We start from the raw sequence: 114,929 nt of genomic DNA on the forward strand, positions 1-114,929 counted from the left end.
TGCTCCGACGTCTTTCGGATGCGGAAGAAAACGAGCGACGTCGAATTGCGCGAGAGCTGCATGATCAGATCGGGCAAACGGTGACCGGTCTCCTCCTCGGCCTCAAGGGTCTGGAACCGTTTCTCGGCGCGAGCCAAAAACGCAAACTTGGATTGGAGAAGCTCAACTGGCTGCAAGGGCTGGCAAGAGGGATTGGACGCGACATCCATCAAGTCGCCTCAGATCTGCGGCCGACCGCTCTGGACGATCTGGGGCTTTACAAGGCGCTCGAAGCATTTTGTGCGGAGATCCAGCGCCGCTTCGGGCTGAGCGTTGATTATCAACCCTTGGGCAGAAGGGACCGTTTGGGCCAAGACGTCGAAATCGCTGTCTACCGCGCCGTCCAGGAAGCCATCAACAACGTGGTCAAACACGCACGCGCTCGAAACATCAGTGTGGTCATTGACCGGCGTACGGCGGAGCTGAGGATCGTCGTCGAAGACGACGGGAACGGCTTCGACCTTCAAGGGTTTTCGCAAGGCGACAGCCGTCACTCAAAGCTGGGCCTTTCGGTGATCGAGGAGCGCCTGACACTGTTGGGCGGATCTCTGGCGATCGAATCTGAACCCGGCCACGGCACCTCCCTTTTCATGAGAATTCCGGTGCCAACAGAGGAGATGGGCTATGTGCCCGATCCGGATCACGTTAACTGACGATCATCCGCTCGTTCTGGCCGGGATGAAAGCACTGCTTCAGGGCGTGGAGGACATCGAGATTGTCGGCGAAGCGACTGACGGACAGGCTGCACTCGACGTCATTCAACAAACCACACCTGACATCGCTATCCTGGATATCTCGCTTCCGGGAGTCAGCGGCCTGGAAGTCGCTCGTAGGTTGGCGGCTCAGCTGCCGCAGGTTCGTCTGCTGGCTTTGACCGTTCACGAGGATCACGCCTACGTCCAGCCTATGCTACAGGCGGGCGTCCGCGGATATCTGCTGAAGCGCTCCGCGGCCGACGAACTCGAGCGCGCAGTTCGCGCGATAGCGGGAGGCGGACTGTATCTGGATCCCGCAATAGCAGAGAAAGCGCTTCCATCCACGCTAGGGGCGCATGCCTCTTCGAGCACTGCAGCAACCAGCGAATTGACGCCGCGCGAGAGCGAGGTTCTCAGACTGATCGCGCAAGGCTTCAGTAACAAGGAAATCGCCAATCAGCTCAGCATCAGCATCAAGACCGTTGAAACCTACAAGGCCAGGGCCGTGGAAAAGCTCGGGCTTTACACGCGCGCAGACATCGTCCGGTACGGTGTTGCACTCGGGTGGTTGGGCCATCCCGCGAAGAGTGCCGATCAGGTTTGAACCGATCTCGGCGGAGGGGTCGGCCGAACCAAGTCAGGATTTTCCCGACAGATCGAGTTGATCCTCCCGACTTCACCATTGGGCGGTGCAGACTATCGTTCTCGGAGTGGATGGATAACAGGCCGAATCCGCGGCCGGAACATGCGTCGCTCCCCCGCGCTGCGATCCGTATTCCCGGAACGGCAAGCTCGCTTGGAGGCACAGATGAGAAATGTACTTTTCCGAGGACGCGCTGGTCGCCGGCTCTTCGCAAGCTACGAGGGGCTGCCGAAGCTCGCGGCGCGAACGACTTCGCGCTTGGATGCCCGCATGGCCAGAATCGCGGGCATCGCCCTCACATGCGTGTACCTCACGTGCCTGTTGCTCTCAGCGTATGCGATTGCTTGACCGGCTCGAGTTATGAGGACCGGACCAAGCCGGAGATCGTCTGATCATGGATGTGGCCTTGGCGCTCACCTTGCTCGGCATGTTGCTCTTCGGTGGCGCGGCGCTCGAGATCGCAGCTCGGCGCTTTTACAGGGATCTCAATCGTCAGATTCCGATGTAGGCTAAGTTTTCGATTTAGGACGCAGAGGTCAGTGCTGTAAATCTGAGAGGGCCGCCGTAGGGGGCGGCCTCTCGTCGCTGGCGGCTATCGGCAGACACGCACGTGCTTCACGATACGCCGACCGTGATAGCCGCGCTTGACTATGGTCCGCACCGTGCAAACCCTCCGATGATGATGATAGTGGTAGCCGACCCGCATCGTCTCGGATGCTGCCGCTGCGCCGACCGGAGGCGCCGTCATCGCATTTGCAGGGACCAGGAACTGAGTCCCCGCGAGCAAAGCAGCAGCGGCCAACCCATAGGCGATTTTCTTCATGATTCTTCCTTGTCGTATGCCCCGGTTCGCTTTCTAGGTCCGGCCGATGAACACGAAGTGAATGCAGAGACGGATAGCCGTCGTCGCGATCATTCGCCGCAGATGCATGAATAGAAGCTGACGCGCACAGTGTCCGCGAGCGAGATGCGTTGGCACTTTCGCCAGAACAAATGGAACTTGCCGTGCTTTCGCTAATGGATATTGCCGCCGTTCTGCTCACGCTGTCAGCCATCTTCGGCTGGCTCAACCACAAGTTCCTGCCGCTGTCTCGCAGCGTAGGACTTCTAGTGATGAGCGTCCTGACCTCGCTGCTTTTGATAACCTTGGATGCAGCGATTCCCTCAGTTCAACTGCTTGACCAGCTTGCCGATGGACTGCGACAGATCGACTTTGCCGAAGTCGTCGTGAACGGAATGCTTGCGTTTCTTCTGTTCGCCGGTGCCCTGCACGTGGATCTTGAAACGCTCAAGAGCCGCGCGGTTCCGGTCTTTCTTCTGGCGGTTTTTGGCACGTTGATCTCGACTGCTCTCGTCGGCATGATGTTCTGGCTTATCTGCGGTCTCATGAACTTACCGGTCTCGCTCGGCTGGGCGTTCGTCTTCGGCGCATTGATCAGCGCGACCGATCCGGTGGCTGTCCTCAGCACACTCCGCAACACCAACGTACCTAAAGAACTACAGATCGAGACTGAAGGCGAAGCGTTGTTCAATGACGGCGTGGGGATTGTCCTGTTCACCATCCTGCTTCGCTTCGCGAGTTCGGGCGACGGGGCGCAAGTTTCGACTGCTGACGTCGCAGGGCTGCTGATTCGCGAGGCTGGTGGCGGGATCGTACTGGGGTTGATGACCGGTTATATCGCGTATCGCGCGATGCGACTCATTGACGACTACGCTATCGAGGTTCTGATCTCGCTGGCCCTCGTGACCGGTACTTACGCTGTCGCTCTTCATTTGCACGTCAGCGGACCGCTTTCTATGGTTACGGCGGGTCTTCTTATCGGAGACCGAGGACCGCGGTATGCAATGAGTGAGCGGACTCAAGGCTATCTCTTCGCGCTTTGGACGCTCATTGACGAAATTCTCAATTCGGTTCTCTTTCCCTCATCGGGCTCGAGACACTCATCCTCCGCTTTGATCTCCGCAGCTTTGGCCTCGCGGCAGCAACTGTGCCGATCGTCCTTTTCGCCCGGTTTGCCTCAGTCGGCGTCCAACCGTTCTTGTTCGGATGGACCCGGTTGCTCTCCTTGCGAAACGCGCCTTTCCTGACCTGGGCAGGTGTGCGTGGCGGGATCTCGGTTGCCCTTGCGTTGTCGTTGCCGGATAGTCCAGCCAGGACCGCGATACTCGCCTCAACCTATGCGGTCGTTCTGTTCAGCATCATCATCCAAGGCTCGACTCTGGGCTGGGTTGCAAGACGGACTGTAGGACAACAGCTTGCCCCATCCCAAGAGGCGGGCTCCGGCCGTCAATCCTCGTAGCTATCGATGGCGGCGTCCCGCGATCACACGCTTGGTTACAACGCCGACGATGTCCTTCATGCGGGGACGCGTTCCGGTGCGGACAACGATTGCGGCTCCGGCCCGATTCGGCAATGGCGTCGTCGACAGCAGGGAGCCGAAGAAGCATATGCTGCAATGCTCCTCGTCATCGTCCAACCCGGCGGGATGAGCCTGCGATACCAGCGACGCCGGAGGCGTGTGGACGCTTCCCACTGCCGTCACACCGCTGCTACGGCATCGAAGACTAGCGTGGAAAATCATGGAAATGGCGGAGAGAATGGAGTCAAACCCACGATTCCTATCGTGGTGTTGAATCCCTTGCAGCATCATTCCTGCTCATTCGGCTGAAGTCGGCCGACACCTCACTCAGGGGGCGAACTTCTAGTCACGTGAATCTAAAGTTCGCCACATAAAGTCTGCTGGGCTTTGTGGCAGAAGCGTTTGACGGAAGCCAAAATCTGGTCTGCGGACTTGGTCCATTTGAAGGGCTTGGGATTTTTGTTGTGCAGGTCGATGAAGGTACGGATATCGGCCTCGAGCTGCCTGACGGAGGTGTGAACACCTCGCTGGATCTGCTTTCTGGTGAGCTCAGCGAACCAGCGTTCGACCTGATTGATCCATGACGCGGAAGTCGGCGTGAAGTGGACATGATAATGCGGCCGACGGGCGAGCCACGCTTTGATCCTGGGTGTCTTGTGGGTGGCGTAGTTGTCCATGACGATATGGACATCGAGGCCTTCAGGGACTTGAGCATCGATCTCTTTTAGAAACTTCAAGAACTCGACTGCCCGGTGGCGCTTGTAGCATTTGCCGATGACGAACCCCGAGGCGACATCGAGCGCGGCAAACAGCGTGGTCGTACCATGCCGCACATAGCTGTGCGTACGACGCTCCGGTATGCCGGGCATCATCGGCAAGACCGGCTGCTCGCGATCGAGTGCCTGAATCTGGCTTTTCTCATCGATGCTCAGAACAAGGGCTCGGTTCGGTGGGGACAGGTAAAGGCCGACGATGTCGCGTACCTTGTCGACGAACAGCGGATCGCTCGATAGCTTGAATGTCTGGCTACGGTGCGGCTGCAAGCCGAACGCCGCCCACATTCGGCGGATCGTGGTGTGGGAAAAGCCGGTTTCCGCAGCCATCGAGCGGATCGACCAGTGCGTCGCATCGGCTGGCGTCGTCCGCAACGTCCGCTCGATCACCGCGGCAACCTGATCATCGTTGATGGTTCGAGGGCGGCCAGGGCGTGCCTCGTCAAGCAGGCCATCACAGCGGTCCTTCAAAAATCGGCGACGCCACTTGCCAACGGTGTGTTCGTGGAGGCCGAGTTCGGCAGCCACAGACTTGCTAGGCAATCCATCCGCGCATCGCAGGATCGCGCGGCATCGCTCAGATAGCGACCGGGCAACACGATGACGACGAACTTGCCTCTCCAGGTACGTCCGCTCCTGCTGACTCAGCACCAACGGCGCAATCGGCCGGCCTCGCACACCCGCATTCGCCACGAGCACTCTCCTCTGTAGAGCTTCGAGCTATCAACTAATGTGACGAACTTGCGTTCCAGATGACTAGAGCGTGGGCGATGCTGCCGCTCGCGCTATCGAGGCAGGTTGATTATTTGACCTGAGAAGATCGTTGAGAAATCAGCTACTCAAACGGTCTTTCTCGCTAAGGCCTTGATATGGTGGGCGCACCAGGGCTCGAACCTGGGACCCGCTGATTAAGAGTTCAAAACCGGCACCTCTCTACGGTTTCTGAATCTTCGCCAGGCTTCGACAGCATCCAAGAAGGCCTTTTATTTATAGGGAGTTGTCGCATAGCTTCGCAGTCCAGCGAACCCAGACCTACAGATACCTCGGCTCGCCAAAACCGTTTGAAAACCGTTTTTGCAGTTCACGCCCGCTCCCATGACTGACATTCGCATTGCTCTCAGCGACAAGGCCATCGCTCAGCTACCGATTCCTGAAGACGGTTGGTATCTGGCTCGCGATACCGAGTTGAAAGGCTTCTTCGTCGTCGTGGGGAAGCGGAAAAGGACGTTCACCGTTCAAGGAGATCTTAGACAACGAGGAAAGCGGGCCTCGTCCATCAGAGTGTCGATTGGAGACGCCAGCGAGTTGACGACGCGAGCGGCCCGCGCGATTGCCAAGGAATATCTTGCTCAGATCAGCAAGGGACACCACCCAAGGAAGAGGCTAGATGAAAAGCCGGGGCAGGCCGGGTCCGATGGGAACAGTTCCGTAGCGGCCCCTACCCTGAAGCAGGCTTGGCAGCGCTATCTGGAAGCCCACTTGGTCCGAAAAGGCCGGAGCGACAAAACGATAAGCGGCTATCGCGATCACGTCGAGCGCCTCTTTAGTGAATGGCTCGAAATCCCTCTCCTCGATCTCGCGAACGATCCCAGTCGCGTCGCTGAAAAGCATGATCAGCTTACCAAGCAGAACGGTCCCTACATGGCGAATGGCAGCATGCGAACGCTGCGGGCCATTTACAATCATGCTCGGAAGACCAATCGATCGCTACCGCGTGACAATCCGGCGGATGCTGTCGATTGGAACCAGGAGGAGCGAAGGAATACCGGCATGGGCGTCAGCGACTTGAAAGGATGGTTCATAGAGCTGGCGAGTCTAGATAATCCAATCCGACGCGAATTCCATCTTTTCACCTTGTTGTGTGGGTCTAGGCCCACCGCCTTGCAGCAGGCTAAGCCGAAACACATCAATTTTCGACGGCGAACGCTCCACATCCCTAAGCCCAAGGGAGGCAGCAAGCGAGCGTTCGACATCCCGCTGTCACGTGAAATGATCCTGTGTCTCATTCGGGTGCTTCGTTTCGGCAGGCAAATGTATTCGTCTCAAGCACGGGAATGGCTGTTTCCAGCTGAGAGCGGCTCCGGACACCTAGCTGAAACAAAGGAGGATCGAGATATCTTGTCAAAGTGGGGCAATGACCTTCGTCAAACATTTCGGACGATTGCCACCGCTGCTGGCGTTTCGGAGTTCGATGCCAAGCTCCTCATGAACCATTCTATCCCTGGTGTGAACGCAGGTTATGTCACTCGACACAAGCTGGTTGAAGACCACCTGCGCAGCCAGCAACAAGCTATCAGTACCGTCGTGTTTTCCGCACTCGGTAAGTCGCTCACGGAACAGGAAGCCCTGATCAATTGGCTTGGCCGCGGAGTTAGTCGAAGAGCCGTACCCCAATTCCGGTTGGAACCAAACACTCTGGGCGAGCAGCAAGAAAGAATTCGGCAGGCCGCATGACGATTTGGCCGCCGAAAACTCGGGAGACTCATCTTCTAGTCATCTGGAACGCAAGTTCGTCACATTAGTTGATAGCTCGAAGCTCTACAGAGGAGAGTGCTCGTGGCGAATGCGGGTGTGCGAGGCCGGCCGATTGCGCCGTTGGTGCTGAGTCAGCAGGAGCGGACGTACCTGGAGAGGCAAGTTCGTCGTCATCGTGTTGCCCGGTCGCTATCTGAGCGATGCCGCGCGATCCTGCGATGCGCGGATGGATTGCCTAGCAAGTCTGTGGCTGCCGAACTCGGCCTCCACGAACACACCGTTGGCAAGTGGCGTCGCCGATTTTTGAAGGACCGCTGTGATGGCCTGCTTGACGAGGCACGCCCTGGCCGCCCTCGAACCATCAACGATGATCAGGTTGCCGCGGTGATCGAGCGGACGTTGCGGACGACGCCAGCCGATGCGACGCACTGGTCGATCCGCTCGATGGCTGCGGAAACCGGCTTTTCCCACACCACGATCCGCCGAATGTGGGCGGCGTTCGGCTTGCAGCCGCACCGTAGCCAGACATTCAAGCTATCGAGCGATCCGCTGTTCGTCGACAAGGTACGCGACATCGTCGGCCTTTACCTGTCCCCACCGAACCGAGCCCTTGTTCTGAGCATCGATGAGAAAAGCCAGATTCAGGCACTCGATCGCGAGCAGCCGGTCTTGCCGATGATGCCCGGCATACCGGAGCGTCGTACGCACAGCTATGTGCGGCATGGTACGACCACGCTGTTTGCCGCGCTCGATGTCGCCTCGGGGTTCGTCATCGGCAAATGCTACAAGCGCCACCGGGCAGTCGAGTTCTTGAAGTTTCTAAAAGAGATCGATGCTCAAGTCCCTGAAGGCCTCGATGTCCATATCGTCATGGACAACTACGCCACCCACAAGACACCCAGGATCAAAGCGTGGCTCGCCCGTCGGCCGCATTATCATGTCCACTTCACGCCGACTTCCGCGTCATGGATCAATCAGGTCGAACGCTGGTTCGCTGAGCTCACCAGAAAGCAGATCCAGCGAGGTGTTCACACCTCCGTCAGGCAGCTCGAGGCCGATATCCGTACCTTCATCGACCTGCACAACAAAAATCCCAAGCCCTTCAAATGGACCAAGTCCGCAGACCAGATTTTGGCTTCCGTCAAACGCTTCTGCCACAAAGCCCAGCAGACTTTATGTGGCGAACTTTAGATTCACGTGACTAGGGCGCAGATTCATTGAGGCGCAGCCAAAGCCTGATTGACGCGAATTGAACGAATGCGAGGTAGTTGGCGGCGAGCCTATCGTAGCGCGTCGCCACACGACGACAGTGTTTGATCCTGTTGAAGAACGTCTCGACGTGGTTGCGGGCACGATAGACATAGGGGCTGAAGCAGATCGGATCGCGGCGATTGCTTTTCGGCGGCATGTTCGCCCATGCGCCCTTCTTCATGGCAAGCTCCCTGATCCAGTCGGCGTCATAGGTCGGCAAGCAGCATTGACCCGGGTTTCAGAGGAAACAGCAATTTTTTTCGGCGAGTCGAACGTCATGGGCTTCACCGGGGCTCAGCGCCAGCCGTACCGGCAGACCATTGTCATCGACCACCGCATGGATTTTGCTCGTCAAGCCGCCGCGGGACCTTCCCATCGATTGACGTTGGTTCCTTGTGATGCAGGCTCCGTGCTGATGCACGCGGACAATGGCGGCATCACGCGCAGTGGAAAGCGCTTCTAGATGCGGCCCCAAACACCGGCCCCGCCGCCACTTGACGAAGCGATTGTAGCAAGTGGTGTATCGGCCAAACACCGTCGGCGGATCACGCCAGGGTGCTCCTGTTCGGAGGACCCAGAAGACGGCGTGAACTGCCCGATAACCTTTTTGCCATCCAGTTTTCGGCGTGCTTCTCTCTCGCCCAGCTACGCAGCCTGCGGCTGAGCGCCGGCTGAAACCTGCTCGCGATCGCTTCGGTGGCTGAGCAATCACAGGGTGCGTACATTATCGTACAAAGTCCTGCCCGTGCGTTCATCGATCGCGCCGCATTGCGAGTTGATCAAAATGATCCGGGACGGATGAGACTTGGAGCTCGCTCAAGTCGCCTCGAACTGGCCTGATCGAGACTGCGAGATTGTACAAGATCCAGTGGCCTCCAGCCGGAGCTGCGTCAGAACACCGCGCCTCAGCTGGCTGATCGTAATCCCTGGACCGAGCGACGGAGGACCAAATGAGATGACTCGGGACGTATTGCGACATCGCTACGCTGCTGATAGGCGCGGGACTCTTTATGTCTCCCTGGGTTCTCGGCTTTGGGGCCGTAGTGCCAAATCTGCCTACCCAGACCGCGGTTGTTTTTGGCGCGATTATTGCTGTCTCCTCGATTGCGACCCTCATCGCTTTCGAGACGTGGGAGTTGTACATCGTCGCTGTGTTCGCAGCAGGCTCAATCACATCCCCCTGGATGTTTGGCATTGCCGATCGCGTGGCAACTGCGATGCTCGTCGTTGCCGGTCTTACGGCGCTCGCAACAAGCATCACGCACACTCTTCTGCTGCGGCGGCTTGTGAGGACGACCGCAGACCGACAAGCGTCGCGGATAGTCCGAGATGACTTGCGGTCCTCGAATCCGTCTAACCAGAGCGTGCGACGCGTGCCTGGCGAGAAAGAACCTGATCGACGTTACCGAGGCGCGAGCCCCCGTACGGAACTCGGGAAAACAGTTCATTTCGTCGGTAATAGGTAAACGCGCGAGAAGAATGCCGCTTTGGGCTAGGCGAGCATCCCGAACTCCGAGACAGAACATCCGCCAGCGAGATCAACATGGTCATCCGTGAAAATGGGCGAATAATGTCGAGACGATTGTCGTCGCTTTAAGGTTTATAGAATGCGAGCAACCCGCCAAAGGCCCTGTTCCCCCCGAGCAAGATGCCCGAGCATCCCCCTCATCATAGAATTCAGGCCCGGGTCATCATTGCTCCGAGATCTATCGGCAATAGATCGCGCGGCCGGATGACCTCAACCACCGCTCGCGTTACCAATTCCAGGCTGCAGCCGCGACCATGAAGGCGCCACAGCTGACAGCTCCAGCCAGTATTACGGCAATGTTGGCTTGCCAATCAGTCGCGAGATCGGGGACGATTGGACTTCCGGCAAGTGAATGGTGGGCCGGCGCAGGACCACCTTGAGCAGGCATGTTTGCCAATGCCGTTGCATTGTCAAGATCGGGCGGCATTGGCTCGTGCAATGATCGGGCAGGTTCAAATGGAGGATCGAGCTCGACGGGTAACCCGAGCTCCTCCAGGCGCGATACGACGCTTGCCACTTGCTCCTCGGTCATCTCCCCAACAGGCAGAACCGCTTTCAGGTCCTTGTCCGTGACAAACCCTTTGCGGCGCCCCAGCGCGACGAGGCGCGGCAACCCGACGTAGCTTACCGAAGGCGCCATCAGAGACTCCGTTCATAGAGAAAATTGATTGTCGGAAACGGCCAGAATACGAGACAGGTCCTTTGAGATCTTTGAAACGTCCAAAGCCGTGTCTAGGTTCGGGAACGTTTGCCTTGCAGCACTCATCCTTTGTACGCCACCGCTCATTCTTCACTCCTTCATGCCGGATTCAACGAGTCACCCGTTACACCGGATAGCTTGTGAAGAACCTGGCAATCATCGCGATCTGCATCATGAACCAGAATTTCGGCATTGACGGTCCAAGCTTGACGCCGAAGATGGGCCGGAAAGTCGCAAACTGCGCGATCGTCGGTACATGCCGACCTGCCAAGTGTTGAGCGAGAGCGTGTCTGCCTTCACCGAAACCCGATCTCGCGCGTGCGCTTTTCCCCTTGTGCCTAGCACGGGTGCGTCGCCGCGGTGGGCAGATTGACTAGTGCCAGCGTGTGCACGACGTGCACTCTGAGGCTCTTGGCCACCGAGAGCTTGCGGAAGAAGCGTCAGCCGTGTCGCAGATCCCGAGGATACTCGACGCGTGCACCTCAAGCTGACCAGGAGAGGCGAGCAGAAGGTTGAGAACTCTCAAAGAAGAGCCTTGAGGAGCTTCGCCGCGCCGCGGGGTCCGCTGCAGCCATTTCGAGACCGGCCAGTTCCACTTCAAAAGCATGAGGTTCCGCAAGATCTCGGCTGTTCAGCCTCCGGTACTAGGCGATCGAGGAAAGCTCGTGACCGGATTCTTAAAATGAAATGCCGGCTTTCCCCTATTCCATGGCGCACCTCATCCGGAAGTCTACCGGACGCAGGCGGGGCCTAGCCGAAGCGGGGCCCCGCGCGTACTTTCCGCCTACTTCTTGTTCGAACCCGAGTCTGTCGAGCTGCTCGCCGGCGCAGTTTGGTTCGCGCTCGGCTGATTAGCTGTCGACGAGCTTCCGCTCCGCGGCCGCTGATTAGCCTGACCAGTCGTATTCGACTGACCGGGCGAGCTTTGTCCTGTCGTCAAAGACGGTTGGTTCTGCGCCTGGCCGGGATTCTGGCTCGGTGCCTGCCCGACCGCGTTCTGCTCGTTCGACGGCTGCGTCTTCTGAGCGTTGCCGGCATTTTGCTGGTTCGACGGTTGACCTGTCTGGGTCTGAGCAGTGGCGGCCTGATTGCCGGTCGGGGTCTGCGTCGCAGCCGAGCTCTGGGTACCGGCCGACGTGGATTGTGACTGGATGGTTTGGCTGGCCTGCTGGCTCAGCCGGCTGGAGACGCCAAGCGACGATACCGTACGCATATCGATGTTGCCCGTCACAGCAATTCCATGCTGTCGCTGATAGACGGTGACTGCCTCGCGCGTCTCGGGACCCCAAATGCCGTCGGCTTCGCCATGCAGAATGCCGCGGTCGATCAACACGCGCTGGATGACGCGGATGTCATCGGGCGGGAGGTCAACGGCGGTTGCGGTGCTGCTGCCGCTGCTCGCGCCTCCACCATGGCTGGCACCGCCGGCGAAGCGGGCATTAGGACCGACCGGCACCACATCGACGATACGACGATCACGGTCAACAATCACGACCTCGTCCTCCACGACGAAGAAGCTATCGTCGCGATATGCGGGGAAAACATCGATCAGCGCCGGATAGGTCGAGACCGAGGCGATCGTCACGCTGGACGGAACTGCGATGCCGGTGCGAACTTGGAAATTGATCGAGTTCGCATTGACGCGCGGAGCCTTGCTGGTCTGCAGGACCGAGTGTTGCAGCGTCGTGCGCTGCTCCGCCGTCACCTGCTTGCCACTCTGGGTCTGAGTGCTCGCGGTGGCCCGTTGGGCCTGACCCTGCGCGTCGCTGCCGCCCTGTGCCGCGTTCTGGCTGCCCGAGCTCGAATTCTGCTCCTGTGCAGTTTGGCCGGATCCGCTCTGCTGGTTGTTTGTCTTGTTATCAGCCTTAGCGTCACTCTTGCCCTTCTCCTGCGTACGGTCGTCCGCCCGCTGCTGACTGTCACGATCGGACTTGGTCTGACCGGCTGCTTGATCCTTCTCCTTTTGGCCGTGCGCCTGGGCACGGTCCTTACTCCTATCCCGCTCCTCCTTGCTGGCTTCATGCTCCTTGCTCAAGTCCCCTGAGTGGCGCGTATTGTCGCGGTCCGCCGTCTGCCCTTTGCTGCTCTCCCGCGAGCCTTCGGCGTGGCCCTGCTCATGCGAGCCGGACTGCTGGCTCAGCGCCCGACTGGCCTCGCTGCTTCCTTTGGAGGGGGCTTCGGCCCGCCCAGTCTCGCGAGATTCTGATCCTCGGCCTTGTGTCATTCCTTCATGGTGGGAAACGCCCTCCCGGCCGGAAGCGCCGCTGCCCGTCCCACCGGAATGGCCATCCGACATTCCATTTTCAACCGTTCCGCTCCCCGCCCCACCTCCGCTCACCCCCTGCGCAGAGGCAAGGCCTATGCTGGCGAGCACTATCGCTGTCGTGACCAAAAACCTGCTCTTCATACCTTTCATAGTGCAAATCCTTCTCTCGGTTGTTCGCTCGTTCCAATTGGATGAGGCGGACATATCGATGCCGCTCTGCAATGCCGATGTCCGCCGCTGAGCAACCGGCCGAGGAGGGGATCGTTCCTGGTAGTTAGGACCTTGGTTAGCTTCCCGAGAATCCGCCGAACTTGATCGTGGAGCACTTCGCTCCACACAAGAGAGCGCATACCAAACAATGGCAACACGATTGTCAGGTACGAAAACAGCAGAAGACTCCCGGCCACCGCGCGGCAAGCGATCGGCGGCCTATCCGGCGAGCAAACTCGAGATCAAAGCCGCCTCGGCCAAGACCGAGAAACTACAGGATGACCGGCGGATAAAGGACCACCGCTGCTTCGAAACTTCGGCTGTCCACCCGCGCGGTTTGCGCGTCCGATCAGGATCAAGACGGCTGCAGCTGCGATCGTGACAATTCCGATCACGACCTTCATGCTCGTCTTCCCTTCCCCGCCCCGTCGCCAAGTGCTTGCGAACCAGTAACGTGCACGCTGGCTGCTTGTCGTAAAAAGAAGATCGGTGCGCTATAGTACCGTGTTTCTTCGAAAGATTGAGTTCAGGGAATAGGTCAGATCAGTTCAGAGCCCAGTCGGGTCTTGGCAGCCAGACCAAGAACACGCTCGCGGGTTCTCGTTCCTATTGCTCACGATACAACGTCATCAACTGCTGGCTCCGAACAGCGGTTCCTCACGACCAATCGGGCTAATTCGGTCGCAGCGCGGCCGCTGTAGTTCTAAATGCTGTTAGTTGGATCTCTGTGTTGGGCGCGCATCTGGTGCTCGGGCCAGCGATAGCTGGGGAGTTCCAGCTTGTCGGCAATGTCTCTTCCGATTGCCAATCTTGCCAACCCGGGTACGGAGAAACTCCGGACCACGAGGTTGCGAAAGATCATCCCCCAGGGCGTTCGCGGCGCCAGCGCTCCGGCAAAGCGTTGGGCGCTACGCTGCTTTCGTTCGATATAGCCCCGCATCAGGGTCTCGTAATGAGCAAACGCCTCGGTATATCGGTCACGGGCGGCAGCGAGTTCGCCGGCCAACACATAGGCTGAAATCATCGCCAACGCCGACCCCTGGCCTGCCAGCAGCGATACGCAGAAGGCTGCATCACCGATGAGAGCCACCCGCCCTCGTGACCAATTCGGCATCCGTATCTGACTGACGGCGTCGAAGTAGAGCTCGCCGGCGCGCTCGAGTTCGGCAAGCATCCGATCGCACTCCCAGCCATCTTCGCCATAGATTCTTCCCAGGATCATCTTCTGCGCCTCTGGCGCTTCCGGCAACGTGGTGCGATCGGCGGCGAACACGAGGAGAAACAGGGTTCGATCGTCGCGCAGCGTAAAGCGACCGATCATCCGTCCCGGTTGGCCGTGAATCAAATAGACGTCTTCGTCGCGCGGTCGATAACCGCGAGTCTCAAAGGCCGCCACCACATAGCCCAAATAGCGCTCGAACTTCCTCTCTGGTCCAAAGACGAGCTTGCGCACTGCCGAATGCAGTCCGTCGGCGCCAATGAGAAGATCGAACCTGCGCTTGCCACCATGCTTCAGCTGGACCTCGACGCAATCGAGCTTCTCTTCAACGAGCGTGATCTCGTCTCCAAAAATGGCTTCAACGTCGCCGTCGATCCGCTCATACAGCAGATGCGAGAGGCGACTGCGCTGAAGGGTGATGTATCGTCCGCCTGTCAATTCGGCGAAGACGGCGGCACGGAAGCCCGCCAGCCGATGGCCGGCTTCATCCACGATCCTCAACTCTTGGACGTGGTAGCCGTCGCGATTGATTTCCGCAAGTAATCCCATCCGCTCGGCAATGGTGAAGCCCAGCCCCCAGAAGTCGATGACATAGCCCCCGCTGCGCAGAGCAGGTGCCCGCTCAAGGAGTGTTGGTTCAAAGCCCGCCTCCCTCAGCCAATAGGCAAGGGTCGGCCCTGCGACCCCAACGCCTGAGATTAGAACACGCCTCATGCGTTCTCCTTATGACCCAATCAGCCATTTCAACGCTCAGTTGGGCCCCCGGCCGGGCCTGGGGCTCCAAGTTTTGCGTCACGGCAAGAACAAGTGAGGGAGCCACGGAGTAGTATGATGAAGCCTAGCGACGCCCAGACCGGTAGCCAGCTCAGTCTGAGGGTGGCGCCGGCTTTCCTGGATATTTCGACTACTCGCCTGTGCACCAAGAGAGAAGTCGAGTTTGGACCGTGACCAATGCGGTGAAGGAGAGCAATGCAAGGCAAATTGACAGCTCACGTCCGACATATTGAGCGCACCCTCCGAGTAAGCGCGATCGGCCTCTTTCTCGCCGCGTCAATCTGGTTGCTCCGTGACATTCTCTTGCTCATGTTCAGCGCCGTAGTCATTGCTTGCGTTTTGCGCGGAGCAAGCAACGCGGTGCAGCGCGCATTTCGTCTGGATCATTACACTTCTCTGCTTTGCGTCATTATCATCACTTGTCTCTTTCTCAGTGCACTGCTCTGGTGGCGCGGTAGCGTTATATTCGCTCAAGCCGACGAAATCGGCCAGCAACTGAGAACCCAGTTGGAGAGAGTATGGAGGGAGCTAGAAGATAGCTCATGGGGCTCGGTCTTTGCTCAACAGCTACAAATAGCTGGAAAGTCTCTGCGAGCCGGCCTGACTGGCTACGTCCCGGGTGTCATCGGCTCGGTTCTAGGTATTGGCGGCACTCTTGTCGTTGTGGGGGCGACGGCAATATTCCTGGCTGCATCGCCGCAATTGTACCTTGAAGGCGCGTTGCGTCTGCTTCCTGTCACTTGGCGGCCTCGCGGCCGGGAAGTTGCTCGGGAGCTTGGTTCTACGCTCAGGCTTTGGTTTCTCGGGCAATTAATCGACATGGCGATCGTGGGACTTCTTCTTGGCTTGGGTCTTTTCCTTATCGGCTCGCCACTGGCGCTTTCATTGGCTCTGCTCGCTGGGTTGCTGAACTTCGTGCCTTACATCGGAGCGCTCGCTGGCGCCGTACCGGCGATCCTCGTCGCTCTGGCTCGGTCTCCTACCTTAGCGGCATGGGTCGCTCTATTGTTCTTGTCGATCCAGCTCATCGAGGGAAATGTCATCGCACCTTGGATTCAGAAGAGGACGATCTCTCTTCCGCCGGTACTCACGATACTTTCCCAGACGGTTCTGGGGACGCTTTTTGGTCTGATCGGATTGATCGTGGCCACGCCTTTGATGGCCGTTTTGCTTGTTGCCGTCCGCATGATCTATGTCGAGGCCTTCTTGGAGCGTGAGAGTAAGCAGGTCACCTGATCAAGAACACCTTCAAACCGTGCGAGCGGTATTGTAGTTGGTACGGTGTCGTACACTCCCCAATCTGCCATGGGCGATCGGCGCGACATAGTGTCCGCGGCCCTTGACTCTAGAAACCAAGATCGAAGGCTGAAGTTGAGACCGCACTCTGAAATCACAGGAGCCACAGATGCGGAGACTCACACTCGCCCTTTCTCTCACCGGTTTTGATCGCGATCTCTCCACTCTGCGGTACGCAGGCCGCACCATTGACAGCGCTCTCGGCAGCGGCACGCTCGCCGGAGCACACGTCGGCGGTGCAGGACAATGTCTCGCAGGTGCGCTGGCGTGGCGGCTGGGGGATCGGCGCGGGATTACTTGCTGGAGCGGTAATCAGCTCCGCCATTGCTGGCCCCTACTATTATGAGCCGCCGTACTACGGCTACAGGTATGCGTACCACCCATACGGATATGGCGGATACTATCCAGCATACACCTATACGCCTTACTGGGGCGGATACGGCTGGGGCCTGCGACCATACGCCTGGGGACCGCGCCCTTGGCGTTATAGCTACGGCTGGTCCGCTCCGAGGCCGTGGGGATATACGGTCCGGCGCGTACACCCATGGCGTCACAGCTACGGCTGGGCTCCAAGATTTCATCGCCATCATCATCACGGTGTAATCCGCGCGCATCATCGGTGGTAACTCGCCGATCTCGCGACAAGGTGCCCGGCGCTCAACGCCAGCGGACGTGCGTCGGGCCGGCCGCGCTTCCGTAATGTTGTCAATGCCCTCACCGACTCGCGCCAGCAGTGTTGGAGAACGCTAGGGCGGCCCCAAAAGTCGGACGACAAACTGGCACTCCCGTAACTTTTCGGATCGCCTTGGACAGATTCATGTAGCATCGTGTTGACTACCATCCCCGGCAATGCGCCCGCTCCAACGGCGTTCTTCGCTACACCGCCTGGCGATGCTCCAGCAAGAAACGCCGCTCCCCTCATCGACGCCACGCCCGAAAGCCCGCAATGGCGCTCCACAATCCGAAAATATGCGGCTGATCTTCGACCTCACGCATACCGAGCGCACTCCGCAGCCCTTCGGGAACGTTCGAAAGAAAATAGCAGCGAGCATGGCAGTGCTGAGCAGCCCAAGGCCGTGTATCCGCTGCACCTTCCATCAGCGATGAGCACCTGGCACACCCCCGCCTAAAAGGACAGTATGAAAGCTAGTGCCATCGAAAAAGGCCCTGATTTTTCGGAGCCCCAATGTAATCGCGAGAATATGCTGCGGCAGACCACAAGAAAGCGGTTGGCGAACTTTCGGCGAAGAGTTCGGTTGCGCTCCGTAACACGTGCGCGGAGTTCACCAATCCTACATTCGCTCCTTGACGCCGGCTTCTATCAGGTACCAATTCACAGGATAACTCGTGAGAAATCCCGCGATCATCGCGATCTGCATCATGAACCAGAACTCTCGCATTGACGGCTCCAGCCTTACACTGAAGACATTCCTGAAGATCATGAACTGCGCAATCGCCATGAAGCCGTACATGCCGACTTGCCAAGCGGTCAGGGACAACGTGTCTGCCTTCACTGCTTGAGCAATCCCCGCCATCGGCGACAAGTCGCGCATTGGTTTGATGGTGAAATATTGGAAGGCGACGCCTAGCAAGAAAGCGAAGAGATAGTCTACGATCCAGACCGCTAGCATTTTTTCTGAGAACAGGGTTTTCCAACCAGCCAAAATCGCGATGACTGGAAACGCGAGCGCGAGACTTTCAGCGATAATGTCGCCCAGAGCACATCCGGCTCCACAGTGCATGGCACCTTTCGCGACCATGACTGGAAACGGGGTCGCCTTTTTTCCGTTTGATGGGCTGCCCCTGGTCGCATCGCGTGCCGCGAGGCGCCCAAACCTGTAGTACAGCCACAAGGTCAGTACGGTACCGAACAGACCGTTGACCGGCCAGACAAGATTCATGATCCACATCCGCTGCGGATGGCGCATTGTGTCGATCGCGATGAAAATCGTGCATGCAAATCCGAGGACCAAACAACCGAGCGCGAGAGCGTGGAGCCAGTGCGGGACCATAACGACATCTCCCTTTGGAGAAGCAAACGACCTCCATTTCAATTCGTTCAATGCAACTGGGCGCCGCAGCAGCATCTCCGCGAACAGTAGGGGAGCATCCGCCTCGGCGGCCGCCCAGAATCAGCTGGCTTTCGCGACATGCGGGTCGGACTGCCGGGCGGCCTAGCGATCTTGCGTCATCAAAATGCAGGGGTCATCCAAAGGAGTGTAACAGATGATTACTACCGCCAAGCGCTTCAGCGCACTTGTTGCGCTCATTTCCCTCGCCGCCTCGATGGGATTCGCCGAGGCGGCTGATAAGAACTACGACACGGGCGCGACTGACGCGGAGATTAAAATAGGCAACATCATGCCCTAAAGCGGACCAGCCTCTGCCTATGGAATTATCGGGCGTGTCGAAGCTGCCTATTTCCGCAAGGTGAACGACGAGGGTGGCATCAATGGCAGAAAAATCGACTTTATCTCGTACGACGACTCCTACAGCCCACCAAAGACGGTTGAGCAGGCGCGCAAGCTGGTTGAAAGCGACGGCGTACTGCTGATCTTCAATTCACTTGGTACGCCGACGAACAGCGCAATCCAACACTACATGAACCAAAATCCGCAACTCTTCGTAGCAACGGGAGCAACAAAATGGGCAGATCCTGAGCATTTCCCTTGGACCATGGGTTGGCAGCCGAGCTATCAGACTGAGGCCCGCATCTAGGCTCGATACATCATGCAGCAAAAGCCTGGCGCGAAGATCGCCGTTCTCTATCAGAACGATGACTACGGCAAGGACTACTTGAAGGGGCTAAGCGACGGTTTGGGAAATAAGTCAGGCATGATCATTGCGAAGGACAGCTACGAGGTGTCTGAGCCGACGATTTCGTCACATATCGTCAATCTGAAAGCCAGCGGTGCAGATACGCTTTTTGTGATCGCAACACCCAAATTCGCCGCGCAGTCGATCAAAGAGGTGCGCCAGCTAAAATGGGACCCCTTATTTATTCTGAACAATGTGAGCGCCTCCGTCGGCTCTGTTCTCAAGCCAGCTGGTCTGGAGAATGCCAAGGGTCTGATTTCGGCGGCCTACATGAAAGACGAGACCGATCCGAAATGGTTGAACCAACCCGACTCGAAGGCATGGGCTGCGTTTCTCGACAAGTACATGCCAGAAGCTGACAAGACGGACGCCGGAGCGGCGGTTGGATATGCGGTGTCGCGGACGCTCGTTCACGTGCTCAAGGCGTGCGGAGACGATCTCACCCGTAAGAACGTCATGAAGCAAGCAGCAAATCTCAAGAGTTTCGATCCCGGCCTGCTTTTGCCCGGAATAACAATCAGCACCAGCGCGTCCGATTTCGCCCCCCTTCAGCAACTTCAACTCATGAAGTTCAATGGTAAGTCGTGGGAGTTGTTCGGCCCCGTTATGAATGGTAGCACGGGCTCCTAGGCTCTCTCAAAATGGGCGGCCTCCTGTTGTTCTGCAGGGGGTCGCACCGTTCTGATGAAAGGCGTCTGACAAGTTCGAGACCCGCAGACGGTACATGCAAAGCGACACTGAGGCCGGTGGTTGGTAGGAAAGCCGGCTCTTCCATTTGAGACTTCTTTTTTCTCTCTTGGAAGTCGTGGTTGCCGTCAGCTGGCAGGAATGGGCATCAAGCCAGCTCCCTTGCCGTGGCGGTTCGTCAGGCCCAACCAGCAATATGGTCTTTACTCTTTCAGGCAACGGCCGATCTGCCGATCATACTCGCGCTGTATCAATCCAGAACACGAACACGCCAGCTGCTCCAGCTGAGCCCGGTCGACCAGAGTTATGGCGGCCCGTGTGTTGCGGATGATCCCAGCCTGTTCGAATGTTTCGAGGCACTCACTGACACTGGCACGACGAATCCCGAGCAATTGAGCTAAGACGGCATGCGTGATCGGCAATTCGCTGGAGTCCATCGCGTTTGCCGCAACGAGAAGCCAGCGGGCAAGTCGCTGCTTCACCGAATGGAGCGAATTGCAGGCCCCCACTTGCGCCGTCTGAAACAAGACAAGGTTGATGTAACGAAGGATCATGCCGCGAAGAACCACAAGGTCGGTAAGGGCTGCGTGGAAAGCGGCCACGGGAATTCGCAGCGCCGTCCCGCCCACCTGAACGACGCGGCGGTGCGGCGGCGTGGGATCGCCCGGCGCCAGCACGGAAGGGGCCCCGATCATGCCCTCGGAGCCGACCAACCACGCCTCGACAAAGCGACTGGACTCGACTTTGGCGGAGACTGACACGAGCCCATTTGCGAGGAAATAGACGTGCTCCATCGGCAACCGCCAATGATGAAGGACCTGACGGGGCTTCAGCTCGATGTCTGTCCCAATCGAGCGAAGCGCAGTCAGCTCCGAGTTTGGAATGCAACGCAACAGCTTGTTCGATGCAGCCACGGTCGGCCCGAGGCCTTTAAGGGCAATCGACCGCAGAGGAAGAGGGCTCTTCGCCTGACCATCCAGCATTGGTGGTGTTTCTCGGCAATCCCGGGGACCGACTGGAACCGCTCCCGGCTCTGGGGAGACTACGCGGTCGGACCGCCGCGGTTCCTCTTTAACATGTACGACTATTTTCCATGTCCATCACCCCGGTTCGAGGCCTTGTCCTCGAATCGAAGAGCGGCGCGGACCAACGCCAGATGGCTCAATCCCTGGGGAAAATTGCCAGCAAGCCGTCGATCCCGGACGTTGAACTCCTCGGCCAAAAGTCCCAAGTCACTGCGGGCTCGCAAGAGATGCTCGAAGGTCCTTTCAGCTTCTGCGCGTCTTCCCTGCATGAGCTGGCATTCGGTAAGCCATCCGCTGCACGCAAGGAATGCACCCTGACGGATTGCGCTTGACGACCGACGATGGACGTAACCCTCGTGGACCAGTTCGCGTTCTATCGCGGCGATCGTCCTTGCGACGCGCTCGTCCGTGACAGGCAAAAATCCCACCAAAGGGAGCTTCAGCAAGCTCGGATCCAGTCCATCAGACCCGTAGTATTCCACAAACGTCCCCCGTCCGGGGGCAAATCCCTTCTCACATATTTCACCATGCATTCGGCTCCGCAGTCCGGTCATCCGCTCAAGGAACGAGCCGTCCGCCGTCTGGTGAAGATCACGGCGGCGAACGAACCGATCCACCGCGGCCCAGGCAGAGACCTTAGAATAGGTGTAGTGCTGTGGCTCCCCTCTCACTTCCCACACGCCCTGGCCCGGCTCATTCCAGACCCGCTCGACGTGAGCGATTACGGAAGCGAGCAGATCGGCTTCACGTTCGGTCGGCGCTACTCCCGCTTTCGCGGCGGCAGCCACGCAATCCAGGAGTTCGCCGTAGATGTCGACCTGTCGCTGCGCCGCGGCGGCGTTTCCAATTCGCACCGGCTTCGCGCCTCTGAACCCCGGCAGCCAGGATGCGGTCCATTCCTCCAAGCGACGCGAGCCGTCGACCCGGTACATGATCCTGATCTTGTCAGGTTCGCCACCCGCAGCGCGGAGAAGCCAATCGCGGAACGCCTTAGCTTCATCGAGATAGCCGGCGTCAAGCAGGGCCGTCGCCGAGAACGCCGCATCGCGCAGCCAGCAATAGCGGTAGTCCCAATTCAGATTCTCGGCCGGGGCCTCGGGGAGCGACGTGGTCGGAGCGGCAATCATGCCGCCTGTCGCGCGAAAGATCATCGCCTTGAGTGTCAGAAGGGAGCGCCTCACGGCCTCGGGCCACCGCGTTTGGATCGAGAACTTCGCAATCCAATTGAGCCAATATTCCTCCGTCTTGCGCAGAGCTGCCGCGGCGGCAAGCGGCGGAGGCGGCGCACCCGTTGCGCTGCCGTATCGGAGACAAAATGCGATCTCCTCCCCTTCACTCACCTCCACTTCCGATACGATGCAGGAGCCCTGCTGAGAGAGCTGTGCCGGTGCATGCAGAACGACAAGATCCGGTCCCACGAAGGCGACGGCCTGTTGTCGATCGATCTCAACTGCAGGTCTCAAGGATCCATAGTCGAATCGTAGATCCAGCTCGCTGCGCAACTTGATCTTTCCCGCAAGGCCCTGAACGATCCGCATCAAGGTGGAGGCATTGTTCTCAATCGGCATAAAATCGATCAGACGGACACGACCTGTCGACAGTTCAAACTCGGTCTCGAGGATGAGCGTATCCGTGCGATAGCGGCGACGCGGTGAAGTGCCGGCTTCAACCGGCTCGAGCTTCCAACAACCATGCGCGTCCGTGCCGAGCAAAGCCGCAAGGCAGGCGTCCGAATCGAAGCGCGGCCAACACAGCCACTCGATCGAACCGTCGCGATGGACGAGGGCAGCCGTCTGACCGTCTCCGATCAGGCCATAATCCTCGATGAACTTCGTCGGCACGAGGAAGCTCTCACCCATGTCGAGCGTTGCGTTGACGTCGACGATATCCGGTTCTCGGGCTTCGGGAGCCGCGTCCTGCCGCCACGGCCAACGCAGCTGTTCCTAACAGCGCCATGACCGGAGCAAGCCGCAGCATGCTTGCCGGTCCGGCAAAGGCGCTATCGACCGCCTCTGAAGCGAAGCTCCCCCTGGTGCGATGAAGGCCGCGTACGGGTTGCTCGAGGTTGTCCTGCCGACTTGGATCGATCGGGCGATCCGTCTGTTGGCCACTGATACAGGTTCGTGCGAGATAGCGATCCAGCAGCCCCGGCAAGATCATATTGCCAAGAATAACCTTTAGGGTGCTGAAACCGATCCAATGCTCCCTCGCCGGCCTTTGAGCTGCATCGTACACTTTATTCGCGATGACCTCGGGCTCGACCACGGGGGCCACCGGCCTCGGCGTCCGCGGCATATGCGCCCTCGCCCAATCGAATTGCGGCGTGTTGACCGCCGGCAGCTGGAGCATCATCAAATTGAGCCTGCTCTGCTCGTGCCTCAGCTCGCTTCGCAGCGAATCCGTGAAACCGCGAATGGCGTGCTTGGCCCCACAATAGGCCGACTGGAGCGGAATGCCGCGGTAGGCCAACGCCGATCCGATCTGGATGATCGTCCCCCTGTTCGCGGGCCGCATGTGGCGCAGGGCCGCCATCGTTCCGTGCACGAAGCCGAGATAGGTGACCTCGGTGACACGGCGGAATTCATCGGGCGTCATGCGCCAAACCGGAGAGAACACCGTCACCATCGCGTCGTTGATCCAGATGTCGATCGGACCCAGCGTCGATGCGATGCGGTCCGCGGCCGCAAAGACGGCGCCGGCATCCGCCACATCCAGAGGCATCACAACCGCCCGTCCTCCGACGTCCTCGATCTCGCGCCGCACATCCTCGAGGGCTTCCGCATCTCGGGCGATCAGACCGATGGAGTAACCGGCGCGGCCGAAACGATGGGCGATGGCCCGGCCAACCCCAGCGGATGCTCCTGTGACCACGACAACCGGACGGGGACGGACCGGCCCCTCATGCAAGCTCGCTTCGCCATTCATTAGGACATCTCCTCACTCCGGTACGGCGGGGTAGGCAATGGTCGACAGCAGCGCCATTGCTGGCTGGCGCGAGTCGAGCCTGGTATGCTGAACGATCACCGGCTCGCTCGCCTCGATAATTGAAGCGTAACTCGTGTCGCGCGGAACCGGAGCGGGGTCGGTCAGATCATTGAAGCGGAGATGCAGAGTGCGCTTGGCCGGCACCTTCACCCGGTAGGGGCCGACCGGAGCCCTGTTCTCGAAGAACAACGTAATCCGGACGTCTGCGTCGCGATCGCCCGTGTTCAGGAAGCACGCCGCCTCATGCGACACAAGATCGTGCGCGTCGCTGACGCTGTCGCTTGGGATATAGCCTTCCGGGATGGCCCACATTGTGCGACCGATGCTCTGCATTGTCATCGCTCCAGCTTGATCAACGCCAGCCCCGTCACGGGATCGTGCGCCTTCTGAAGATGGGCGGGATTTTCGGTTACGATCACCTCGAGAGTGGGGCGCACCCGAGCCGATCCAAGGTGGCCGGCGAGAGCGGTGCCGTCGCGCCGCCCGACAACGAGATGGACGTGCACGGAAGGTTCGCCCGACGGCGAAACCGCGATATCGCCGACGAGCGAAGCGACCTCCACCTGTTCGTCTACGCGATTCTCGAGGTATGTCTTTTTCTCCCAATCGAAGTATTTCAGCACAAGCCCGCTGAAGGCTCCGATGCCGGTGATTTGGGCTGCGGAGATCCGCTGCGCCGCTGCAAAGGACTTGAGGCTTTCCATCGCCTCGTCGCCGCTGTCGAGGATGACTGCAAAGGTTCGCTGCGCGCTGTCGTTGAGGAGCTTGTGCCTCATCGGTATCCTCCTAATTCAATCTGATCTCTCCCACTCGGGACAGAGCCCGAATTCGATCCGCCGTGCGGCAAGCAATCGCCTGAATTGTCAGGGACGGATTCGCGCCGCCCACGGTCGGAAACACGGAGCCGTCGCAAATCCAGAGATTAGGGATGTCCCAGCTGCGGCAGTCCGCATTGACGACGCTGTTGTCCGGCCGATCGCCCATCCGGGCCGTACCGTTGAGATGACAGGTGTCGTCCTCCTGCACCCATAAGTCTTTGGCGCCGATCGCGCCCAGAGCCCGGCTCATGAAGGCGACGGAGTGATCGATCAGGCGCTTGTCGTTGTCGCACCAGGAGTAGGTCACGCGCGGAATTCTCAGCCCGTATTGATCGACTTCGTCGGCCAACGTGACGCGGTTGCTTTCCTGAGGCAGCATCTCCCCAACGATCTTCAAGCCCAGGACGTGGTTATAACGCTTCATCGCCTCGACCAGTCGCGTCCCCCACAGACCATGCGCCGTCGCTTGCGTGTTGGCCCATAGCTGCGGAAGGGGGCCCTGGCTCATGTAAGCGTAGCCACCAAAGAAATCCTTGCCCTCATCCTCGTAATTCCAGTGCTCGGTGATGGCGAGGGACGGAGGTCCCTTGTACGAGCGGACCTCCTCGTCCATCTCGCCCCACACCGCCTGGTTTGCCTGTGCCATGAGATTCTTGCCGACAAGTCCGGACCTGTTTGCCAGGCCATCCGGAAACTTGTCGGTCGCCGAATTCAGCAGGAGCCTCGGTGTTTCGATCGCGTAGCCGGCCACCACCACGTTGCGTGCCTTCTGAAAGCGCCACTCGTTCTGGCGGTGATAGTGAACGCCGACGGCGAGACCATTCGCGTCGGTCTCGATCCGGCCGACCATGGCGAGATCCCGGATCTCGGCGCCGGCGGACAGAGCGCGCGGAATCCATGTCACGAGCGCGCTTTGCTTGGCATTCGTCGAGCAACCGGTCACGCAGAAGCCGCGATAGACGCAAGGATGTGCGAGGCCGCGCGGAGCAGAGAGGGTTGCCAGCGGCGTCTCGGTCCAGCCAATACCAAGGGCTTCGCAGCCGCGCGCGAGCGCGCGGGCAGCAGCATTGAGCGGATGGGCGCGATAAGGATAGCGCGGACGCGGCGGTCCCCAGGGGTAGTTGACAGGGCCGGAGATCTTGAGGGCTTGCTCGACCTCCGTGTAGTAAGCCCACATCTCGCGCCAATCGAGGGGCCAGTCCGCACCATAACCAAGCTTGGTCCTGGCTTTGAACCATTCTGGCCGGAACCGGAGCGATACCATTGCGAAATGCACCGTCGAGCCTCCGACGGCCTTGCCGCTGTTGTTGCTTCCGAGCTGCAGGGGATTGTCGCCATCGACGATACGATCGTCCGTCCAGTAAAGCTTGGTTTGCTCGGACTCGTCGGAGGCGAAATCCTCAAGCGGCCGGAAGTAAGGGCCGGCATCCAGGGCAATCACAGAGAAGCCGTATTCGGCTAGTTTGCAGGCGAGCGTCGCGCCGCCCGCCCCGGTTCCGACGATCACGAAGTCGACCATTTCGTGATCGGCGTATTGCTTCATGCTGACCCAACCGCCGGGCCGGAACACGTCCGGTGCGCGGCCCTCGCGGGCGCGGGGACTATGCCGGGGATCACCGGACATTGCGATTGATCCTTAGAGCGTTAGCCTCCCGGCCCGGCTTGGCCTCGGCCGCCTCCCAGGGATCGCGATCATTGAAATCGAGGCGCACGTAACCGCGCGGACTGGCGGGTCCGCCCCACCCCACCTCGCTCCACGCGATCGGATGGGAATAGTAGGCGAGGACGACGTCGCGCAGGAGTCGCTGCTTAAAGAACGTCTGCGGCGGCATACCGGCCCATTCCGGCGCGTTCAATTCGCCCGCCTCGCAGCGCCTTAGCAGATCGTCTTGATCTGCGTCAGCGATTGCTGCGAAGGAACGCTTGTGGAGGACCCTCGCCTCCGCATTCAGGGCTGCGAGGCCCCTTCGCCAAGCTTCGCCGTCGCCCGGCAGGCCCGCGGTACGATAGCCATCCTTGATGCCGGCTCGCAGCTTCTGATCGAGCAGGCCAGCCACAGGAACAGGCGACCTCGACGCAGGTTGCGGCACGATGCGATCGGCGATTGCGGTGAGCACTTCGAACTCAACCAGGGTCAGGAATTGCGGCTTGTCCGGCACCTGCAAGCGAGCCGCGATCACCTCCCGCGTCTTCTCATTCCAGGATGGGCTCCGCCATTTCGCAAGCACGTCATAGCCGGGGTAGGCATTGTGAAGCTCGGCCTTCCGATCAAGCATCTCGTGCCTCTCTGATCAACTCGAGCGCAGCAAGCCCCGCCATTGCGAGCCCAGCGAAGCTTGGGGGTGCCGGCAGAGGCGGTCCGTTGAGGATGTTTTGGCTCCAATTGCGCCAGCCGCCCATGTTTCGCGAGACGCCATAGGCGTGAAAGCCAACGCCGGCAAAACCCATCAACGCAAGCAGCCGCATCCACCATCGCGCAAGGCCGCGCATCCGCCTTCCACCGTTCAATACCGCGCCGGCGAGTAAGCCAGCGCCGATCGGCGGGAGGGTCACGGGAGCGGCCATGAAGGGGTTGTGAAACGCTCCGCGAAAATGGAGCAACCCCGCCTCTCCCGAGGTTCCAAGGAGGCCCAGCGCTGATACTGTCGCGACCGTCTCAGCCGCGGGAAGCTTGAAGATCCGACGAGACCGCCGGCGCCCGTTGGCGCGTACACGTTCCGAGCAAAAGCCCAACAACCCGGAGAGCAGAATAGCCATCGGCGCGCCGAGGGGAGCACCGTAGAATACGTTCTGCCAGCTCAGGCCGCCGACTTTTTTCGTCACATTGTAGATGTGAAAGCCTGTTCCAATCAGGCCGGTGACGGCCGCCGAAAGATACGACGCGTCTCGTGCTCTGTGTGCAACCGGGCGCCGGTCCGCCGTGCCGTGCAGGCTCATTGCCAAGGTCAACCCGGCAACGACCAGCGGGGTGAACATCGCCTTATTCTTGAATGACCCACGGTAGTGCTCGAGAGCGCTGTCGGCAAGGACGGACGCGGCCAACATGCCCGCGACTCGATTCAGACGCCGGGCTGCCGAAACGGTCTCGGCCTCGCGCTGCGCGGAGCGGGAGAGCGAGCGAGGTACCGACAACCGCAGCGGTCTTGCCCGCATCGCTTCGACGGCCGGAGCTTGGAAGCTCTCGCGCGCCTTCTCTTTTCTTACCTGGTTAGATCGCATAGCGCTCAGCATCCGTTTCCTTGAAGATCAAGCCGTTGCCCGCTACCGACAGGTCGGGCTGGATCGCACCATTACGTGGCTTCGGCGCGCCGTCGAAAAGCATATGTTCGATGCGAACGTGATCGTGAAACCATTCCAGATGCCGTAGGCGCGACACAGCGCAGGCGGCGTGGAGATGCAGAGCCGGCGCGCAATGGCCCGACAGATCGATATGGTGCGCCTCGCAAAGCGAGGCGATTTGCAGAAACCCGGTTACGCCGCCGCACCGGGTGATATCGGCCTGCTGAACGTCGACTGCCGACGCTTCCAGCATCGTCCGCACATAGTCTGTGGTGTAAGCGTACTCACCCGCAGCAACCTCCATGCCTGCCGGGGCACGGGCGCGAACCGCATGCAAGCCCGCGAGGTCGTCCGACGACACCGGCTCCTCAAACCATTTGACACGGTGAGGCTCGAAGAGATCCGCAAGCTCTAGCGCTTGTTTCACCGAGTAAGCACCGTTTGCATCGACGAAGAGATTGGCGCGTTCGCCTATCGCGCGGCTTGCCACTTGCACGCGATGCGGATCGAGGTCCGGCTCCGAGCCCACTTTCATCTTGACATTCGTGCACCCAGCGTCGGCAACCCACTTGCCGAGCTGTTCGGCCAATTCGGTGTCCGAGTAAGTCGTGAAACCTCCGCTTCCATAGATCGGGACATTTCTTCGGTAGCTTCCGAGCAGCTGAGCCAGGGGCACACCCCAGATCCGCGCCTTCAAGTCATAGAGAGCCGTATCGACCGCCGAGATAGCATTCGCAGCGAGGCCTTCGCGTCCCAGATTGCGAACCGCGCGCTGCATCGCCATCCAGGCGGTTTCGGGCGCGAGGGCATTCATCCCGCAGACGATCGAGGCGAGCTTGCTCATGATGAGCGCAACTATGCTGTGGTCAGAATACGTGTAACCAATCCCGGACTTGGCGCCGGCCGCGACTTCGACCAGAACCAAAGTTGTGGAATTCCAACTCATCGTCCCGTCGGCCTCCGGTCGATCGGTTGGAATCTCGAAGGCACGAGCCTTGACTGCCTCGACAGAGATCTCGACCATCATTCCTTCCCGGGCATTACGCTCGTCAACAGCACCTTGGCGCTGTTCTTCAGAACGCTGCCGAGCTCCGGCTCCGAAGGAAGCATACTGACGAAATTCTTAGCGTCCTTGAGCGTGATGTGGGGCGGCAGCGGTGGAACGTTGGGATCGGTGTACGCCTCAAGGACCACGGGACAATCCGCCGATAATGCCTCATCCCAAGCAGCGCCGACTCGGTCCGGATTGTCGACAAAGATGCCCTTGAGGCCGATCAGCTCGGCGTAGCGGTGGTAGGGAAAGTCTGGGATGCTCTGGGTAGAAAGCGTCTTTCCCGCACCGAGCTGAATCCGCTCCTCCCACGTGACTTGATTGAGATCGCGGTTGTTGAGGACGAGCACGATCAGGCGTGGATTTGACCAGGCCCGCCAATATTTCGAGATTGTGATGAGGACGTTCAGCCCGTTCATCTGCATCGCACCGTCGCCCATGCAGGCGATGACTGTCCTGTCCGGATAGGCCATCTTCCCTGCCAAGGCGTAAGGTGTTCCGGCACCCAGGGAAGCCAGACCTCCGGAGAGCGAAGCTTTCATGCCCCGGCGCATCTTCAGATCGCGCGCATACCAATTGGCCACTGAGCCTGAATCCGCGGTGATGATCGCGTTCTCAGGGAGACGGGGCGAGAGCTCCCAGAATACGCGTTGCGGATTGAGCGGCTCCGCCGAATCCATGGCGCGCTTTTCAAGCGTCTGCCACCATTCCTGCACGCCTTGCTCGATGTCACCTCGCCAAGATGACCTTTGCTTCTGCTGAAGATGCGGCAGCAGCGCCTGCAACGCCAAAGAGCTGTCCCCGACGATGTTGACTTCCATGGGGTAACGCAGGCTCAACCTGGCGCCGTCGATATCGATCTGAACGCCGCGCGCCGCGCCGGGCTTCGGCAGAAACTCGCTGTAGGGAAACGCCGAACCGACCATCAGGAAGGTATCGCAATTTTTCATGAGGTCCCAGCTCGGCTTGGTGCCGAGCAGTCCGATCGAACCGGTTACAAAGGGGAGTTCGTCCGGGACGGCCGCCTTTCCAAGGAGGGCTTTGGCCACCCCGGCCTGCAGGCGTTCGGCCATCGCAATGACTTCATCGGTCGCGTTCAAGGCGCCTGCGCCAACCAGCATCGCGACTTTCTTGCCGCTGTTCAGGACCTCGGCGGCGGCGCGCACCAGATCCTCGTCCGGTCGCCTTGCAGGCTCCGCATATCCGACACCCGTGTGGGTCGCGCCATGCGCGAGAGGCGGATCCTGGTAATCCAGTTCCTGAACGTCTTTCGGTAGGATCACGCAGGTAACGGCGCGCTTGTTGTGCGCAATGCGTACGGCCCGGTCGATTAGATGACGCACCTGCTCGGGCACGCTCGCCTGCGCGACGTACTCGGCGACGTCCTGAAACAGCACCTGCAGATCGACTTCCTGCTGATAGCTCGCCCCGATTGCGCTTCTCGCCTGCTGCCCAAAGAGCGCAACCACGGGAACGTGGTCCATCTTGGCGTCGTATAGACCGTTGAGAAGGTGAATTGCGCCGGGTCCCGAGGTCGCGTAGCAGAGGCCAACCTGCCCGGTAAACTTTGCGTGGGCCGAGGCCATGAAGGCTGCCATCTCTTCGTGCCGAACCTGCACGTAGTCGATCTTGTCTTTCGCGCCTTCAAGGGCGACGTCTAGGCCTCCTACTCCATCCCCCGGATATCCATAAACCCGGCGCAATCCCCATTCGGACAACCGGTGCCAAACGAATTCGCTGACATTCATTGGATTTTCTCGCGGTTCTTTCGCGCTCGACGTTGGAGCAACGGTCAGGCAACCAGAACGTTTCGGAGTTCGGTTGGCCATCACCTACGATGTGCGTACGCTCGCGTACGTCTCGCTTCGGCGGCACCAGACGAACATCGCAGGGCCTGCTTTTGAGAGCCGCGATGTTCGCCAAGGTGCGAGGAGCTACTTGGAGTTAGCGCTGTTGTTTGAAGAGCTTGAGCCCGTCGTCCCCTGAGAGTTAGCTGAGGAGCCGGATCCTGTCGTGGTCGCGTTCATCGCTTCGAACACCGACATGCCATGAGGACCAATCGTCATCAGCATGGGATTTCCGTCCTTGGTTTTGGCCTGCACGACGAAGGATTCAGCCACGACTTTGATGTCGGTGAAGCCTGCCTTCTTGAGATCGTCTTGAATTTTTTGTACCGCCGTGTTTTGGCCCGAGTTGGCGACTGACGGCGTGGTACTCGTGGAATTCGTGCCACCACCTTGCGCCAGTGCTGGAGTGGCGGCCATCGCGGCGAGCAGGAATCCCGCCAAAAGCGTCGTCTTCATCGCTGTCTCCTTTCGGTTTGGAAAGCCGAACATCACCACAGCGCTTGCCGGCTACAGACGTTCCGACCGAAACGGCGTGCGCGATCTGATGTCAGTACGAGACCGAACGAAGGCACGCTCCCGATTGCCCTCAAGAGCCGAAGTTCAGCGGGAAAGCATCTCGGGAGCCAGCCGCTCGACCCCAGCGGAGACCAATTCTTTCGTTTCAAAGAGCAGCCGGCTTGCATGGCTGAATATCTCGTAACCATCGTCACGTGCGACGGCGACGAGCGTAACGCCCGCCCGCTCGGCGGTCTCGATCGCCAGCGAAGTCGGCGCTGAAACGGCGACAAGAAGCGGCACGCCCATGCGTGCGGTTTTCTGCACCAATTCGACGGAGACCCGACTCGTTATGAGGACAGCGCCCCGCGACGTCTCCAGGCCGGCTCTGACTATCGCACCAGCGAGCTTGTCCAGCGCATTGTGGCGTCCGACGTCCTCCCTGACCAATCGAATGTCATCGCCGCCCCAGAACGCCGCCGCGTGCATCGCGCCCGTCGCCTGGTTATGTTGCTGGAGCGGCCGCAACGAGGCCATCGCCTTCAAAATGTCAAACGGCTGAAATCCAGCGGGGCTGACGACGCGCGCCGGGCGTGGGCAGGCCTGCTCCAAACTCTCGATTCCGCACAGGCCGCAGCCGACCGGCCCGACCATCGCCCTCCGCCTGTTGGCAAGGAGATCAGCATGCGAGCCGCCGAGCCAGATCTGCAGTTCGCACCCCAGCTCGAGCTCGACGGTGTCGATGCTGAGGATGTCATCACAGTCGTCCACAATGCCTTCGCTTAAGGTAAAGCCGATACCGAAGTCTACGAGATCGGCTGGCGAGGCCATCATTACCGCATAGGTCGATCCGTTGTAGGTGAGCGCTATCGGCCGCTCCTCTGCGACTCTGCGCGAAGACGGGATCGGATCGCGGCCTCGCCAGACCAGCTCTGGCTTGTCGAGTGTGCAGCGATCATCCATGGCCGGCTCCGAGATTGGCGTCTGGCAACCTCCTGCCAGGCGCCCCGGTTCCTCGCCCCTATCGAACGAACTCGCCCAATCAACACGAGTGCGCGATTTCCGGTACGGCAGCGAGCAAACTATCTATCGCGAATGAGACGCGCCATCCGCCGTCCGATCGAAGACCTTGGTGTCGTTGGCCTTTTTCCGCAGCTTTATCTCCGTTCTCGGAGTGGCAAGAAGGGCCGAGCCGAGGAACCGCCACCACGAACATACGTTGGCGATGCACCGGGTCTGGCGGGTTCCGGAAGAGAAGCAAGATCATGGCGCGACCGAACAAGGCTGGCGACGACACTCCCAATACAGTTGAATACGATGGTCCAGCCGGCGGATGGGGCTCTCTCGAAGGGATTGCCCGGATATTCGGCAAAGAGTGGGATTCGCCGGCGGCGCTGAATACCCTTCGCCGGCAAAACAAGCCGAAAGGCTTCATGTGCGTTTCCTGCTCGTGGGCAAAGCCGGCCGATTACCACACGTTCGAATTCTGCGAGAACGGCGCCAAAGCGACCCTTTGGGAGTTGACCTCACGCCGCTGCACGCCGGAGTTCTTCGCCGAACATACAGTGACCCATCTTCTCTCTTGGAGCGACTACGATCTCGAGCAACAGGGTCGCCTCACGCATCCGCTTCGCTACGACAGTACCACTGACAAATACGTGCCCTGCCCCTGGGACGAGGCGTTTCAAGCCATCGGCTCGCAACTAAAAGCGCTCGATCCTAAGTCGGTCGTGTTCTATTCATCGGGTCGCGCCAGCCTTGAGACCTCCTATCTCTATGCCCTGTTCGCGCGGGTTTATGGCAACAACAACCTGCCTGATAGTTCGAACATGTGCCACGAAACGACGTCGGTGGCGCTCAAAAAGCTGATTGGCGCCGGCGTTGGAACCGTGGTCTTCGACGACCTCAGCAACTGCGATGCAATGTTCTTCTTCGGGCAGAATACGGGATCGAACAGTCCCCGCTTCCTGCACCCACTCCAGGACGCGGCCAAGCGCGGTGTACAGATCATCACCTTCAATCCTGTGCGTGAAAAGGGCCTCGAAGTCTTCATCAATCCCCAGAATCCGGCGGAGATGCTGACGGGCAAGGCTACGCAGATCAGCAGCCAGTACCACCAGGTGAAAGTTGGCGGCGACATCGCCGTCATCGTCGGCATCTGCAAGCATGTCTTCGCCGCCGACGACGCGGCAAAGCAGCAAGGCAAACGTGTCATCGATGCTCCCTTCATCGAGCAGCACACGCACGGTTCCGAAGACTTCGAGGCCAAAGTCCGAGCGACTTCCTGGGAGGAAATCGAAGCCGCCTCTGGCCTGAGCCGATCCGTCATTGAGGAGGCCGCGCAGGTTTATGTCGAGGCAGACCGCGTAATCGGCATCTACGGCATGGGCCTGACCCAGCACGTGCACGGCTTTCAGAACGTGGCAATGCTCGTCAACATGCTGCTTCTGAAGGGAAACATCGGGCGAGACGGCACCGGGATTTCGCCGGTGCGTGGGCATTCTAATGTGCAAGGTCAGCGCACCGTCGGCATTTCGGAGAAACCCGAGCTGGTTCCCCTCGACAAATACGCCAAGCAGTTCGGGTTCGAGCCACCGCGCGAAAAGGGCATGAATACCGTCGAGACCTGCGAAGGCGTTCTGGCCGGCAAGGTCAAGGCCTTCGTCGGGTTAGGTGGAAACTTCGTGCGAGCCATTCCCGAGCGGTCGAAGATGGAAGAGGCCTGGCGCGGATTAGACCTCACTGTTCAGATCGCGACCAAGCTGAACCGCAGCCACTTGGTGCACGGCAAAGCTGCTTATCTATTGCCATGCCTCGGCCGGACCGAAGAAGACATTCAGGCAAGCGGTCAGCAAGCCGTGACGATGGAGGACACTTTCAGCTGCATCCAGGGCTCGATCGGGTTGCGCAAGCCGGCAAGCGAACACCTGAAATCCGAGGTGGCGATCGTCGCGGGCCTGGCAAAGGCGACCCTGCAGCCGAATCCGAAGTTGAAATGGGATGAATGGGCCGGCAACTACGACCTCATCCGGAACGAGATCGCCGAGACCTATCCGGACGAATTCCACGAGTTCAACGCGCGGATGTTCACGCCCGGCGGTTTCTATCGCGGCAATTCGGCCCGCGAACGGATCTGGAAGACTGAAAGCGGCAAGGCGGAGTTTACCGTCCCGGAGACGCTCAGTTCGACCGGCTTTTCGGATGCGCCCGGGCGCTTCCGACTGCTGACCATGCGCAGCAACGACCAGTTCAACACGACGATTTACGGCTACAGCGATCGGATGCGGGGCATCGAGGGCACCAGAGACGTGCTGTTGATGAGCCCGGACGAAATCGCGCGCGCCGGCCTCCGGGAAGGCCAAATGGTCTCGCTGGTCAGTGACGCGGAGGATGGTGTCACGCGAGAGGTCGGTCCGCTGAAGGTAACGCCGTTCAACCTGCCTGACGGCTGCGTCGGCGCCTACTATCCAGAAATGAACCCGCTGATCCCGCTGTCGCACCACGACATCCATTCGAAGACGCCGGCCGCAAAATCAGTTCCTGTTCGAATTCGCGCGTGAACGTCTTAGCGCGGCTGGGGGCGATCAATGCAGCTCTTTCGTCCAGGCGCGAACACGATTGCGACCTTGATCATGGCGGCGATTGGAGCGGCACCGGTGCTTGCAGTGGGGTTGTCCTATGAGGTGATGCGGTCCCCCAATGTCACCAACCAGAACATCACCCGGAATCAGCCGGTGCCGTTCAGCCACGAGCATCATGTTTCCGGGCTCGGACTCGATTGCCGCTATTGCCACACCTCCGTCGAGAAAGCACGCTTTGCCGGCATTCCTCCGACCGAGACTTGCATGACCTGTCATTCGCAGATCTGGACGAATGCGCAGATGCTGGCGCCGGTACGGGAGAGCCTTGCCAGAAACAAGCCGATGGCGTGGACCCGCGTCAACCGGCTTCCGGACTATGTCTATTTTGATCATTCGGTCCACTTCGCAAAAGGGGTGGGATGCACCACCTGTCATGGTGACGTCGGACAGATGCGGCTGATGCGACAAGCAGCTCCTCTTACGATGCAATGGTGCCTCGACTGCCACCGTAATCCTGAGCCTCACCTGCGTCCTCGCGAGGCGGTTTTCGATCCGAAATGGCAACCGCCTAAGAACCAGGCGGAAGCCGGGTCCAAGCTCGCCGCAACTTACCACATCAATACTGGTCATTTGACGGATTGCACCATATGCCACCGCTGAAGGAATTGCCGACGCGGCCCGACCCGGTTCGGCGCAGCAAGCTCAGCCGCCGTCAGGCACTCAGCCTGCTCGCGACCGGCATGGCAAGTGGCCTCGCGGCCTGCAGCAAGCCGGACGAGACAATCCTGCCATATGTCAAGATGCCGGAGCGGATCGTTCCTGGCGAACCGCTGAAATTCGCGACGGCGCTCGGACTTGCCGGAATAGGGCGCGGCGTCATCGTCACCGCGATCGACGGCCGGCCGATCAAGGTGGAAGGCAATCCGCGCCATCCCGGCAGTCTCGGCGCCACCGACGTGTTCGCCGAGGCCGCCGTGCTGTCGCTCTACGATCCGGACCGTTCTCGCACCATCCTTCATGATGGCGCCATTGCCTCGCGCGAAGCGCTGCAAGGTGCGCTGGCAGGCCAGATCACCGACGCCCGCAGCCGTCAGGGCGACGGCCTCCGCCTGTTGACCAGCCGCACCACATCCCCGACCGTGCTCCGCCAGATCGATGGCCTGCTCCAGGCGTTCCCCGCCGCGGCGTGGCACGCCTACGCCCCGACCGACGACGACAACGCGCGAGAGGGAAGCCAGCTCGCCCATGGCCGGCCCCTTCACGGCGTCGCCGATCTCGCCAAGGCGCGCGTTATCGTGGCGCTCGATGCCGATCCGATCGGACACGGACCCGACCAGATCCGGCACGGCCGCGGCTTCGCCGAGGGTCGAAGCGATGCCAAAAGCTTCTCGCGTCTCTATTGTCTCGAGAGCGCGTTGACGCTGACGGGAGCCAAGGCCGACGAGCGGCTGGCACTGCAACCCGAGGCCATTGAACGGTTCGCGATGAGGCTCGCGGGAGAGCTTGGTGCAGCTCAAGGAGCGACAGAGCTTCCCGAGCACGAGCGCGCGTTGCTGCGCAAGATCTCGACCGACCTCAGCGGCCACAAGGGCGCAGCGCTCGTCATGGCGGGACCGACGCTGTCGAAGGAGGTTCATGCGCTGGTTAACTGGATCAACGCGCAGATCAATGCACCGATCCGTCTCATTGAGCCGTTCGACCGCACGCCGTCGGGCAAGCGGGCCGACACGCTCGAACGGCTCGCGGGCGATCTCGCGGCGGGGAGCGTGCGCCAGCTCATCATCGTTGGCGCGAACCCGGTCTACGACGCGCCCGCCGATCTGCAGTTCGGAGCGCGGGTACAGCAGGCGCCGTTCCGGCTGCATATGGGGGAGTATGTCGACGAGACCGCGGCCCTCGCAACCTGGCACGTTCCGCACCATCATCCACTCGAAGCTTGGTCGGACCTGCGCGCGAGCGACGGCACCGCGAGCATCGCCCAGCCCCTGATCAGGCCGCTCTACGGCAGCTACGGCGTCCACGAGCTGCTGGCCTGGCTCACCGGCGAACAGGACGCGAGCGCGTATGATCTGGTGCGGCAGACCTGGCAAGGCGCGGCCTCTGGCGATTTCGAGGCGTGGTGGCAACAGGCGCTGCACGCCGGCGTCATTGCCGGCACCAGCGCCGCCACCGTTACCCCGGCTGCGCCGCAACTACCGCCGATGCCGGGCGGCGAAGCACAGGACACGCATGCCAGCGACATCACCCTCATCCTGCGCCCCGATCCCTGCCTGTGGGACGGCTCCTTTGCCAACAATGCGTGGCTGCAGGAATGCCCCAAGCCGCTGACCAAGCAGGTCTGGGGCAATGCGCTCGCGCTGCATCCCGACGACGCGACGAGGCTCGGCGTCGCCTCCGGCGATATCGTCGCGATCGGTGCCGGCGATCGAACGCTCGACGTGCCGGTTCTGACCGAGCCCGGGACCGCAGCCGGGGTCGGCACGCTCACGCTCGGCGCGGGCCGGCACAAAGCGGGCGCAATCGGTGACGGCGTCGGCGTAAATGCCTATGCACTGCGAACCGGAGAGCATCGCTGGCGCATTCCAAGCATCTCGGTCACGCGAACCGGACGCCGGGAGCCGATCCTAACCACGCAAAACGTGGTGCGGACACCGGACGATGTCCGCGAACTCTATCCGTTGTACCAGCTCGGTCAAACGCCGGCGGCGGCAGCTTCGGACGATCCGCCGAGCCTGATGCCGCGCACCGTCCAGTCGAGCGACGGCCATGCCTGGGCCATGGTGATCGACACGTCGGTTTGCATCGGCTGCAATGCCTGCGTGGTGTCGTGCCAGGCCGAAAACAACGTTCCGGTCGTGGGACCGGAGCAGATCGCGATGGGACGCGACATGCACTGGATGCGCGTCGATGTCTACGATCACGGCGCGGCCAACGGGATGCCGCTCGGCTTCCAGCCGGTCCCCTGCATGCACTGCGAGCATGCGCCGTGCGAGCCGGTCTGCCCGGTCGCGGCGTCCGTGCACGACCACGAAGGCCTGAACGGGCAAGTCTACAATCGCTGCATCGGGACCCGCTTCTGCGAGGCGAACTGCCCCTACAAAGTCCGGCGCTTCAATTTCTTCGGCTACGCCGACGGCGAGGAGTATGCAAATCTCGGCGCGGAATCCTATCGCGGGCAGAAGAATCCGGAGGTGACTGTTCGCGCGCGCGGCGTCATGGAGAAGTGCACCTATTGTGTCCAGCGGATCAGCGGCGCACGGCGCAGCGCGGAACGCGAGAATCGTCCGCTCGGTCCGGACGAGGTGCGCACCGCGTGCCAGAATGCCTGTCCGACGCGCGCCATCAGCTTTGGCGACCTCAACCAGGCTGACGCCGAGATCAACCGCGGCAAGGCCGACCCGCGCCACTATGCCCTGCTCGGGCATCTCGGCACGCGGCCGCGGACCACTTATCTGGCCGACCTGCGCAATCCCGCGGAGGAGCAGACATGAGCCGGGTCCTCGTGCCGCAACAGCCGCCCGCGCATCGCTGGATTTCGGCGGAGCGCGCCGACGACGTCGCGATCACCCAGGCCATCGCCGACCAGCTGTTCACCGGGTTCGGCAAGCGCTGGTGGCTCGCGCTGCTCGCCACCCTGCCCTTCGTGCTCTGGCTGCTGGTCGCGATCGTCTGGCTGTTCTACCGCGGCATCGGCATCTGGGGCATCAACTCCACCATCGTGTGGGGCGTTGCCATCGCCAATTACGTCTGGTGGATCGGCATCGGCAACGCCGGCACGCTGATCTCGGCGATGCTGCTGCTGACCCGGCAGCGATGGCGCGCCTCGATCAACCGCTTCGCGGAGGCCATGACGCTGTTCGCGGTCGCGATCGCCGGGCTGATGCCGATCATCCATCTCGGCCAGCCGATCTATGCCTACTGGCTCGCGCCCTATCCGAACACGATGGCGCTGTGGCCGCAATGGCGCAGCGCGCTTGTCTGGGACTTCTGGGCCATCGTCAGCTATCTGCTGTTCTCCATCCTGTTCTGGTACGTCAGTCTCATCCCCGACCTCGCCACCATGCGCGACCGCGCGCCGTGGCGAGGGGCCCAGCTTGTCTACGGCGCTTTCGCGCTGGGCTGGCGCGGCTCGGCGCGAGAATGGTCGCGCCTCCAGACGCTGCACAGCACGATGGCGGCGCTCGGCGTGCCGCTGGTCTGTTCGGTCCATTCGATCGTTGGCCTCGACTTCGCCGCCAGCCTCATGCCCGGCTGGCAGGAGAGCATCTTCCCGCCCTATTTCGTGGTCGGCGCGATGTATTCCGGCTTCGCGATGGTCGTCGTGCTCGCAGCGGGGATCCGATGGGGGCTCGGCCTCCAGGCCATCATTACGCCCCGGCATTTCGACGCGATGGCCCGCATCCTGTTGATGGCCTCCATCGTGATGTTCTATTCCTATGCGACCGAGTGGTTCATGGGCTGGTATGGCGGCGAGCATGCCGACCGCGCCTTTGTGCGATTCGAATTCGCGGGCACCTATGCGCCGCTGTACTGGGCGCTCCTGACCTGCAACTGCCTGGTGCCACAGCTCCTTTGGTGGCCGTTCGCGCGACGCTCGCTGCCGGTGCTCATTCTTGTCGCCATTGCGATCAACATCGGGATGTGGCTCGAGCGCATCCTGATCGTCTGGAACACGCTGTCTCACGGCTACATGCCCTCGCTGTGGCACAGCTTCCATTTCACATTCTGGGACTGGAGCTTCCTGATCGCGCCACTCGGCTTCTTTGCCTTCCTGTTCCTGCTCTTCATGCGGCTGATCCCGAGCGTGTCGATGTTCGACATGCGCGAACTCGCTCACGAGGAGGCCGCCGCATGACCTCGACCCTGGTGGCGCAGTTCCTCGACCCCGAAACGCTGCAAGGAGCGCTGCAGCGCGTGAAGGGCACGGGTCATGCCGCATTAGACGCCTTCACCCCCTATCCGATCGAGGGGCTGGCGGAGCAGCTCGGCGTCGCGCGCTCGCGGATCCGACCGGCGATGCTGATCGGCGGGCTCGCGACCGCCGCTTTCGCGTTCGGCCTGCAATGGTACAGCGCCGTGATCGATTATCCGATCGACAGCGGTGGGCGGCCGCTCAATTCCTGGCAGGTCTTCCTGCTCGTCCCCTTCGAGGTCGGCGTCTTTGCCGCCGCCCTCGCCGGCGTGATCGCCTTTCTCCGGTCGTGCCGCCTGCCGCGGCTACACGATGCGCTGTTCGAGATTCCAGGCTTCGAGCGCGCAACGCAGGATCGCTACGTCCTCGTCGCCGCGTCCGAAGCCGATCCCAACGACTTGCGGACGGTGCTCACCGAAGCCGGTGCCGTCGCGGTGACGGAGCTGCGCTTGCCATGACGATCCGCCGGCTGCTCTGTTTGATGATGCTCCCGGCCGCGCTCGGCGGCTGCGGCGATCATTCGATGACGCAGCAGAACCGCTACGGCACGTTCACCAAGGCAGCGCTGTTCAAGGACGGGACCGAAGCCCAGGTCCCGCCGAAGGGCGCGATCGCGCAGGGCGAACTCGATCGCGCGCGGCAGATCGCGACGCCGCCGCCCGTCGACATGGCGCTGCTGGCGCGCGGCCGCGAGCGTTTCGGCATCTACTGTTCGCCCTGCCACGGACTCTCCGGCCATGGCGACGGCATGATCGTGCAGCGCGGCTTTCCCGCCCCGCCGTCGTTTCATTCGAGCCGGCTCCGGCAGGCCGACGCCCGGCACTTCTTCGACGTGATCACAAACGGTTACGGCGCGATGTATTCCTATGCCGCGCGCGTCGAGCCGCGCGACCGCTGGGCCATCATCGCCTATATCCGCGCGCTTCAGCAGTCGCAGCGGACCGATATGGCCGAGGTCCCGCAGCTAAGGAGCAAGCTGCCATGATCGCGGCATCGCATCGGCAGACTCTGTCGGCATTCGGCAACCGGCATGCGGCGGCCGGGCTTGCGCTGCTGACGCTCACGGCCGCGCTGGTGCTCGTTCTCGGGCGCCTGGCTATTTATCCACCCCTGCTGCAGGGCTGGCTGCTGGCGTTCGCCATCTGGAGCTGCGCCCCGGTCGGCAGCTTGAATTTGCTGCTGATCCACCGCCTGACCGGCGGGGTCTGGGGCATCGCCGCTGCACCGGTCCTGCGTCCGCTCGCCGCCATGATGCCTCTCGTTGCTATTGCGTTCGTCCCGGTCCTTGCCGCATTGCCGTCGATCTATCCGTGGGCCGCGAATCCCGGCGAGATCAAGCCGGACGTCGCGATGTGGTATCTGAGCCAGACCTCATTCATCCTGCGGGCGGCGATCACCCTGGCGGGGTGGTCAATTCTTGCAGTGATCTTTGCGTCCGGTCTCGGCGCGAGGCTGCTGGCCGGGCTCGGCCTTGCTTTCTTCGGGCTCACCATCAGCATGGTCGCGGTGGACTGGTTCCTGTCGATCGAACCCCATTACGTGTCCACCGCTTTCGCGTCGATGATCGCGATCCAGCAGTTGCTGGCGGCTCTCGCTGTGCTGGGCGTTGTCGGCATCGGAAATGTTGGAGGCCGGGCAAGGAGCGACATCGGCAAGCTACTGATGGCGACGCTGCTTGGCGTCGTCTATCTCTCTTACATGACGTTCGTAGTCGCCTGGTATGGCGATCTGCCTCACAAGGCCGCATGGTTTCTCAAGCGCGGTACCGACACATGGGCTGCAATTTTGATCGCGACCTTTCTCATTGGCGCGGTTCTGCCGTTCACGATGCTTTTGCTCGCCAGCGTGCGCGCCAGCCGCGCCGGCCTACGTGCCGTTGGTGTGCTTCTGCTGCTCGGGACCGGCCTGCACTTCGCCTGGCTGATCCTGCCTGCCTTCGCCCGGCAACCCGCCGTCGCCCTCGCCGGCCTTGGTTCGCTCGTCGTCCTGACCGCGTCTTCCGTGCTATTCGGTCGAGGCCTCACATCCGCAGGCGGCCGCCATGCCGGTTGAGGAGATGGGACATCGCGCGCTGCCGCAACCGGCCGATGTCGACAACCGCGTCGTCCTGGCCGTGGTCGGCAGCTTCCTGCTGTTCGTGGCGGCGGCCATCGCAGGACTCCTGCTGTTTCTAAATGCGCAGGTGCCGGGCGCCTTCTTCCCGCGCACGGAGCGGCGGTTTCCGGCGCCGGCGTTGCAGACATCGCCGCAGGCCGACCTCGAGCGCTTCGAAGCCGAGCAGCAGGCCCGGCTCTCCGGCTATGCCTGGGTGGATCGCGACCACAATCAGGCGCGCATCCCGATCGATCAGGCGATGCAAATCGTCGTAGGCCGCGGCGCGCACGCGTATGACGCGATCGGGGATCACGACGCTCAACCGCCCCCTGCCGACGGAGGCAAACCATGAGGCGGGCGCTCCTCGTTCTTGCGCTCGTGTTGTGGCCGGCGCTCGCGCAGGCCGGATTGACCGAGCAGGAGATCGCGCGCGTCGCCTTCGACCCGCCGGCCGATGCACATGTTCCGCTCACCCTGCAATTCACCGGCCTCGACGACCGTCCCGTGTCAGTTGGCGACGCGATCGCCGGACGTCCGACACTGCTGATCCCGGCAGACTTCACCTGCCAGCAGATCTGCGGGCCGGCGCTGACGATCGCCAGCTCGGCCTTGCAGCAGGGCGGGCTCGCCGCGGGACGCGACTACAGCCTCGTTATCGTCGGGATCGATCCGCGCGATAGCCGCGAGGACGCGCGGCGCTTCACGGAGGGACAGATCGGGCGGGCCGGGGTCTCCGTCCTGACCGGATCGGACGAGGCCGTGCGCACGCTGCTCGACAGCATCGGCTACCACACCGCGTTCGACCGCAGCCGTGACGCCGTCGCGCATCCGGCGGCGTTCGTCACGCTTGCACCGGACGGCCGGGTCGTCCGAGCGCTGTCCAGCCTGGCGCTGCAGCCGGGCGATCTGCGCCTCGCGCTGCTCGAGGCCAGCAACGGCCGCATCGGCGGGCTGCCCGGCCGGATCGCGCTGCTGTGCTACGGCTTCGATCCGATACACGGCATCTATACCAGCAGGATCGCCGCGATCCTGCAGCTTCTCGGCGCCGCAACGGTCGCCGCCATGGCGGGGCTGATCGGGCTGTTGCTGTTGCGCGGCAAACGACGCGGAGCTTCGGCATGAACTCGCTGTTCAGGCTGCCGGAGGCCAGCACGCACGCCGTCACGGTCGATCACATCTTCTATCTCCTGCTGGCGCTGTCCGGCGCAACTGTCGTGCTCGTGTTCGGGCTGATCCTGCTGTTCGCCGTGCGCTACCGGCGCGGATCGAAGGCCAAGCGCGGTCTGATGCCAGAGATTCTGAGTCGCGAGTTCGAGATCGGCTGGACGCTCGCCACCCTCCTCACCTTCATATTCCTGTTCTGGTGGGCCTCCTCCGCCGACCTCAGCAGCCTCGACGCGCCGCCCCATGCGCTAGAGATCCATGTGGTCGCGAAGCAGTGGATGTGGAAGACGCAGCACACGAACGGGGCCCGCGAGATCAACGCGCTGCATGTGCCGCTGAACCGGCCGGTGCATCTGCTGATGAGTTCGCAAGACGTCATCCACTCGTTCTTCGTGCCGGCGTTCCGCGTCAAGCAGGACGTGGTGCCCGGCCGCGATACCGATATCTGGTTTCAGGCGAGCAAGAGCGGCACCTTCCCGCTTCTTTGCGCCGAATATTGCGGCACCAACCATTCGATGATGCGAGGCAAGATCGTGGTCATGCGCCAGGATGACTATGCTCGGTGGTTGACCCAGCAACCCGAAGGCGACGATCTCGCGCATGAGGGCGCCAAGCTGTTCGTCTCGCAGGGATGCGCGGGCTGTCACGCAGCCTCGTCCAACGTCCACGCACCGCGCCTGGCGGGCCTCTATGGCCGTACAGTGCAACTGGCGGATGGTCGCACCGTTTCCGCCGACGACGCCTATATCCGGGATTCGATCCTGCAGCCGAAGCGCGACGTCGTGGCCGGCTTTGAACCGATCATGCCGAGCTTCAAGGGGTTGCTCGATGACGGCGAAATCCAGAGCCTGACCGCCTATATCCGCTCGCTTCGGGAGGAGCAGCAAAATGACTGACGCCCTGCTCGCCGGAGAGCTGCCGCTACCGCAGCGCCCGGATTATCTCCGCCACGGTTCCACGATCCGGTCATGGCTTGCCACCACCGATCACAAGCGCATCGCGATCCTCTACGCCGTGACCATCACGATCTTCTTCTTCATGGGTGGCGCTGCGATCACGGCCGTGCGGCTCGAATTGTTTCAACCCAACGGATGGTTGTTGACCTCGGACACCTACAACAAGCTGTTCTCGTTCCACGGGATCATCATGGTCTGGTTCTTCCTCGTGCCATCGATCCCCAACACGTTCGGCAATTTCCTCCTGCCGCTCATGATCGGCGCCCCCGACGTCGCTTTTCCGCGCCTCAATCTTTTCAGCTGGTATTTGACCATCGCAGCCGGCGCATTCACCGTCTATGCCCTCGTTGCGGGCGGCGTCGACACCGGCTGGACGTTTTACACGCCTTACTCGTCGATGTTCTCCAACACCCACGTCTTCGCGGCGGCGGCCGGCGTGTTTGTGGTCGGGTTTGCCAGCATCGCCACGGGCGTGAACTTCATCGCGACCACCCACATGCTACGCGCTCCCGGCATGACCTGGTTCCGGCTGCCGCTGTTCGTCTGGGCCATCTACGCGACATCGCTAATCATGGTGCTCGCAACGCCGGTTCTCGCGATCTCGCTGCTGCTGGTGATCGCCGAGCGGGTGTTCGGCCTGCCAATCTTCGATCCCGCACGCGGCGGCGATCCGATCCTATTCCAGCACTTGTTCTGGTTCTACTCGCACCCGGCCGTTTACATCATGGTCTTGCCAGCCATGGGCGTCGTGTCCGAGATCATCCCCTGCTTCGCGCGGCGGCGGATCTTCGGCTACGATTTCATGGTCTATGCCATGCTCGCAATCGCCGGCATCGGCTTCTTCGTCTGGGGACACCACATGTTCGTCTCCGGTCAGTCGCCGCTGGCGAGCCTGGTGTTCTCCTTCCTCTCCTTCATCATCGCGGTGCCTTCGGCTATCAAGGTCTTCAACTGGACCGCCTCGCTCTATCGCGGCCAGATCAGCTTTGATTCCCCGATGCTCTATGCGCTCGGCTTTGTCGGGTTGTTTACGACTGGCGGGCTCTCCGGACTTTTTCTCGCCTCGATCCCCGTCGATATCCATGTGACCGATACCTATTTCGTGGTTGCTCACTTCCATTACATCATGGTCGGCGGCTCTGTTTCCGCCTTTTTTGCCGGCCTGCATTTCTGGTGGCCCAAGGTAACGGGCCGGCTCTATCCGGAGAGCTGGGCGAAGTTCGCCGCCATTCTCATGTATGCCGGCTTCAACATGACGTTCCTGCCCCAATTCTTCGCCGGTTATCTGGGCATGCCCAGGCGCTATCACACCTATCCGGCGGAGTTTCAGATCTACAACGTGATGTCGTCGGCCGGCGCGGCGGTGCTCGCGCTCGCCTACTTGCTGCCGCTCGGCTATTTGACCTGGTCGCTCTTCTACGGCGGAAAAGCCGCCAGGAATCCGTGGGGCGCCACCGGCCTCGAATGGACCACGAGTTCGCCGCCGCCGCCCAAGAACTTCGACCGGCAGCCCCGCGTCGACCGCGCGCCCTATGACTACCACGCCGAAGGCATGTCCGCCGGGACCGATCCTCCGGAAATGCAAAATGCGAGAGAAACGCGATGAGCGACGAAAGTGCACTGCTGAGAGAACCCTGGATAGATTTCGGCCGGCAGCGTGAGGCGGGCAAGTTCGGCATCTGGGTCTTCCTGGCCAGCGAGACGCTGTTCTTTGGTGCCTTGTTGTTGACCTACACTGCGTGTCGGATCGAACACCCGGACGCGTTCGCGGCCGCCGGCCGCGAAACCAACGTCTGGTACGGTACGATCAACACCGCCGTGCTGTTGACCAGCAGCCTGACGATGGCGGTCGCAGCGCAGGCGGCCGAGGAGGCTGCGCGATTGCGACGGCTTGTCCTCGCGTGTCTCATCATCACGGCGATGCTCGGTCTCGCGTTCATCGTCATCAAGGGCTTCGAATACAAGGAGGACATTGACAAGCATCTGGTACCGGGAGCCGGGTTTGCATTGCCTCAGCCCGGAGCACAACTGTTTTACGGGTTCTATTGGCTGGTCACGGGTGTGCACGCGATCCATCTCTCTATCGGCATTGGGCTGGTGAGCCGCTTGATCTGGGTGCTCTACCGGCGCGAGCTTCCCGCGAAAGACAATCCCGAGATCGAGGTCACGGCCTTGTATTGGCACTTGGTCGATATCGTATGGATTTTCCTCTACCCGCTCATCTACTTGCCGGGACGCGCGTCATGAACAGGCGAGGCGCATCAGGCGACATCCGCCACCTATGGGTGAGGAACCTGCTGATCTGGGCCGCGCTACTCGTTCTTCTGCTGCTCAGCCTAATCGCGGCTTACATCCCCATGGGCCGCATCACCACAGCGACCGGTATCGTCATCGCGGCGGCAAAGTCGACACTGGTCGTCCTGCTCTTTATGGAACTTGCTTCAGCGAAGCCGTTGATCCGCCTCGCGGCGATCGCGGGCCTTGTCTTCCTGATGGCGATGTTCGCATTGACCTTCGCCGACGTCCTCGCTCGACCCTGAGCGCTTCGGAAGCGCCAACAAGTATCCGCTTAGTACGCGGCTACTTCCGATACCGCACGTGTCCATGAAAGGCTCTGATGCAGCCACGTCCAAACGCAGTTTCGAGGGGACGGAGGGCGTTCTGCGCTTGAGGACGTGACCGCACCAGTTTGCTTGGGAGAGGCCAGGCTCCTGCTGGACGCACGGCGCCGGACATTACCCACCCAAGATTTGATCTCCTCACGAGTTTCGAAACTCCTTCAGGTCGAGTCGTAGACCGGCCTTGCTTGCCTGATCTGCCGTGACGTAAGGCAGGCCATAATAGCTGAGCTTTGGGCTCCATTGCCCGGTCTGGCCTGGGTAAGGAAAGGCGTAGGTCCCTCCGCCGGCAGACGCTTCGCGGGATATCACGACTGCCGCAAGCTTGCCGCCGCTGTCGAAAACCAGATCGGAGACATAGCCATAGCCTTGCCCAGCCTGCAGCCGCGCGTAGTCGCCGATGACTTTCGAAATCGAGAACTCGTGCGGCTCCGCTTGTGCTTGGCCGGGATCGACGAAGAGGCCGTATTCTCGCGACCTCAAATCGGCGAAGTCAGCAACGAGAGCCCCTTCGTGAAGCGGCCTCATCACTCGCTTGAAGGGAATCCGCGAGATGAACTCGGGCTCGTCCTCTGTTCTAAAGCCTTCAACCAGCAACGAAACAATCTGCCCGTCGTCCGCAAGGATCATGTTCCGGACAGCTCCCAAATACTCGCCTTTCAAGGAGAACACCGCACTGCCAAGCAAGCGAGAGGCACGGTATCCATCGTAAACCGTTCTGGAGAACTGTGGGGAATGTGCTGATTGTTCCGTCGCAACCGGCGTTGCCGGCTCGGACCACGCGGCGACCGGCAGAACGGAGCTTGAAATTGTACCTATGAGAATTGCAAGGGCGATCCTGATCTTTACCCGCATTCCATTGCTCCTGCGATGGGGATTGTTCCAGCATCTTCATCTCATAATCGCTTCCTGTGCCGAGAGTTCGCGGTCGCCCCAACGAACGGTCCGCTTCCGTGCCAAGCAAAGCGGGAAGCGCGTCATGGTTTTTCCGAGCAGCCGCGAAGACGACGACAGAATGAGCGGACCCAGTCACCTGTGTCGGCGCTTCTGCTCCAGCGTTGCGCACGCGACGCCGATGAGGTCGGAGAGGGAGGCGATCGAAGGTCGCCGTCAGGTTTCTCCTGACACATGGCACCTTTAGCCCGACTGTGATCGGAAAGCCGGGCTCCCACATGTCAACCAATGGCCCTTCACGGAGGTTGACATGTTGAGGGATGAAATCGCAAGCACCCGTTCGTTCTCTCTCCGCCCGCTTCCGCTCGACCCAGCGAAGAGGATAAGAGAAACGCCGTCCCACCTCGCCAATGATCTGATCCGGCGCCTGCCAGATCCTTCACGCTCTCTGCTCGTTGGTCGCTGCGACGATGTGAGATTGAAACCGAGGCAAATGTTGCAAGAGCGCAATCTTCCATTGCAGTACGCATATTTCCCAGAACAAGGCGCCGCCTCGCTGACGGCCAAGGCCGGGAACTGCTTGCCGGTCGAGATACAGACCGTCGGAGCAAAGGACTTTATCGGCATCCCCCTGATCCTCGGCATGCGAGTTTCCCCTCACCGCTGCATGGTTCAGGTAGCCGGCACGGCCCTGCGGATCGAAGCCGAAGCGCTGATCGAGTTGATCAAGAGCGACGTCGAAATCGAGAAACTACTCCTGCGATACGTCCAGGCTACCTTGATCCACAGTTCGCAGTTGGCCGCATGCAACTCGCGTCACAGCCTGCAACAACGACTGGCTCGGTGGCTGCTCATTGCGGAGGACAAATTGTCATCTCACGAAATCCCGCTCACGCATCGATGCATGGCACAAGCCCTGGGTGTTCGGCGCGCCGGCATCACCACGACAATGGGCGACATGGAGGCGCGAGGCATTATCAAGCAAGGTCGCGCTCAGATCGAGATTGTTGATAAGGCCCGTCTCGAGGAACTGTCATGCAACTGCCATCGCGTGATTCTAACGGCCCATGAGAATTCTCTGGATTCAACCAGTACTTGGCGGGCAATCAATGCGTGACCTCTGGCCGCAAAGTGGATGGTCGCCGCCGTATTGTTCGGATGCGTACCGACATCGTGCCGGCGCACCGAACGGGACGCATATCACCTCGTTGATCATCGCAAGCTGCATGGAGATCGACCGCGGGACCCATCAGTCGTAACCCCGTCGCCGGCGCCCGCCGAGCGAGCTTACCTGTGAATTGAACGACCGCCAGCGGCTAGGAGCCTGTCACCTGCTTGTCGACCCCCATCGCCTCCAGGAACAACAATGCGTTCGGGAAATACGGCGCCATGGCCCGACTTGCGCCCCTGGCGTTCGTGTTTTTCACACCGATCGGCGAGTATGTTTTCCATCTTTCGCCAATATGGACCTTCGGCTCCGGCGTTCTTGCTATAGCCGTGCTCGCGGAATGGATCCGCGTAGCAACAGACCAGCTTTCCTCCCACACTGGTCCTGCCCTGGGGGGCCTTCTGACGGTCAGCCTGGGAAGCCTGGCAGAACTCATTCTTGCGCTATTCGTCCTCGCCGGTGGCCAGGTGGAGGTTGTCCACGCCCAGATCACCGGATCCATTGCAGCAACCTGCTTGCTGGGGCTCGGGCTGGCCATCGTCACCGGCGGGTTCAATCGCGAGCGCCAAAGTTTCGCCGAAGCACGCGCTGGATTGCTGTCGAGCATGCTCGTCCTGTCCGTGATCGCTCTGCTCCTGCCGGCCGTATTCGACTATACCGGCCGTAGCGTTCGTCATATCAACAACGTGAGCGCCTCGGACGAACTGCTTAGCCTGGCCGTGTCCGTCGTCCTGCTGATACTTTACTCCGGAAATCTCGTCTTCACGCTAATCACTCACCGGAATGTCTTCGCGACCAAAGCGGAGCCTTCTACCACACCTGCGTGGTCCGTAACCGCCTGTTTGATTGTCTTGCTGGCATGCACCGGCGCGGCGGCCCTGCAGAGCAAATTTGTCTCGGGCGCCCTGACGGAGGCGGCCAACTCCACTGGCGTGACGCCACTTTTCCTCGGCGTCGTCGTACTTGCGCTCGTCGGCACCAGTTCCGACATATTTGCCGCTGTCTGGTTTGCTCGACGCGACCGAATGGGTCTCGTGATGACGCTCTGCATCGGTTCAGCGATCCAAATTGCGCTCGTCGTAGCTCCGCTTCTTGTTATTTTCTCCTGGTTGATCGGGAAGCCGATGACCCTGGTGTTTCAGAACCCCGTCGACCTGTTTTCGATCGCGGGCACGGCGTTCATCGTCAATTCAATCACGAGAGACGCCGAGACCACCTGGTTCGAAGGCCTGCTGCTAATCGGCGTCTATCTCGTTTTGGCGCTTGCGTACTACTTCTCTTGAATTGCAAACACGGAGACGATCTTGATGTCAGCAGCGCGCTGGTCCAGCAGCCACGAGCTGCCCGCCGCGCGCCCTCTTCCGCTCATTGACGATGAGAAGTGCTTTCGCTCGTATCACCTACAGAATGACTTCTCCTGCCAAAAAGGCCAGAAGGACGAAAACCACGAAGATCGCCACCGCCGCGAAAAACAGCCACTTGGCAATCGTGGATGCACCGGCAGCGACGCCGCTGAAGCCGAGCAATCCGACTACGATCGATATAATAAAAAAGATCAACGCCCACTTCAACATGCCAAGCTCCCGCGACTTCGTAGCAGATGAGGTATGGCAAGTCCGATTCGAAAGCCCATAGACTTAAATGCGATCTGATCTTGCCTTTTCAACAATCTGCGTGAGATTGGGCCGTTCCGCTCACGATGCAATATGCCGACAGTGGTCGGTGCGCCTTCGTACCGGCGCCCCCGACGGGCGTTACTGTGGCAGAGATCGACTAAGACGACACTAGCGCCACCGGAGTTTGCGGCGAGCCATGAGCCAGCGCATCGCGAAATAGTCGATCAAGGACATCGCGGATACGATTTGGCTTCTCAACTACGTAGCCTGCAAGCCGGCTCGGTATGACTTCACGGCTGTAACCGGTATAGATCAAAAAAGGGATGTCCCTCTTCAGAAGGAGGTCTGCCACTCCTAACGAAGCTTCTCCCTGAAGGTCGATGTCGAGCAGTGCGGCATCAATAGCTGCACTACTCGCTGCTTGGAAAGCGGCGCTTAGCTCGGCAAATGGACCAACGGTCTCATGGCCGCGACGCCGGATCTCGACTGCGAAATCATCAGCAATGAAATATTCGTCTTCCATAACGGCAATCTTCATTGGGCCTCCAATGATCCGCGGCATTGCGAGAGCGCGGCTCATCGTTTCCATGATGCCGCAATGATCAATTCAAAGCCTGATCTTAAAGCACAAATTATGTCCGTTGCCGCACGCACCCGGCATCACACCGAAGATAGCGTCAGAGCGCGGCTGCCCTAAGCTGCGAGTACCCTTCTGTACCAAGTGTCTCTGCAACGCCACCGCTGCTTGGGCATTTTCTATTGGTGTAATGCAGCAAGGGAGATAGCTGATGAAGACTAGTTTTCGCTCAAACAGATCATGCATTGCGGCCGCTGCTCTCGCTCTCGCGATGCCACTCGGAGCTTCAGCGCAGGCCGCACCGATGGTGGCCGCGAGCAGAATTTCGAAAAACGACGCGAGGCTGGTGGAGGTCCAATGGAGGCCTGGCTATCATCACGGTTGGCATCGTCATCACTGGCGGGACGGATACCGGCACCGGTACAGCCGCGGCTGGGGTCCAGCAGTAGGTGGCTTCGTGGCAGGTGCGGCGATCGGAAGCGCCGTCGCCAACAGTCGGGCGCAGGCAGCCGAGAACAACGCCTACTGTTCACAGCGATACAAGTCGTATGACCCGAGCTCGGGTACCTACATGGGTTACGATGGCGTCAGGCATCCTTGTCCCTAGGCCAGACGCCAGCCCGGCGGCGACGGCCGTTCGGGGGCGTCACAACTCCGGAAACATGAACACAGGAGATCCACAGATGAAGGCAGCGTCATTACTAACCGCCGCATTCCTTGCCGGCGCATCATCCGTTGCGCTGGCGCAAAACGCTCCGCAGGCGACCGGCCCAGCTGACCATGGTTCGGGCCAGACTCAGAACGCGGACCAACGCGGCGACAGCAGCCCCGCAAACAATGGAGCAAACAAAGCCGGCACGCCGTCTGATAGGAGCCAGGACAGCGTACGGCAGCAGATGGTCAACGACTTGCAGCAGGCAGGCTTCACGGACGTCAGGGTACGTCCGCAGTCGTTCCTGGTCGAGGCCAGAGATCGGTCGGGAAATCCGGTGACGATGTTCGTCGGTCCAAGCACCTTCGCCGAGGTGAAAACGGTCGGCGCGAACGCGCAGAAGAGTTCTTCGAACGCAAACGCATCAGGCAATAGCACCAACGCGACTGCAGCCGGCCCCGGCGGAGCCTTCACGTCGGTGCCAGCGAAGGATGGACTGAGCTCGCAATTGATGGGCCTGCAGGTGTACAACAACGCCAAACAGGACATTGGCACCATCAAGGATGTCGCGCTCAATGAAAACGGCATTGACGGCTATATCCTCTCAGTCGGAGGATTCCTGCGCATCGGCGATCACTACGTCGCGGTGCGGCCGTCGGCGATCAATTTGAAGTTTGATCGTGCAGCCAAGAAGTGGACCGCCACCATGGACACGACGGCGGACCAGCTGAAGTCGGCGCCTGAGTTCAAGTACCCCAGCAATAGCTGATTTTCTGAGGGCGGAGCGGTTTGGCGGAACCGCACCGCCCTTGCGCTGTTTCTTCCAAGCTCGCCTCCTTTATGCGGCTTAAATAATGTTGGCCCGTGCCGAGAAATTGTTGACCGATCTGGGCGAGACGTTCTGGGTGGTGCCCATGCTCGTGGTGCTTTCCAGTTTGCTCGTGGCTTTCCTTGCTGTTCATCTCGACCGTACCGAAGCCGCCGCACTCTCGACGCTGCACGATTGGCTTTACGACGGAGGCGCGACCGGCGGCCGCACCCTGCTCGGCACCGTTGCCGGCGCGACAATCGGCGTCGCTGGCACCGTATTTACGATTACCATTGCTGCCTTGTCCTTGGCCGCCGGCCAGATGGGGCCACGGCTCCTGCGCAATTTCACCCGCGACCGTGGCAATCAACTGACACTTGGGATGTTGCTTGGCACGTTCTGTTACGCTCTGGTCGTGCTGAGAAGCATTCGGACCGAGCCCGAGGGTGGCTTCGTCCCCCATCTGGCGTTGAGCGTCGGCATCGCGCTCGCGTTCGCCTGTGTCGCGATACTCGTCTATTTCGTCGGCCACGTCGCCGGTCGGATCAATGTGGAAACGGTGATCGAACTCGTCAGTGAAGACCTCCGCTCCGCGATACAACGGCTAACGACCCAGGATCCGCAACCTAAACCTCCGCCGGAGGAGTACTGGATCGGCTCGCTGCCTCTGAGAGATTCCCGGCGGGGCTATCTGCAGCATCTCGACGACGAGGGTCTGGCCACCTGGGCGGCCAAGCATCGCGCCAGCATTCGGCTGCTGGTCGGGCCCGGCGATTATGTTTTCCCTGGAGCAACTGTCGCGTTGGTCACTCCTCCCGTCGATGGTGCCGAGGTGGCGATTCAAAATGCGACAGCGCTCGGCGGCAGCAGCAGCGCTTCGACCGATTTGCGCTTCGCCGTCCGGCAGCTCGTCGAGGTCGCGGTCAGGGCACTCTCTCCCGGCATCAACGACCCGCACACCGCTCTCGCGGTTCTGGACCGACTGGGAGCGGCCCTGTGCGATCTCGTGCCTTTGCACCTCCCGACAGGCGTGGCGATCAGGGGAAGTCAGCCGGTCCTGGTCGTGCCGCGTGTGCAATATGGTCAATTGCTCGGCACCATGTTTCACATGATCCGGCAAAGCGCCGGCGCGCAACCGGCAGTATCGATCCGAATGATCGAAGTCATGACCGAGGTCGCGAGCTGCGAACGCGATCCTGCCCGGCTCCTTGCTCTCTCGCACCACGCCGACCTCGTCCTCGCGGACGCGCGTCGAACGATTGCCGCCGCCGGCGACAGGGGGGACGTCGAGCGCCGACATCACGCGTTTGCTCTCATGGTCCGTGCAGGCCCGATGGGGCAATTCACTGAACATGTCTTTCCTTTGGGGGGCGACGATGCGCCAAAGGCTGTCGCTCAGCCGACCGGCTCCCGATCTCGGAGTTGAGCTCGGCCCCCGCCAATATGGAATAGGCCGCGACCCAGAGCCACGTCATGAACACGGCAACGGCGCCGAGCGAGCCGTAGGTCTTCTGATAGGCGGCGAACGTGCTCACATACTCCGAGAAGGCGTATGAACCAGCAATCAATCCGGTCGTAGCCAGAAGCCCGCCGGCCGAAACAAGGTCCCATCTTGGTTCAGTGCGATTGGGTGCGTAACGGTAGAGCAGAGCAATGATTGCGATGATTATGCCCACGAGCAGCGGCCATCGTATCCACATTGCAGCAGCCTGCCAGCCAGTCGGTATTGGCAGGTAGCTGAGTAGGAGGGGAAGCACCGCGATCAGGATCACGGCCCCACCGGCGAGCACAATCAACGCCACGGTCAGCGACAGAGCAACGGCATTGAAGAGAACCAATCCCCTCCCCTCCGGGACCGCGTAGGTCACGTTCAAGGCAGTCATGAGCGTGCCAGTCGCGTAGCGCGCACTCCAGATCGAAATACCCACACTCACCATCAGCCCGACGCCGAAAGGGGGACGCGTGTTCTGCACGAGAGCCTTCAATCGCTCTGAAATGAGTGCCGTCGCTTCCCCCGGCAGGATCGCTTGGAGCGCGTTGAGCTGCCGCACGATGTCGTTGGTGTCGGCGACGAGCCCATAGAGTGACACAAGCGCGGCTATGGCGGGGAAGATCGAGAGAAAGGAATAGAAGGCAACGGCGGCGGACAGGACCGAAATGTTGTGATCACCTAGCCTGACCCAAAAGGCCATTGCGATGGTGATGAACCTGCGCAGAGGGCTGCGGCTACCCCCGTTCAGTGGTTTAGCATTGGTACCGCTTCTGATCACGTCCGTTGCGAACCGCCAAGCTTGAATGAATGACGGAGAACCTCCCGTCGCTGCGCAGGTTCCAAGGTACCTAGCAACGCACCAAGTGTCCTCATCATAGTTCGCAAACGTACTCACTTGTTGAGGAACCAAGGCATTGGGCTCGCCTTAGATCTTCAGCAAAAGCATGGGTACCGACATGGCTCAGACGTATCGCGCAGCAGACTGGGCAGCATTCGTTCTCGGAGGCGTCATGATCCTCATCGGCTTCGTACTCGGGGCCGGCGGCGCGTGGCTGCTGTGGTTGGGGGGGTCGTTCTATTATCTGCCCAGCGGACTCATGCTGATCGTCTCGGGTGTTCTGTTGGCCCGCCGGCGCGTCGAAGGCGCATGGCTTTACCTTCTCCTCTTCCTGCTCACCCTCGCATGGGCGTTCTGGGAAGTTGGCGCCAACGGGTGGGCGCTGGTCCCACGGACGGTCGGTCCGGGTGTGTTACTGATCTTCGTGCTGGCTCTCACCCCGAAGCTTCGCCCGATCCGCCACCAATATGAACCTGCGGTGACTATCGTGGTCGGATTGCTCTTGTTGGTGGCTACCACTTTGTTGATGACGGGGGCTTTCAGGCCGGCAAGCGCCGCACCGTCCGTGGTGCCGTCGCCGACAAACGCGATGCCCGATCCTTCGCCTCTGAAGGCGGGCGCGGATTGGCCTGCCTATGGCGGCAGCTACAGCGCACGCCGCTATTCGCCGCTCGACCAGATCAATACGACCAACGTCGCCAAGCTCACCAAGGTCTGGACCTTCCATACCGGCGACCTGCCGACAAAGACCACGAAAGGCACCTACGGCGCGGAGAACACGCCGCTCAAGGTGGGCGATACCCTCTACGTCTGCACCCCCAAGAACCTCGTTCTTGCTGTCGATGCCAAGAGCGGCAAGCAGATCTGGCGATTTGACCCGCGCGTCCCGGACGAATTCATTCCGTACACAGCGGCTTGCCGGGGTCTCGCCTATTACGCGCTTCCGAATGCCGATCAGAGCGCCGCCTGCGCTCAGCGCATCATCGAAGGCACGCTCGATGCACGCCTCATCGCGATCGATGCGAAGACCGGCAAGCGCTGCCAGACGTTCGGCTATGACGGACAGGTCGACACTGCGACGGGCGTTGGCCGACACGACCCCGGCATGTTTGCGATCACGTCGGCGCCGACCATCGTCCGCGGCATCATCGTCATCGGGCACGAAGTGCTCGACGGCCAAAAGCGGGACGCGCCGTCGGGTGTGATTCAGGGATATGATGCACAAACCGGCGCCTTGCGCTGGGCCTGGGACATGGTCAAGCCCGATGCAGACGCACCGCCGCCGGTGGGACAGACCTATACCAGGGGCACGCCCAACATGTGGACGACCGCCTCCGGCGACGAGCAGCTGGGGCTCGTCTATCTGCCGCTCGGCGTCTCGGCCGTCGACTATTGGAGCAGCAGCCGCTCGGACCGCGAAAAAGAGTTCGCCACGTCTCTGGTGGCGCTCGATGTCACCACCGGTAAGCCCGCCTGGCACTTCCAGACCGTGCACAATGACGTCTGGGACTACGACCTCGGCTCTCAAGCCACTCTGGTCGACTTCCCGACCGACAACGGCGCGCCGGTGCCCGCGCTCGTGCTGCCGAGCAAGCGCGGCGACATTTTCGTGCTCGACCGGCGCACCGGCAAGCCGCTGGTCGGCGTCGAGGAGAGGCCAGTCCCGCAAGGCGGCGTCGAGCCGGCGCAGCGTGCAAAGACCCAGCCATTCTCGTTGTACCACACGCTGCGGAAGGCCGACCTCACCGAGCAGGACATGTGGGGCATGTCGCCGATCGATCAGATGATCTGCCGCATCCAGTTTCGTCGGGCAAGCTACAAGGGCATCTTCACACCGCCCACCGCCAGCCCGCACTGGATCGAATATCCCGGCTACAATGGCGGCTCCGATTGGGGCGGCATCGCCGTCGATCCCGTTCGCCAGGTCATCGTCGCGAACTACAACGACATGCCGAACTACAATCGCCTGGTGCCGCGCGACGAGGCCAACCGTCTCGGCTGGGCGCCGCGCGACCAGGCGCGCGGCGAAATCGGCGGGCAGGAAGGCGCGGGCGATCCGCAGCTCGGCTCCCCCTATGCCATCAACGTCAATGCGGGCTGGCGACTGCCCGGCACCGGGTTGTTGTGCAAGCAGCCGCCCTATGGCGGGATTCGCGCCATCGACCTGAAGACCGGCAAGACGTTGTGGGATCGCCCTTTGGGAGAAGCGCGGACGAATGGACCCTTCGGGATCCCGTCGATGCTGCCGATCACGATTGGAACGCCTAATAATGGAGGCGCCGTCGTGACTGCCGGCGGGCTGATCTTCGTCGCAGCGACGACCGACAATCTCATCAGAGCAATCGATATCAAAACCGGAAAAACTGTCTGGAAGGACGTGCTACCTGCCGGGGGCCAGGCCACGCCGATCACCTACGAGGCCGGCGGCCGCGAATATCTCGTCATCATGGCCGGCGGTCATCATTTCATGGAGACGCCGATCGGCGATTCCTTGATCGCCTACTCGTTGCCGAGCCCCGGCCGCTGACTCCTGACGAGCAGAGGCAGCCTTGGGAAGTGTTGCTATGCAGTCACCAAGAACGGAACGGACGTCGCATGTTGTCGCAGCCGTTGCGTCGCCCTTCAAACGTCCGGTCCGAGCTGGCGGGCATGGAAGACCAACGTTACTCAGTGCACTCGCCACCGCTGCGACGAGGGTAACACAGCGTGCCGGCAACAACTCGGGCTATGAGATCGCGCCAGTTCGCCGGTTCGTCAAAGTCGGCGACTACCGCCTGCGACAAGAAATGCTTGTACGGCAACGTACTAATCCACCGAATGTCGAAAAGACCCTTGGCGCCTTAGGACTATAGTGAACCAAAAGCAAAGATCCCAGGTAGAGCTAGACTCATCCCTCTCTGGATAAGCCTTCTCCAACTGGCGACGCACATACAGGAGGAGTCCAGATGAGCACGGGCAAGTATTTGCGCGTCACACGACGCCGTTTCCTGCAACACACCGGTCTTACCCTTGCCGCCGCATCGGCGCCGTCGGTATCTGCGCCGTTCGTCTCCCGCGCGCTTGCCGACACCAAATCCCTTTCCATCGTGCAGTGGAGCCATTTCGTCCCCGAGTACGACAAATGGTTCGATGCGTTCGCAAAGGACTGGGGAGAGAAAAACCACGTCGAGGTCACCGTCGATCACATCCCGGTCGGCAACGTCGCCGCGCGCGCCGCCGCCGAGGCCTCCGCACAATCGGGCCACGATCTGTTCGGCTGGAACGGCGCGGGCGGCGCGCACCTCTACCGCAAGTTCCTCGTCGACGTGACGAGCCTCGTCGAGGCGACGGAGAAAAAGTACGGCAAGGTCAGCACGATCGGGCGACAGATCGGCTACAACCAGGACGACAAGACCTGGTCTGCGTTCCCCGATTTCTACATCAACTTCCCCATCATGTATCGTAAGAGCATGTGGGACGAGATCGGAGTGAAGCCGGACACGTGGGACAACGTGCGTACGGGCGGCGCCAAGCTGAAAGCCAAGGGTCACCCGGTGGGCATTTCGCTCGGGCACAGCAACGACCCGAATACGACCTGGCGCGGCCTGCTGTGGAGCTATGGCGGCGCGCTTCAGGACGCCGATGGCAAGAGCGTCGTGCTCAACAGCAAGGAGACGGTCGAAGCCGTCAAATATGTCTCGGCGCTATACAAGGAGGCGATGACGCCGGAAGTGCTGTCGTGGGACGACTCCAGCAACAACCGATATCTCGTGTCGGGCGTCGGCTCGCTGATCGTCAACCCGATTTCCGCCTACCGTACCTTCCAGAAGGCCAACAAGAAGGGCGCCGACGACACCTTCGTGATGGCCCCGCCGAAGGGGCCGGTACGCCAGATCATGGGCGGCGCGTCCGAGTTCTACGGCATCTGGAAGTTCGCCAAGAACAAGGAAGGCGCAATCGAGTTCCTCAAATACTACGCCGATCACTGGCCGGAAGCGTTCAAGGCGAGCGAGGGGTACAACAATCCGTGCTTCGCCAACCTCGTGCCGAAGCCGATGCCGATTCTGTCGAACGATTCAACCTCGACGCCGAATGACAAGCTTGCCGTGCTGCAGGATTCCGGACAGTGGTCGGCGTCCCCCGGATATCCCGGTCCGTCATGGCCTGCCGTCGACGAGGTCTACAACGACTTCGTCATCTGCGACATGATGTCGAAGTCCGCGACCGGTCAGATGTCGGCCGAGGACGCCGTCAAATGGGCGCACCAGCAGTCCGAGGCGATCTTCACCAAGTGGCACGGCAAAACCTGAGGCGGTGGACCGCGCTTGCGCGGCCCGGACACCGCAACGGTTGCTGCCTGTCACAAAGGACTGGCGCTCCGCCGCATGATCGACGGCGGAGCGCAGTGCATTGATCTCAGGAGGTTCGATGGCTGCGGTATTGACTAGGGATATCGTCAAGATATTCGGCGAGGTGCCCGCCGTCAACGGCATCTCGCTCACGGTGCCGGATGGCGAGTTCATGGTGCTGCTCGGCCCTTCGGGCTGCGGCAAAACGACGTTTCTGCGCATCATCTGCGGCCTGGAGCAGCAGACGAGCGGCGATCTCCTGATCGGCGGCCACGTCGTCAACGACATCCCGCCGCGCGCTCGCGGCGTTGCGATGATGTTTCAGAGCTATGGTCTCTATCCGCACTACACCGTCCGCAACAACATTGCGTTTCCGTTGCGGACGCAGCGGGTGCCCCGCGAGGAAATCCAGAAGAAGGTCGATTGGGCCTCGCGGCTGCTTGGCATCGGCCATCTTCTCGACCGGCGGCCGCGTCAGCTCTCCGGCGGCGAGCGCCAGCGCGTTGCGCTTGCGCGCGCGCTCGTTCGCGAGCCGACGGCGCTTCTGCTCGATGAGCCGCTGTCCAATCTCGATGCCAAATTGCGCACCCTGGCTCGGCAGGAAATCAAGAACTTCCAGCAGAGCGTTGGGCTTACGACCGTCTACGTGACCCACGACCAAGTCGAAGCGATGGGCATGGGCGACCGCATTGCGGTCATCGACCATGGACGTATCAGGCAGGTGGGGACGCCAACCGAAATCTACGAAGATCCAGCCGACCTTTTCGTCGCGACCTTTGTCGGCGCGCCGCCGATGAACATCGTGACGCACAACGGCGGCGGCTATTTGGGTTTCAGGCCGGAGAATTTCCTGCCCAGGAACATGATTGAAGATGGCGGCGCGACCGAATTCTCGTTTCGCGTCGACCGCTCCGAATATCTCGGGTCCGAGCGCATCGTTTACGGTGCGATCGCTGATTTCGATTCGAGCCAACCAATCACGGCGAAGTTGCCGCCAGCCCACGTCGCCGAAGCAAGCATTCATCCCGGGGAGTGGCATCCGTTCGCGGTGAAGAACAGCGCCTTGCGCCATTTCGACGCCGGCGGCAATCGCAGCACTCGCCACTGAACCGGGGACAGCTGATGGCCGTCATTGCAGAGCCCATTGCCAAGCCGGTTTCGCGCTTTCACTTCGTACTCGATCGCCGCGAAATGCTCGAAACGATTTTGGTCGCGCCGGCGATCCTGTACGTCCTGCTGCTCGTCGGTCTTCCGCTTCTGCTCGCGATCTACTACTCGCTCAGCGCCTACACGATCTATAACCCGACCTGGAAGTTCGTCGGACTGGCCAATTTCGAGCAAATTCTGCAGAATCCAACTTTCCTCGACACGTTGCGCAACACGTTCATCTTTACGTTCGGGTCGCAATTGCTCGGCCTCGTGCTCGGAAAGTTCGGCGCGTTCCTGCTATTGCGACCCTTTCGGGGCCGCAAGATCGTGCGGGCGCTGATTATCCTGCCATTTGCAGTGCCGGTCGCACTCGCCACGATCGCCTGGCAGTGGATGTTCGATTCGCTCTACAGCGTGATCAACTGGAGCCTGATCGCGGCGGGCTTTCTTACTCGCGAAGATGCGCCGAACTGGCTTGGCGATCCCTACCTTGCAATGTTGTGCATTGTCATCATCAACGCCTGGCGCTTCTTTCCCTTTGCCATCGTGATCTTCCTCGCCGGCATCACTGCCGTTCCGCAGGACGTGATCGACGCGGCCACGGTCGACGGTGCAGGTTTTTGGCGCCGCAACTACCAGATCATCCTGCCCATGATCCTGCCGATCATGGCCATCGGCCTGATCTTCGGCATCGTGTTCACGTTCACTGATCTCTCCATCGTGTTCTTGCTGACGATGGGTGGTCCTGGCGGCGCGACATCGGTGCTGGGCTTCGCTGGCTTTCAGACCGGCATCGTCTCCGGCGATGTCTCGCACGGCGCGGCCATCTCGTTGTTCATGCTGCCGGTGCTGCTGGTCGTGGTGATTTTCATGCTGCGCTTCATTCGTCGCCGGGAGATTTGAGATGTCGTCCCCCGTTGCCCGCTCGCTCCGAGAAACCGGCTTCTACTTCGGCGTCGCCTTCTTCGTCATCCTGGCCGCGTTTCCGTTCTATTGGATGGTGATCACGGCGTTCAAGCAGAACAGCGACCTCTACGACATCGCCAACACCCCGTTCTGGTTCAATGAGCCGCCGACGCTCGAGCACATCAAGTACCTGTTCGAGGAGACCCTGTTCGCGCGCTGGCTGCTGAATTCACTGGTCATCGGCCTCTGCGTCACCGCGATCACACTAGTCACCGCGGTTCCGGCCGGATACAGCCTTGCCCGCATGACCAGCAGAAAGGGCGAAGCTCTCGGCATCATGATCTTCCTAACCTACTTGGTCCCTCCAACCCTACTGTTCCTGCCGTTGTCGCGGATCATCGCCGTCCTCGGTCTCCAAAACTCGATGTGGTCGTTGGTGTTGGTCTACCCAACGTTCACGATCCCATTCTGCTCCTGGCTGTTGATGGGATTCTTCAAGGCGCTGCCGGTCGAGATCGAGGAAGCCGCAATCGTCGACGGCTGCAGCCTTTTCGGCGCCTTCATCAAGATGGCGATCCCGCTGTCGGTGCCGGCAATTTTGACCGTGGTGATCTTTACGTTCACCCTGACGCTTCAGGAGTTTGTCTACGCGCTGACCTTCGTCTCCTCATCCGACCAGAAGCCGATCACGTTGGGCGTCTCGACCGACTTGATCCGCGGAGACGTGTTCTTCTGGGGTGAGATCATGGCGGGTGCCCTGATCGCCGCGGTGCCAGTGGCTATCGCTTACAATCTCTTTCTCGATCGCTTTATCGCCGGTATCACAGGAGGAGCCGTGAAGTAAGCTGACTTCGTCAGGCAGCGCTCCCGGGTTTTTGCGGCGCAGAAGGGCTGCTCAGTCCACCAAGAGAGTTCGTCCAGCAATTTTCTTCGCTGCCTCGGAGCTTGGCTACGCGTCCTCCCGTGAGGTCTTGATTACTACCCGGCACACACTGGTACATCACATCGCCTTGCGGCGGATCATCAGCCGCATCTTCAGCAAGCGCATTTTTTGATCGCCGAGTTTCGATTTTGGAATAGGGCATTCCAATACTGCTCCGTCCTGTTCGCAACCCGGCCGCTGCCGAGTGGGAGGCAGGATTTTAGCCGTTGCGCTTAACTAGTTTACGAAATTGCCCTCTTTCGAGGAGCAATGTTCTAGCACCAGGCGCTATTATCTCGTCGGCGGACCGCGATTTTTTTGAACGGCACGCATCGAATTCCAACAAAGACCTTTGAAATTCTGCGCTATGTAGTTTTTCCATAAATCGGCAGAATATTGTCGACGCGTTTCCTCTTCAACGGCCGTTGCCGTGGGCGGTTCGGGGAATTCAAGCTTGTCGCGGTCGGAGGCCATCTTGGAGCGGAGCTGTTCTGGCTCCGACGGCGTTACTTTGGTCAGGGGTCGACGATCGGAACCGCCGCCGGCGATCGACTCTTGCGGCTGTTGCCGACCTTCTTGACGGCCATCGGCTCTTTCCCAGCTCCGCTCACACCTTCAATGGCCGCAAGAAGTATGAATGATGGACGCCCATCCGTCGAGCAACAAGCCGTCCCAGGCTATGACACCCTCATTCCACTTCGACGCGTGCTCGTGGTACATCGAAGCCCATCGAGGACTCCATTCGATGATCTGGTGATTGAGGCCGTCGTGAACGTGAAACGGCGAACGGATCAAATGTGTCCATCGAGTTCATGCCGAATGTCCGGGATCAACGTCCTTCGGCGTCTTCTTCTCCCGCTGCGGCGTCATCCGCGCTGGGCTTTCCTTTCTGGGAACGCCGCGAGGACCGAGCTCTTCGCGCTGGATGTCATCCTCGGACTGCTCGGGCTCCACGCCGTCGATCGGCTTCTCGGGCATCATTCCATCCGAGCCTTGTCTTTGAGATCGCGGACGGCGCGCTTCTGGTTGATGAGATCTTAGCCTTCTTCAGCTCAGTGCCGGCGCTCGATCTGGGGTACAATCTTCCTTCTCTGTTCACGCGCCAATCGCGCCTAAGGTTCGTAATGTGACCTGCTCTCTTCTTTAATATCGCCCATCGCCCATCCTGCCTGCCCTGCACCTGCCCTACCCCATCCCCACCCTATCCTACCCCATCCCCACCCTATCCTGCCCCACCTCCGTGGCGGCTGGCGCTGTCGTTGCCGGATACGCCGGCGAAGTCTCTCATTCTGACGGCAACTTACGCCGTCGTTCTCTTCAGCTCATCGTCCAGGGGTCCACGCTCGGACTCGTCGCCAGGCGGACCGTCCGCTCCGTATCAGAATCCAATCCTTCGGTTCAGCCGGATATGACGTCGCCGTCCGCGCCCCGTGCGCGCCAGTAGCGTTGACGGAGCCGCGGCGCGATCAGCCAGGCAATCGCCGCCGATGTCACGACGCTGATCGCTATCATCGTCGGGATCGCCTCCATCGCATCCGACTGGATCGGAGTGAGAAGGATCACGACCATTCCCGCTCCGAACAGCACTGCCTGGACCATCATGAAGACCATGGCCGCGATCTGAAGTCTTACCGACATGGAAGTTCTCCCGACATGCACATATTGGGACAACGGGCGCGGCTCCGGCGGGTTCCCACCGGCCTTGGTAGGGAACACCTGTGCCGATGGCCCTCTGTGACTTCTGGTCGCTCAAACTGAATTTAGGGGCGACCTGATTTGCGCTAATATACTAGATGACTGACGATGATAGCCGCAAAGAACAATTGAACCCTCCAAAGGAGTCGCGCGAGGAGCAAGCTCGTCAGGTCGTCCAGGAATACATCGACGACCAGAAGGCGCTCATCAAGAAGATCCGCAAGGAGCTGTAGGCAGGGTCGGTCCAATTCGGATCGCCGCGTGGGCTCGTCGCGAATCTCCCGGAAGCAGACGTTAAAACTCTCCGAGCGAAGGTCAGCAATGGGCCCAGAAGCGGTCATCGATCACCCCGTCCGCACAGCGCAGGAAGGTTATTCGGGCAGCCCCGCTTTCCGAAGGCCCTCGATCAACAGCTTTGAGCTTTTGGGGGCCCGGGCGATATGCGCCGATATTGTAAAGGCGGGATCGATCTCAAGCACACGCGCCGCCGCGGCGTGCGCCTCAGCGTCGCGTCCGAGGTGGGCGAAGGCAGACGCAAGTCCACGGCAAGCTGGCACAAAGGAAGGATTCTGACGAAGGGCTTTCTTCAAGACAATGATCGCCTCGTCAAACCGGCCAAGGCCCATAAGAGCATTCCCAATGCCCAGAAACGTCATGTGTAGCAGCGGGTCTACCGGGCTCATGCGAATTGCACGTTCAAAGCTTTGGATGGCCTCTTCGGGCAGTCCCCCCATTGTATAGACCCAGCCTCTATTGTTCCAAGTGCGCCAGGAATTCGGGTTGAGCGCGACCGCCCGGTCAGCCATTTCGATTTCAGCTTCACTATCGCCGACCAGGCCTGCTGAGATTACAGCAACCCTTGACAACGTGTCGGGGTCATCATCATCGAGGCTCAACGCCAAACGTGCAAGCCGCATTGCTTCCTTGGCGTCGAACTCGGGATCGTTGGCATAGCCTAAAGCGAAGTTGCTCGCGTGAGAGTCAGCTGCCAGAGCCGCTGCAGAGCTGAACCTCGGCTCTAGCTCCAAAGCCCGATGAGCCAACTTAATCGCCTCGGCCAAACTTTCGCGGGTCGTCAGGTAATACTGTTGCATGGATCGGAGAAAAAAATCATAGGCAGTGAGGTTCTCTGGTCGCCGCCGCGTAGCCGCTTCAATCTCTGCTTGAAGCATCTTTGGCTGAACAGCCGAGACAACGGCGAGTGCAACTTCGTCTTGGAGAGCGAAAATGTCCGTCAGATCACGCTCGAATCTGTCCGCCCATAGATGCGCGCATGTCACCGCATCAATCAATTGCCCTGTGATTCGAACCTTCCCCGATGCCTTGCGCACGGCCCCCTCAAGCACGTAGCGCACGCCGAGCCTGCGTCGGACCTCCTGGATATCGACAGTTTTGCCTTTGAAGGTGAAACTTGAGTGACGTGCGATAACGAACAGAGACTTAAAGCGCGACAGCGCGGTGATGATTTCTTCCACCATGCCGTCGGCGAAATATTCCTGCTCGGGATCGCCGCTCAGGTTTTCAAACGGCAGCACAGCGATAGACGGTTTGTCGGGGAGCGCAAGGTCGGCTTTCTGAAGTTCTAACTGATTATCGGCAACTGCTGCGCCTGCCGGTTCCTTCACTTCCCGGACTGCTCCGACGAAACGGAAGCCCTTGCGCGGTAGTGTTTTTATGAAGCGCTGTTCCTCGCCGGAATCGCCGATTGCAGTCCGGGCGGCATTCAGGCGGGTTGTCAGCGCCGCGTCGGATACGCTGCGCCCATTCCAAATGACTTTGATGATGTCGTCCTTGCTGACAACTCGCTCCCTGTTGCGGATCAGGTAACCAAGCAGATCGAACACCTGTGGTGCGACAGGGACGAGCTCCCCCTCGCGATGCAGCTCGCGCCGATCGGTGTGGAAGACGTACTCCTCAAACAGATAGCGCAACTTCCTTCCCCGTTGCCAGTCTCGGAGCGACGCTGCGCCCCTGCGCCAGTCGGAATGAAGAGAATAAGCCGCCGATAAGGAAAATGTAAGCCGCTCGTAAAGCCTACCGAACCGCGCTTTGGCAGTCTAGGCGGCGAGACACGTAGCGGAGGCGACGATGAGTGCGACCTACGAGTCCAGGAGAATGCGACGGGCCGCTGCATTTGCACAACGGAGTGCCACTCTACTTGTCTGCGGTGCGCTTGTCATCGCCTGCGCCAACGCTACTGAAGCCCAATGCTCTGCGCAGGATGTCCTGCGCAATCACTTGGCGCTCAAGGGGGCTCCGCCAGCCCGCGACACCCGGACGTCATTCAGCTCCGCCGCCGAGGTTCCTTTCTGGAAGAGGATTACTGTCGGGACCTTTAGGGATTTGGCCGCTCTTCGGGGCGCGATGAGTGCACTGGGCTGCGGTGTTGGGAGCTCGGCTGACGAGATTATCGGAAGACCGGCCTTTACCCTCAGCGGGAAGAAAGCCGAGGTCGAGCTTGTTGCCGTATCGCCAGCCGAACTTGGCTTTGAGGGCAAAACGGCAGCGCTGCGGGACGTCTATGCGCGCGCACAATTGCTGGGCCTTCTGCTTGCGCCCGCCGAAATCGCAGCGCAGCTAAGACTTCAGTATCTGGACCAGCCGATCGGCGAATTCCTTATCCTGGCGATGGAGCCGATCAGGACATGGGCTGGTGAACCGGTCATCCTAACAGTGGCGAATGGTGGAGCGGGCCTCATTCTGATCGGGCAGGACGGCCAAGACGGTTTGGACCTGCCGGTGAGGTCGCGTTTTGTATTCGTTCGCCCTGATACACCCGGCCCTCCACAGGCAGCGGCATTTGCTCCATAGCCAGAAGTAAAAGCGATTTTGTCGGACTTCCATTTTTCGCATATCGCAGGGTGAGGAAGCAGATCGGCGCATAGTGCGCTTGCAGCCTCGTAGAGAGGAACGAATGTCCGCGAGAATACATGCAGCGCTGATGCTTGGCCTGATTGCGTTGGCGACACCGGTGCTCGCCCGTGATGACGGGCGCTACGCCAAGTCGCCGCTGAAGCCATGGTTCGAGAGCTTGCATAGCGAGTTTGGGCAGTGCTGTACGGATGCCGATGGATACATCGTCTTCGACGCCGATTGGGAATCCGACCGTGGCCATTACCGCGTCCGCATCGAAGGTGAGTGGGTCGTGGTTCCTGAGGGCGCCGTCCTAAAGCAACCGAACCGCGCCGGTCCGACTATGGTATGGAAGCACTACATCGATGGCCATCCGCGCGTTCGCTGCTTTCTGCCCGGCAGCATGATCTGAGAACGTACGCCGGAATTCCATGCAGGGAGTCCGGGTCGCGGCGTTCTGAATGACCGTGCTTGAGTCAGTGAACTCGTGGCTTTGCAATTCAGAGGAATTGCAATGAGATCAGCACTTCCCGAACAGCCGCATGCAATTAGGGGGGGAGACCCATGATGCGGCAAGCTATCGTTATTTTTTCGAGAGGTTTCGGCTGGTAAAATCTAGCGAGCTTGGGAACGAGCGTAGAGAGGCGCAGAGCCGGCCTCGCTTCTAGTAGGCGTGCACCGATCACTCGGGCTTCCTCGACCCTGCCAGACATTGCGTGGCAAGCCGCTAGAATAAACTGTGCGTTGAGATAGTTGGGCCGGTGCAGCACAGCCAACTTGGCCCATGATGAACCGTCTTCGTATCGATCTGTCAAAAAATGAGCAAACGCTATTCCGGTCCGCATCAGAAAAAGAAACGGATCCATAGGGCTTAAACGCACGCCGGCATGGAACTGTTTGAGCCCCTCCTCAACATTGCCGCGCCGTATGTGTTCCCAGCCGATACTATATCGTGCAACAGCCAAATTTGAATTGAGCTCATGCGCCTGGAAAACAAGGGTCGTGCCCTCGTCGAGCTCATACAGTACGCTGGCAATAGCCTGCCCGGCCCTCACAAGGACAGTTGGATCTTCCTTATCGAGCTCAATTGCGCGCCTCGCCAGCCGTCGGGTCTCATCGCGTTCCTGATCCGCATCGACCGTCCAGCCGAAGACCTTTCGTTGCAGGCAGCAATAAGCGCCCAGCGCGTATGCTGCGGCCAACCCGGGATCGATCTCGACGGCAAGCCGAGTCAGTCTGAGGGCTTCAATGTTTTGTTCGCGAGTGAATTGATAGAAGCTTGAGAGTGCACGAAGATAGTAATCGTAGGCCTGAAGATTTTCGGTTGGCTTGCGTTTTGCGCGCTCTATCTCGGCCCGCTCCAATTGAGGAACGAGTGCGCCAATCACGCTACCCGTCACTTGGTCCTGCAGATCGAAGATATCACTGAGTTGGCTGTCGAAGCGGTCCGCCCAGAGGTGGGCACCCGTCGTGGCCTCGATCAAATTTCCGGAAATGCGAACCCGGTCGCCGGATCTGCGCACGCTGCCTTCGAGCACGTACCGAACGCCTAGCTCGCGCCCGACCTGCCTAATGTCGATAGGCTTGCTCTTATAGCTAAAAGTAGATTGTCGCGCGATGACGAACAGCGATTTGGACCGTGAAAGGCCGGTGATGATGTCCTCGACCATGCCATCGGCGAAATACTCCTGTTCTGGATCCGAGCTCAGGTTGGTGAATGGGAGAACGGCGAGCGACGGCTTGTCGGGAAGTGTGAGGGCAGGTTTGGCGGTCTCCCTTTGGAATTCGTTTACTGCCACCGTGGGGGCTCTGTCGGCTTCCTGCACCGTACCGATAAAGCGATAGCCCTTCCTCGGCAGCGTCTTGATCAGACGCTGGCGCTCTCCGGAATCGCCAATCGCGGATCGAGCTGCATTTAGCCGGGTCGTCAGCGCGGCATCGGACACGAACCGTCCCTTCCAAATGGCGGTGATGAGCTCGTCCTTGCCAACTACGCGCTCGCGGTTGCGAATGAGATAGTCGAGCAGGTCAAAGGTCTGTGGCGCCAGGGCAACGACGTTTGTGTCGCGGTATAGCTCGCGGCGGCCGGAATCTAGTTCAAGATCTTCGAAGAGATAGCGCAAGATGCGAAATCCCTCTAGGCGGTCGCCGGTTAAAGGCGGCAACAATTCGCAGGTAAAGAATAAGCTGCCCATAAGGAAAATGTAAGCAGCACGTCAAGCGTGTTGGGCCAAATCTTGGCAGTTTATCTGGGTGGAAACAAGGCACCCGAGGATGCTGCAAATGAGCACGATTTACCAGACAACGGGCTTGGTCCAGACGACCGTAGCGCAGCGAGGCAACGTGGGTGCGTTCATGAATTGTTGGACCGCCTTTAAGGAATGGCGAAAATGGGAGCGGCTGCGGCGCGATCTTTGCAACCTGAGTGATCGGGAGCTGATGGATATGGGCATTACGTATTCCGAGATCGATTACGTGACCTCAAACCGAACTACGAACCCGCGAGGTATACCATCGGCCGAATGATGTCGACCGACGGCAGCGATGGACAGTCCCTCGGAAAAAGGCCGACGCGAGCCGCGTCGCGGCCCAGACACCGACTTCCGGTATGGGTCAATCGCGACAGTTTGGCCTCGGCTCGGCCAGGTCCGGTCGTCCCCTGACAACGTTAGTGCTCGCGGCTGCGTGGTTCGACAGCAACAGGCCAGAAGCAGACCTTATTCATTTGCTCTCGTCTGTCTGTAAACCAAGCCATGAGGTTTCCGTCGCGTCATTGCTCGCGAACGCCGGCTTTTCTGAGTCCTTCGATGATGCCGTCGTACTCACGACGAAACTGCGGATTGCTCGAACGTGCATAGCCGATTTGCTTGAACCACTGGATCGTGAAGTCCGGTCGGATTGCGTTTAGTTCCACGATTACTTGCTGGGCCATTTCCGATTGGCCAGTGGCTTCATAGGCGGCAATCAGATCTGGATACGGAAACCAGTCCGATTTGTTCAAATTTATGGAGCGCCTACATTCCTCAATCCCTTCCCTGTATTGGCTTAGATGGACATGAGCGTGACAGAGGAAAAAATGCCAAGTCCCAGCAGCCGGATCTTTGGGGCTTAGGCGCAAAGCGATCTGAATTGGAGAAAACGCTTCGGCCGCGCGTCCCGCCGTAACAAGTACGATCCCCTTGGATGCATACGCGACAGGCGAATTAGGATCGATTTCCAAAGCTGCGTCATATTCAGGCAAGGCTTCCTCAGGATTTCCATAGTTCAATATGTTTCCCTTGGCTGCGTGCGCGTTTGCGGTCGCTGGACGTTGTGCGAGAACTTGATCAATTAGCTTGAGCGCCGTCCTTTTGTCCTCCGCCACGGATGTTGACCATCCGTAGATCACACCATCCGCTAGGCACGATGCCTTGCCGATCATTGCATCTATGTTGCTCGGATCGAGGCGCAGTGCGCTGTCGAACAAGTCGTTTGCCTCTGCATTCGTCAACTTGGTCCGTGGGCCATAGCGCTTCGCCCAGCCGCGCATGCTGAAATCCACAGCGTTTGGGTTGGTTGGTCTGTCCATTTGGCTGCGCCGGCTTTCGGCTTGGATGAGTTCGACGTTGAGGGAACGGGCGAGCCTAGCCGTGACCTGTTCCTGCAAGGACGGAAGATTTGACCGATCGCCGTCAAAGCGGTCCGACCAGACGTCGCGACCAGTCGACAGGTCGGAAAGTGATACGTTCATACGGACCCGATCTCCGGCCCGCTGCACCGCTCCCTGTACCGCCCATCGGACACCAAGGTCCTTGCCCAGCGTCTTTAGATCGACCTGCTTTTTCTTATAGGTGAAAGCCGTCCCGCGACCGATGACGAACGTCTCAGGCATTTGCGCGAGGTCTGTTGTCAGATCGGTCGTAATGCCGTCGGCGAAATAGTCCTGCTCCGCATCGTTGCTGAGATTTGCAAATGGCAGGACAACAAGGGACAAACGAGGAGCAACATCGGGCCGGATGGTAGCCTGTTTCTGTGTTTTTTGGCTTTCCGGAAACACGTCTGTGCGGAGTGTCTTCCAAACGGTCCAGTAGCCAACGAGGCCACCCGCGATCGCGCCCACGGCAGCAATCGAGGCGAGCGCGCCCCCGATCACCTGCAATCGTGCCCGCAAGCGAATCTTTAAGTTGCGATCAGATGGCGGCTTCTCCCGTTCCCTCTCATCGGATGCCGGTTTGTCCGGCTGCGCGTTCTCGGATGGCGGTTCGCCAAGTGGGCCGTTCGACACCTCCCAGTTTGTCACCGCTGCCTCCGCTCTCGGACCGCCCGCCTGGACTTCCAACACTAGCAGAATTGCACAGCTTAAGGTTGGTCAAGGCTCCTGACTCATCCGCAGCTTCTTATTTGCCGGCTCGGGGATCGCCGGTCTACGTGGTCCCAATAATGTCCGGTCAGGGGTCAAAATGCGAAGAACTCAACCTAGCACATCTGGTCCGCCATGCTTCACTGAGCGGACCTCAACGAGGCGCGCTGCTACTTCGCTGATGGGTCACAACCGGACTAGGACCATTTAGCGTAGGACGAAGCGACGCCGCGATGGAAGGGGTTTCTTTTTGCTCGCCGCTGGTGTTTCCTCTGCACGGCGGAGAACGGGCATGCAGGGACCCCTGGGGGAAAAGATTGGTGAAGGTGCCTTCTCCGAAGCCTATACTTGGGCGCCCGGTCAAGTGGTCAAGCTTTTCAAGGCCGGCGTCGCTCGTGAGTTCGGTCGGCATGAAATGCGCATGATCGGCGCTGTCTTCGCTGCCGGTCTTCCGGTGCCGGAGGTGTTCGGCGAGTTGACGCTGGACGGGCGCTTCGGCATCGTGCTGGAGCGTCTTGACGGACCAACCCTGTTGCATCTCTCGCGGACCGGCACGGTCACGTACGGACAGGCAGGCGCAATCGTCGCGGCTCTGGCCATGTCTCTTCATAAGACATCCGCGCCGCCGGAGATTCCTTCCATGCGCGACTATATGGAAACCGAGTTGCAGCACGACGACGGCAAGGTCCCGAAGCGCATCGCCGCGGATATCCTCGCCCTGATTGATCACCTGCCGATCGGTAACGGGCTTTGCCATTGCGACCTTAGCTCCGGCAACGTGATCATGACGGCGGAAGGCCCAAAGCTCGTCGACTGGACCTTCGCGATGCGCGGGCCGGCCGCCCTCGATCTTGGTTTCTTGCATGTCATCCTTTCCGAACTCGCCCCGGAAATAGCTGACAATCCGGAGCGTCCGCGCGCGACCAATGCGGCGGCGCAATCCGAATACGCGCGGCTGGCCGGCATGTCGTTCGCGGAGCTTACGGCGGCCATGGAGCCGTATTTGCCCATCGTCCGCACCTTCGTCGTCCTCGGCGACGTGGTGCCTTCCTTGCGGCAGCGGCTGATTCAACGCATCGAAACGGGGCTGCGCTCGAAAGACTGAACCGTTCTAGTCGCGCGCGCGTGCCAACACGCCCTCGAAGCGGAGCAGTGTTTCCTTTGGGTCAATCGCCTCGATCTGGACGTGATGTCGGCACGTCCGGTCTGGCCTCAAGTGCTGACCCGCCGAGCGCGACCACGATCTTCGCCTCTGGGCCAACTCCGGACATGGCTTGTGCATATTAATTCTGAGGCTTGCGCAGCTTCTTGATAATGCCGCGCTGATCGTTGGCGTATTCCTCAGCAACTTGCTGCGCTTGCTCGATGAGCGATGAGGTGAGCGATGAAACGTCTTTCGGACTTCATCGGACGCTGACAAGTTTGCCGCGGCCCTGATCGCGCCGACTTTCTCGCAAGCTGCCAAACTTCAACATCGCAGCCGTCGACTAGAAACTGTGCTTTTCGCAAAGCGTCGTCGTCGTTGGAGGCTTCGAAGCCTTCGGCTCCAAAAACATGTCCGCCCTGACCGAGGAGGAAGGCGCGATAGTCTTTCACGTCGGTGCGCGAAGGCCCGGAGACCGTAACCACTCGCTCATGTGCGAGCTTGTTTCGGCTTGACGGGCCTTTCGCAGCACTTCGCGAAGCGCACCGGGCGGAAGCAACTTTGCTTGCTCGCGCAGTCGTTCCGCCGCGTTGGCGAGTCGATCTTCCAAAGGCTGGCTTTGCTTGAAACGGCGTCGAAACCGTTGTTTTCGTCGCAGCAGGTGGGCCCCCTTCCCTAGCCAAACGGGTGTCCCTACGGCAAGGTGCGTAAGGGGCGGACTGCTGAGCTGTGCGAGCCCTCTCGCGGCGGGCTTGCTGCACGCGACTGTGATGACTGCTGAGAAACGCCGTGTGAAGTAGTTCACAAGCGGGAGGTATCTCTGCGCGTAGCATGGTCACTTCCACTGGAGGGAAGCTCAATGAAGTGGAACTTGGCAAACCATCGAACGCTCGCGCTGACCATCGCTGTTCTGGTGGTTGCTGGTACTACTATCGCCCTCGGTACTCCTCGTGGACTCCACGAACCAATGTTGGGATCCGATTGGCAATGCAGCCGGACCATGCTGCTCGTGACCACGTGCGAACTGAAGCATTGAGCAGGATAGTCACATAGGCGCGTTCGGTAAGGCTAGCGGCTCGTTCACACATCGGCCCTAATAAATGTCGGCCTAACAATCGGTCGCTCAGGTCGCAGCGCCATGGACAAAGTCGTACCTCTCCAGATCGTCGCTGACATAGCCACCGCCTCAATTCGCGGCCTCTCGTTCACCCCTGGCGAGCCTTCATGGTGCATCGGCTCAGGTCTGTCCGGTCTGGCTCCCAAGCCCGCGGTTTTTTCAATGGATTAGCCGTCCTGACAGGTGATGCCGAGGCTGTCGCAGGTGAGTGCGAATAACTCTTTTGACTTAGAATCTTCAAAGCAGAACCTGATGCCGATCTCCGCTCGGTCGGTCCACCAGCCAGCGTTAGCTCCCTTGGCGATGCGGGCAGCTTCGCCTCGTAACAGGTCCAGTCGTTTCCCACCCGCACGAACAATCAGGCAATTCTCTTTGGGCATAAACGTCCTCCAACGGCAAATTGGATTCCGCAAATTGTCGGTACGTAGAACTTGCGGCGAGGGACACAAGACTTGTTGGTGATTAAAAGCAACCGGTCTGCGCGAAGGCCGCAGCGATGCTCACGCTCCGTTCCGAGCATGGCCGAGAGACACCGGATGAAAAGATCTAAGCGAATATACAGCCAACCCCGGTGGAATGATCCTATCGCGGCATTTCTGGCTCGCAATATGATCATTTCACAATCGGCCCCACCATGCATCAAGGGCCGCCGCCCATGGTTTGCTGGAAAACTACGGTCAGAAGCTTCGAAAATTCAGCGTCGATGGCCGGTGTGACTAGCCCGCTACATCAAGCTGAGCACGAATAGGTTACGTTTCTGAGACACGTGGGCCTTCGTGCCATTTTGCGCAACCAACGCTACCAAGCGCCCGGCACGCAACTGCCAAAGAGCAGAGAGCTATCACGACCTGTTTGGGCATGATGGCCTCCTGACCCACGGCCGCTTCTAATTTCTAGTTTCAGTGCCGTATGAGTTTGGATCGCATGCCGATCAGCATTGTATAGGCAAGTTGTCGCCAAATCAGGTTCATCAGGACTAGCATGGTGGCATCCCCGCGTCTGATGCGTCAACCTAAGCCCTTGCCTGTTTCCGGACGGCTTCGCCGATGGCGTAAAATGGTTTCGTTCAGCGGCGGTGGCCGCACCAGTGGCTGGCAACGTCAACGGGCTGGTTTGGGCGCGCGCCGACTTTTCCATTCGGCCGGCTGCCCGGCGACGATCCAAGCATCAATGGTCCTTTCTCGAGCAACGGCGTCGGGCGCATTGCTCAAGAAATCGCCTTGCAATTGTGTCCATCCCCTGTCGTAATACTATGATTGTCGAGATATTTTATAGTACAGTAGTGTTGGGGTCGTGATGAGTATTTCCGATCGAACTTTCGATGCCGCTTTTGCTCTGCGCCAACGTACCGCATTCATCAAATGTCAAATGGCTGAATTAGGTGTCCTGCGAAACCGATTAGCGCAAGCTCAGTTGCGCCGCTCGCGGTCAAGATCGAGGCGTTCAGATTCCCAGAAACTAGATCGGCGCCGTAGGTGTAGGTAACTCTCCGCGCAACCAGCCCCGAGTTGCCATCTGCCCCTCGAAAGCTCAAGCTATGGGCAATTCGTGAGTCGGGGGGGTCATGGAACGGCAGCCGTTTGAGAGGATGTCTCTCGAAGAGCTTTGGCGACTCCATATGGTCGTCAATGACATTCTCGCCGCGAGACTCGTGGCCAAGAAGGAAGAGCTCGTACGGCGTTTGGCGATGCTCAACCGTGAAGACAAGCCTCCCAATTGATATTGGCGGGCCGCCGAGCTTCAGGCTGGCTCCCTCTCGTTATATTTTGATACTAGTGAGACAATCGTCAGTCGTGAACCGGCTAGATCCAACATTAGACTCTTCAAGCACGAGAGGCCCGCTCACACGGGCCTATGCAGTGCCCAAAACGCAATAAGCAGAAGGGCAACGGCTCCAATTCCAAGCAGCATGAGAATAGCGTCCAGCATGACGAATCAAGCTCCGCCCAGCACAGGCTACACCCCGGCGAGAAATTGTCATCAACGGCTGAGCCGCGCGCCCAGATTGAAGGTTCTGCTCGGTTGGCACGCGCGCTCAAATCGACCTATATGCGCGCCGGGCGACTGTCTTTCGCCTCAAGCGCGTTGGCCGCGCAAGTTCTTGAGCTAGTGGCTCGTGCGTCTGGAGCGCGCCGCCACTAAAGCTTCCCACACATCGTTACAAGCCCACCGGTCCTAGCGGCTCACTAGGCCGTGTACCCATAAACCCGGCGCCATGATGTAACTAAAACAATGTCTCCTTTGCCCTTACAGCGACCGACTTCGGGCGGCAGCGCAATATGTCGCGATAAGCCCCAAGCGGAAGTCGCCGTTGGGAGACCGCCAACTGAGGGGGCATCACTCGACCCATATCAGCTTGCGTAAGTCACGGTGCCTTTGGCCATGTTGGGGAGCGTAAAGGAAGCGCTCGTCTCTCTCAGTCACCGACGCCTCGGCAACCTCGGCCATGATGCAGATGATCTAACCGGGCCGATCTTGGCTGGTTGCTAAGCTCTCATGGCGGGACAAGCAGCCCAACCAACGGGGCGCGAACTTCACTTTCCTTCCGATTTCACAATTTCTGCAAGGCTTTCGAGCTGGTGCCCCAATGCTGTCCAGCTTCGTGAAATGCTCAAAAGAACCGCAGAGCGCCTTGCTGAATTTTTCGAATCGGCTCCTCGGATTTTAAAATCAGCGGCATACGCTCTGCATTGTTCAATGGATGGCATTTGCGCTCCCGCATGTATGTAAATCTCGCCAAATAGGCGGCTTTACTGCTGCACCATTCAGTCTGAAACGTGAAGCCGGCTTCCAATGGGCCAGGAGGCTTAACGTTCCACCGCCTCTCACGAGAGCTTATGATCCTCCTCTTCCCAACCCAGCCGCCAGAGGTTGTGGCCTCCAGAGTAAGGTGGGAAAGGATTTTCGTCGATACGTATACCGCCGCGTCGGGCCTCTTGGCCAAGGTGGTAAGCGAGCCGCCGAGAGACCCGGAGTTTTCCCATGCCTAAACCTTTCTCGGTTTTGAAGACCGCTACTCCTCCGTAAATGTGGCAGTCTCGCTGACCTTCTGAGGGAGTAGTGGACGGTACCCTTTGAGCAGGACAGTCGGATCGGACTCCGCCAGAACCTTTTTTGCAAACTGTACGACCTCTCGCGCGCGCTCGATGAGTTCGCGATCGAACTCGCTGGGTCGATAAATCTGCATTTGGGCGGTTGGTCGGGGCGCTTGAGGCATAGGGCCAAAGCCATCAGGTCACCAACTAACGCAAATATTCAACGAGGTTTCCACAATTCCCGGCGAAAAGCGAAGCGATCCTCTTGTTGGCGGCGGTCGTTTTCGCAAGCTGCCAACATCTCTCGGCGCTGCCGGATGATTTCCCTACTATGAGCAATCGCTCGATCGGCGGCATCAAACAGATCTTGAAGTTCCCGGCCATACTGCTCGGTCATCATGGCGCTCCCTGGCTCGCAGGCGGGAGCACAATGATCTCTCAGCCACCGACGCCTACGGGCAGAGCCGAAGCCGGTGATGGGGACACAATAGCTGCGTCAATGGTTGGTTGCAAAGCTCCTGGTTTGGGACTTGGACAGGTCTACTCTCTTAAGGATTTGCATTGGCAAGACGGGCGATAAAATGGGGTTCTGAGCAAGATTGCCGTGAAGGTCTGCTGCGGCCAGAAGCTGCCATCGGCAGCTCTGTCACTGACGGAGAAAGAGGTACGCATGCCTACTGGACGCGCGCGATCTGAAAAGAGTACTTCGCCTCCAAGACCGGACCATTTTTGTCGCGAACGACGATCATCAGATCGCGAGCACGCGGGTTGCCGTTGGTCGCCCGCACCTCGTCTCTCAGCATATCGGCAAGAGCGTAAGCCGCCTCGTTTTGAATCTCATCTAGAGAGGAAAGCTCCGTTCCCTCTTCGTCGGGAGCTAACCCTTCGGCGCTAAGCAGATCGAAAAAATATAGCGGCATTCGGCGCGCTCCGATTTCGAGGCGGGAGCGCAAACATCTCTCAGCCATCGACGCCTGCGGGTCGCGTGCCGATGATGGTTGTTAACTAGCACAGCTTTGCCGTTGTTCCTACTCCGGGGGCCTCAGTCCGGGCGACCGGAGCCATTCGCTCAAGTGCGAGCCCGTCTCTGCTTGACGCGCTCTTCTCAGCAAGGTGTCCCTGAGAGCACCTGAGGGGAGCAGCTTGGCTTCTTCCCGCAGGCGCTTGGCCTCGACAGATAGGCGTTCTTCGAGAGAGAAGATCTGTTTAACGCGGCGACGCTTCGGCATAGGCAAAATCCAACGCTTATTAGCGAGAAAGCAACCGGCGTTCTCATAACAGAAGTCCTACGATCGAAGATAATGACCCGAAGCGGGCACTGGTTCAGTATCTTTTGATACGTGCAAAACAATATTGCACATGAAACCCGGAAAAATTCTCAAGTTACTCAAGAGGCGCTGATTGCTCAGTTGGAGCAATTTGCACCTGACGCACAGAGAACGCGGGCCGAACAATGCCGAAGTCAGTTGGCGCGTCGGTGTCTGCTATGGGTCCATTTTCGACGCATCTGGCAGAGATTGAGGGCTGTTGATGTCCGCTCTGTCCGTAAGCGCCATACCAGGAGCAAGCCAGGATCGTTGCGTTTGGCCCGACTACCGTGATTCAAACTCCTGAACTGGAGGTCGAATCATGCGCTACGAACTCACGGACCATGAATGGACCGCCATCAAGCCGATGCTACCGAACAAGCCGCGTGGCGTTCGTCGGGTGAACGACAGACGGGTCCTGAATGGCATCTTCTGGGTCCTCCGATCAGGAGCACCTTGGCGTGATCTGCCGACGGCGTTTGGCCCATACACCACTTGCTACAACCGGTTCGTTAGGTGGCGGCGGGCCGGTGTTTGGGGCCGCATCATAGAAGCGCTCGCCACTGCCCATGATGCCGCTGTCCAGATGATCGACACCTCCATTGTCCGCGTGCATCAGCATGGAGCCTGCATCACAAGAAACCAGCGCCAGTCGATGGGAAGGTCACGCGGCGGCTTGACGAGCAAAATCCATGCGGTGGTCGATGGCAATGGCTTGCCGGTACGGCTGGCGCTGAGCCCGGGTGAGGCCCATGACGTTCGACTCGCCGGAAAACTGCTGTCTTGTCTGAAAGCAGGCTCGATGCTGCTTGCCGACCGTGGCTATGATGCGGACTGGATCAGGGAGATGGCTATGAAGAAGGGCGCGTGGGCCAACATCCCGCCGAAGAGCAATCGTAGCGATCCGATCTGCTTCAGCCCCCACCTCTATCGTGCTCGCAACCAGGTCGAGCGGTTCTTCAACAGGATCAAACAATGTCGTCGGGTGGCGACGCGCTACGATAGGCTCGCCGCCAACTACCTCGCATTCGTTCAACTCGCATCAATAAGGCTATGGCTGCGCCTTAATGAGTCCGCGTCCTAATCTGGGAGGATTGATGACCGACAAGAAACCACCCAAGAAGCCCCGCGCAAGTCAAAAGCCGTCTCCCATCGACGAACTGCGCCAGATGGTCGAAGAGGACATCGAGGAGCAGCGGAAGTTCGTCCAAGAACTAAAGCGCAAGCTGAACTAAGGCTGCTTCAGTTGGCGGCCTCAATCATTCAGCCGACGTTGACTTTCGCTTGTGGCCGATTCTGTTGAAAAAGGCGGCGGTTGCGACGCAGAGGGATCAATGATTCAGTCAGTCTAATTGGCAGGACTGAAGATCATGATGGGACATCGGCAAGTCGAGCAGGCCGCGTTGTTCTATGAGTTCTCGCTGGAAAGGCATATCCCGGCCGACCACTTGCTCCGGTCGATCGATAGATTTGTCGACCTTGAAGAGGTCAGACAGGACCTGGCGCCTTTCTACAGTAGTATCGGTCGACCTTCGATCGATCCCGAGCTGATGATCCGGATGCTGCTGATCGGTTACTGCTTCGGCATTCGATCGGAGCGGCGCCTGTGCGATGAGGTCCACCTTAACTTGGCCTACCGATGGTTCTGCCGGCTTGGTCTAGATGGCGCAGTACCTGATCACTCGACGTTCTCCAAGAACAGGCATGGCCGCTTCCGACAGAGCGACCTCTTCCGGTGCGTGTTCGAGAGCGTTTTGCGTCGCTGTATCGAGGAGCGGCTGGTCGGTGGTGAAGGATTCGCCGTCGATGCGAGCCTGATCAAGGCCGATGCCAATCGGCAGAAGGGGATCGAAGGCGACAAGGGACTTCCACCGGAGGCTGCCGGCCGAGCGATCGACGAGTATCTGGCTGTCCTCGATGATGCCGCGTTCGGAGCAGCCACCGAAGTGACCCCGAAGTTCGTGTCGCCCTCCGACCCAGCGGCGCGCTGGACGGGAGCGCACGGCGGCCAAGCCTTCTTTGCCTACTCGACGAACTACCTGATCGACATCGAGAACGCGATCATCGTCGATGTTGAGGCGACGACGGCAATCCGGCAGGCGGAGGTATTGGCTGCCAAGCGCATGATTGAGCGCTCGCTGGAGCGGTTTGATCTCTATCCGAGCCGGCTCCTCGGCGACAGCGGCTATGGCTCGGCCGAGATGCTCGCCTGGCTGGTCTATGAGCATGGCATCGAGCCGCACGTTACAGTCTTCGACAAGTCGGCTCGCACAGACGGGATCTTCTCGCGCGACGACTTCACCTATGACCACGCCGGGGACGTTTATCGTTGCCCCGGCGGCAAAGTTCTTACCACGACCGGAACGCTGGTGAATGATGGCGCCACCATGCTTTACCTTGCCAGCAAGCACGATTGTGATCGCTGCGCATTGAAGTCCCGATGCTGCCCCAAGCAGCCATCACGGAGGGTGCCACGCTCGATCTACGAGGGCGCTCGCGACATGGCGCGCCAGATCGCAAGATCATGGGAGGGCCGCACCTCGCGTCGGCTCCGCAAGAAGATCGAGATGCTGTTCGCGCACCTCAAGCGCATCCTCAAACTCGACCGTCTACGCTTACGAGGTCCAAACGGTGCGCATGACGAGTTCATCCTGGCGGCCACCGCCCAGAACCTAAGAAAGATGGCCAAGCTGATCCCGATGTCCACCCCGAGGCTCGCATAGCGATCGGTAGAGCAGTTCGGCCACATCGCGACCGAGCCATTACAAGGAAATACTGCCCGCCTTTTTCAACGGAATCGGCCCGATGGCGAAGTGCGTTTTAGTTCAGGTATTGTTAGCGCATCGGGGGCATACCGGAAGTGACGCGGCGCTGCTCAAACCGGCGCTTCTGACCCGTGGCTGACTTCCGCCCACAGAGCTGCGATTTCCGCTTCCAAAGAATGACCGCATCAGGGACATCCGGCTGCCATGGACGGCCCTTGACCCTTTCAGACATCAGACAAAGTGGGCTCTATGGACGCGACTGGAGTACATAGAACTTCGAGCTAAATCGCGAACCGCTGTGATCAATGCTGCGTTGAGCGAAGTGCTCCGATCAGTCGCGCAGCCGTGCCTGGCTTAACTCCAGGCGGAGTTGTACGCCAGAAGGCTTCCAAACAATATCGACTTTTCCGCCGAGCTGCCCTTCGACCGCAGACTTAATGAGCCTGCTGCCGAAACCGGTCGATGTCGGCTTGGCAATCGCAGCAGAGGAATTGCGCTCGCTCCACGTCAGAACCAGATCTTTTCCAGCAAGTTCCCAGCCGATCATCACCTTCCCGTCTGCACGACCCAGTGCGCCATACTTGGTAGCGTTCGTGGCAAGCTCATGCAGGATGAGCGCCATAGCGGAGGCTGATTTCTCGCCCAGCAGGATTTCCGGTCCGGCCAAGCTCACTTTGCCATGTTGCGCGTCACTCAAATGCGGTGCCAATATCTGTTCAGCAAGATGGATGAGCAACACCGAATGCGCCGGCATCGAATCTGCTGCGCCGATCCGGACGAGGTCATGTGCCCGCGATAGCGCTTGCAAACGTGCTTTAAGCGCGGAGCTCATTTCAGCCGTCGTATTGCTCGATCGGCCCGTCATGTACACCATGGCCTCGAAGAGCTGGAAGAGGTTCTTCACCCGATGATTCAGCTCTTGCATCAGCAGCTGCCGGGCCTCCTCGGCCATTTTCAAATCATGCAGGTCAGTGCACGTGCCGTACCAGCGGATGATTTCGCCCGCCTCGTTGCGGACGCACTGTGCACGTCCGATCACCCAGCGATATTCACCCGAGCGGTGCCGCAGCCGATACTCGATATGATAGGGGGTGCCCGTAGCCAAGCTGTGGCGCCACAATTTCCAGGCTCGCTCCTGGTCATCGGGGTGAAACATTCCGTTCCAGGCCTCACCATCGGTTGAACCTTTGGGCATCCCCGTATATTCGTACCAGCGGTCGTTGTAATAATCATGATAGCCGTCAGGCAGCGTCGACCAGATCATCTGGTCGATGGAGTTAACGATGGCCTGGTAACGTTCCTCGCTTTCGCGAAGAGCAGCCACCGCCCGGATCGTGTCCGTCACATCGGTCGCTTGCACGAAAATGCCGTACCGGTCGCCCGCGCCGTCGCTTATCGGCTGATAGACGAAGTCGAGATGCCGCTGCTCGCGAATTCCACTTCGATCCAGGACGACCGGAATGGCGCGCCCGGCGTAAGGCTCTCCGCTCTTGTAGACGGTGTCGAGTAGCTCGATGAAACCTTGCGACGCCACCTCGGGCAGGGCCTGGTCGACCGACTTGCCGAGGATGTCGTTACGGCCCACCAACTGCAAGTAAGCGGGGTTTGCGATTTCAAAGACATGGCGTGGCCCCCGCAGAACGGCCGTCGCGCCTGGCGCCTGTTCAAACATCAGGGAGAGACGCGCAATCTCCTGCTGGGAGCTACGCCGCGCCAGGACAATTTGAGTTGTCTCATTGCCTTGATTGAAGATGCCCGCAACCTCGCCGTCTTCGCCGCGGATCGGGCTGATGCTGTAGTTCCAGTAGGTCTCCTGCTGGACGCCGCCACGCACCATTGGCAGCATTTCGTCATAGGTAGAAAAGCCCTCACCCGTGGCCATCACGTTCTCGAACTGCGGGCCGACGACGTGCCAGATGTCGGACCAGACTTCCTTGGCGGGGCGGCCGAGAGCCCAGGGATGGCGCTCGCCCGGGATGACAGACCACGCGTCATTATAAAGGAGCCTGAAGTCCGGCCCCCAATAGATCGCCGTTGGAAAGCTCGAATACAGGCAAATGGACAGTGCCGAACGAAGCGATTGCGGCCACGAATCCGGAGGCCCGAGTGAATTTGACCTCCAGTCGAACAGGCGGATGCGCTCTCCCATCCGTCCTCCCCCGTTCAGGAATGTCAGCATCTCGTCACGCATCGAATGCCCGTCTCAGCCCTCCGGGAGCAACTTATCCAGCATTTCGGCGGACGGATACCCCCTGGCATGTCCTTACAGAGCGAACTGATGGGCCGGCTCTGTCCCGTCCAAAATATTTGCTGATCTCTCTCGATCTAGACCGCCCCCGGGAAGCTCTGCAAGTGGGCAAGAAGTTGGCAGAGCGAAGCCGAGAGACTGTGACGGTTCGGGACCATACCGGTGTGATCATAGGCGTCTTCACCCGGACGCGCATTGACTAAAGACGCCCCCGGGTTGGCGGCCCTCTTCATTTCAACCCAAGTTGGATTTCCGCTGTTGGCCCCTAGTCACGTGAATCTAAAGTTCGCCACATAAAGTCTGCTGGGCTTTGTGGCAGAAGCGTTTGACGGAAGCCAAAATCTGGTCTGCGGACTTGGTCCATTTGAAGGGCTTGGGATTTTTGTTGTGCAGGTCGATGAAGGTACGGATATCGGCCTCGAGCTGCCTGACGGAGGTGTGAACACCTCGCTGGATCTGCTTTCTGGTGAGCTCAGCGAACCAGCGTTCGACCTGATTGATCCATGACGCGGAAGTCGGCGTGAAGTGGACATGATAATGCGGCCGACGGGCGAGCCACGCTTTGATCCTGGGTGTCTTGTGGGTGGCGTAGTTGTCCATGACGATATGGACATCGAGGCCTTCAGGGACTTGAGCATCGATCTCTTTTAGAAACTTCAAGAACTCGACTGCCCGGTGGCGCTTGTAGCATTTGCCGATGACGAACCCCGAGGCGACATCGAGCGCGGCAAACAGCGTGGTCGTACCATGCCGCACATAGCTGTGCGTACGACGCTCCGGTATGCCGGGCATCATCGGCAAGACCGGCTGCTCGCGATCGAGTGCCTGAATCTGGCTTTTCTCATCGATGCTCAGAACAAGGGCTCGGTTCGGTGGGGACAGGTAAAGGCCGACGATGTCGCGTACCTTGTCGACGAACAGCGGATCGCTCGATAGCTTGAATGTCTGGCTACGGTGCGGCTGCAAGCCGAACGCCGCCCACATTCGGCGGATCGTGGTGTGGGAAAAGCCGGTTTCCGCAGCCATCGAGCGGATCGACCAGTGCGTCGCATCGGCTGGCGTCGTCCGCAACGTCCGCTCGATCACCGCGGCAACCTGATCATCGTTGATGGTTCGAGGGCGGCCAGGGCGTGCCTCGTCAAGCAGGCCATCACAGCGGTCCTTCAAAAATCGGCGACGCCACTTGCCAACGGTGTGTTCGTGGAGGCCGAGTTCGGCAGCCACAGACTTGCTAGGCAATCCATCCGCGCATCGCAGGATCGCGCGGCATCGCTCAGATAGCGACCGGGCAACACGATGACGACGAACTTGCCTCTCCAGGTACGTCCGCTCCTGCTGACTCAGCACCAACGGCGCAATCGGCCGGCCTCGCACACCCGCATTCGCCACGAGCACTCTCCTCTGTAGAGCTTCGAGCTATCAACTAATGTGACGAACTTGCGTTCCAGATGACTAGCTGACCTTCACGGCCATGCCGACTGGAGGCCACTTTTGACCCACAGCGGACTCCACCTCATCGCCTTTCAGGCGGGCGCTCATTGGTGTTCAAGACAATCAAGAAGCGAAAACAAAATGATGAAGAAAAAGGCCCGACCGCAAATGCGGCCAGGCCAGTTTACTGGATATGAGAAAGCTGCGGTCAGTACCGTCCGGCAGAGGGCCCGCCGAACTTGTAATTCACGCGAACCGTGACGAGGTCGACATCCTGACGAATGCGATCCGCACCGAATGCAACGCCCGCGGGGGTTGTGAAGGTAAGGGTGCGATCCTGCATGAACAGATGATCGTATTCGACACCAGCCGACCAGCCGGGGGCAAAGCCGTATTCAAAGCCTACGCCGACGGTACCGCCCCAACGGGTGTCATCGCCGGTGCTGGCAAGCAAGGCGCCAGTCGCAGTCGAGTAGATCCGGTTTCGATTGTCGGTCACAGCAGCACCGCCCTTGACGTAGAACAGGACGTTGTTGGTGGCCCAGCCGAGCTGACCCGTGAACAGACCGAACGCATTGATCCGCGATTCGTTACGGAAGCCCGGTCCGAAGAGCGTGCTCAAGTTGCTGCCTCGCAGGTCAGCCCAGTCGCCCTGCGCTTCGAGGCCGAACACCCATGTTCCAGTCTGCCAGCGATAGCCGATCTGACCACCCGCAACGCCGCCCGTTGCGTCGTGCGAACCTTCGGGGCCCACCAGGAACGGGGCAACCGAATCCCAGCTGTTGCGACTTGAGCCCCAACCGCCGTTGGCGCCGATGTAGAAGCCGCTCCAGTCGTAGATCGCGGCGACCATTGGAGGTGCCTTCGTGTAGGGACGCGCAGCCAGATCTGCCGCGCTGGCCGGAGGCGATAGACCGAGCGCCAATGCCCCGGCCGTTGTCATCAGAAGTCTTCTCACTAAAGTGTCTCCCCGAAAAAGAGTTGAAAGCACGACACGCGTACCCCCACTGCCGAGCACACCTTAACCTTTCCCTCGCTCGTTGCTGTAGCCGGCTTGCAACACTCTGCCGCGATAATTCCAAATAGCTCATATCAATTAGACACTTAAGTTCCACAAGGCTTAGCATTTCTTATAGGGTGGCGAACGTCTTCAAGGCCGGCAGACTCTTTTGCTTCTGGCCAGTCACTGACGACGTGAAGCGCGGCTTCAACGGCACGGGGTCCGTTACAATTTTCGGATGTAGACCCAACCGGACCTCGACGGACTGCGACAGGGAGTCCTGCGAATTGTGGGCAACAGGCCCGGAATCCAGGCGATCCCGAGCCACTCCAGAACAGCCGACACGTTGCTTCCATTCGATCGACTTCTCCGACCGTCCCACCTCCCGCTCCAGCCGCCGGTAGTGCTCGGCCAATCTTGTCGGTGGCTCGTTCGCGTCCGAGCATCAGGAAATAGTTTAGCGACTGCGATGGTGACCTGCTCGGCCGTCCAGTCGGTCCCCTTGGCCGCCGGCCCTGTATCATCTGCCTCCACTGGGTCCACTGGTCGCTTTCCCTGCTCGCACGGAAAAAGCCTTCCAGGCAGCAGCCCATCCGCAAACTTTCGAAAAGCCTTGCATGCGTGGTGTGCCGCGATATGCGAGTTGCGCTCGATCGCAGGACCGCCTTTATCCCTGTGGCCTTCAGGAGGTGCGATTCACCGGATGAGAGTCAGGGTTGACTTATCCAAGAAGCGCTTCAGTTTGGCGGCGAGCAGATCTCGGGTACGGATCTCGCATTCCCAGATGACCAGAACTCGCCGCCCGATCTTGCGAAGTTTTTTTCTGCTATCGGCGTCCCGGGGACGTGTCGCGCGAGAGTTTTGCGGCCCAGAAATTCTTGCAGGTCGCCGGCTGTGTGGATTTCGAGCATCCTTGTGTTGATGCCAGAAACAGCCATGAACGAACACGACCGTGGCAAGACGATGTCGTCACTCCCATTTCGGCGTCTCGATCCGACGCGGCGGCGGCGGTGCCGGTGTGCATGCCGGGCTGCTACGGCGAACTTCTGCCGGCAAAGCCGACCGATGTGTTCGTTGCCTTCTTCAAAGAGCCCACCACGACAGCGACCGCTCGCCGAACGCGCTGCTATCGCGGGTTCGCCCGCACCCGGACGTTGAGGCCAGGATCAAGCCGTTCATAGGAAGTTTCACCTTCCAGCTGCTGGGCGAGCAACTGGACGATGCGCGACCCCAATCCGCCGGGCTCTGCCCCCTCGGGCAGACCGACTCCGTTATCGGAAACCGACAGCTCGATGCCGCTTCCACTTGCGAACGAGACCGCAATGTGGCCGGGCCTGTCGGCGGGAAAAGCGTACTTCAGCGAGTTCGTGACAAGCTCGTTCGTGATCATGCCGATCGCGAGCGCATGGCTGCTGGCCAGGTCGATGTCCTCGCAGACCACCTGAAATGCAATCGGCCCGGGAGGCGCCAAAGACTGGAAGACCTTTTCCACGACGTTGTTCAAAAAAAAGCGCATGTTCACGGAGTTCGAATCCCGCTTTGGCGAGAGATGGTCGTAGGCCTCCGCCATCACCTGCAGGCGACGCGCGGTGGCCTCCAGCGCGGCCGCGACTTCCGAACCGCCGTGTCTCGCCTCCAGCCTAATCATACCGCCAAGGATTGCGAGGTTGTTCTTCGTCCGGTGAGCCATCTCCTGCAGCAGCAGGGCCTTCGTCTTGTCGGCCAAAACCACCCGCCCCAGCTCGGAGCGTTGGAATTCGGCGACGGCGGCCGTTCCGGCTGCGGTGATGGCGAAGAGAGCGTTAGTCGCCAAGTAGTCCATGCCGTTGTTGCTGGCATAGCCGACGTAGGCCCCGATGGCGACCGCGATGATGGCTGCGAAAATTCCAGAGCCGCGGTCGAAGACGAGGCCCGAGAGAAACACACCGGGAAGCAGCAGGAAATATCCCGGCGAACCCGTCTGCATCTGCAGTGCCATCTGCAGGACGGCGCAGCCCAGCATGATGCACGCCGAAATGGCGTACCTGGCTACTGTCGGAAGCCCATGCTCCAGGACGAGAGGGAAGAGCCTGTTCATGGACAGAGAACCGCAGCCACGCATGCCCGTTCCTCACTACGGCGCGTCTGCTCCAGGCCACGGGCCCAGCGCTCTCGCAAGCTGCATCAGAGCCGGGAACGACCGCAACGTTGCGCCGTTCGAATGTGAGACACTAAATCCACAAGAGCCCCCAGTGAGCGTACTTCTCGTCGAAGACGATCCTCTGATCCGCGAATTCGTCGTCGATGCCCTGCGCGAGGCCGGCTATCACGTGATCCATGCGAGCACGGGAGAGGAAGCGCTCGCTTGGTGCGACCGCCGCGTCGCGGATGTTCTGATCACCGACGTGAGGCTACCCGGGCAGGTCGACGGGTGGCAGATCGCGGAGCGCTATCGGGAGCAGTACCCGAATTTGCCGGTCGTCTACGCGACCGGCTTCTCGCCGGTCCCGCCTCGCCCGGTCCAAGGCAGCCGTATCGTGAGAAAGCCCTTCCACCCGGACGAGATCGTGCGGGTGGTCCAGGAGCTCGGCGAGACGAGGCGAGCACCCCCGACCTAGCGATCAACCGGCGGCCGCACGTCCGGAACTTCAGCGGGTGTGGATGCGCGAAGATCCAAACTTCCTTCACGCAGGAACGAAGGCTTGGCTGCCAAGTTTTCCCAACGCCCCTGCCCTAGGGGCGAACCCGGTACTGGCCCCAGCTCATAGCCCCCTAGAGCTGGGGCCTTCATACCGGCAGGCTATCTGTTCGGGAGAGCTTCAGCGAAATCGCTCGCCGACCACTACTCGTCGACCGCGGCAGCGGTGTTGCCGAGCAGCTTCAGCGCCGTCTCGATCTTTGAAAGCAACGCCTGGATCTCGGCCCGTTCGTTCGGACCCGGATCGGTCTCAAGGCGCGCGAGCAACTGCTCTTTCTGGGCCAGGAGCTTCGCAACAGCCGACATCTCATCATCCCCACAGGAACCGACGGAGAAAGGGCCGCTCGAGAGCGGCCCTTTCGTAGTTCACCAGCTCCGGGTACCGAAGCTGAAACCGATGCTCGGCCCACCGCCATAGTAGCCGTAGCCGCGGTCGTAGTAGCCGGGGCCGCCATAGTAGCCGTAGCTCCGGCGGACCACGTACCCGTCGTCCCCGCCGTAGTAGCGCTGGACGTAGCGTGGGCCGCGGGTCCGGTAGCAGCGACCGTACTCGTTACAAACGAGCCTGACCTGCTCTGGCACCGAGCTCGGCCGATGCGATGGCCGCAGGGGCGAGCGGGGCGGCATTCGCCGACGCTGCCATCAGGGTCGCCGTGAGCGCTCCCAACACGATGGTTTTCATGGTTCTTCTCCTTCGGTTGCGAGATCAATCGATCTCTTCGATGATGCGACGCTCGTGAGGTTCGACGATGTAGGTGCGCCTGTCCCGGTTGATGTACCGGTACTCGCGAAGGGTCGGAGCATCCCGATAGACCTCCTCCGGGAAGGCCTCGATCTCCACGCCCTCCGGCACGCGCTCGCCGGTCCGGATCTCGGTCCGGACCGAGCTGCCGGTGGTCACCCGCTTCTCGCGCTCGACCGGTCGCGCCTTGGCGTGCTTGCGGACGACCTCGCGTTCACGGTCGCTGAACGTCACCTTGCGCTGCTCGGTGCGCGCCGGCGCCGACGCGGTCGAACGGCCCGAGTACGGCAGGACGGTCACGATCTTGTAGGTCGATGGTTCGATGATCACGATCTCGTCCTTCACCAGGACGAAGTTGTAGCCCCGATACTGCGGCACGATCTCGACGACCTCGGCCGGCAGCGGCTGCAGCCGGATGTCGCGCGGGACGACGGTGCCCACCGACAAGGAGAAGTTCACGTTGGTGAGGGGCTGCACGTTCAGGTGCGAAATCGACGCGCTGATCCGGGTCCGCTGCTGGTCGTTGATGTTCACCGACGCATTCACGTTGGTGTTCGACGAACGATCCGCCGTGTTCTGCTGATTGTTCGGCTGCTGCGCGGTATTGGTCGAGCCGCTACCCGAGGGCGACTGCGCCTGGTTGGTGCCGGAAGCCGGCGGATTGGCGCTCTGCGTCGTGCCAGACGGCGAGTTGGTCTGCGCCTGGTTGGACGGCGTCGTGGACTGGTTCGTCGGCTGATTGGTCTGGGCCTGGTTCGTCGAGTTGCCCGAGGCGGGCGCCTGGGTGGTGTTGGTGCCTGACCCGGAATTGGACGGCGGGCTACCAGAGGTCTGGTTGGTCGATGACGGCGACAGGCTCTGAGCCGAGTTGCTGGAGGGAGTGGTCTGAGCCGAGCCCGACGAATTCGAGGGCGTCGACGTCGAAGAGGACGGCGTCGAGGTGGAGTCCTTTTGCTGCGTTGCGGACGGAGTGGAGCTCGACGTGCTCGGAGACGATTGCGCGAATGCCGAAGTCGCGATGGCAACCGCAGCGGTCGTGGCCAAGAATAAACGCTTGTTCATCTGAAACCTCCCAAATGTGGACGCCGATCAACCCTCGGCGCCGCCTTCAGTTCCAGCCGGGAAAATCTGGCAATCCGCAGCGAGATCGAGCTTGCGATTTGCCCGGCGGCTAGAGATGCTGCTTCGCGGAAGGGCAAGCACGCGTTCACCAAGACGGCGTCGCCCGCCCGCCCGTCGTGCGAACGCCGCTCCCACACGATCTCCATGGCACCGTGGCCCGCTGTGTCTTTTGATACATTCGCGCCACGTCCGAGGTGCTACGACTTACCAAATGCCGAGCGGCGGGGCGGCCGATGAAACGACTAAGGCATTCCTTGGGGGACGTCGGCAATCCTAGCTGTCCAAATTGCCGTGTAACAATGAAATGGTTTCGGTCCGAACTCGTCCGGGACAATCCCACGACGATGATCGCGCACCTCTTCGTCTGCCCAAATTGCAAGGGCGCGCAAGGACAGGACACGGATTTCGAGCCGGTTGTCGTGCCGCCAAACAGGCTGGCCGGACCGCGATTTCAGGTCATCAAGGGGGGCAAGCAGACCACCTGAAAGCGGTTCCATCATGGCTTCCAGACCGGGAAAAAGTGGAACTTCTGCCGCGTCCGCCTCGTTAGCAATAGCCACTTTACAACTGCTTGAGGAGAACTCCATGAAGAAGCTGGTCGTGTGCGGCGCGCTCGCCGCTTTCGCTCTCGGCACCCAGGCCGCCAGTGCCGCCGAGTTCTACATCGTCCGCGATGCGACGACCAAGAAATGCACCGTCGTCGACACCAAGCCGACGACCACCACCACGACAGTGGTGGGCAACGGCGTCTACAAGACCAAGACGGAGGCCGAGTCCGCCGTAAAGACCACCAAGGTTTGCACCGAGCACTGATCGCAGGCCGATTTAACGAGCGGCTCGTCCGGTACGCCGGGCGGGCCGTTTTGTTTCGGCCGAACGATTCCTTCGGAGGCGCTACCTGCCAGCGACCAGCTCGCGATATCGTTCTTCGTATTCCTTCGCCATTCGGCTCGCGACGAAGCGCTCCTCGAAGCGGGCGCGGACCCTTCGTCGGTCCAAGCGGATGACCTTCTCGACTGCTTCGATCGCCTCCTGCTCGCCGTCCACGATGAATCCGGTGACGCCGTCCTCCACGACCTCCGGCACCGATCCGGAGCGATAGGCGATCACCGGCGTCCCGCATGCCATCGCCTCGATCATCACCAGGCCGAAGGGCTCGGGCCAATCGATCGGAAACAGCAAGGCGGAGGCGCCGGCGAGGAACGGCTGCTTCCGCAGTTCGTCCACCTCGCCGATGAGCTGGACCGTCTCTCCATCGATCTCGGGTTCGAGCTTCTTCTTGAAGTAGGCCGTTTCGGCCCGGGGTATCTTGGCGGCGATCCGGAGCGGCATCTGAACCGCCCGCGCGATGCGTATCGCTGCTTCAGGCCCCTTCTCCGCCGTCAGCCGCCCGAGGAAGGCCAGGTACGATCCGGCTTCGTAGGAGGGACGAAACAGATCCTTGGGCAGCCCGTGCGGAATCGTCGCGATCCAATTCGCGTCCGGGAGCGGACGCCGCTGGTTGTCCGAGATCGAGACAAAAGGAGCCTTCGGGAAAGTGCCGATCACATCGGGCAGCCCCGGAAGGTCGAGCCGCCCGTGCATGGTCGTCAGAAACGGCACTCCAGTGCGGCCCAGGACCGGCAGAGGCAACCAATCCACATGAGAATGAATCACGTCGAAATCGCGCGCGCGCTCGCCGATGGCCTCGATCAAGAGCGCGCAGGCGGCGTTCGGATCGACGCCTTTCCGCCCCAGGCGTAGCGCGCGCGGCCACACGGCATGGAGCTTGGCTTTCGTGCTCGAGTCGCCGCTCGCAAACAGCGTCACGTCGTGCCCGCGATCGACGAGCTCGTCTACCAGCCAGGCGATCACCCGCTCGGTGCCTCCGTACAGCTTCGGAGGGACGCTCTCGGCCAACGGGGCAAGCTGGGCGATCCGCATCGAGCTAGGCTCCGAACACGATGCGCAAGCCGATCACGATGATCGCGGAGATCAGAAACGAAATCGCGAGCAGCGTCCAACCGGGCCTTGTGCTTCCGATGGCTGCGCGTGCCAATAGCATTTTCATGCACGTCAACATTCGTCTCTGGGAAGCCGGTGCAGGTAAGCGATCCCGAAGCTGGCGAGCTCTCCGGTATCACCCTGGCGCTCTTCCCATCTCCTGTGCAGATGGCGCTCCAGCAAACAGCGTCGGCTGTCGCGAGCGCCGACGTCGGGGCGCCGAGCGCGGTACACGTTCCAGGGGGTCTCCGAGGCGTTCTTCAAGACGACATCGTCAACCATTTCTGCGCTCCCGGCGACCGATCCGATCGCTGGCAACTCGACACAGTCGGCAAAGTTTCCAGTTTTTCCCGAGCGCGTGCCTCAACGCACAAGCGGGCGTTCAGCAAGCTTTTGCGCGGGCCCGCTCGCGTGCCGCACGACGGCGCTGCAGGCGCTGGCTTCGGCCGGAGCGCCTGGCGGCGAGAGGTGTGGACGCCGCTGGACTTGAAGCCGGCGGCTCCACGGCGGGCGCAGCGCTCTCCGTCGTTGTCTCGGCAGGCTTGGCTTCCATGAACCCCAGCACGGCACGGCCCTTCTCCGTGATCCGCCATCCGCCATTCAGACGCTCGACCAATCCTTGCGAGAAGATGTCGAGCTCCGGCACGCGAGCGGCAAGGCGCTTGGTCCGCTCGGCCCAGTCGCGCCCGCTCGTCGCCAGGATCGCCATGTCGCGCTTGAGATCGACCATGACGGCGAACCCGTCGGGATAGCTCACCAGGATCTTGAGCACGGTGACCTGGAAGTTCACCCCAGCCTTCCTCGACCTATCGCCACATGGTCGGAGCGTCGTGGAGGGCCGCGCGTCCGACCTGCTTCAGCTTCTCCGGCGAGCTGTCGCCGTTCGTCGCCGCTTCCAGAATCCTCGAAGCAACATGGGTGCGCGCCGCGGTTTCGTGGCGCGAGACGTCTTCGCAGACCTCGTCGGATACGGCGCGCAAGAGCGCGGTCGTGGCCGGATCGAACATGGAAACCCCCAACGCAGGAAGAGTTAGCTTACCGCGGAATAGCTTTGCGACGAATTCAACAAAGTTAACCGCCCCGCCCCAAGCATGAACGGCCCCCACGTGCGAGCAGCCCACCCGGCTGCAAAGCTGCTCCTTCGGTCCCCTTCTTTGACCCTCTCCCAGGCTTTCCGCTCACCACGATCCGCCGGCAGTCGCATCGGCGCGCTCGAAGGCGAGACGGCGGTCGGGTGTCCGCTTCCGCAGCATTGCCGACCGCTTCGGATGCGTGAGGACCGCCGCAACGTGGGCCGGCTCTTCCTTCTGGGCCTCGCCGGATGGTGCGGCAGGCATGGCGGCCATGGCTTCTCGCACTTCCCGCGGCAGCTCTTCCGGGATCGGATCGGCCTGCGCGATCATCGGTACCTCGGCGCGCTGGCTGGTGTCGAAGACGATTTTCTCCGGAAGGCTCCTCGCCGATTTTATCCGGATGATGGTCCTGTCGGGGTCGGCCACGGCGGCGGCTTCTACCGGAGCGGGCAGGTACCGATCCGCAGCGAAGAGCAACGCCAGCAGGAACCCGCCGACGAAGACGAAATAACGAATGATCGGCATGGATGGCCGCTCGGAAATGGGAAATCAAGGTATCGGCGGATGGGAGGCGGGCCGCTGCGATCAGCGACCCGCTAGAATGCTCAGTCGATCTCCTGGACGACCGTCCGGGTCGACGGATCGACCAGCATCACGCGCTCGCCCGAGTAGACATAGCGGTACTTCCTGAGCGAAGGACCCCAATCGGCGGGCACCGCCTCGAGCTCGACCTCGCGCGGGACGGGCTGGCCGACCACGATCTTCTGCTGCACCGGACGAACCTTGTGCTCGGTGACGTAGGTGCGGATCTTGGTGCGGTATTCCGGCTCGATCTGCACGGCGGCCGAGTGACCGGTGCCGGTGGTTGTGACGACCGTCGACTGCGCCATCGCGCCCGTCGAGATCAGCGCGGCCAGGGCCGTCGTCACTAGAAGATTGTTCATGTTGTTCTCCTCGCCGCCAGATGCGGCATGCGAGAACCCGCAGATGATGGCAAGGTTCCGGAAAGAGGCAGGAGAATTGCCATATTTTCCCGAACGTCGGAGGCGAGAGCGCGGGAAGTCGGCTCGGATCAAGGATTGGCTCGAGCCCCGAGAGCGTGGTCCGCCAGGCACTCGGTAAGGTCATCCCTTCTGCAGCACGGTCGAGAGCGCCGAGGCGTCATTCAATATCGAGAAGACCTCGCGCGAAGACAGATGCGCGGCGGCTTCCTCGAACGTCTCGCTGGCATCCACCTTGGCACGTCCGACCGCCAGGTTGGCGTCTACGGTATCGGGCCTGGCAGCGCGCGGTGGCGGCAACTGGGCGACATGAAAGGCCAGCAGCTCGGGGGCTTCGCGAAGCTCCGTGAGAGCGGGTTTGATGCCGACCTCCGCCGCCGCACTCAATTCGTTGGCCCGGCGCAGGATTGAAGGCGGCTCCCGGTCTTCAGGGGTGGCGAACAGTTTGCCGGACGACGGCCTGGCCGTCAGCGCCCCGATAGGAACAGCGAACAGCAGCCCGACGATCACCGGCGACATCCAGAGCAAAAGTGGCAACGAAACGGCGTAGGCGCTTGCGGCCATCGCAACGCCGCACAAGGTCGGGATGCCGTACTTCCGATAGAGCTCGCGGCGCTCCACAGTGCCGTCGTCTCGTCTTTGCGTCTGCCATCCGGCATCGCGGCCGGCCAGAATCTCGACGACCGCGATCGACTGAAAGATCATCATTACGGGCGCCATCAATGCAGAGATGACGATCTCCGCGAGAACTCCGGCCGAGGTCCGCAACGCGCCGCCGAATTGGCGCCTCACCGGGCTCCGCGTCCAAACGACGACCAGACTGAGCAGCTTCGGCAACAACAACAGTCCCATCGTGGCGACGAACACCCAAATAGCGAGCACGGGATCCTGGGCCGGCCAGGTCGGAAAGAGGGAGAAGCCCTTGGGAAAATACTCCGGGCGCACGAAGCGGGCCTGGAGCGAGATCAGCATCCCCAGCAGCAGGAATAGCAGCCACAGCGGCGCCGTTAGATAGGCCCCGATCCCCACCAAGAAATGCAGGCGCGATACCCAATGGAGACCGCGAGCGGGCACCACGGCGAGATGCTGAAGATTGCCCTGACACCAGCGCCGGTCGCGCGCGGCGAAATCGAGCAGCGAAGGCGGCACCTCCTCAAAGCTTCCGCCGAGCGTCGGCAGCATGTAGATACCCCACCCCGCCCGCCGCATCAGCGCGGCCTCGACGAAATCGTGGCTGAGGATGTGCCCGCCGAACGGCTTGGGTCCCCGAAGCTGCGGCAGCGCCGCCGCTTCCGCGAACGCCTTCACGCGGATGATCGCGTTGTGGCCCCAATAGTTGCCTTCCGAGCCGTGCCACCAGGCCACGCCGGCGGCGATCATCGGCCCGTACAGCCGGCCCGCGAATTGCTGGACGCGGCTAAAAAAACTTCGCGCGTTGACCACCATCGGGAGCGTTTGGACGAGCCCCGCGGTCGGATTGGCCTCGATGGCATGGACCAACCGGACGATGGTCTGTCCGCTCATGAGACTGTCGGCGTCGAGCACGATCATGAAGTCGTAGACGGCGCCGAACCGCGTGATCCACTCGGAGATGTTGCCGGCTTTCCGCGCCGTGTTGTCGGCGCGGTGGCGATAGTACAGTCGCGGCGTCCCCACCGCCTGCCGTAGCGCGAGCAACGCTTTCTCCTCGGCGACCCAGATGTCCGGGTCGGTGCTGTCGCTCAGAACGTACCAGTCGAACAGCTCCCCGTGCGAGGTCGCCTCCAAGGATTCGATCATCGCGCGAAGCCGCGCCGTCAATCGGTGCGGGTCCTCGTTGTAGGTGGGAAGCAGCATGGCGGTGCGGCTCACGATCGCAGGCAGCTCCGCAACTACCGCGGTCGGATGGGTCAGCAGCACGAAGAACCCGGCGAGTGCGGAGGCAAACGAGAAAGCCACCCACGCGAGCAAAACGAGGAACAGCACCAGCACCATGGCTTCCAGTACGGTGACGCCGCCGACCTCCAGCACGCGATACATCTCGTAGCCGCCCGCGCCCGTGAGCGCCGCCGTCGCGAGCAGAATGAGGCCGCGGCGCCAAGCCATCGCGGAGCCCACCGCCGCAGGAACGCGGTCGGGGACCCGGGCCTTCCCGAGGTTGCCAGGAGCCATCGGAAGCGGCGTCTCGCGAGGCAGCAGGCGCTCCGTCGCGATATCGCCGGCGACCGGTCGCGTCGCCGTGGTCAGGGGGCCCATCGGTAGACCCAGACTTCCGACAAGGGCTTGTCACCCTCGGTCAGAAACGCGCGCAGCTCGATCGGCTCGCCTTTCACCTGGCACTGGAAGCTGAGCCGCCAGCCACCGGTGTAGGGATTGGGCTGCGTGACGATGTTCTTCACTTCGGACTTCTCCGCCGTCACCACGCCTTTCACGCCCGCGGGATCGATGCCCTTCAGGTTCTCACCGACCAGATCGAGGACGAAGAGGCGGGCATCCTCGCCCCGCGCCCCTATTCCGCTTCGCGTGAAGCGCGCCAGCGAATGCGGCTTCGGGCTATCCGGGCCCCAGTACAGCCGATAGGTGTAGTTGTGTTCGCCCTTGGCCTGCAGGGGGTTCTTCGGCCGCCAGAACGCGGCAATGTTGTCGTGAACCTCCTCCTTGGTCGGGATCTCGAATAGCGTGACCCCGCCCTCGCCCCAATCGCCGATGGGCTCCATCCAGAGACTTGGGCGTTTTTCGAAGCTGGACTCGATGTCCTGGTAGGCGAAGAAGTTTCGCTCCCGTTGCATCAAGCCGAAGCCGCGGGGATTGAGATCCTGAAAGGTGCTGATCTGCAGATCGCGCGGATTGCTGAGCGGGCGCCAAAGGCTTTCGCCCTTGCCGTTGAAGATCGCCAGGCCGTCGGAATCGTGGACCGACGGACGGAAGTCGTCGATGTCGTTGCGGTCGTTCGGGCCGTAGAAGAACATGCTGGTCATGGGCGCGAGACCGGCGCGCTGCATTTCGACGCGCGGATAGACCGACATTTCAACGTCGAACACCGTGGTTTCGCCCGGCCGGACGGTGAAGCGGTAGCTTGCCGCGCAGCTTTTGCTGTCGAGGAGAGCTTGGATGACCATCGAGGTTGCACCCGACGCCGGCCGCTCGAGCCAGAAGGCCTTGAAGAGCGGAAACTCCTCGCCCTTGGCTTCGCCGGTATCGATCGAGAGTCCGCGGGCGGAGAGCCCGTACGTCTGCCCCTTGGCCACAGCGCGGAAATAACTCGCGCCCAGGAATACGCAGACCTCGTCGTAATAGTCGGGACGGTTTATGGGCGCATGGATGCGGAAGCCTGCGAACCCGAGATCCGTCTCCTCGAACGCCGGGACCTTCTCTCCGAAAGAAAAGTCCGCCTTGCGGTACTTGATCTCGGCGACCTTTCCATCCGCGACCTCGAAGATATTCACCCTGTTCTTGTAAAAGAAGCCACGATGGAAGAACTGCGCTTCGAACGGAAGATTCTTGCCACGCCAAAGGGCCCGCTCAGGCAAAAAGCGGATCGAACGGTACTGGTCGTAGTCCAGGTCTTTCAACCCGGCCGGCAGCTTCTCGTCGGGCGCCTCGAACGGCTTGCTTGCGATCGCACGGGCAAGATCCCTCACCGTCGACGGGCCAAAGGTCTCGTCCGACGCAGCGGCGAAGCCGCTGCGCGAGGCGAGTAGCATCGCCGGCAGTAACGCCGACCCTTGAACAAGCTGGCGTCGGTTCACGTGTACTCCTCGCTACTGCTGCCGCGGCCAAGCAACGATCACCATGGCCCGTGGGTTCCACGGCCCGCGTATAGTCCCAGAGGTACATACTTCCAGCATCATTGGCCGAGGCTCTGCCCGTAGGCGTCGGTGGCTGAGAGACCGATTGCGCTCCCGCCCGCACCAAGTGGAGCACAACCATGCCTATTGCGCGCTTGCTCGCGGACATCACCATTGCGCCAGAATAGCGGAACGCTCTCGAGTTGGCCTTCAAGGCCGCTCTCCGAAAACTCGAACTCGTCGATCGCGAGGGCCCTTGTGCGCTGTCGTCGCAAGGAAGATGCTCGAACTTCATCAGCGCGGTGTGACCGATGCTGCCGCACTCTCCGATCTGACCATTCGAGAAATCGGTAGGCAGCGGTTCAACTCAGCGTCGGCTCGCTACGCGAATGCCCGGCGAGTACCTAACTCCCTTCGGTGCCGCAGCGATTAACTTGCCGCCTGCTCGGCGGCGCGGCGGGCCCGTCGTCCGGTCGTCTTCACACGCTCGTTCGCCGTTTTTTCCGCTTTGGCGCGCGATTCGCATTTCTCCCGCAGGTCTTCGATCTCTTCGTCCGTGAGATGCTCGATACCGACAAGGGAGTTTCGCGCCGTCCCGACGCGGATCAATTCGTCAAGCTTGACCTGCATGGCTGCGCTGTCGCGGTTCTGGGAATTCTGAATGAGGAAGACCATCAGGAAGGTGACGATGGTGGTGCCGGTGTTGATGACCAACTGCCACGTGTCCGAATAGCCGAACAACGGACCGGTGACTGCCCAGATGATGACCACCAGGGCCGCGAGCACGAAGGTCGACGCGCGCCCCGCAGCCTGCGAGGTGCGGGTAGCAAACTCGCCGAAGAAGCGGGCGGTGCCGCCTTCCGTTTTCTTCCGCCTATCACGCATGAGATCCTCCGATTTTGAGAGAACGGGCGAAGAGGTTCGCGGGTTCCCCGTAAGGCGCATCGACCACTAGCCTCAGTCGAAAGTATGAACGTCCGCAATGGGATCTGCGGAACTGGAGGGCAAACGTTCCGGTTGGATGCCCAGCATGGCTCGGATCGAAGACTACGCCTTGATCGGCGATTGTGAGACTGCGGGTCTGGTCGGGCGCGACGGGTCAATCGACTGGCTCTGCGTCCCCCGCTTCGATTCGGACAGCTGCTTCGCGAAGCTACTCGGCGATGAGCACAACGGATACTGGAAGATTTGCCCCGAGGCTCGCTCGAGCAGCGAACGACGCTACCGACCGGGCACCTTGATCCTCGAGACGAACTTTACGACCGACTGCGGCCGGGTCCGCCTCATCGATCTCATGCCGCCTAAGACGGATCTCTCGAAGGTCGTCAGAATCGTCGAAGGACTGGAGGGCGAGGTCGAGATGCGCAGCGAACTTGTCGCGCGCTTCGACTACGGGACCAGCGTACCTTGGGTCAGCCGCCTTGAGGACGGAGCGGTCAGCATGGTCGCGGGCGCGTCGATGCTACTGCTCAGGACCGCGGTGCCGATGCGCGGCGAAGCCATGAAAACTGTGGGCTCGTTCTCGGTCGCGCGCGGCGAGACCGTGGCTTTCGTGCTTTCCCATCAGATATCCTACCAGGATCCCGCCGCTCCCGAGGACCCTGCGTCTCTTCTGAAACAGGCAGAGGATTTCTGGCGCAATTGGTCCAGCCGCTGCAAGACGGCAGGGCCATATTCGGAGGCGGTCCAGCGATCCCTGATAACTCTCAAAGCGCTGACGTTCGGGCCGAGCGGCGGCATCGTCGCCGCCGCTACGACGTCGCTGCCGGAGCAGATCGGAGGCTCGAGAAATTGGGACTACCGCTTCTGCTGGGTACGTGACGCCACCTTGACGCTACTGGCCCTCGTGGGCGCGGGCTTCTTCGACGAAGCGCGCGCTTGGCGCGACTGGCTCGTCCGCGCCGTCGCGGGAAGTCCGCGGCAGCTCCAGATCATGTACGCGGTCACCGGCGAACGCAGGCTGACCGAGTGGGAAGTCCCGTGGCTCTCCGGATATGAGAACTCCAAGCCCGTCCGGATCGGAAACGCGGCGCACACCCAGCTTCAGCTCGACGTCTACGGCGAGCTGATGGACGCCCTATATCAGGCGCGCCGCGGCGGTCTCCGCGAGAACAAGCGCGCCTGGGCAGTACAATGCGCGCTGCTCGACCATCTCAAGAGCATCTGGAGCCAGCCGGACGAGGGCATATGGGAGGTCCGGGGCGGCGCGAAACACTTCACGTATTCCAAGATCATGGCGTGGGTCGCCTACGATCGGGCCATCAAGTCGGCTGCCGAGTTCGGCATGAAGGGCCGCGTCGAGGAGTGGGAAGCGCAACGAGCCGCGATCCACGACGAGGTGTGCCGGCGCGGCTACGACCTTGAGCGCAAAACCTTCGTCCAGGTCTACGGCGAGCCGCAACTCGACGCGAGCTTGCTGCTGATCCCGGCCGTGGGCTTTCTGCCACCCGAGGATCCTCGCGTGATCTCGACGATCCAGGCGATCGAACGGGAATTGCTCCAGGACGGTTTCGTCCGGCGTTACGATACGGGTGCGACGAAGGATGGTCTGCCGCCGGGGGAAGGCATGTTCCTGGCCTGCAGCTTCTGGCTGGCGGACGCCTACCATCTGATCGGCCGCGACGCCGAGGCCAAGGAATTGTTCGAGCGGCTTCTCGCGCTTCGCAACGACGTCGGCCTGCTATCGGAAGAATACGACATTTCGCGGCGGCGCTTGGTCGGAAACTTTCCGCAGGCCTTTTCTCACATAGCCCTCGTCAATACCGCCCACAACCTCACCCACCGCGAAAAACCCTCGGAGCACCGCGGTAGCAAGAGAGCCCTCCCCAGCGAGGGAGATGAAGCCGCGCGCTCCGACTAGGAGGTCCGCCATGACAGTGAATTCAACCGACCCGGCCGCTCCGGCAAGCCCGGGCGAGCGCTTGCGACCGCAGGCCCGCTTTCCCGTGACCCTGGAAGGGCAGCCTGCGCTGGTGACCGGCGCCAACTCAGGTATCGGCCGCGCGGTCGCGCTGGGGCTGGCCGCGGCCGGCGCCGACGTCGTCGTCAACTATGTCGTGGATCCCGTCTCAGCCGAAGAAGTCGTTCATGAAATCGAGGCCCGGGGCAGAAAAGCGATCGCAATCAAGGCGGACGTCAGCAACGAGGATGACGTCCGGTCGATGTTCGCCCGTGCCATCGATCATTTCGGCACGTTGCACATCGTGGTGAACAACGCCGGACTGCAGCGCGACGCGCCCCTCCATGAGATGACGATCGATCAGTGGAATAAGGTGATCGGCGTCAATCTCACCGGCCAGTTCCTATGTGCCCGGGAGGCAGTCCGCGAATTCAAAAGACGGGGCATCGTCGGTGACATCTCGGCCGCGGCCGGCAAGCTCGTCTGCATGAGTTCGGTCCATCAGGAGATTCCGTGGGCGGGCCACGCGAACTACGCGGCATCGAAAGGCGGCGTGATGCAGATGATGCGAAGCATCGCGCAGGAAGTCGCCCCCATCGGCATCCGCGTCAACGGCATCGCACCCGGCGCCATCCGGACGCCCATCAATCAGCGCGCCTGGGAGACGAGGGAAGCGTACGAAAGCCTGATGACGCTGGTGCCCTACAAGCGCATCGGAGAGCCGGACGACATCGCGCAGGCGGTCGCCTGGCTCGTCTCCGACGCCGCCGACTACGTCACCGGCGCCACCCTGTTCATCGACGGCGGCATGACCCTATTCCCCGGCTTCGCAAGCGGAGGCTAGGCAAAGCCTCAGGGTCATGATCCCAACGAGAACCGCTGGTCGCATCGCTTACGCAGCAATTGGAGGATCGAACTTTGGTAAATGGCGCACGGGCAATGGCTGCAGGTAAGATCGCGCGCAAGATGGCGAGCGCTCTGACATCGGTTCTGAAGCGCCGCTCGGCGGTGAAGAAGGCAAGTAAGACGCGGGAGAAGAGCGCAAGCCAGGTCTCGCCGCCCCCAGGTCGCGAAACATAGCTGGTGCTCCGATGCCGATCTGGTTGACCGCCGGCCTTTGGGGGCTGCTTGGTGCCTCATCGCTGCTCCTGGGAGCAGCCGTCGCATTCGTCCTCAGAATGCCTCGGTACGTTACCGCGGGGATCATGTCGTTCGGTTGCGGCGTGCTGATCTCGGCCGTGGCCTACGACCTGTTGGAGGACGGGTATCAGGAAGGCGGGATCTGGCCGATCGTCGCCGGTGCCGTTGCGGGCTCCGCAATGTATGCCCTTGCCGATTGGGCGGTCTCTCGAGCAGGCGCGCATTCACGTAAACGGTCCGGGGACCAGCAGGCGAACGCCGGCCAAGGCGGAGGGTTGGCGATCGCAATCGGGTCGCTCCTCGACGGGGTTCCGGAAAGCGTGGTTCTGGGGCTCGGGCTGTTGAGCGGGAAAGGCATCAGCCTCGCTATGCTGGCAGCTATCTTCCTGTCCAATTTCCCGGAAGGACTGTCCAGTGCGCTCGGCATGCGAACCGCGGGTCGCTCCCGGCTCTACATCTTTGGCCTTTGGGCAACGATCGCCGTCCTCTCCGGGCTTGCTGCTTCCGCGGGAGCGGCTTTCCTTGGCGGAGCTTCCCCTCAGGTCGTTGCTGCCGTGAGTGCCGTCGCTGCGGGCGCTCTCCTGACGATGGTGGTGAACACCATGGTGCCCGAAGCGGTCGAAGGCGAACAGAAGCTGGCCGGCTTGCTCGTTGTCGTCGGCCTCCTCGTCGCCTTTGCGCTCTCTAACTTAGGAGAGACTTAGAACGCCGGGCCGTGCGATGCAGAAGCAAGGCTGTTGTCGGACGGGCCCTGCGGGTCGCTCGCGACGTGAAGGGGAAAGCCTGGACTTCACCCTCTCCAGGACGACAAGCGACGATCGATTGGCGTCCTGAAGCGCCTCGAAATCGACTGAGAATGACACCCTGAATCGCGGAACGGGTGGTACACAGGGGTGGTCATGAATCCTTGTTTTCCGCGGATTTTCACACAATCGCGGCGAAGGGGGAAGAGAGTCCCACTGACGCCGAGATTTTCCGCGCCAGACTACGATTTCTGCGAAAACATACCGGGCGCGCGTGTCAAATACCACGACAAGGCGCCGCTTCACCCTTTCTCGAACGCGACAAGTTCAGCGTTGAGCTGATCCTCTGCAAACGGCTTTTGCAGGATTTTGCAATTTCGCCATTCTTCCTCGATCCCTGCTCCGTAGCCTGTCGTGAACAAGAATGGGACGTCCCTGGTCTGCAGCATCTCGGCCAGACCATAGCTGAATTCGCCGGCGAGGTTGACGTCCAAGAGGGCTACATCGAATCCGCCAGCGTCGATCAAGCTCGTTGCTTGTGGGACATTAGTCGCCTTGGCAACGACTTCGTGGCCCAGTTCTTCGGCCATGTCTTCTATCATCATGGCAATTAAGCTTTCGTCTTCCACCACCAGCAGCCGCAGCGGCATGTCGATCTCCAAAGGTGCATCTCAGGCAAGATAGAAAGGTTTTGCCGACCATGACCTAGCCGGCGCCCCGCAGACGAACGATTTTGGGATCGTCGAACTCGGCAAATGCTTCGTGGAGCCGGCGCGCCAACTCTTCCTCCTGAAACGGCTTCCTTATCAGCCTCGCGTGATGGATCTCTTCAAGAGCCTTGAGGTCGGCATAGCCGGTCGCAAAAAGAGTCGGAAGATGCGGTCGGAGTCCATGTGCCTTCTTGGCAACCTCCACGCCGCTCATCGCCGGCATGGCGTAGTCCACTATCAGAGCGTCAAAATGCTCCGGCCCGGCAAGGATATCCAAGGCGGCGGCGCCGCTACCCACGCTGACAACGGAGTACCCCAGCTCTTCGAGCATCACGCCGACCACCTCGCGAACGGCGCTGTCGTCGTCGACCAGAAGGATTGTCTTGGCGGAGGCCCGGCCTGACGCGGTCTCGCTTTTCGGCGTCTGCCCAGGGGCCTGGGAGACATTGGCGGCGCGAGGAAGATAGACGCTAACGCTGGTACCTTCCCCTGTAGCCGTCCTGATCTTCACGCCACCGCCGGACTGCTTGGCGAACCCGAATACTTGCGGCAATCCAAGGCCTGAACCTTTTCCGACCTCCTTTGTGGTGAAAAACGGCTCGAACACATGGTCGAGAACATGTGGAGGAATGCCGGTACCGGTGTCGCTCACCGTCAGGACCACGTAATCACCCGGAGGCGGGTCGGCCGGCCTGGCCGGCGGTTCTTTGACGACCGCCTGACTGGTTTCGACGGTCAGCGCGCCGCCGATCTCCATTGCGTCCCGCGCGTTGATGGCCAGATTGAGAATGATCAATTCGATCTGGGTCGGGTCAACGAGTGCTGGGGCTAGGTCGCTCTTCAACACGGTTTCGATCCGGATTGAGCCTTTCATCGTGCTCTGCAGAAGCTCGCTCATCCCGGTCACGGTTTCATTCAGGTCGACGGGCTTTGGCTCGAGCTTCTGGCGCCGCGAGAACGCCAGCAACTGGGCGGTAAGTGTGGCTCCTCGCTCAGCCGCGGTCCGCATGTATTGGAGGCGCGATCGGACGTCCTGCTCGCGCTCCGGCTTGTCGAACCGCTTCTCCACGAAAGCAATGTTGCCCAGGATGACCGTAAGAAGGTTGTTGAAATCGTGAGCGACCCCGGCGGTGAGCTGTCCGACGGCCTCGAGCCGCTGCATCTGCCGGAGGGTCTGTTCGACGCGCTCCCGCTCTTCGATCTGCCGGGCGAGTTCGGCGTTGCGTTCAGCCAGCGCGGTCGCTGCCGCTCTTTCGGCGGTGCAGTCGCGTCCAACGAGATAGATGGCTTCCTCATCCGGCGCCGCATTCCAGGTGACCCACCGCCATTCGCCGTTCGCATGGCGGATACGGCTTTCGAAGCGACCGACGGTGCGATCGCGGATCGTATCGGCAAGCTGTCGCTTCACCTCGGTGCGCTCTTCGGGGGGCAGCAACAGATCGAACATGCTCTCCGTAAGGGTGCCTTCGGCGTACCCGAGCATTGTGCTCCAAGCCGGGTTGAGGCGCCGCAATCGTCCCTCCCGTCCGATCACGGCGAACAGGTCTGGACTGAGCCGCCAAAGGCTGTCTCGCTCCGCGGTTCGTTCCGCGACGCGACGTTCCAGGTCGGTCGTGAGGTCTTCCAGATCCTTCTTCGCTCTGCGTTCCTCGGTGATGTCGCGCACGACCCCGACAAAGCGTTTGAATTCCTTCTCTTCGAACAATGCCTGACCGCGGGCGGCTACCCAACGCTCGCTGCCGGCGTCCGAGAAGATACGATATTCCGCACCGAACGTGCCATCGTGTTCGCGAGACCACTTCGTCGCCTGGCGGACAGCCTGATGAAGTCGGTCGCGGTCGTCCGGATGACAGGCGGCAAGATAGTCTCGATAACCCGGCGATTTCTGGACCGGCCAGCCGAGCATCGCCTTCGCGCTGGCGTCCCACTTGAGCTCTCTCGTCGCCGGATCATAGTCCCACAGGCCGAGCTTGGCCGCTTCCATCGCCAGACGCGCGCTGACTTCGCTGCGGGCCAAAGCATCTTGGATCTTCTTGGCCGATGCGCGCTGGCGGGCTTGTTCGAGCGCACGCTCTACCGCTGTCGACAGCCGTGTGAGATTCCGCTTCACCACGTAATCAGTGGCGCCCCGCTTGAGCGCGTTTGTGGCAAATTCCTCGCCAACGACTCCCGATACGAAGATGAAGGGAAGATCGGGCTGCAGAACCGTGGAGATGTTCAGTGCCGAGAGGCCGTCGAAATCGGGCAATGAATAGTCCGCCAGCACGATGTCATGGCCGCCGCCTTCCAAAGCCGCGACGAAATCCCGTCTGCTGTAGACGCGGTCGAGTGTGAAGCCCAATTGGGCCTTCGATAGATGCGCCGCCAGCAGTTCGGCATCGATCTCACTGTCTTCAAGCAGCAGAATGCGGATAGGCTCTTGCTTCATCATTGGGCCTCGTTGGTGAAGGGGCGGGGAGGCGGCTCGTTCAGCACGGCCCAAAACATTCCGAGATCCTGGATGGCTTCGAAGAAGGCGTTGAAGTCCACGGGCTTCACGACAAAGGCGTTGACGCCCAGTTCGTAGCTCTTCACCAGATCGCGCTCCTCTCTCGAGGAGGTCAGCATCACGACGGGGATCTGGCGCTGGTGGCGGTCATTCTTGACCTTTTCGAGAACCTGCAGCCCGTCGATTTTGGGAAGCTTTAGATCGAGCAGCACAACGGCCGGATCGCCGGGCGGCCTGCCTTCGAAGCTGCCTCTCGCGGCCAGGTAATCGAGCGCTTCGGCTCCGTCGCGAGCAATGACGATCTCGTTAGCCAACTGGCACTTCGCAAGCGCCGCCAGCGTCAGCTCGAGGTCTCGCGGGTTGTCTTCAACAAGCAGAATCGGTCTGAGGTCCGGCAATTAAGAGCTCCTCTTCTTCAAATCTTTGGGGCGCGGCAAGGTGAAAGTGAGGGAGGCGCCGGCCCCTACCTTGCCTTCGGCGCTAATTGAGCCGCCGTGGCGGTCGACGATGCGCTTGGCCAAGGCCAATCCGATGCCAGTCCCCTCGAATTCCTCGGCCCTATGAAGGCGCTGAAAGACGCCAAAAAGCTTGTCGACGTACTTCATCTCGAAGCCGACGCCGTTGTCAGCGACGATATAAGTCGTGCTGTTCGCGTCTTCGTGGCCTGAGATGGTGATGATGGCCGGGTCCCGCGGCGCCGTATACTTGATGGCGTTGTGAAGCAGGTTCTGAAGCACCTGACGAAGCATGGCGGGGTCGCCATAGCCTATTGGAAGCGCCCCTACCTGCCATTCGATGTTTCGCCCCTCGGTCTCCGTCCGCAACGAATGCCTCAATTCGTTGACAATCTTGGCGACATCGACGTTCGACTTGAGAAGCTGAGAGCGCCCGAGTTGGGAAAAATGCAAAAGGTCGTCGACGAGCCTTCCTGCCGAGATGGCGGCGCCCCTAATTGTTTCGATGTAGTGACGCGACTTTTGATCGAGCCCTTTCTCCTTGTCCGACAGAAGTTCTGCGAAACCGACGATGTGCCGGAAAGGGGCACGCAGATCGTGCGAAATCGAATAGGAAAACGACTCCAGCTCCTTGTTGGCGGCTTCCAGCCGGTCCGTGAGTTCAGCACGCTCCTCCGCAGCCTTCAGCACAAGAGTCTGAATCGACGCGCGGAAGCCGAGCGCGCTCTCCACTTCTGCCGAAGTCCACGGCTTCGACTGCTGACGGACAAGCTGTTTCCAAAGGTCGAAAGACTTGCGCGGATGAAGCCGGCCGGCCCCGCTCTCCATAGGCTTGTTGGGATCGCCTCCCCAAGCAACCGTCTTGACGACTTCGGGCCTGAACCAGATGATGTAATCGCCCCGGATCTGCGAGATGGAGACCGCCAGCACACCACTGGCTTTTTCGCTCAAGAACTCGCCGCCCGACCATATCGAAGCCAGCGAATTCGTTTCCAATACGTCGTGCCCGGCCTCGAAGAGCCACGTCGCCAGATCACGTATCTGGCGCTCGCTCGGCGTCTGACCGGTCGTCAGTATGCCGCCCTGCACGACAACTGCAGCGCCTTCCGCATCCACAAGCCGCAGCCATTCGTGCGGATTGTTTACCAGCCCGCGCTGAAACGAAGTCGCGACCGAAAGCTTGCTGAGCAGCGACGTCTCCACGCTCTTCAGCTCAAGGCGTTCCGCGGCACTGCTTGCCTTCAGGCGCGAGCCAATCTGCAGCGACACGACTTGAGCGAGGATGTCGCATGCGGTGCGGATCTGCGCGTTGACCATCCGAGAGGCGCGGCTATGCCCGGAGATGAGCCCCCACAACGCACCGTCGACGATGATTGACATCGACATCGACGACGCCGTCTCCATGTTGCGCATGTATTCGAGATGAACGGGCGAAACGCTGCGCAGCGCCACCTGCGACAGGTCAAGCGGCAGTCCGTTGAGGGGACTGATCGAGGGTTCGATCTCGACCGGATCGTAGCTGGCGTCAGGAATGAGCCGGATCCTGTTCAGGCGATAGAGCTCCCGCGCTTGAGCGGGAATATCGGATGCGGGAAATCGAAGGCCGAGGTAGGAAGGAAGAATTTTATTCGTGTCTTCGGCCAAAACCGTGCCGTCGCCGTTACCGTCGAAGCTGTAAAGGAGAACTCGATCAAAATGGGTGATTGCCCGCACCTCGCGGGCCACCTCCTCAGCGATGCTAATAATATCGTGGGCACCGGATATGCGGTCCAGAAAGTCCCGCAACCGCGGGTAAAGACCATCCAGCGTCGACTCGCCTGGCCGCGGCGGTGGTTCGAATTCCAACAAGAGTCCTTGGGGGCTGCGGTGGGCGGTGAGCTGAAGCTGCTGCGATCCGACTGCAACCAGGTAGAAAAGCGTGTTTTCGCCTCCCGACAACCACCCACGGATTTCCTCGCAAAGCGTGGTCGCTTCCTCATAAGCAGAGAGCAACGCGTCATTGCGGACATCGAACCCAAGCAGTCGGCGAGCGTTCGCGCTCTGTTGCAATATCTTCAGGGTTTCAGGTTCGACCACCAAAAGCGCGCCGTGAGGCTGAATTGCTCCCGGGATCTTAATGGGCTCTGCGGCACACTCTTCAAGATAGCCGTCATCCAACTCGGTCACTGGGTGATGCCTTCTTGACTCAGAGCTTATGGCAAGCAAATGCCGGTGGTCAGTAGACTTTTCTGGGATGCGGATTTGCGCATAGGGAACGGAATGAACTTAACCCAAGTTCCGGCATTTTGTTCCATGATGCGAAGGCGGGGCGAGATTTGCTCGCTATGACAAGTGTTTACTGTGGACTCTGACCCTTCGCGTCTCGCGCTCCGAACGTCGAGGGCAAGAAGAAATACAGTCGTACTCGCAGGCGAAAAGGCGCTGAGGCCAACGTCGGCGCTTCGCCGAGCTTCTGATGGTGCTTGAGCTGTTGCGCGCCTGTTCATCGAGAGCACGACTAACGCCGGCTAATGCAACTTACAGACAATCCGGCGAGATGGTCCAAACCGCCGTATGCTTGATCTCGGCGTCTTCTAGATCGCGGGTCACCGGTACGCGATAGTCGGCGAGTCGGACAAGCTTTGCCTTCGGAAGGAAAGTGCGCCCGGGATCGCCGATCAAGATAGTCGCACCGGCGCGCGCATGGTCGGCCAGAAATGCAAAGGCACGCGTCGCGGTGTCCCCCTCATAGAAAATGTCGCCCGCGAGGATGGTCTGCCATCGGCCGTTTGGTTGAGTGTCGAGCACGTCCTCGCCGCACGACGTGAGGTGGACCTGGTTGACCTCCGCATTGAGTTCGGCCGCCGCGATCGCGAAGGCGTCGATGTCGGACACGGTCACCCCGACCGCGCCAGCCTTCTTCGCCGCGATGCCGACGAGTCCGGAGCCAGAAGCGATATCGAGCACATGCCGGTCCCGCACGGTATCGGGATGATCGAGCACGTAGCGCGCCAGGGCTTGGCCGCCTGCCCAGGCAAAGGCCCAGAAGGGCGGGGGGAGGCCAGCCTCGTTCAGCTCGTCCTCGGTCTGCTGCCAGATAGGCAACGATTCATCGGCGAGGAAGATAGCGATTTCCGGCACTAACGGCACCGACCGCAGTCGGGTGTTGGCGCGGATGAAGGTTTGCCGGTCGGAAATGGTCGTGGCTGTCAAGGCGGGCCGTCTCTGTCTCGGCCTCCTGATGACTAGCACGAACCGTCTCGACGCGAAGGCGGGCGCAGAGCTGCCGCAAATTGTGCGCTTGTTCACATGGCGTTTGCCATAACGGTTCGCACCGACCGCCTCTCACGGCGTTTCGGCTTCGGCCAGTGATCCCATGTCCGACCATCGAGGGTTCGCCCCGTCTTCTTCTTGTTCTTTCCACTCCATTGCTTGAAACGGAAAGCGACATCGCCTGCCGTCCGCCGATCCAGTACCCTGGTGGTACCATCTCGAAAGCCTCGCACCGCGTTACCCCTTGAATTTTCTGGGCGACTCCGCGAAAATCGCGGACATTGAAGTGGCGCCGGCTTGCAACTCCTCAAATCGCGCGACTTTCGGGACGGAAGCGATACCAAAATGTTATGGAGCCGCGAGAACACCGCCGGGCTTAAGCTGGATAGACCTTGGAAGTATCTCTTGATACCCGGTGCGGTCATCCAATGGTTCATCTACATGTTTCCCACCGGCACGTTCAGCTCCGTTGTTTCGGATACGCGGCACGCCCGCAGTCCTATCATGACGTTCGTATACAGCGCCGGTTTCTGGGTGCTCTTGCTGTTCGCCGTCTTCGGGGCCCTGTCGGGCCCCAGGTAGCGCCATGCCCAGGAAAAGCAAGGACGGCGGTGCGTTCGAGCTGATGGCCTTCGCTGCCGTCGTAGTCGTGGTTGCCGCCTTCTTTCTCTTCAAGGTCGCGGTGACGGTCGCCGTTTTCGGAGCGCCGCTCATCGCATTCGTTTCGTACTTCGCTTTGGTCCAGAGGGAAAGTCCCGCCATTCCTAGGGCCGAGGAGTACGATAACGACGAATTCCGCCGTGAAGTTATCGACCTGTTGGCAACTCGCGCTGCGCTGATGCAAAGACGAGAAGAGCTCTTTGCGCAGGGGCACGAAGCCGGAATCGATCTCACGAAGGGAAGCGACTATCAGCGCTTCCGGGAGAATTCTGCTCTGGGCCGCCGGTTGAATCAAGAGATCGACGAGACGAAAGATCTGATTGATCGGGCCGAGCAGTCGATCGATTTCGTCAAGCGCGCCGTGATCGTCACCTTCCCGCCCTGGGAGTCGGAGGTGGCGAGGTGGGTGAAGCGACAGAGCCTGGCCATCGCGATCAGACGGGCTGCGCTCTACGTCGTGCCGGCCTTCGCGCTGGGCCTTCTTGTGCCGGGCCGGCTGCACTGGCTCCAGTCGGTCTTGTTGGTCGATCCACCGGTCAATCTCGGCCCGCTCGTCTTAGGTGTCGGGGCGGGATACGTCGCGTTCCTGGTCCATTGGCTTATTGCGAAGGAATCCCTGGCCTCGAGCCTCGACCGGACGCCCTTCGACCAGTGGAGCGATTTGCGGTATCGATGGTCGGTGGATACGGGGTATGAGGAATTCCTTCCCGATGGAGCGCAGCCGCCGCATCTTGAAGGAGACTCCTCGTCCGATGACAATGATGCTGCGAACGGCCGGACGGGAGACGATTACGGGGACCGGGAAGATCCGACCGAGGCCGTGCCGCCATGGCCGGAAGTTCTGCAGGTCCCGCGCGACGCTCCGATCGCCGAGATCAAATCGGCGTACCGCAAGCAGCTCAAGGAAAACCATCCGGACAACGTCGCAATGTTGGGCGCCCGGATCAGGGCCGCCGCGGAGCTGCAGTCGAAGTTGATCAACGCCGCCTATGAGGAAGCCCGTGCCGAGCGGCAGTTCTAGCGAAGCGATGGCACCGGGCCGAGCAAGCTCCTTCCGACCGCTCCGCGGGCCCGGATGAGCCATGCACCAGATCTCGAAGAGCCTTCTGCTCGCTTCGACGAAATCGGCGATCATGCAATATGCCGGCATGTCGAGGACGAATGCACCTCCTCCGGAATCCTTCGTTCAACACCTCTGCGCGCTCTATATTTGGCAGCAAACGGGGCGCATCGTGCGCGTCGAATTTCCGGCACGCGACTGCGCTCATTTGAATTTCGATCGCTCGCGGTTTGAGCATTTGAGCCGCAATTTCCTGGTCGACCTGGTATGCCTACGGTCGGAGGCAAGGAATCCCGACGACATCGAGGCGCTGGTCGAATTCAAACTTTGGACTGCATCGAAACATGTCGGTGGCGACGTTTCTCGTCTGCGCGAGTTTTTGAGCTTTCTTCCCGCCCATGAAGGGGGCGGCGCGAAGGGATACGTCGTTTGCGTGCCACACTATCCGAACATCGCTCGGGTCAGAGAGGCAATATCCGCCTTCTCCGGGCGTTTTCGGCTCCCCGGCGACGATCCGCATACTTCAGAGGTTTTTGAGACCGGCAGTTCGGGCGCTGCGGCGGGCATCGTCGTTCTGGACGTCCAGGAGTGTCGGCTGTCGTAGAGATCGCCGGCGGCGTCCTCGGATCCGACCTCGGCGGCGGATCGCGCGAGTACCAAAACCTGGCTTTGCGTGGATGTCGACCTGCAGATCCTCGGAAATCACACCCTCGCGGGGATTCGCAGACGTCAAGACGACGGCGCCTGGCCGGAGTAATCGGGGCGCTGACCAAACCCGCGAAAGCAGGGTATTCTAGGTCGATGACGTACGGAAAGCTGTCATTCCGCCAGCGTAACGCGCCTCTTCAAAAACTCGTCCACCGCCTGCAGCAGCAGAACATGCATCTTGGTCCTCTCTCGATGCGCGATCTCACGCAGCGCGTCGTAGGTCGCCGGCTCCAGATAGAGGGACATCTGGTGCGCTCGCTCCTTCAGTGTGGCACGCGGTGGCGAGGCTGGCGCGGCAGCCTCGCCAGGATGGGCCGACAACTGGCGAAGCGATTGGCGCTCGACCCGGGCGGCGCCGGGCGCCGGCGCCGCCCCATCGAAGCCACTACGTTCGGACGCGAGATCGGGCGCAAGCGCCGGCGCGTCTCCAACCAGATCTCTGATGGTGTTCTTCCGTTTCGACATCCCGATCCGCTCGCTCCTCGGAGCCCTCGTGGCTGTCCTGTGATCCTCTGATCCTGTGACGCCCTGATCCCGTGATCGAGTGATCCTGCGATCACGGGAAATATGGACGGCGAAGCTTAAGAAGGGCTGTTGTGCTGGACGGGACCGGCTACCCCGGATCGGCGCCGATCCAGCTCGTCCGAGACGTCTCGGATGGCCCCGAAATCAGTCGAGATTGACGGCCCGAATCGGGTAACGGGTGGTACACGGCGGTGGTCGCAAATCCGATCGGGCTTTTTAGGAATCCTTGTTTTCCGCGGGTTTTCGCGCAATCGCGGCGAAGGGGAAGAGAGTCCCACTCTCTCCGCCAGTCAATCCTATGATTTGTTGACGAGGCTTCGCGCTCAGAACGGCAGCTTGCGCCCGTCGTCCTGCCAGATCGGCGGCCCGCAGCCTTCGGACTCTTCGCCTTGCCGGTCGCCCGGATCGACCATCCTGATGCGCAGACGGCGCATGGTCTTCTTGGTTTCTTCGATGCTGAAGCCGCGCGCCTGCAAGTCGGCCAGCGCCCGCCTCAGGAGGTCGTAGTCCGCCGGGGTCAGCATGTCCGACCAAGACGAGGTCGCCAGCGCCGTCGCCAGCGCCAGGCCGACGTCTGTGGTCGTGGGAGCCTTGCGCCTGTCCATCTCGCTGCGCCACCGGGCCGTCCGCAGACGCTGCTGCGCCTTTTTGAGTTCGAGCGGCTGGCGCCGTCGACGAAGTTTCACGAACAGGTTGTCCGGCCTGTCCGGGTCACGCTGGAAATACGCGCCCCGGGCCTCGTCCATCTCCGCGATCCGGTCGGCGTCCGCTTGCGTCAGTTGCCGTCTGAGCTTCGCCATGCTCTCTCCATCGTTCCGACCGGGTCGACCGATCCGCTAAGCCTTGGTTATCCGGGCCAGCTCAGCAAGAATCAACAGATCGAACGACGTGGACAGAGACTTCGCATCGGCGGTCCGCAGGCCCTGCAGCCCGGGGCCCGGAGGCCTTCGACGACATGGAGGCCGAAGGCTCCGTCGGGCTCCAGAAGAATGCGATCAGGATCCGACCGGCTCAGCATCGGGGCAGACGACCGCATCGCAGAGCATGTTGCCGAGCGCCGCAGGCATGGCAGACCGACGATGATCCAGCGATTTGGCCTCCGAAGGTCCGTCGACAGGGTCAAGCCAGGGAGGTTCGATGGATTGGACCGGGTTCGCCGGAGCCGGAAAGGCCTCGAAGGCGCCCGTAGTCAGAGTCGAGGAGGAATGCTCGATGGTCTGATCTGGAGAGAGGGTGTGCTTTTTATCTTTGTACATGTTCGCGGAATCCCGGGACCGCGAAGCCCTGGGCCGCGGAACAGGCGCCGGGCTGTTGAAGATCAGGTCGATGGCCCTGTCCCAGTTGTCGTAGGCGAAGCTCTTGCCGACGAAGTCCAGGCCCTTGATGATCTCGGTCTTCCGGGCGGTCATCTCGTCGGCGACCAGGCCGGTCACGGAGAGCTGCTCGCACATCTTCCAGAGGGCGACGGCGGAGCGCGTGGCGCCGGAGCGCACGCCCCGCTTCTTGATGCGCTCTTCCGGCGTCATCAGGCGCTCGTTGCCGTCGGCATCGAGGATAGGCACGACCTTGAGATCGTCGTCGCGACCGCGGTTGATCGCGATGCGGCTGCGGCTCCTGTTGAGCTTGTCGATGCAGTAGCGGGCGGCGAAGGCGCAGCGCCCCTCAAGGACTCGGTCCAAAGACGCGCTGGCGGTGATCTCGGCCTCGACGTTGGGACGGATGCGGTCGTCGAACCACTGCGTCAGCGTTTCGACTCCATCACGCGCGGCATCCAGGAAGGAGAGATCGCGGATGCGGAGCATCTTGGCGACCAAAGGCTCGATAGTCACGCCGATCGTCGCCCACATCAGGTTCGAGGGCGTCAGGATCTCGCCGTCATTTTTGGCGGCGTCGGCGCGCATCTCGGCGCCGCGCCTGGCAAGATCCGCCTCGTCGACCTTCATCGAGAACTTCGGGATGGCGATGAAGTCGTCCAGCTCGCTCCAGTGGTCCTCATTCGCGAGCAAAGTCGTCCAAAAAGGCGAAAGCGGGTTCTTGGGTTTGAAGATGTTCCAGCAGCCAGGGTCGGCGCCGAGCGGCAGCAGACGGGCGACGAGACCGCGCTGTACGGCGTGATACTTCTCGATCGGGCCCTTGCGGCAGCGCTTGTCGCCGTAGATCTTGACCTCGCCCGTCGTCGGGTCGGTCGTCTCGCGATAGGGCTCGTTCCAGACGCAGGCGTCGCGGACTGTACCGTCCTTCGGGTCAACCACGTAGGGATTGAGAAACCAGATGCAGTGCGGCCGCGCGAACTGCCCGCTGCGGGTGATCCTGCCGACGATGAGGTTCGGCAGCATCTGGGCCGGCAGGTGCTGCAGCAGCGCGAGGCGGAATGCCGCGGCGGACGCCCACACGGTGTCGAACTCGACGACGATGCAGCAGTGGCGCGTGGTGTCCAGTTCGACGTACGGGCAATCGAGCGCGATCAACTTCGTCGCTGTAGAGAACAGCGCACCCTTGTCATAGCCAGCGCGGATGCGGCCGCGGCGCGGCACGATCTGCGCGAAGCGGGCGAACGACGGCGACAGGTGGCTGCGCAGCACGCCCTTGCCGAGGAATTCGTGGAACGGGTCGTAATGGTCGCCGGCGTAAACGCCGGGCTTGGCGAGCAGGAAGCCGTGCTCCATGCGATCGGCGCTCTCGGCGGCCTGCTCGCGGGCTTTGGCGGCGAACTCCTCGGCCTTCTTGCGGGCAGCCGCCTTCTCGGCCTCGTCGACGACAACGGCCTCGGCCTCTACCTTGGTGCCCTGCTTCGCGAGACCCTTCATATGGCGCTCGGCGCGGCGCTGCTGCTTGTCGGCGTTCTTCTGCTTCTTCGCCTCGAACTGGGCCTGCGCCTTCTCCTGGCTTTCGGTTTGGAAGGCCAGCATGTGCCGATGGATGCTGTCAGGAATCCGGTCGACGTGGCGATAGAAGTCGGCTTCGAGCGCGACCTCCTCCGTGCTGTCGTCGATCACCTGCGCCAGCTGGGCGTCGGTGAAGCGGTCGCGGTCGTCCGGGTGGATGGTGGCGGCGAGCATGACCCGCTTGAGGACCAGCACGC

99 protein-coding genes and 4 pseudogenes (2 of these 103 running past the window's edge) are annotated in these 114,929 nt (G+C 60.7%); 46 read left to right on the top strand and 57 right to left on the bottom strand.

Features of this window, described 5'->3' with window-relative positions:
* Both AC0WRY_RS26335 and AC0WRY_RS26340 read left to right on the top strand, forming a co-directional pair.
* Positions 1-692, top strand: partial view of a sensor histidine kinase gene (locus AC0WRY_RS26335; protein WP_194403695.1) — the final stretch only. It extends 1,402 nt beyond the left edge of the window; only the last 692 of its 2,094 coding nucleotides appear in the window; its start codon lies beyond the left edge, outside the window; its stop codon occupies positions 690-692.
* Complete coding sequence (locus tag AC0WRY_RS26340) at positions 664-1,338, top strand: response regulator (protein ID WP_194403696.1); 675 nt, start codon at positions 664-666, stop codon at positions 1,336-1,338. Before AC0WRY_RS26335 ends, AC0WRY_RS26340 begins: the two co-directional genes overlap by 29 nt.
* A 631-nt stretch (positions 1,339-1,969) precedes the next feature.
* On the opposite strand, the gene AC0WRY_RS26345 is transcribed toward AC0WRY_RS26340, so the two are convergent.
* Positions 1,970-2,200 carry a hypothetical protein gene (locus AC0WRY_RS26345; RefSeq protein WP_194408508.1) on the bottom strand — a complete coding sequence of 77 codons (231 nt, stop codon included), beginning with the start codon at positions 2,198-2,200 and terminating at the stop codon, positions 1,970-1,972.
* 182 nt (positions 2,201-2,382) lie between these two features.
* Between AC0WRY_RS26345 and AC0WRY_RS26350 the strand changes: the two are divergent.
* Positions 2,383-3,677, top strand: a pseudogene (locus AC0WRY_RS26350) (cation:proton antiporter).
* A gap of 416 nt (positions 3,678-4,093) precedes the next feature.
* On the opposite strand, the gene AC0WRY_RS26355 reads toward AC0WRY_RS26350, so the two are convergent.
* A complete protein-coding gene (locus AC0WRY_RS26355) occupies positions 4,094-5,203 on the bottom strand; it encodes an IS630 family transposase (RefSeq protein WP_194402635.1) in 1,110 nt (369 codons plus the stop codon).
* Between the two features lie 402 nt (positions 5,204-5,605).
* On the opposite strand from AC0WRY_RS26355, the gene AC0WRY_RS26360 reads away from it, so the two are divergent.
* Positions 5,606-6,964, top strand: coding sequence for a tyrosine-type recombinase/integrase (locus tag AC0WRY_RS26360; RefSeq protein ID WP_194403697.1), 1,359 nt, complete (start codon positions 5,606-5,608; stop codon positions 6,962-6,964).
* Positions 6,965-7,066: 102 nt separating this feature from the next.
* Positions 7,067-8,176, top strand: coding sequence for an IS630 family transposase (locus AC0WRY_RS26365; protein WP_194402635.1), 1,110 nt, complete (start codon positions 7,067-7,069; stop codon positions 8,174-8,176).
* 10 nt (positions 8,177-8,186) lie between these two features.
* Here the strand turns inward: AC0WRY_RS26365 and AC0WRY_RS26370 are convergent.
* A pseudogene (locus AC0WRY_RS26370) lies at positions 8,187-8,819 on the bottom strand (IS5 family transposase); the annotation flags it as partial.
* A 427-nt stretch (positions 8,820-9,246) separates the two neighbouring features.
* Between AC0WRY_RS26370 and AC0WRY_RS26375 the strand changes: the two are divergent.
* Positions 9,247-9,702 (top strand): SPW repeat domain-containing protein, encoded by a 456-nt coding sequence (locus AC0WRY_RS26375; RefSeq protein ID WP_371746158.1) that lies wholly within the window; start codon positions 9,247-9,249, stop codon positions 9,700-9,702.
* A 288-nt stretch (positions 9,703-9,990) separates the two neighbouring features.
* Here AC0WRY_RS26375 and AC0WRY_RS26380 read toward each other — a convergent pair whose 3' ends face one another.
* The 3 genes from AC0WRY_RS26380 to AC0WRY_RS26390 form a co-directional block, all read right to left on the bottom strand.
* Positions 9,991-10,404, bottom strand: a complete 414-nt coding sequence (locus tag AC0WRY_RS26380) for an RNA polymerase sigma factor region1.1 domain-containing protein (RefSeq protein ID WP_194403720.1) — start codon at positions 10,402-10,404, stop codon at positions 9,991-9,993.
* Between the two features lie 844 nt (positions 10,405-11,248).
* Positions 11,249-12,880 (bottom strand): peptidoglycan-binding protein, encoded by a 1,632-nt coding sequence (locus tag AC0WRY_RS26385; protein WP_491121640.1) that lies wholly within the window; start codon positions 12,878-12,880, stop codon positions 11,249-11,251.
* A 763-nt stretch (positions 12,881-13,643) separates the two neighbouring features.
* On the bottom strand, positions 13,644-14,873 hold the full coding sequence (locus tag AC0WRY_RS26390) for an FAD-binding domain (protein WP_194403721.1): 1,230 nt from the start codon (positions 14,871-14,873) through the stop codon (positions 13,644-13,646).
* A gap of 255 nt (positions 14,874-15,128) precedes the next feature.
* Here AC0WRY_RS26390 and AC0WRY_RS26395 point away from each other — a divergent pair, with 255 nt between their 5' ends.
* A complete protein-coding gene (locus AC0WRY_RS26395; RefSeq protein WP_194403722.1) occupies positions 15,129-16,169 on the top strand; it encodes an AI-2E family transporter in 1,041 nt (346 codons plus the stop codon).
* A 1,352-nt stretch (positions 16,170-17,521) separates the two neighbouring features.
* Here the strand turns inward: AC0WRY_RS26395 and AC0WRY_RS26400 are convergent.
* Positions 17,522-18,241: a DUF4396 domain-containing protein gene (locus tag AC0WRY_RS26400; protein ID WP_194403723.1), complete on the bottom strand. Its 720-nt coding sequence runs from the start codon at positions 18,239-18,241 to the stop codon at positions 17,522-17,524.
* Positions 18,242-18,455: 214 nt separating this feature from the next.
* Here AC0WRY_RS26400 and AC0WRY_RS26405 point away from each other — a divergent pair.
* Positions 18,456-19,676, top strand: a pseudogene (locus tag AC0WRY_RS26405) (ABC transporter substrate-binding protein).
* A gap of 260 nt (positions 19,677-19,936) precedes the next feature.
* Here the strand turns inward: AC0WRY_RS26405 and AC0WRY_RS26410 are convergent.
* From AC0WRY_RS26410 to fdhD, 12 genes are all read right to left on the bottom strand, one after another.
* On the bottom strand, positions 19,937-20,716 hold the full coding sequence (locus AC0WRY_RS26410) for a Crp/Fnr family transcriptional regulator (RefSeq protein ID WP_194403724.1): 780 nt from the start codon (positions 20,714-20,716) through the stop codon (positions 19,937-19,939).
* A 101-nt stretch (positions 20,717-20,817) separates the two neighbouring features.
* The gene (locus tag AC0WRY_RS26415) at positions 20,818-22,617 is read right to left on the bottom strand and encodes a glycoside hydrolase family 15 protein (protein WP_194403725.1); all 1,800 of its coding nucleotides are present in this window, start codon (positions 22,615-22,617) and stop codon (positions 20,818-20,820) included.
* Positions 22,610-23,683: an SDR family oxidoreductase gene (locus tag AC0WRY_RS26420; RefSeq protein ID WP_194403726.1), complete on the bottom strand. Its 1,074-nt coding sequence runs from the start codon at positions 23,681-23,683 to the stop codon at positions 22,610-22,612. The genes AC0WRY_RS26415 and AC0WRY_RS26420 overlap by 8 nt, the downstream gene beginning before the upstream one ends.
* Positions 23,684-23,695: 12 nt before the next feature.
* On the bottom strand, positions 23,696-24,076 hold the full coding sequence (locus AC0WRY_RS26425) for a sensory rhodopsin transducer (protein ID WP_371746159.1): 381 nt from the start codon (positions 24,074-24,076) through the stop codon (positions 23,696-23,698).
* Positions 24,077-24,078: 2 nt separating this feature from the next.
* Complete coding sequence (locus AC0WRY_RS26430; protein WP_194403728.1) at positions 24,079-24,519, bottom strand: PPC domain-containing DNA-binding protein; 441 nt, start codon at positions 24,517-24,519, stop codon at positions 24,079-24,081.
* A 10-nt stretch (positions 24,520-24,529) separates the two neighbouring features.
* Positions 24,530-26,185 (bottom strand): GMC family oxidoreductase, encoded by a 1,656-nt coding sequence (locus tag AC0WRY_RS26435; protein ID WP_194403729.1) that lies wholly within the window; start codon positions 26,183-26,185, stop codon positions 24,530-24,532.
* Positions 26,175-26,837, bottom strand: coding sequence for a gluconate 2-dehydrogenase subunit 3 family protein (locus AC0WRY_RS26440; protein ID WP_194403730.1), 663 nt, complete (start codon positions 26,835-26,837; stop codon positions 26,175-26,177). Before AC0WRY_RS26440 ends, AC0WRY_RS26435 begins: the two co-directional genes overlap by 11 nt.
* Positions 26,830-27,792 (bottom strand): hypothetical protein, encoded by a 963-nt coding sequence (locus AC0WRY_RS26445; protein ID WP_246776334.1) that lies wholly within the window; start codon positions 27,790-27,792, stop codon positions 26,830-26,832. The genes AC0WRY_RS26440 and AC0WRY_RS26445 overlap by 8 nt, the downstream gene beginning before the upstream one ends.
* The gene (locus AC0WRY_RS26450; protein ID WP_194403731.1) at positions 27,770-28,867 is read right to left on the bottom strand and encodes an enolase C-terminal domain-like protein; all 1,098 of its coding nucleotides are present in this window, start codon (positions 28,865-28,867) and stop codon (positions 27,770-27,772) included. Before AC0WRY_RS26450 ends, AC0WRY_RS26445 begins: the two co-directional genes overlap by 23 nt.
* Positions 28,864-30,639, bottom strand: a complete 1,776-nt coding sequence (locus AC0WRY_RS26455) for a thiamine pyrophosphate-requiring protein (protein ID WP_194403732.1) — start codon at positions 30,637-30,639, stop codon at positions 28,864-28,866. The genes AC0WRY_RS26450 and AC0WRY_RS26455 overlap by 4 nt, the downstream gene beginning before the upstream one ends.
* A 186-nt stretch (positions 30,640-30,825) precedes the next feature.
* Positions 30,826-31,194: a hypothetical protein gene (locus AC0WRY_RS26460; RefSeq protein ID WP_194403733.1), complete on the bottom strand. Its 369-nt coding sequence runs from the start codon at positions 31,192-31,194 to the stop codon at positions 30,826-30,828.
* Between the two features lie 144 nt (positions 31,195-31,338).
* Positions 31,339-32,196: a formate dehydrogenase accessory sulfurtransferase FdhD gene (gene fdhD, locus AC0WRY_RS26465; RefSeq protein ID WP_194403734.1), complete on the bottom strand. Its 858-nt coding sequence runs from the start codon at positions 32,194-32,196 to the stop codon at positions 31,339-31,341.
* A gap of 302 nt (positions 32,197-32,498) precedes the next feature.
* On the opposite strand from fdhD, the gene AC0WRY_RS26470 reads away from it, so the two are divergent.
* From AC0WRY_RS26470 to AC0WRY_RS26530, 13 genes are read left to right on the top strand one after another with little or no spacing between them, the layout of a single operon-like run.
* Entirely contained in the window at positions 32,499-34,793 is a 2,295-nt protein-coding gene (locus tag AC0WRY_RS26470; protein WP_194403735.1) for an FdhF/YdeP family oxidoreductase, read from the top strand.
* Positions 34,794-34,820: 27 nt separating this feature from the next.
* Entirely contained in the window at positions 34,821-35,474 is a 654-nt protein-coding gene (locus tag AC0WRY_RS26475) for a cytochrome c3 family protein (RefSeq protein ID WP_194403736.1), read from the top strand.
* A complete protein-coding gene (locus AC0WRY_RS26480; protein ID WP_194403737.1) occupies positions 35,462-38,305 on the top strand; it encodes a 4Fe-4S dicluster domain-containing protein in 2,844 nt (947 codons plus the stop codon). Before AC0WRY_RS26475 ends, AC0WRY_RS26480 begins: the two co-directional genes overlap by 13 nt.
* Positions 38,302-39,669 carry an NrfD/PsrC family molybdoenzyme membrane anchor subunit gene (gene nrfD, locus AC0WRY_RS26485; RefSeq protein ID WP_194403738.1) on the top strand — a complete coding sequence of 456 codons (1,368 nt, stop codon included), beginning with the start codon at positions 38,302-38,304 and terminating at the stop codon, positions 39,667-39,669. Before AC0WRY_RS26480 ends, nrfD begins: the two co-directional genes overlap by 4 nt.
* Complete coding sequence (locus tag AC0WRY_RS26490) at positions 39,666-40,184, top strand: DUF3341 domain-containing protein (protein ID WP_194403739.1); 519 nt, start codon at positions 39,666-39,668, stop codon at positions 40,182-40,184. Before nrfD ends, AC0WRY_RS26490 begins: the two co-directional genes overlap by 4 nt.
* A gap of 2 nt (positions 40,185-40,186) precedes the next feature.
* The gene (locus AC0WRY_RS26495; protein WP_194408419.1) at positions 40,187-40,711 is read left to right on the top strand and encodes a c-type cytochrome; all 525 of its coding nucleotides are present in this window, start codon (positions 40,187-40,189) and stop codon (positions 40,709-40,711) included.
* On the top strand, positions 40,708-41,778 hold the full coding sequence (locus tag AC0WRY_RS26500; protein WP_194403740.1) for a hypothetical protein: 1,071 nt from the start codon (positions 40,708-40,710) through the stop codon (positions 41,776-41,778). Before AC0WRY_RS26495 ends, AC0WRY_RS26500 begins: the two co-directional genes overlap by 4 nt.
* Positions 41,768-42,172: a hypothetical protein gene (locus tag AC0WRY_RS26505; RefSeq protein ID WP_194403741.1), complete on the top strand. Its 405-nt coding sequence runs from the start codon at positions 41,768-41,770 to the stop codon at positions 42,170-42,172. The genes AC0WRY_RS26500 and AC0WRY_RS26505 overlap by 11 nt, the downstream gene beginning before the upstream one ends.
* Positions 42,169-42,942, top strand: a complete 774-nt coding sequence (locus AC0WRY_RS26510) for an SCO family protein (protein ID WP_194403742.1) — start codon at positions 42,169-42,171, stop codon at positions 42,940-42,942. The genes AC0WRY_RS26505 and AC0WRY_RS26510 overlap by 4 nt, the downstream gene beginning before the upstream one ends.
* The gene (gene coxB, locus AC0WRY_RS26515; protein WP_194403743.1) at positions 42,939-43,880 is read left to right on the top strand and encodes a cytochrome c oxidase subunit II; all 942 of its coding nucleotides are present in this window, start codon (positions 42,939-42,941) and stop codon (positions 43,878-43,880) included. The genes AC0WRY_RS26510 and coxB overlap by 4 nt, the downstream gene beginning before the upstream one ends.
* Positions 43,873-45,546 (top strand): cytochrome c oxidase subunit I, encoded by a 1,674-nt coding sequence (locus AC0WRY_RS26520; RefSeq protein WP_194403744.1) that lies wholly within the window; start codon positions 43,873-43,875, stop codon positions 45,544-45,546. The genes coxB and AC0WRY_RS26520 overlap by 8 nt, the downstream gene beginning before the upstream one ends.
* Positions 45,543-46,187, top strand: coding sequence for a cytochrome c oxidase subunit 3 (locus tag AC0WRY_RS26525; RefSeq protein ID WP_194403745.1), 645 nt, complete (start codon positions 45,543-45,545; stop codon positions 46,185-46,187). The genes AC0WRY_RS26520 and AC0WRY_RS26525 overlap by 4 nt, the downstream gene beginning before the upstream one ends.
* Positions 46,184-46,480, top strand: a complete 297-nt coding sequence (locus tag AC0WRY_RS26530; RefSeq protein WP_194403746.1) for a cytochrome C oxidase subunit IV family protein — start codon at positions 46,184-46,186, stop codon at positions 46,478-46,480. Before AC0WRY_RS26525 ends, AC0WRY_RS26530 begins: the two co-directional genes overlap by 4 nt.
* Positions 46,481-46,699: 219 nt before the next feature.
* On the opposite strand, the gene AC0WRY_RS26535 is transcribed toward AC0WRY_RS26530, so the two are convergent.
* Positions 46,700-47,413, bottom strand: coding sequence for a PRC-barrel domain-containing protein (locus AC0WRY_RS26535; protein ID WP_194403747.1), 714 nt, complete (start codon positions 47,411-47,413; stop codon positions 46,700-46,702).
* Positions 47,414-47,762: 349 nt separating this feature from the next.
* On the opposite strand from AC0WRY_RS26535, the gene AC0WRY_RS26540 reads away from it, so the two are divergent.
* Positions 47,763-48,569, top strand: a complete 807-nt coding sequence (locus tag AC0WRY_RS26540) for a Crp/Fnr family transcriptional regulator (RefSeq protein WP_194403748.1) — start codon at positions 47,763-47,765, stop codon at positions 48,567-48,569.
* Between the two features lie 218 nt (positions 48,570-48,787).
* Positions 48,788-49,903 carry a calcium/proton exchanger gene (gene cax, locus AC0WRY_RS26545; RefSeq protein ID WP_491121653.1) on the top strand — a complete coding sequence of 372 codons (1,116 nt, stop codon included), beginning with the start codon at positions 48,788-48,790 and terminating at the stop codon, positions 49,901-49,903.
* 117 nt (positions 49,904-50,020) lie between these two features.
* On the opposite strand, the gene AC0WRY_RS26550 is transcribed toward cax, so the two are convergent.
* Positions 50,021-50,194: a DUF1328 domain-containing protein gene (locus AC0WRY_RS26550; protein ID WP_194403750.1), complete on the bottom strand. Its 174-nt coding sequence runs from the start codon at positions 50,192-50,194 to the stop codon at positions 50,021-50,023.
* A gap of 199 nt (positions 50,195-50,393) precedes the next feature.
* Positions 50,394-50,774: a response regulator gene (locus tag AC0WRY_RS26555; protein WP_194403751.1), complete on the bottom strand. Its 381-nt coding sequence runs from the start codon at positions 50,772-50,774 to the stop codon at positions 50,394-50,396.
* 343 nt (positions 50,775-51,117) lie between these two features.
* Between AC0WRY_RS26555 and AC0WRY_RS26560 the strand changes: the two genes are divergently transcribed.
* The 3 genes from AC0WRY_RS26560 (at position 51,118) to AC0WRY_RS26570 (ending at position 53,699) form a co-directional block, all read left to right on the top strand.
* On the top strand, positions 51,118-51,420 hold the full coding sequence (locus AC0WRY_RS26560) for a BA14K family protein (RefSeq protein WP_246776517.1): 303 nt from the start codon (positions 51,118-51,120) through the stop codon (positions 51,418-51,420).
* Positions 51,421-51,496: 76 nt separating this feature from the next.
* Positions 51,497-52,234 (top strand): PRC-barrel domain-containing protein, encoded by a 738-nt coding sequence (locus tag AC0WRY_RS26565; protein WP_194403752.1) that lies wholly within the window; start codon positions 51,497-51,499, stop codon positions 52,232-52,234.
* An 85-nt stretch (positions 52,235-52,319) separates the two neighbouring features.
* Entirely contained in the window at positions 52,320-53,699 is a 1,380-nt protein-coding gene (locus tag AC0WRY_RS26570) for a DUF2254 domain-containing protein (protein ID WP_194403753.1), read from the top strand.
* On the opposite strand, the gene AC0WRY_RS26575 is transcribed toward AC0WRY_RS26570, so the two are convergent.
* On the bottom strand, positions 53,617-54,465 hold the full coding sequence (locus tag AC0WRY_RS26575) for a YihY/virulence factor BrkB family protein (protein ID WP_194403754.1): 849 nt from the start codon (positions 54,463-54,465) through the stop codon (positions 53,617-53,619). The two genes, AC0WRY_RS26570 and AC0WRY_RS26575, sit on opposite strands and share 83 nt — an antisense overlap.
* 310 nt (positions 54,466-54,775) lie before the next feature.
* Between AC0WRY_RS26575 and AC0WRY_RS26580 the strand changes: the two genes are divergently transcribed.
* From AC0WRY_RS26580 to AC0WRY_RS26600, 5 genes are all read left to right on the top strand, one after another.
* On the top strand, positions 54,776-57,130 hold the full coding sequence (locus tag AC0WRY_RS26580) for a membrane-bound PQQ-dependent dehydrogenase, glucose/quinate/shikimate family (protein WP_491121656.1): 2,355 nt from the start codon (positions 54,776-54,778) through the stop codon (positions 57,128-57,130).
* A gap of 418 nt (positions 57,131-57,548) precedes the next feature.
* Positions 57,549-58,892 carry an extracellular solute-binding protein gene (locus tag AC0WRY_RS26585; protein WP_194403756.1) on the top strand — a complete coding sequence of 448 codons (1,344 nt, stop codon included), beginning with the start codon at positions 57,549-57,551 and terminating at the stop codon, positions 58,890-58,892.
* Positions 58,893-59,010: 118 nt separating this feature from the next.
* A complete protein-coding gene (locus AC0WRY_RS26590) occupies positions 59,011-60,039 on the top strand; it encodes an ABC transporter ATP-binding protein (protein ID WP_491121658.1) in 1,029 nt (342 codons plus the stop codon).
* A complete protein-coding gene (locus tag AC0WRY_RS26595; protein ID WP_491121660.1) occupies positions 59,964-60,983 on the top strand; it encodes a carbohydrate ABC transporter permease in 1,020 nt (339 codons plus the stop codon). Before AC0WRY_RS26590 ends, AC0WRY_RS26595 begins: the two co-directional genes overlap by 76 nt.
* A 1-nt stretch (position 60,984) precedes the next feature.
* Entirely contained in the window at positions 60,985-61,830 is an 846-nt protein-coding gene (locus tag AC0WRY_RS26600; protein WP_194403759.1) for a carbohydrate ABC transporter permease, read from the top strand.
* 888 nt (positions 61,831-62,718) lie between these two features.
* On the opposite strand, the gene AC0WRY_RS26605 is transcribed toward AC0WRY_RS26600, so the two are convergent.
* Together AC0WRY_RS26605 and AC0WRY_RS26610 are read right to left on the bottom strand one after the other, a co-directional pair.
* Positions 62,719-62,886 (bottom strand): hypothetical protein, encoded by a 168-nt coding sequence (locus AC0WRY_RS26605; RefSeq protein WP_194408509.1) that lies wholly within the window; start codon positions 62,884-62,886, stop codon positions 62,719-62,721.
* Between the two features lie 420 nt (positions 62,887-63,306).
* Positions 63,307-63,546, bottom strand: a complete 240-nt coding sequence (locus AC0WRY_RS26610) for a hypothetical protein (RefSeq protein WP_194403760.1) — start codon at positions 63,544-63,546, stop codon at positions 63,307-63,309.
* Positions 63,547-63,701: 155 nt separating this feature from the next.
* Here AC0WRY_RS26610 and AC0WRY_RS26615 point away from each other — a divergent pair, with 155 nt between their 5' ends.
* Complete coding sequence (locus AC0WRY_RS26615; RefSeq protein WP_256438859.1) at positions 63,702-63,836, top strand: hypothetical protein; 135 nt, start codon at positions 63,702-63,704, stop codon at positions 63,834-63,836.
* A 138-nt stretch (positions 63,837-63,974) separates the two neighbouring features.
* On the opposite strand, the gene AC0WRY_RS26620 is transcribed toward AC0WRY_RS26615, so the two are convergent.
* Positions 63,975-65,534: a winged helix-turn-helix domain-containing tetratricopeptide repeat protein gene (locus tag AC0WRY_RS26620; RefSeq protein ID WP_194403761.1), complete on the bottom strand. Its 1,560-nt coding sequence runs from the start codon at positions 65,532-65,534 to the stop codon at positions 63,975-63,977.
* 157 nt (positions 65,535-65,691) lie between these two features.
* Here AC0WRY_RS26620 and AC0WRY_RS26625 point away from each other — a divergent pair, with 157 nt between their 5' ends.
* Entirely contained in the window at positions 65,692-66,414 is a 723-nt protein-coding gene (locus AC0WRY_RS26625; RefSeq protein WP_246776336.1) for a hypothetical protein, read from the top strand.
* A 130-nt stretch (positions 66,415-66,544) separates the two neighbouring features.
* On the top strand, positions 66,545-66,868 hold the full coding sequence (locus AC0WRY_RS26630) for a hypothetical protein (protein ID WP_246776337.1): 324 nt from the start codon (positions 66,545-66,547) through the stop codon (positions 66,866-66,868).
* Positions 66,869-67,004: 136 nt separating this feature from the next.
* Here AC0WRY_RS26630 and AC0WRY_RS26635 read toward each other — a convergent pair whose 3' ends face one another.
* Positions 67,005-68,579, bottom strand: coding sequence for a winged helix-turn-helix domain-containing tetratricopeptide repeat protein (locus AC0WRY_RS26635; protein WP_491121664.1), 1,575 nt, complete (start codon positions 68,577-68,579; stop codon positions 67,005-67,007).
* A gap of 232 nt (positions 68,580-68,811) precedes the next feature.
* On the opposite strand from AC0WRY_RS26635, the gene AC0WRY_RS26640 reads away from it, so the two are divergent.
* Positions 68,812-68,982, top strand: coding sequence for a DUF1127 domain-containing protein (locus AC0WRY_RS26640; protein WP_246776518.1), 171 nt, complete (start codon positions 68,812-68,814; stop codon positions 68,980-68,982).
* A gap of 244 nt (positions 68,983-69,226) precedes the next feature.
* Here the strand turns inward: AC0WRY_RS26640 and AC0WRY_RS26645 are convergent, their stop codons facing one another.
* The gene (locus AC0WRY_RS26645) at positions 69,227-70,735 is read right to left on the bottom strand and encodes a tetratricopeptide repeat protein (RefSeq protein ID WP_194403765.1); all 1,509 of its coding nucleotides are present in this window, start codon (positions 70,733-70,735) and stop codon (positions 69,227-69,229) included.
* 352 nt (positions 70,736-71,087) lie between these two features.
* On the opposite strand from AC0WRY_RS26645, the gene AC0WRY_RS26650 reads away from it, so the two are divergent.
* On the top strand, positions 71,088-71,900 hold the full coding sequence (locus tag AC0WRY_RS26650; protein ID WP_194403766.1) for an aminoglycoside phosphotransferase family protein: 813 nt from the start codon (positions 71,088-71,090) through the stop codon (positions 71,898-71,900).
* Positions 71,901-73,223: 1,323 nt separating this feature from the next.
* Here AC0WRY_RS26650 and AC0WRY_RS26655 read toward each other — a convergent pair.
* The 3 genes from AC0WRY_RS26655 to AC0WRY_RS26665 all read right to left on the bottom strand — a co-directional run bounded on the left by AC0WRY_RS26655 (position 73,224) and on the right by AC0WRY_RS26665 (position 77,011).
* Positions 73,224-73,436 (bottom strand): hypothetical protein, encoded by a 213-nt coding sequence (locus AC0WRY_RS26655; protein WP_194403767.1) that lies wholly within the window; start codon positions 73,434-73,436, stop codon positions 73,224-73,226.
* Positions 73,437-76,311: 2,875 nt separating this feature from the next.
* A complete protein-coding gene (locus tag AC0WRY_RS26660; protein WP_128963645.1) occupies positions 76,312-76,491 on the bottom strand; it encodes a hypothetical protein in 180 nt (59 codons plus the stop codon).
* Between the two features lie 274 nt (positions 76,492-76,765).
* Complete coding sequence (locus AC0WRY_RS26665) at positions 76,766-77,011, bottom strand: DUF6894 family protein (RefSeq protein ID WP_128963644.1); 246 nt, start codon at positions 77,009-77,011, stop codon at positions 76,766-76,768.
* Positions 77,012-77,720: 709 nt separating this feature from the next.
* On the opposite strand from AC0WRY_RS26665, the gene AC0WRY_RS26670 reads away from it, so the two are divergent.
* The 3 genes from AC0WRY_RS26670 (at position 77,721) to AC0WRY_RS26680 (ending at position 80,121) form a co-directional block, all read left to right on the top strand.
* Complete coding sequence (locus AC0WRY_RS26670; RefSeq protein ID WP_194403768.1) at positions 77,721-78,482, top strand: IS5 family transposase; 762 nt, start codon at positions 77,721-77,723, stop codon at positions 78,480-78,482.
* Positions 78,483-78,495: 13 nt separating this feature from the next.
* Positions 78,496-78,633 (top strand): hypothetical protein, encoded by a 138-nt coding sequence (locus AC0WRY_RS26675; protein ID WP_194403769.1) that lies wholly within the window; start codon positions 78,496-78,498, stop codon positions 78,631-78,633.
* A 135-nt stretch (positions 78,634-78,768) separates the two neighbouring features.
* Positions 78,769-80,121, top strand: a complete 1,353-nt coding sequence (locus AC0WRY_RS26680; protein WP_194403708.1) for a transposase — start codon at positions 78,769-78,771, stop codon at positions 80,119-80,121.
* Positions 80,122-80,494: 373 nt separating this feature from the next.
* Here the strand turns inward: AC0WRY_RS26680 and AC0WRY_RS26685 are convergent, their stop codons facing one another.
* The 4 genes from AC0WRY_RS26685 to AC0WRY_RS26700 all read right to left on the bottom strand — a co-directional run bounded on the left by AC0WRY_RS26685 (position 80,495) and on the right by AC0WRY_RS26700 (position 86,844).
* A complete protein-coding gene (locus AC0WRY_RS26685) occupies positions 80,495-82,354 on the bottom strand; it encodes a PAS domain-containing sensor histidine kinase (protein ID WP_035709162.1) in 1,860 nt (619 codons plus the stop codon).
* Between the two features lie 336 nt (positions 82,355-82,690).
* Positions 82,691-83,800: an IS630 family transposase gene (locus AC0WRY_RS26690; protein ID WP_194402635.1), complete on the bottom strand. Its 1,110-nt coding sequence runs from the start codon at positions 83,798-83,800 to the stop codon at positions 82,691-82,693.
* 250 nt (positions 83,801-84,050) lie between these two features.
* Positions 84,051-84,785, bottom strand: coding sequence for an outer membrane protein (locus tag AC0WRY_RS26695; protein WP_035703233.1), 735 nt, complete (start codon positions 84,783-84,785; stop codon positions 84,051-84,053).
* A 1,183-nt stretch (positions 84,786-85,968) separates the two neighbouring features.
* Positions 85,969-86,844, bottom strand: coding sequence for a sensor histidine kinase (locus AC0WRY_RS26700; protein ID WP_081492397.1), 876 nt, complete (start codon positions 86,842-86,844; stop codon positions 85,969-85,971).
* A gap of 229 nt (positions 86,845-87,073) precedes the next feature.
* Here AC0WRY_RS26700 and AC0WRY_RS26705 point away from each other — a divergent pair, with 229 nt between their 5' ends.
* Positions 87,074-87,439 carry a response regulator gene (locus tag AC0WRY_RS26705; RefSeq protein ID WP_035703238.1) on the top strand — a complete coding sequence of 122 codons (366 nt, stop codon included), beginning with the start codon at positions 87,074-87,076 and terminating at the stop codon, positions 87,437-87,439.
* 224 nt (positions 87,440-87,663) lie between these two features.
* Here AC0WRY_RS26705 and AC0WRY_RS26710 read toward each other — a convergent pair whose 3' ends face one another.
* The 4 genes and pseudogenes from AC0WRY_RS26710 to AC0WRY_RS26725 all read right to left on the bottom strand — a co-directional run bounded on the left by AC0WRY_RS26710 (position 87,664) and on the right by AC0WRY_RS26725 (position 89,970).
* A complete protein-coding gene (locus AC0WRY_RS26710) occupies positions 87,664-87,825 on the bottom strand; it encodes a hypothetical protein (RefSeq protein ID WP_193374107.1) in 162 nt (53 codons plus the stop codon).
* A 60-nt stretch (positions 87,826-87,885) separates the two neighbouring features.
* Positions 87,886-88,201, bottom strand: a pseudogene (locus tag AC0WRY_RS26715) (hypothetical protein).
* Between the two features lie 24 nt (positions 88,202-88,225).
* A complete protein-coding gene (locus tag AC0WRY_RS26720) occupies positions 88,226-89,323 on the bottom strand; it encodes a DUF1236 domain-containing protein (protein ID WP_194403770.1) in 1,098 nt (365 codons plus the stop codon).
* 302 nt (positions 89,324-89,625) lie between these two features.
* Entirely contained in the window at positions 89,626-89,970 is a 345-nt protein-coding gene (locus tag AC0WRY_RS26725; protein ID WP_158228804.1) for a hypothetical protein, read from the bottom strand.
* On the opposite strand from AC0WRY_RS26725, the gene AC0WRY_RS26730 reads away from it, so the two are divergent.
* Positions 89,969-90,196, top strand: a complete 228-nt coding sequence (locus AC0WRY_RS26730) for a hypothetical protein (RefSeq protein ID WP_028141949.1) — start codon at positions 89,969-89,971, stop codon at positions 90,194-90,196. The genes AC0WRY_RS26725 and AC0WRY_RS26730 overlap by 2 nt on opposite strands.
* Before the next feature lie 81 nt (positions 90,197-90,277).
* Here the strand turns inward: AC0WRY_RS26730 and AC0WRY_RS26735 are convergent, their stop codons facing one another.
* The 10 genes from AC0WRY_RS26735 to AC0WRY_RS26780 form a co-directional block, all read right to left on the bottom strand.
* The gene (locus AC0WRY_RS26735; protein WP_028141948.1) at positions 90,278-91,306 is read right to left on the bottom strand and encodes a glycosyltransferase family 4 protein; all 1,029 of its coding nucleotides are present in this window, start codon (positions 91,304-91,306) and stop codon (positions 90,278-90,280) included.
* A 4-nt stretch (positions 91,307-91,310) separates the two neighbouring features.
* Complete coding sequence (locus tag AC0WRY_RS26740; protein WP_256379450.1) at positions 91,311-91,433, bottom strand: hypothetical protein; 123 nt, start codon at positions 91,431-91,433, stop codon at positions 91,311-91,313.
* Positions 91,434-91,438: 5 nt separating this feature from the next.
* On the bottom strand, positions 91,439-91,648 hold the full coding sequence (locus AC0WRY_RS26745; RefSeq protein ID WP_028141947.1) for a hypothetical protein: 210 nt from the start codon (positions 91,646-91,648) through the stop codon (positions 91,439-91,441).
* A 100-nt stretch (positions 91,649-91,748) separates the two neighbouring features.
* Positions 91,749-92,156, bottom strand: coding sequence for a hypothetical protein (locus AC0WRY_RS26750; RefSeq protein ID WP_028141946.1), 408 nt, complete (start codon positions 92,154-92,156; stop codon positions 91,749-91,751).
* A 16-nt stretch (positions 92,157-92,172) separates the two neighbouring features.
* Entirely contained in the window at positions 92,173-92,373 is a 201-nt protein-coding gene (locus AC0WRY_RS26755) for a hypothetical protein (protein WP_028141945.1), read from the bottom strand.
* Positions 92,374-92,544: 171 nt separating this feature from the next.
* Positions 92,545-92,964: a hypothetical protein gene (locus AC0WRY_RS26760; protein WP_050990942.1), complete on the bottom strand. Its 420-nt coding sequence runs from the start codon at positions 92,962-92,964 to the stop codon at positions 92,545-92,547.
* Between the two features lie 80 nt (positions 92,965-93,044).
* Positions 93,045-93,383, bottom strand: coding sequence for a DUF1236 domain-containing protein (locus tag AC0WRY_RS26765; RefSeq protein ID WP_028141944.1), 339 nt, complete (start codon positions 93,381-93,383; stop codon positions 93,045-93,047).
* 180 nt (positions 93,384-93,563) lie between these two features.
* The gene (mdoH, locus tag AC0WRY_RS26770) at positions 93,564-95,675 is read right to left on the bottom strand and encodes a glucans biosynthesis glucosyltransferase MdoH (RefSeq protein WP_194403771.1); all 2,112 of its coding nucleotides are present in this window, start codon (positions 95,673-95,675) and stop codon (positions 93,564-93,566) included.
* Entirely contained in the window at positions 95,663-97,123 is a 1,461-nt protein-coding gene (locus tag AC0WRY_RS26775) for a glucan biosynthesis protein G (protein WP_097664814.1), read from the bottom strand. Before AC0WRY_RS26775 ends, mdoH begins: the two co-directional genes overlap by 13 nt.
* Positions 97,124-97,636: 513 nt before the next feature.
* The gene (locus tag AC0WRY_RS26780; RefSeq protein WP_028141941.1) at positions 97,637-98,092 is read right to left on the bottom strand and encodes a low affinity iron permease family protein; all 456 of its coding nucleotides are present in this window, start codon (positions 98,090-98,092) and stop codon (positions 97,637-97,639) included.
* A 145-nt stretch (positions 98,093-98,237) separates the two neighbouring features.
* Between AC0WRY_RS26780 and AC0WRY_RS26785 the strand changes: the two genes are divergently transcribed.
* The 3 genes from AC0WRY_RS26785 to AC0WRY_RS26795 all read left to right on the top strand — a co-directional run bounded on the left by AC0WRY_RS26785 (position 98,238) and on the right by AC0WRY_RS26795 (position 101,950).
* Positions 98,238-100,067, top strand: coding sequence for a glycoside hydrolase family 15 protein (locus AC0WRY_RS26785; protein ID WP_461327750.1), 1,830 nt, complete (start codon positions 98,238-98,240; stop codon positions 100,065-100,067).
* Positions 100,045-100,950 carry a glucose 1-dehydrogenase gene (locus tag AC0WRY_RS26790; RefSeq protein WP_244429559.1) on the top strand — a complete coding sequence of 302 codons (906 nt, stop codon included), beginning with the start codon at positions 100,045-100,047 and terminating at the stop codon, positions 100,948-100,950. Before AC0WRY_RS26785 ends, AC0WRY_RS26790 begins: the two co-directional genes overlap by 23 nt.
* Positions 100,951-101,197: 247 nt before the next feature.
* A complete protein-coding gene (locus tag AC0WRY_RS26795) occupies positions 101,198-101,950 on the top strand; it encodes a ZIP family metal transporter (RefSeq protein ID WP_028141939.1) in 753 nt (250 codons plus the stop codon).
* A gap of 341 nt (positions 101,951-102,291) precedes the next feature.
* Here AC0WRY_RS26795 and AC0WRY_RS26800 read toward each other — a convergent pair whose 3' ends face one another.
* The 5 genes from AC0WRY_RS26800 to AC0WRY_RS26820 all read right to left on the bottom strand — a co-directional run bounded on the left by AC0WRY_RS26800 (position 102,292) and on the right by AC0WRY_RS26820 (position 108,834).
* Positions 102,292-102,639, bottom strand: a complete 348-nt coding sequence (locus tag AC0WRY_RS26800; protein WP_028141938.1) for a response regulator — start codon at positions 102,637-102,639, stop codon at positions 102,292-102,294.
* A 55-nt stretch (positions 102,640-102,694) separates the two neighbouring features.
* Positions 102,695-105,130, bottom strand: coding sequence for a response regulator (locus AC0WRY_RS26805; RefSeq protein WP_194403772.1), 2,436 nt, complete (start codon positions 105,128-105,130; stop codon positions 102,695-102,697).
* Positions 105,127-105,585, bottom strand: a complete 459-nt coding sequence (locus tag AC0WRY_RS26810; protein ID WP_028141937.1) for a response regulator — start codon at positions 105,583-105,585, stop codon at positions 105,127-105,129. The genes AC0WRY_RS26805 and AC0WRY_RS26810 overlap by 4 nt, the downstream gene beginning before the upstream one ends.
* The gene (locus AC0WRY_RS26815) at positions 105,586-107,808 is read right to left on the bottom strand and encodes an ATP-binding protein (protein WP_050990944.1); all 2,223 of its coding nucleotides are present in this window, start codon (positions 107,806-107,808) and stop codon (positions 105,586-105,588) included. It abuts the gene before it with no gap.
* Between the two features lie 351 nt (positions 107,809-108,159).
* The gene (locus tag AC0WRY_RS26820) at positions 108,160-108,834 is read right to left on the bottom strand and encodes a class I SAM-dependent methyltransferase (protein ID WP_194403774.1); all 675 of its coding nucleotides are present in this window, start codon (positions 108,832-108,834) and stop codon (positions 108,160-108,162) included.
* A 646-nt stretch (positions 108,835-109,480) separates the two neighbouring features.
* Here AC0WRY_RS26820 and AC0WRY_RS26825 point away from each other — a divergent pair.
* Both AC0WRY_RS26825 and AC0WRY_RS26830 read left to right on the top strand, forming a co-directional pair.
* A complete protein-coding gene (locus AC0WRY_RS26825; protein WP_210346987.1) occupies positions 109,481-110,575 on the top strand; it encodes a J domain-containing protein in 1,095 nt (364 codons plus the stop codon).
* 61 nt (positions 110,576-110,636) lie between these two features.
* On the top strand, positions 110,637-111,218 hold the full coding sequence (locus AC0WRY_RS26830; RefSeq protein ID WP_194403775.1) for a hypothetical protein: 582 nt from the start codon (positions 110,637-110,639) through the stop codon (positions 111,216-111,218).
* A gap of 215 nt (positions 111,219-111,433) precedes the next feature.
* Here AC0WRY_RS26830 and AC0WRY_RS26835 read toward each other — a convergent pair whose 3' ends face one another.
* From AC0WRY_RS26835 to AC0WRY_RS26845, 3 genes are all read right to left on the bottom strand, one after another.
* Positions 111,434-111,787, bottom strand: coding sequence for a hypothetical protein (locus AC0WRY_RS26835; protein WP_194403776.1), 354 nt, complete (start codon positions 111,785-111,787; stop codon positions 111,434-111,436).
* Positions 111,788-112,170: 383 nt separating this feature from the next.
* Positions 112,171-112,647, bottom strand: coding sequence for a hypothetical protein (locus AC0WRY_RS26840; RefSeq protein ID WP_194403777.1), 477 nt, complete (start codon positions 112,645-112,647; stop codon positions 112,171-112,173).
* Positions 112,648-112,842: 195 nt separating this feature from the next.
* Positions 112,843-114,929 carry the 3' portion of a hypothetical protein gene (locus AC0WRY_RS26845; RefSeq protein ID WP_210346988.1) on the bottom strand. The gene runs 469 nt beyond the window's last position, so 2,087 of the gene's 2,556 nt are visible here — the last part of the coding sequence; its start codon lies beyond the right edge, outside the window; its stop codon occupies positions 112,843-112,845.

The sequence above is a fragment of the Bradyrhizobium sp. T-12 genome, assembly GCF_058314695.1.

Excerpts from the sequence above, each read along its gene's own strand:
- AC0WRY_RS26340 (WP_194403696.1), top strand. The coding sequence starts at position 664 with ATGTGCCCGATCCGGATCACGTTAACTGACGATCATCCGCTCGTTCTG.
- AC0WRY_RS26345 (WP_194408508.1), bottom strand. The coding sequence starts at position 2,200 with ATGAAGAAAATCGCCTATGGGTTGGCCGCTGCTGCTTTGCTCGCGGGG.
- AC0WRY_RS26360 (WP_194403697.1), top strand. The coding sequence starts at position 5,606 with ATGACTGACATTCGCATTGCTCTCAGCGACAAGGCCATCGCTCAGCTA.
- AC0WRY_RS26375 (WP_371746158.1), top strand. The coding sequence starts at position 9,247 with ATGTCTCCCTGGGTTCTCGGCTTTGGGGCCGTAGTGCCAAATCTGCCT.
- AC0WRY_RS26380 (WP_194403720.1), bottom strand. The coding sequence starts at position 10,404 with ATGGCGCCTTCGGTAAGCTACGTCGGGTTGCCGCGCCTCGTCGCGCTG.
- AC0WRY_RS26385 (WP_491121640.1), bottom strand. The coding sequence starts at position 12,880 with ATGAAAGGTATGAAGAGCAGGTTTTTGGTCACGACAGCGATAGTGCTC.
- AC0WRY_RS26390 (WP_194403721.1), bottom strand. The coding sequence starts at position 14,873 with ATGAGGCGTGTTCTAATCTCAGGCGTTGGGGTCGCAGGGCCGACCCTT.
- AC0WRY_RS26395 (WP_194403722.1), top strand. The coding sequence starts at position 15,129 with ATGCAAGGCAAATTGACAGCTCACGTCCGACATATTGAGCGCACCCTC.
- AC0WRY_RS26400 (WP_194403723.1), bottom strand. The coding sequence starts at position 18,241 with ATGGTCCCGCACTGGCTCCACGCTCTCGCGCTCGGTTGTTTGGTCCTC.
- AC0WRY_RS26410 (WP_194403724.1), bottom strand. The coding sequence starts at position 20,716 with ATGCTGGATGGTCAGGCGAAGAGCCCTCTTCCTCTGCGGTCGATTGCC.
- AC0WRY_RS26415 (WP_194403725.1), bottom strand. The coding sequence starts at position 22,617 with ATGGGTGAGAGCTTCCTCGTGCCGACGAAGTTCATCGAGGATTATGGC.
- AC0WRY_RS26420 (WP_194403726.1), bottom strand. The coding sequence starts at position 23,683 with ATGAATGGCGAAGCGAGCTTGCATGAGGGGCCGGTCCGTCCCCGTCCG.
- AC0WRY_RS26425 (WP_371746159.1), bottom strand. The coding sequence starts at position 24,076 with ATGCAGAGCATCGGTCGCACAATGTGGGCCATCCCGGAAGGCTATATC.
- AC0WRY_RS26430 (WP_194403728.1), bottom strand. The coding sequence starts at position 24,519 with ATGAGGCACAAGCTCCTCAACGACAGCGCGCAGCGAACCTTTGCAGTC.
- AC0WRY_RS26435 (WP_194403729.1), bottom strand. The coding sequence starts at position 26,185 with ATGTCCGGTGATCCCCGGCATAGTCCCCGCGCCCGCGAGGGCCGCGCA.
- AC0WRY_RS26440 (WP_194403730.1), bottom strand. The coding sequence starts at position 26,837 with ATGCTTGATCGGAAGGCCGAGCTTCACAATGCCTACCCCGGCTATGAC.
- AC0WRY_RS26445 (WP_246776334.1), bottom strand. The coding sequence starts at position 27,792 with ATGCTGAGCGCTATGCGATCTAACCAGGTAAGAAAAGAGAAGGCGCGC.
- AC0WRY_RS26450 (WP_194403731.1), bottom strand. The coding sequence starts at position 28,867 with ATGATGGTCGAGATCTCTGTCGAGGCAGTCAAGGCTCGTGCCTTCGAG.
- AC0WRY_RS26455 (WP_194403732.1), bottom strand. The coding sequence starts at position 30,639 with ATGAATGTCAGCGAATTCGTTTGGCACCGGTTGTCCGAATGGGGATTG.
- AC0WRY_RS26460 (WP_194403733.1), bottom strand. The coding sequence starts at position 31,194 with ATGAAGACGACGCTTTTGGCGGGATTCCTGCTCGCCGCGATGGCCGCC.
- fdhD (WP_194403734.1), bottom strand. The coding sequence starts at position 32,196 with ATGGATGATCGCTGCACACTCGACAAGCCAGAGCTGGTCTGGCGAGGC.
- AC0WRY_RS26470 (WP_194403735.1), top strand. The coding sequence starts at position 32,499 with ATGGCGCGACCGAACAAGGCTGGCGACGACACTCCCAATACAGTTGAA.
- AC0WRY_RS26475 (WP_194403736.1), top strand. The coding sequence starts at position 34,821 with ATGCAGCTCTTTCGTCCAGGCGCGAACACGATTGCGACCTTGATCATG.
- AC0WRY_RS26480 (WP_194403737.1), top strand. The coding sequence starts at position 35,462 with ATGCCACCGCTGAAGGAATTGCCGACGCGGCCCGACCCGGTTCGGCGC.
- nrfD (WP_194403738.1), top strand. The coding sequence starts at position 38,302 with ATGAGCCGGGTCCTCGTGCCGCAACAGCCGCCCGCGCATCGCTGGATT.
- AC0WRY_RS26490 (WP_194403739.1), top strand. The coding sequence starts at position 39,666 with ATGACCTCGACCCTGGTGGCGCAGTTCCTCGACCCCGAAACGCTGCAA.
- AC0WRY_RS26500 (WP_194403740.1), top strand. The coding sequence starts at position 40,708 with ATGATCGCGGCATCGCATCGGCAGACTCTGTCGGCATTCGGCAACCGG.
- AC0WRY_RS26505 (WP_194403741.1), top strand. The coding sequence starts at position 41,768 with ATGCCGGTTGAGGAGATGGGACATCGCGCGCTGCCGCAACCGGCCGAT.
- AC0WRY_RS26510 (WP_194403742.1), top strand. The coding sequence starts at position 42,169 with ATGAGGCGGGCGCTCCTCGTTCTTGCGCTCGTGTTGTGGCCGGCGCTC.
- coxB (WP_194403743.1), top strand. The coding sequence starts at position 42,939 with ATGAACTCGCTGTTCAGGCTGCCGGAGGCCAGCACGCACGCCGTCACG.
- AC0WRY_RS26520 (WP_194403744.1), top strand. The coding sequence starts at position 43,873 with ATGACTGACGCCCTGCTCGCCGGAGAGCTGCCGCTACCGCAGCGCCCG.
- AC0WRY_RS26525 (WP_194403745.1), top strand. The coding sequence starts at position 45,543 with ATGAGCGACGAAAGTGCACTGCTGAGAGAACCCTGGATAGATTTCGGC.
- AC0WRY_RS26530 (WP_194403746.1), top strand. The coding sequence starts at position 46,184 with ATGAACAGGCGAGGCGCATCAGGCGACATCCGCCACCTATGGGTGAGG.
- AC0WRY_RS26535 (WP_194403747.1), bottom strand. The coding sequence starts at position 47,413 with ATGCGGGTAAAGATCAGGATCGCCCTTGCAATTCTCATAGGTACAATT.
- AC0WRY_RS26540 (WP_194403748.1), top strand. The coding sequence starts at position 47,763 with ATGTTGAGGGATGAAATCGCAAGCACCCGTTCGTTCTCTCTCCGCCCG.
- AC0WRY_RS26550 (WP_194403750.1), bottom strand. The coding sequence starts at position 50,194 with ATGTTGAAGTGGGCGTTGATCTTTTTTATTATATCGATCGTAGTCGGA.
- AC0WRY_RS26555 (WP_194403751.1), bottom strand. The coding sequence starts at position 50,774 with ATGAAGATTGCCGTTATGGAAGACGAATATTTCATTGCTGATGATTTC.
- AC0WRY_RS26560 (WP_246776517.1), top strand. The coding sequence starts at position 51,118 with ATGGTGGCCGCGAGCAGAATTTCGAAAAACGACGCGAGGCTGGTGGAG.
- AC0WRY_RS26565 (WP_194403752.1), top strand. The coding sequence starts at position 51,497 with ATGAAGGCAGCGTCATTACTAACCGCCGCATTCCTTGCCGGCGCATCA.
- AC0WRY_RS26570 (WP_194403753.1), top strand. The coding sequence starts at position 52,320 with ATGTTGGCCCGTGCCGAGAAATTGTTGACCGATCTGGGCGAGACGTTC.
- AC0WRY_RS26575 (WP_194403754.1), bottom strand. The coding sequence starts at position 54,465 with ATGGCCTTTTGGGTCAGGCTAGGTGATCACAACATTTCGGTCCTGTCC.
- AC0WRY_RS26580 (WP_491121656.1), top strand. The coding sequence starts at position 54,776 with ATGATCCTCATCGGCTTCGTACTCGGGGCCGGCGGCGCGTGGCTGCTG.
- AC0WRY_RS26585 (WP_194403756.1), top strand. The coding sequence starts at position 57,549 with ATGAGCACGGGCAAGTATTTGCGCGTCACACGACGCCGTTTCCTGCAA.
- AC0WRY_RS26590 (WP_491121658.1), top strand. The coding sequence starts at position 59,011 with ATGGCTGCGGTATTGACTAGGGATATCGTCAAGATATTCGGCGAGGTG.
- AC0WRY_RS26600 (WP_194403759.1), top strand. The coding sequence starts at position 60,985 with ATGTCGTCCCCCGTTGCCCGCTCGCTCCGAGAAACCGGCTTCTACTTC.
- AC0WRY_RS26605 (WP_194408509.1), bottom strand. The coding sequence starts at position 62,886 with ATGCCCGAGAAGCCGATCGACGGCGTGGAGCCCGAGCAGTCCGAGGAT.
- AC0WRY_RS26610 (WP_194403760.1), bottom strand. The coding sequence starts at position 63,546 with ATGTCGGTAAGACTTCAGATCGCGGCCATGGTCTTCATGATGGTCCAG.
- AC0WRY_RS26615 (WP_256438859.1), top strand. The coding sequence starts at position 63,702 with ATGACTGACGATGATAGCCGCAAAGAACAATTGAACCCTCCAAAGGAG.
- AC0WRY_RS26625 (WP_246776336.1), top strand. The coding sequence starts at position 65,692 with ATGAGTGCGACCTACGAGTCCAGGAGAATGCGACGGGCCGCTGCATTT.
- AC0WRY_RS26630 (WP_246776337.1), top strand. The coding sequence starts at position 66,545 with ATGCTTGGCCTGATTGCGTTGGCGACACCGGTGCTCGCCCGTGATGAC.
- AC0WRY_RS26640 (WP_246776518.1), top strand. The coding sequence starts at position 68,812 with ATGAATTGTTGGACCGCCTTTAAGGAATGGCGAAAATGGGAGCGGCTG.
- AC0WRY_RS26650 (WP_194403766.1), top strand. The coding sequence starts at position 71,088 with ATGCAGGGACCCCTGGGGGAAAAGATTGGTGAAGGTGCCTTCTCCGAA.
- AC0WRY_RS26655 (WP_194403767.1), bottom strand. The coding sequence starts at position 73,436 with ATGCCCAAAGAGAATTGCCTGATTGTTCGTGCGGGTGGGAAACGACTG.
- AC0WRY_RS26660 (WP_128963645.1), bottom strand. The coding sequence starts at position 76,491 with ATGATGACCGAGCAGTATGGCCGGGAACTTCAAGATCTGTTTGATGCC.
- AC0WRY_RS26665 (WP_128963644.1), bottom strand. The coding sequence starts at position 77,011 with ATGCCGCTATATTTTTTCGATCTGCTTAGCGCCGAAGGGTTAGCTCCC.
- AC0WRY_RS26670 (WP_194403768.1), top strand. The coding sequence starts at position 77,721 with ATGCGCTACGAACTCACGGACCATGAATGGACCGCCATCAAGCCGATG.
- AC0WRY_RS26675 (WP_194403769.1), top strand. The coding sequence starts at position 78,496 with ATGACCGACAAGAAACCACCCAAGAAGCCCCGCGCAAGTCAAAAGCCG.
- AC0WRY_RS26680 (WP_194403708.1), top strand. The coding sequence starts at position 78,769 with ATGATGGGACATCGGCAAGTCGAGCAGGCCGCGTTGTTCTATGAGTTC.
- AC0WRY_RS26685 (WP_035709162.1), bottom strand. The coding sequence starts at position 82,354 with ATGCGTGACGAGATGCTGACATTCCTGAACGGGGGAGGACGGATGGGA.
- AC0WRY_RS26695 (WP_035703233.1), bottom strand. The coding sequence starts at position 84,785 with ATGACAACGGCCGGGGCATTGGCGCTCGGTCTATCGCCTCCGGCCAGC.
- AC0WRY_RS26700 (WP_081492397.1), bottom strand. The coding sequence starts at position 86,844 with ATGCTGGGCTGCGCCGTCCTGCAGATGGCACTGCAGATGCAGACGGGT.
- AC0WRY_RS26710 (WP_193374107.1), bottom strand. The coding sequence starts at position 87,825 with ATGTCGGCTGTTGCGAAGCTCCTGGCCCAGAAAGAGCAGTTGCTCGCG.
- AC0WRY_RS26720 (WP_194403770.1), bottom strand. The coding sequence starts at position 89,323 with ATGAACAAGCGTTTATTCTTGGCCACGACCGCTGCGGTTGCCATCGCG.
- AC0WRY_RS26730 (WP_028141949.1), top strand. The coding sequence starts at position 89,969 with ATGAAGAAGCTGGTCGTGTGCGGCGCGCTCGCCGCTTTCGCTCTCGGC.
- AC0WRY_RS26725 (WP_158228804.1), bottom strand. The coding sequence starts at position 89,970 with ATGGAGTTCTCCTCAAGCAGTTGTAAAGTGGCTATTGCTAACGAGGCG.
- AC0WRY_RS26735 (WP_028141948.1), bottom strand. The coding sequence starts at position 91,306 with ATGCGGATCGCCCAGCTTGCCCCGTTGGCCGAGAGCGTCCCTCCGAAG.
- AC0WRY_RS26740 (WP_256379450.1), bottom strand. The coding sequence starts at position 91,433 with ATGAAAATGCTATTGGCACGCGCAGCCATCGGAAGCACAAGGCCCGGT.
- AC0WRY_RS26745 (WP_028141947.1), bottom strand. The coding sequence starts at position 91,648 with ATGGTTGACGATGTCGTCTTGAAGAACGCCTCGGAGACCCCCTGGAAC.
- AC0WRY_RS26755 (WP_028141945.1), bottom strand. The coding sequence starts at position 92,373 with ATGTTCGATCCGGCCACGACCGCGCTCTTGCGCGCCGTATCCGACGAG.
- AC0WRY_RS26760 (WP_050990942.1), bottom strand. The coding sequence starts at position 92,964 with ATGCCGATCATTCGTTATTTCGTCTTCGTCGGCGGGTTCCTGCTGGCG.
- AC0WRY_RS26765 (WP_028141944.1), bottom strand. The coding sequence starts at position 93,383 with ATGAACAATCTTCTAGTGACGACGGCCCTGGCCGCGCTGATCTCGACG.
- mdoH (WP_194403771.1), bottom strand. The coding sequence starts at position 95,675 with ATGGGCCCCCTGACCACGGCGACGCGACCGGTCGCCGGCGATATCGCG.
- AC0WRY_RS26775 (WP_097664814.1), bottom strand. The coding sequence starts at position 97,123 with ATGCTACTCGCCTCGCGCAGCGGCTTCGCCGCTGCGTCGGACGAGACC.
- AC0WRY_RS26780 (WP_028141941.1), bottom strand. The coding sequence starts at position 98,092 with ATGCGTGATAGGCGGAAGAAAACGGAAGGCGGCACCGCCCGCTTCTTC.
- AC0WRY_RS26785 (WP_461327750.1), top strand. The coding sequence starts at position 98,238 with ATGGCTCGGATCGAAGACTACGCCTTGATCGGCGATTGTGAGACTGCG.
- AC0WRY_RS26790 (WP_244429559.1), top strand. The coding sequence starts at position 100,045 with ATGAAGCCGCGCGCTCCGACTAGGAGGTCCGCCATGACAGTGAATTCA.
- AC0WRY_RS26795 (WP_028141939.1), top strand. The coding sequence starts at position 101,198 with ATGCCGATCTGGTTGACCGCCGGCCTTTGGGGGCTGCTTGGTGCCTCA.
- AC0WRY_RS26800 (WP_028141938.1), bottom strand. The coding sequence starts at position 102,639 with ATGCCGCTGCGGCTGCTGGTGGTGGAAGACGAAAGCTTAATTGCCATG.
- AC0WRY_RS26805 (WP_194403772.1), bottom strand. The coding sequence starts at position 105,130 with ATGATGAAGCAAGAGCCTATCCGCATTCTGCTGCTTGAAGACAGTGAG.
- AC0WRY_RS26825 (WP_210346987.1), top strand. The coding sequence starts at position 109,481 with ATGCCCAGGAAAAGCAAGGACGGCGGTGCGTTCGAGCTGATGGCCTTC.
- AC0WRY_RS26830 (WP_194403775.1), top strand. The coding sequence starts at position 110,637 with ATGCACCAGATCTCGAAGAGCCTTCTGCTCGCTTCGACGAAATCGGCG.
- AC0WRY_RS26835 (WP_194403776.1), bottom strand. The coding sequence starts at position 111,787 with ATGTCGAAACGGAAGAACACCATCAGAGATCTGGTTGGAGACGCGCCG.
- AC0WRY_RS26840 (WP_194403777.1), bottom strand. The coding sequence starts at position 112,647 with ATGGCGAAGCTCAGACGGCAACTGACGCAAGCGGACGCCGACCGGATC.